The organism is Microbacterium sp. Ag1 (assembly GCF_001005635.1).
Classification (GTDB): Bacteria; Actinomycetota; Actinomycetes; order Actinomycetales; family Microbacteriaceae; genus Microbacterium; species Microbacterium oxydans.
On record NZ_LBCR01000033.1, the window covers coordinates 56,300 to 168,194 of the forward strand.

General features: G+C 67.5%; 117 protein-coding genes and 2 tRNA genes (1 of these 119 only partly in view). 44 read left to right on the forward strand and 75 right to left on the reverse strand.

Annotation, left to right across the window (positions count from 1 at the left end; translation table 11 throughout):
* The 4 genes in view from AAY78_RS19585 to AAY78_RS15135 are tightly spaced (at most 55 nt apart) and all read left to right on the forward strand, a layout consistent with a single transcriptional unit that may run on beyond the window.
* A protein-coding gene (locus AAY78_RS19585; RefSeq protein WP_231589729.1) for a DUF4190 domain-containing protein crosses the window boundary here: on the forward strand, positions 1-230 show its end. It extends 346 nt beyond the left edge of the window; only the last 230 of its 576 coding nucleotides appear in the window; the start codon falls outside the window, past its left edge; it ends in the stop codon at positions 228-230.
* 55 nt (positions 231-285) lie between these two features.
* Positions 286-633: a DUF3099 domain-containing protein gene (locus AAY78_RS15125; RefSeq protein ID WP_046749136.1), complete on the forward strand. Its 348-nt coding sequence runs from the start codon at positions 286-288 to the stop codon at positions 631-633.
* A complete protein-coding gene (locus AAY78_RS15130) occupies positions 630-824 on the forward strand; it encodes a hypothetical protein (protein ID WP_046749137.1) in 195 nt (64 codons plus the stop codon). Before AAY78_RS15125 ends, AAY78_RS15130 begins: the two co-directional genes overlap by 4 nt.
* A complete protein-coding gene (locus AAY78_RS15135; RefSeq protein ID WP_046749138.1) occupies positions 821-1,633 on the forward strand; it encodes an SURF1 family cytochrome oxidase biogenesis protein in 813 nt (270 codons plus the stop codon). The genes AAY78_RS15130 and AAY78_RS15135 overlap by 4 nt, the downstream gene beginning before the upstream one ends.
* A gap of 16 nt (positions 1,634-1,649) precedes the next feature.
* Here AAY78_RS15135 and AAY78_RS15140 read toward each other — a convergent pair whose 3' ends face one another.
* From AAY78_RS15140 to abc-f, 3 genes are all read right to left on the reverse strand, one after another.
* A complete protein-coding gene (locus AAY78_RS15140) occupies positions 1,650-2,087 on the reverse strand; it encodes a cupin domain-containing protein (RefSeq protein WP_046749139.1) in 438 nt (145 codons plus the stop codon).
* On the reverse strand, positions 2,084-2,701 hold the full coding sequence (locus tag AAY78_RS15145; protein WP_046749140.1) for a pyridoxamine 5'-phosphate oxidase family protein: 618 nt from the start codon (positions 2,699-2,701) through the stop codon (positions 2,084-2,086). The genes AAY78_RS15140 and AAY78_RS15145 overlap by 4 nt, the downstream gene beginning before the upstream one ends.
* Before the next feature lie 89 nt (positions 2,702-2,790).
* Positions 2,791-4,389: a ribosomal protection-like ABC-F family protein gene (abc-f, locus tag AAY78_RS15150; protein WP_017202270.1), complete on the reverse strand. Its 1,599-nt coding sequence runs from the start codon at positions 4,387-4,389 to the stop codon at positions 2,791-2,793.
* Positions 4,390-4,552: 163 nt separating this feature from the next.
* Here abc-f and AAY78_RS15155 point away from each other — a divergent pair, with 163 nt between their 5' ends.
* From AAY78_RS15155 to AAY78_RS15170, 4 genes are all read left to right on the forward strand, one after another.
* Complete coding sequence (locus AAY78_RS15155) at positions 4,553-5,170, forward strand: DedA family protein (RefSeq protein ID WP_046749400.1); 618 nt, start codon at positions 4,553-4,555, stop codon at positions 5,168-5,170.
* A 5-nt stretch (positions 5,171-5,175) separates the two neighbouring features.
* Positions 5,176-6,513: a sensor histidine kinase gene (locus AAY78_RS15160; RefSeq protein WP_082108716.1), complete on the forward strand. Its 1,338-nt coding sequence runs from the start codon at positions 5,176-5,178 to the stop codon at positions 6,511-6,513.
* Positions 6,510-7,181, forward strand: coding sequence for a response regulator (locus tag AAY78_RS15165; RefSeq protein ID WP_046749141.1), 672 nt, complete (start codon positions 6,510-6,512; stop codon positions 7,179-7,181). The genes AAY78_RS15160 and AAY78_RS15165 overlap by 4 nt, the downstream gene beginning before the upstream one ends.
* Before the next feature lie 113 nt (positions 7,182-7,294).
* On the forward strand, positions 7,295-8,611 hold the full coding sequence (locus AAY78_RS15170) for an acyltransferase family protein (protein WP_052748804.1): 1,317 nt from the start codon (positions 7,295-7,297) through the stop codon (positions 8,609-8,611).
* Position 8,612: 1 nt separating this feature from the next.
* On the opposite strand, the gene AAY78_RS15175 is transcribed toward AAY78_RS15170, so the two are convergent.
* Both AAY78_RS15175 and AAY78_RS15180 read right to left on the reverse strand, forming a co-directional pair.
* Positions 8,613-9,206: an energy-coupling factor transporter transmembrane component T gene (locus AAY78_RS15175; protein WP_046749403.1), complete on the reverse strand. Its 594-nt coding sequence runs from the start codon at positions 9,204-9,206 to the stop codon at positions 8,613-8,615.
* Positions 9,203-9,901, reverse strand: a complete 699-nt coding sequence (locus tag AAY78_RS15180) for an energy-coupling factor ABC transporter ATP-binding protein (protein ID WP_046749142.1) — start codon at positions 9,899-9,901, stop codon at positions 9,203-9,205. The genes AAY78_RS15175 and AAY78_RS15180 overlap by 4 nt, the downstream gene beginning before the upstream one ends.
* Before the next feature lie 64 nt (positions 9,902-9,965).
* Between AAY78_RS15180 and AAY78_RS15185 the strand changes: the two genes are divergently transcribed.
* On the forward strand, positions 9,966-10,550 hold the full coding sequence (locus AAY78_RS15185; protein WP_046749404.1) for a TetR family transcriptional regulator: 585 nt from the start codon (positions 9,966-9,968) through the stop codon (positions 10,548-10,550).
* On the opposite strand, the gene AAY78_RS15190 is transcribed toward AAY78_RS15185, so the two are convergent.
* The 7 genes from AAY78_RS15190 to sufB form a co-directional block, all read right to left on the reverse strand.
* Positions 10,513-11,883: an MFS transporter gene (locus AAY78_RS15190; protein WP_046749143.1), complete on the reverse strand. Its 1,371-nt coding sequence runs from the start codon at positions 11,881-11,883 to the stop codon at positions 10,513-10,515. The two genes, AAY78_RS15185 and AAY78_RS15190, sit on opposite strands and share 38 nt — an antisense overlap.
* Positions 11,880-13,034: a MalY/PatB family protein gene (locus AAY78_RS15195; RefSeq protein WP_046749144.1), complete on the reverse strand. Its 1,155-nt coding sequence runs from the start codon at positions 13,032-13,034 to the stop codon at positions 11,880-11,882. Before AAY78_RS15195 ends, AAY78_RS15190 begins: the two co-directional genes overlap by 4 nt.
* Positions 13,035-13,126: 92 nt before the next feature.
* Positions 13,127-13,456, reverse strand: a complete 330-nt coding sequence (locus tag AAY78_RS15200) for a metal-sulfur cluster assembly factor (RefSeq protein WP_021200756.1) — start codon at positions 13,454-13,456, stop codon at positions 13,127-13,129.
* Positions 13,457-13,465: 9 nt separating this feature from the next.
* The gene (gene sufC, locus AAY78_RS15205) at positions 13,466-14,236 is read right to left on the reverse strand and encodes a Fe-S cluster assembly ATPase SufC (RefSeq protein ID WP_046749145.1); all 771 of its coding nucleotides are present in this window, start codon (positions 14,234-14,236) and stop codon (positions 13,466-13,468) included.
* 3 nt (positions 14,237-14,239) lie between these two features.
* Complete coding sequence (locus tag AAY78_RS15210) at positions 14,240-14,566, reverse strand: non-heme iron oxygenase ferredoxin subunit (RefSeq protein ID WP_046749146.1); 327 nt, start codon at positions 14,564-14,566, stop codon at positions 14,240-14,242.
* A complete protein-coding gene (sufD, locus tag AAY78_RS15215) occupies positions 14,563-15,768 on the reverse strand; it encodes a Fe-S cluster assembly protein SufD (protein WP_046749147.1) in 1,206 nt (401 codons plus the stop codon). Before sufD ends, AAY78_RS15210 begins: the two co-directional genes overlap by 4 nt.
* Complete coding sequence (gene sufB, locus AAY78_RS15220; RefSeq protein WP_021200759.1) at positions 15,769-17,187, reverse strand: Fe-S cluster assembly protein SufB; 1,419 nt, start codon at positions 17,185-17,187, stop codon at positions 15,769-15,771. It lies immediately after the preceding gene.
* A 233-nt stretch (positions 17,188-17,420) separates the two neighbouring features.
* Here sufB and AAY78_RS15225 point away from each other — a divergent pair, with 233 nt between their 5' ends.
* Both AAY78_RS15225 and AAY78_RS15230 read left to right on the forward strand, forming a co-directional pair.
* Positions 17,421-18,527, forward strand: coding sequence for a COX15/CtaA family protein (locus AAY78_RS15225; RefSeq protein WP_052748805.1), 1,107 nt, complete (start codon positions 17,421-17,423; stop codon positions 18,525-18,527).
* A 67-nt stretch (positions 18,528-18,594) separates the two neighbouring features.
* The gene (locus AAY78_RS15230) at positions 18,595-19,059 is read left to right on the forward strand and encodes a hypothetical protein (RefSeq protein WP_046749148.1); all 465 of its coding nucleotides are present in this window, start codon (positions 18,595-18,597) and stop codon (positions 19,057-19,059) included.
* A 104-nt stretch (positions 19,060-19,163) separates the two neighbouring features.
* Here AAY78_RS15230 and AAY78_RS15235 read toward each other — a convergent pair whose 3' ends face one another.
* On the reverse strand, positions 19,164-20,069 hold the full coding sequence (locus tag AAY78_RS15235; RefSeq protein ID WP_046749149.1) for a heme o synthase: 906 nt from the start codon (positions 20,067-20,069) through the stop codon (positions 19,164-19,166).
* A gap of 218 nt (positions 20,070-20,287) precedes the next feature.
* On the opposite strand from AAY78_RS15235, the gene tkt reads away from it, so the two are divergent.
* The 6 genes from tkt to pgl are packed head-to-tail and all read left to right on the forward strand — an operon-like array spanning position 20,288 to position 28,401.
* A complete protein-coding gene (tkt, locus tag AAY78_RS15240) occupies positions 20,288-22,399 on the forward strand; it encodes a transketolase (protein ID WP_046749406.1) in 2,112 nt (703 codons plus the stop codon).
* On the forward strand, positions 22,396-23,508 hold the full coding sequence (gene tal, locus AAY78_RS15245; protein WP_046749150.1) for a transaldolase: 1,113 nt from the start codon (positions 22,396-22,398) through the stop codon (positions 23,506-23,508). The genes tkt and tal overlap by 4 nt, the downstream gene beginning before the upstream one ends.
* Complete coding sequence (locus tag AAY78_RS15250) at positions 23,505-25,112, forward strand: glucose-6-phosphate isomerase (RefSeq protein WP_046749151.1); 1,608 nt, start codon at positions 23,505-23,507, stop codon at positions 25,110-25,112. The genes tal and AAY78_RS15250 overlap by 4 nt, the downstream gene beginning before the upstream one ends.
* A 21-nt stretch (positions 25,113-25,133) precedes the next feature.
* Positions 25,134-26,684, forward strand: coding sequence for a glucose-6-phosphate dehydrogenase (gene zwf, locus AAY78_RS15255; RefSeq protein WP_046749152.1), 1,551 nt, complete (start codon positions 25,134-25,136; stop codon positions 26,682-26,684).
* Entirely contained in the window at positions 26,681-27,616 is a 936-nt protein-coding gene (locus AAY78_RS15260; protein ID WP_046749153.1) for a glucose-6-phosphate dehydrogenase assembly protein OpcA, read from the forward strand. The genes zwf and AAY78_RS15260 overlap by 4 nt, the downstream gene beginning before the upstream one ends.
* Positions 27,617-27,621: 5 nt before the next feature.
* Positions 27,622-28,401: a 6-phosphogluconolactonase gene (pgl, locus tag AAY78_RS15265; RefSeq protein ID WP_046749407.1), complete on the forward strand. Its 780-nt coding sequence runs from the start codon at positions 27,622-27,624 to the stop codon at positions 28,399-28,401.
* Between the two features lie 33 nt (positions 28,402-28,434).
* Here pgl and AAY78_RS15270 read toward each other — a convergent pair whose 3' ends face one another.
* Positions 28,435-29,526, reverse strand: coding sequence for a DMT family transporter (locus AAY78_RS15270; protein WP_046749154.1), 1,092 nt, complete (start codon positions 29,524-29,526; stop codon positions 28,435-28,437).
* A 61-nt stretch (positions 29,527-29,587) separates the two neighbouring features.
* Here AAY78_RS15270 and def point away from each other — a divergent pair, with 61 nt between their 5' ends.
* Together def and AAY78_RS15280 are read left to right on the forward strand one after the other, a co-directional pair.
* Entirely contained in the window at positions 29,588-30,154 is a 567-nt protein-coding gene (def, locus tag AAY78_RS15275) for a peptide deformylase (protein ID WP_082108718.1), read from the forward strand.
* Between the two features lie 120 nt (positions 30,155-30,274).
* Positions 30,275-30,790, forward strand: coding sequence for a hypothetical protein (locus AAY78_RS15280; RefSeq protein ID WP_046749156.1), 516 nt, complete (start codon positions 30,275-30,277; stop codon positions 30,788-30,790).
* Positions 30,791-30,851: 61 nt separating this feature from the next.
* Here the strand turns inward: AAY78_RS15280 and AAY78_RS15285 are convergent, their stop codons facing one another.
* Entirely contained in the window at positions 30,852-32,270 is a 1,419-nt protein-coding gene (locus AAY78_RS15285) for a PucR family transcriptional regulator (RefSeq protein ID WP_046749157.1), read from the reverse strand.
* A 113-nt stretch (positions 32,271-32,383) separates the two neighbouring features.
* On the opposite strand from AAY78_RS15285, the gene AAY78_RS15290 reads away from it, so the two are divergent.
* From AAY78_RS15290 to AAY78_RS15305, 4 genes are all read left to right on the forward strand, one after another.
* Complete coding sequence (locus AAY78_RS15290; protein ID WP_046749158.1) at positions 32,384-33,481, forward strand: alcohol dehydrogenase catalytic domain-containing protein; 1,098 nt, start codon at positions 32,384-32,386, stop codon at positions 33,479-33,481.
* Between the two features lie 63 nt (positions 33,482-33,544).
* A complete protein-coding gene (locus AAY78_RS15295; RefSeq protein WP_046749159.1) occupies positions 33,545-34,981 on the forward strand; it encodes an APC family permease in 1,437 nt (478 codons plus the stop codon).
* A 272-nt stretch (positions 34,982-35,253) separates the two neighbouring features.
* Positions 35,254-36,081 (forward strand): tyrosine-type recombinase/integrase, encoded by an 828-nt coding sequence (locus AAY78_RS15300; protein ID WP_082108719.1) that lies wholly within the window; start codon positions 35,254-35,256, stop codon positions 36,079-36,081.
* Positions 36,078-36,326, forward strand: a complete 249-nt coding sequence (locus tag AAY78_RS15305) for a hypothetical protein (RefSeq protein WP_156172664.1) — start codon at positions 36,078-36,080, stop codon at positions 36,324-36,326. The genes AAY78_RS15300 and AAY78_RS15305 overlap by 4 nt, the downstream gene beginning before the upstream one ends.
* A gap of 15 nt (positions 36,327-36,341) precedes the next feature.
* Here the strand turns inward: AAY78_RS15305 and AAY78_RS15310 are convergent, their stop codons facing one another.
* From AAY78_RS15310 to dusB, 25 genes are all read right to left on the reverse strand, one after another.
* Positions 36,342-36,689 carry a hypothetical protein gene (locus AAY78_RS15310; protein WP_046749161.1) on the reverse strand — a complete coding sequence of 116 codons (348 nt, stop codon included), beginning with the start codon at positions 36,687-36,689 and terminating at the stop codon, positions 36,342-36,344.
* Between the two features lie 12 nt (positions 36,690-36,701).
* On the reverse strand, positions 36,702-37,322 hold the full coding sequence (locus AAY78_RS15315; protein ID WP_046749162.1) for a hypothetical protein: 621 nt from the start codon (positions 37,320-37,322) through the stop codon (positions 36,702-36,704).
* Positions 37,319-38,086: a tail fiber domain-containing protein gene (locus AAY78_RS15320; RefSeq protein ID WP_046749163.1), complete on the reverse strand. Its 768-nt coding sequence runs from the start codon at positions 38,084-38,086 to the stop codon at positions 37,319-37,321. Before AAY78_RS15320 ends, AAY78_RS15315 begins: the two co-directional genes overlap by 4 nt.
* A gap of 14 nt (positions 38,087-38,100) precedes the next feature.
* Positions 38,101-40,275: a hypothetical protein gene (locus AAY78_RS15325; protein WP_046749164.1), complete on the reverse strand. Its 2,175-nt coding sequence runs from the start codon at positions 40,273-40,275 to the stop codon at positions 38,101-38,103.
* The gene (locus tag AAY78_RS15330; RefSeq protein WP_046749165.1) at positions 40,272-40,622 is read right to left on the reverse strand and encodes a hypothetical protein; all 351 of its coding nucleotides are present in this window, start codon (positions 40,620-40,622) and stop codon (positions 40,272-40,274) included. The genes AAY78_RS15325 and AAY78_RS15330 overlap by 4 nt, the downstream gene beginning before the upstream one ends.
* Positions 40,619-41,953 (reverse strand): hypothetical protein, encoded by a 1,335-nt coding sequence (locus AAY78_RS15335; RefSeq protein ID WP_046749166.1) that lies wholly within the window; start codon positions 41,951-41,953, stop codon positions 40,619-40,621. The genes AAY78_RS15330 and AAY78_RS15335 overlap by 4 nt, the downstream gene beginning before the upstream one ends.
* Entirely contained in the window at positions 41,953-42,453 is a 501-nt protein-coding gene (locus AAY78_RS15340) for a hypothetical protein (RefSeq protein WP_046749167.1), read from the reverse strand. The genes AAY78_RS15335 and AAY78_RS15340 overlap by 1 nt, the downstream gene beginning before the upstream one ends.
* A gap of 1 nt (position 42,454) precedes the next feature.
* On the reverse strand, positions 42,455-42,862 hold the full coding sequence (locus AAY78_RS15345; RefSeq protein ID WP_046749168.1) for a hypothetical protein: 408 nt from the start codon (positions 42,860-42,862) through the stop codon (positions 42,455-42,457).
* 5 nt (positions 42,863-42,867) lie between these two features.
* The gene (locus AAY78_RS15350) at positions 42,868-43,263 is read right to left on the reverse strand and encodes a hypothetical protein (protein ID WP_046749169.1); all 396 of its coding nucleotides are present in this window, start codon (positions 43,261-43,263) and stop codon (positions 42,868-42,870) included.
* Positions 43,253-43,669, reverse strand: a complete 417-nt coding sequence (locus tag AAY78_RS15355) for a hypothetical protein (RefSeq protein ID WP_046749170.1) — start codon at positions 43,667-43,669, stop codon at positions 43,253-43,255. Before AAY78_RS15355 ends, AAY78_RS15350 begins: the two co-directional genes overlap by 11 nt.
* A gap of 2 nt (positions 43,670-43,671) precedes the next feature.
* Entirely contained in the window at positions 43,672-45,384 is a 1,713-nt protein-coding gene (locus AAY78_RS15360) for a hypothetical protein (RefSeq protein ID WP_046749171.1), read from the reverse strand.
* Positions 45,381-45,653, reverse strand: a complete 273-nt coding sequence (locus AAY78_RS15365) for an Acb2/Tad1 domain-containing protein (protein ID WP_046749172.1) — start codon at positions 45,651-45,653, stop codon at positions 45,381-45,383. Before AAY78_RS15365 ends, AAY78_RS15360 begins: the two co-directional genes overlap by 4 nt.
* A 1-nt stretch (position 45,654) precedes the next feature.
* Positions 45,655-46,749 carry a hypothetical protein gene (locus AAY78_RS15370; protein WP_046749173.1) on the reverse strand — a complete coding sequence of 365 codons (1,095 nt, stop codon included), beginning with the start codon at positions 46,747-46,749 and terminating at the stop codon, positions 45,655-45,657.
* Between the two features lie 125 nt (positions 46,750-46,874).
* Complete coding sequence (locus AAY78_RS15375) at positions 46,875-48,497, reverse strand: hypothetical protein (protein ID WP_046749174.1); 1,623 nt, start codon at positions 48,495-48,497, stop codon at positions 46,875-46,877.
* Between the two features lie 79 nt (positions 48,498-48,576).
* Positions 48,577-48,891: a hypothetical protein gene (locus AAY78_RS15380; protein ID WP_046749175.1), complete on the reverse strand. Its 315-nt coding sequence runs from the start codon at positions 48,889-48,891 to the stop codon at positions 48,577-48,579.
* A gap of 270 nt (positions 48,892-49,161) precedes the next feature.
* Positions 49,162-50,499, reverse strand: a complete 1,338-nt coding sequence (locus AAY78_RS15385; RefSeq protein WP_082108720.1) for a DNA primase family protein — start codon at positions 50,497-50,499, stop codon at positions 49,162-49,164.
* A gap of 30 nt (positions 50,500-50,529) precedes the next feature.
* The gene (locus tag AAY78_RS19320) at positions 50,530-51,186 is read right to left on the reverse strand and encodes a DNA cytosine methyltransferase (RefSeq protein ID WP_197077711.1); all 657 of its coding nucleotides are present in this window, start codon (positions 51,184-51,186) and stop codon (positions 50,530-50,532) included.
* A gap of 69 nt (positions 51,187-51,255) precedes the next feature.
* Entirely contained in the window at positions 51,256-51,498 is a 243-nt protein-coding gene (locus AAY78_RS15395; protein ID WP_046749177.1) for a hypothetical protein, read from the reverse strand.
* Entirely contained in the window at positions 51,468-51,740 is a 273-nt protein-coding gene (locus AAY78_RS15400; protein ID WP_046749178.1) for a hypothetical protein, read from the reverse strand. The genes AAY78_RS15395 and AAY78_RS15400 overlap by 31 nt, the downstream gene beginning before the upstream one ends.
* A gap of 6 nt (positions 51,741-51,746) precedes the next feature.
* Positions 51,747-51,956 carry a helix-turn-helix domain-containing protein gene (locus tag AAY78_RS19765; protein ID WP_156172665.1) on the reverse strand — a complete coding sequence of 70 codons (210 nt, stop codon included), beginning with the start codon at positions 51,954-51,956 and terminating at the stop codon, positions 51,747-51,749.
* 367 nt (positions 51,957-52,323) lie between these two features.
* A tRNA-Asn gene (locus AAY78_RS15405) sits at positions 52,324-52,396 on the reverse strand.
* A gap of 97 nt (positions 52,397-52,493) precedes the next feature.
* Positions 52,494-53,267, reverse strand: coding sequence for an ATP-binding cassette domain-containing protein (locus tag AAY78_RS15410; protein ID WP_046749179.1), 774 nt, complete (start codon positions 53,265-53,267; stop codon positions 52,494-52,496).
* Between the two features lie 36 nt (positions 53,268-53,303).
* Positions 53,304-55,163, reverse strand: coding sequence for a DNA primase (gene dnaG, locus AAY78_RS15415; RefSeq protein WP_046749180.1), 1,860 nt, complete (start codon positions 55,161-55,163; stop codon positions 53,304-53,306).
* Positions 55,163-56,548: a deoxyguanosinetriphosphate triphosphohydrolase gene (locus AAY78_RS15420; RefSeq protein ID WP_046749181.1), complete on the reverse strand. Its 1,386-nt coding sequence runs from the start codon at positions 56,546-56,548 to the stop codon at positions 55,163-55,165. The genes dnaG and AAY78_RS15420 overlap by 1 nt, the downstream gene beginning before the upstream one ends.
* Complete coding sequence (gene dusB, locus AAY78_RS15425) at positions 56,538-57,692, reverse strand: tRNA dihydrouridine synthase DusB (protein WP_046749182.1); 1,155 nt, start codon at positions 57,690-57,692, stop codon at positions 56,538-56,540. The genes AAY78_RS15420 and dusB overlap by 11 nt, the downstream gene beginning before the upstream one ends.
* A 59-nt stretch (positions 57,693-57,751) precedes the next feature.
* On the opposite strand from dusB, the gene AAY78_RS15430 reads away from it, so the two are divergent.
* Positions 57,752-58,246 carry a glutathione peroxidase gene (locus AAY78_RS15430; protein WP_046749183.1) on the forward strand — a complete coding sequence of 165 codons (495 nt, stop codon included), beginning with the start codon at positions 57,752-57,754 and terminating at the stop codon, positions 58,244-58,246.
* Positions 58,247-58,260: 14 nt separating this feature from the next.
* On the opposite strand, the gene AAY78_RS15435 is transcribed toward AAY78_RS15430, so the two are convergent.
* The gene (locus AAY78_RS15435) at positions 58,261-58,947 is read right to left on the reverse strand and encodes a DsbA family oxidoreductase (RefSeq protein ID WP_046749184.1); all 687 of its coding nucleotides are present in this window, start codon (positions 58,945-58,947) and stop codon (positions 58,261-58,263) included.
* Between the two features lie 69 nt (positions 58,948-59,016).
* Here AAY78_RS15435 and AAY78_RS15440 point away from each other — a divergent pair, with 69 nt between their 5' ends.
* Positions 59,017-59,628, forward strand: a complete 612-nt coding sequence (locus AAY78_RS15440) for an ATPase AAA (protein ID WP_046749185.1) — start codon at positions 59,017-59,019, stop codon at positions 59,626-59,628.
* On the opposite strand, the gene AAY78_RS15445 is transcribed toward AAY78_RS15440, so the two are convergent.
* On the reverse strand, positions 59,568-60,371 hold the full coding sequence (locus AAY78_RS15445; protein WP_046749186.1) for an isoprenyl transferase: 804 nt from the start codon (positions 60,369-60,371) through the stop codon (positions 59,568-59,570). The two genes, AAY78_RS15440 and AAY78_RS15445, sit on opposite strands and share 61 nt — an antisense overlap.
* Positions 60,368-61,111, reverse strand: a complete 744-nt coding sequence (recO, locus tag AAY78_RS15450) for a DNA repair protein RecO (protein ID WP_046749187.1) — start codon at positions 61,109-61,111, stop codon at positions 60,368-60,370. The genes AAY78_RS15445 and recO overlap by 4 nt, the downstream gene beginning before the upstream one ends.
* A gap of 34 nt (positions 61,112-61,145) precedes the next feature.
* Here recO and AAY78_RS15455 point away from each other — a divergent pair, with 34 nt between their 5' ends.
* On the forward strand, positions 61,146-61,838 hold the full coding sequence (locus AAY78_RS15455; RefSeq protein ID WP_046749188.1) for a trimeric intracellular cation channel family protein: 693 nt from the start codon (positions 61,146-61,148) through the stop codon (positions 61,836-61,838).
* Between the two features lie 5 nt (positions 61,839-61,843).
* Here AAY78_RS15455 and AAY78_RS15460 read toward each other — a convergent pair whose 3' ends face one another.
* A complete protein-coding gene (locus AAY78_RS15460) occupies positions 61,844-62,587 on the reverse strand; it encodes a TetR/AcrR family transcriptional regulator C-terminal domain-containing protein (RefSeq protein ID WP_046749189.1) in 744 nt (247 codons plus the stop codon).
* Between the two features lie 66 nt (positions 62,588-62,653).
* Between AAY78_RS15460 and AAY78_RS15465 the strand changes: the two genes are divergently transcribed.
* Entirely contained in the window at positions 62,654-63,034 is a 381-nt protein-coding gene (locus AAY78_RS15465) for a VOC family protein (protein ID WP_046749190.1), read from the forward strand.
* A gap of 72 nt (positions 63,035-63,106) precedes the next feature.
* Here the strand turns inward: AAY78_RS15465 and leuA are convergent, their stop codons facing one another.
* Positions 63,107-64,861: a 2-isopropylmalate synthase gene (leuA, locus tag AAY78_RS15470; RefSeq protein ID WP_046749191.1), complete on the reverse strand. Its 1,755-nt coding sequence runs from the start codon at positions 64,859-64,861 to the stop codon at positions 63,107-63,109.
* A 193-nt stretch (positions 64,862-65,054) separates the two neighbouring features.
* On the opposite strand from leuA, the gene AAY78_RS15475 reads away from it, so the two are divergent.
* On the forward strand, positions 65,055-65,702 hold the full coding sequence (locus AAY78_RS15475; protein ID WP_052748808.1) for a hypothetical protein: 648 nt from the start codon (positions 65,055-65,057) through the stop codon (positions 65,700-65,702).
* 1 nt (position 65,703) lies between these two features.
* On the opposite strand, the gene AAY78_RS15480 is transcribed toward AAY78_RS15475, so the two are convergent.
* The 12 genes from AAY78_RS15480 to hrcA all read right to left on the reverse strand — a co-directional run bounded on the left by AAY78_RS15480 (position 65,704) and on the right by hrcA (position 75,768).
* Positions 65,704-66,657: an NADP-dependent oxidoreductase gene (locus AAY78_RS15480; RefSeq protein WP_046749192.1), complete on the reverse strand. Its 954-nt coding sequence runs from the start codon at positions 66,655-66,657 to the stop codon at positions 65,704-65,706.
* Positions 66,658-66,670: 13 nt separating this feature from the next.
* Complete coding sequence (locus AAY78_RS15485) at positions 66,671-67,144, reverse strand: hypothetical protein (protein WP_046749193.1); 474 nt, start codon at positions 67,142-67,144, stop codon at positions 66,671-66,673.
* The gene (locus AAY78_RS15490) at positions 67,141-68,121 is read right to left on the reverse strand and encodes a hypothetical protein (RefSeq protein WP_046749194.1); all 981 of its coding nucleotides are present in this window, start codon (positions 68,119-68,121) and stop codon (positions 67,141-67,143) included. Before AAY78_RS15490 ends, AAY78_RS15485 begins: the two co-directional genes overlap by 4 nt.
* A complete protein-coding gene (locus tag AAY78_RS15495) occupies positions 68,114-68,641 on the reverse strand; it encodes an RNA polymerase sigma factor (RefSeq protein WP_046749195.1) in 528 nt (175 codons plus the stop codon). Before AAY78_RS15495 ends, AAY78_RS15490 begins: the two co-directional genes overlap by 8 nt.
* Positions 68,642-68,695: 54 nt before the next feature.
* Positions 68,696-69,592, reverse strand: coding sequence for a GTPase Era (gene era / locus AAY78_RS15500; RefSeq protein ID WP_046749411.1), 897 nt, complete (start codon positions 69,590-69,592; stop codon positions 68,696-68,698).
* A complete protein-coding gene (locus AAY78_RS15505) occupies positions 69,585-70,880 on the reverse strand; it encodes a hemolysin family protein (protein WP_046749196.1) in 1,296 nt (431 codons plus the stop codon). The genes era and AAY78_RS15505 overlap by 8 nt, the downstream gene beginning before the upstream one ends.
* Positions 70,877-71,335, reverse strand: coding sequence for an rRNA maturation RNase YbeY (ybeY, locus tag AAY78_RS15510; protein WP_017202321.1), 459 nt, complete (start codon positions 71,333-71,335; stop codon positions 70,877-70,879). Before ybeY ends, AAY78_RS15505 begins: the two co-directional genes overlap by 4 nt.
* Positions 71,332-72,357 (reverse strand): PhoH family protein, encoded by a 1,026-nt coding sequence (locus AAY78_RS15515; protein WP_231589740.1) that lies wholly within the window; start codon positions 72,355-72,357, stop codon positions 71,332-71,334. The genes ybeY and AAY78_RS15515 overlap by 4 nt, the downstream gene beginning before the upstream one ends.
* 79 nt (positions 72,358-72,436) lie before the next feature.
* Positions 72,437-72,787: an HIT domain-containing protein gene (locus tag AAY78_RS15520; RefSeq protein ID WP_046749197.1), complete on the reverse strand. Its 351-nt coding sequence runs from the start codon at positions 72,785-72,787 to the stop codon at positions 72,437-72,439.
* A 66-nt stretch (positions 72,788-72,853) separates the two neighbouring features.
* Positions 72,854-73,582, reverse strand: a complete 729-nt coding sequence (locus AAY78_RS15525) for a 16S rRNA (uracil(1498)-N(3))-methyltransferase (RefSeq protein WP_046749198.1) — start codon at positions 73,580-73,582, stop codon at positions 72,854-72,856.
* A gap of 2 nt (positions 73,583-73,584) precedes the next feature.
* Entirely contained in the window at positions 73,585-74,700 is a 1,116-nt protein-coding gene (gene dnaJ / locus AAY78_RS15530; protein WP_046749199.1) for a molecular chaperone DnaJ, read from the reverse strand.
* A 36-nt stretch (positions 74,701-74,736) separates the two neighbouring features.
* Positions 74,737-75,768: a heat-inducible transcriptional repressor HrcA gene (hrcA, locus tag AAY78_RS15535; protein ID WP_046749200.1), complete on the reverse strand. Its 1,032-nt coding sequence runs from the start codon at positions 75,766-75,768 to the stop codon at positions 74,737-74,739.
* 103 nt (positions 75,769-75,871) lie between these two features.
* Between hrcA and AAY78_RS15540 the strand changes: the two genes are divergently transcribed.
* A complete protein-coding gene (locus AAY78_RS15540) occupies positions 75,872-77,290 on the forward strand; it encodes a carboxylesterase/lipase family protein (protein ID WP_046749201.1) in 1,419 nt (472 codons plus the stop codon).
* Between the two features lie 15 nt (positions 77,291-77,305).
* On the opposite strand, the gene hemW is transcribed toward AAY78_RS15540, so the two are convergent.
* The 4 genes from hemW to lepA all read right to left on the reverse strand — a co-directional run bounded on the left by hemW (position 77,306) and on the right by lepA (position 81,589).
* Positions 77,306-78,523, reverse strand: a complete 1,218-nt coding sequence (gene hemW, locus AAY78_RS15545; protein ID WP_046749202.1) for a radical SAM family heme chaperone HemW — start codon at positions 78,521-78,523, stop codon at positions 77,306-77,308.
* Complete coding sequence (locus AAY78_RS15550; protein WP_046749203.1) at positions 78,523-79,176, reverse strand: DUF1990 family protein; 654 nt, start codon at positions 79,174-79,176, stop codon at positions 78,523-78,525. The genes hemW and AAY78_RS15550 overlap by 1 nt, the downstream gene beginning before the upstream one ends.
* Before the next feature lie 67 nt (positions 79,177-79,243).
* Complete coding sequence (locus tag AAY78_RS15555; RefSeq protein ID WP_127012114.1) at positions 79,244-79,705, reverse strand: DUF1990 family protein; 462 nt, start codon at positions 79,703-79,705, stop codon at positions 79,244-79,246.
* A 30-nt stretch (positions 79,706-79,735) separates the two neighbouring features.
* Complete coding sequence (lepA, locus tag AAY78_RS15560) at positions 79,736-81,589, reverse strand: translation elongation factor 4 (RefSeq protein ID WP_046749204.1); 1,854 nt, start codon at positions 81,587-81,589, stop codon at positions 79,736-79,738.
* Positions 81,590-81,830: 241 nt separating this feature from the next.
* Here lepA and AAY78_RS15565 point away from each other — a divergent pair, with 241 nt between their 5' ends.
* From AAY78_RS15565 to AAY78_RS15585, 5 genes are all read left to right on the forward strand, one after another.
* Positions 81,831-82,814: an ABC transporter permease gene (locus tag AAY78_RS15565; protein ID WP_046749205.1), complete on the forward strand. Its 984-nt coding sequence runs from the start codon at positions 81,831-81,833 to the stop codon at positions 82,812-82,814.
* Between the two features lie 2 nt (positions 82,815-82,816).
* On the forward strand, positions 82,817-83,746 hold the full coding sequence (locus AAY78_RS15570; RefSeq protein ID WP_046749206.1) for an ABC transporter permease: 930 nt from the start codon (positions 82,817-82,819) through the stop codon (positions 83,744-83,746).
* The gene (locus AAY78_RS15575; RefSeq protein WP_046749207.1) at positions 83,743-85,671 is read left to right on the forward strand and encodes an ABC transporter ATP-binding protein; all 1,929 of its coding nucleotides are present in this window, start codon (positions 83,743-83,745) and stop codon (positions 85,669-85,671) included. Before AAY78_RS15570 ends, AAY78_RS15575 begins: the two co-directional genes overlap by 4 nt.
* 116 nt (positions 85,672-85,787) lie before the next feature.
* Positions 85,788-87,497 carry an ABC transporter family substrate-binding protein gene (locus AAY78_RS15580; RefSeq protein ID WP_046749208.1) on the forward strand — a complete coding sequence of 570 codons (1,710 nt, stop codon included), beginning with the start codon at positions 85,788-85,790 and terminating at the stop codon, positions 87,495-87,497.
* Positions 87,498-87,572: 75 nt separating this feature from the next.
* A complete protein-coding gene (locus AAY78_RS15585; RefSeq protein WP_082108723.1) occupies positions 87,573-88,400 on the forward strand; it encodes an alpha/beta fold hydrolase in 828 nt (275 codons plus the stop codon).
* Here the strand turns inward: AAY78_RS15585 and AAY78_RS15590 are convergent.
* Positions 88,344-89,582, reverse strand: a complete 1,239-nt coding sequence (locus AAY78_RS15590) for an MFS transporter (RefSeq protein WP_046749209.1) — start codon at positions 89,580-89,582, stop codon at positions 88,344-88,346. The genes AAY78_RS15585 and AAY78_RS15590 overlap by 57 nt on opposite strands.
* Complete coding sequence (locus AAY78_RS15595; RefSeq protein ID WP_046749210.1) at positions 89,579-90,940, reverse strand: glycoside hydrolase family 1 protein; 1,362 nt, start codon at positions 90,938-90,940, stop codon at positions 89,579-89,581. The genes AAY78_RS15590 and AAY78_RS15595 overlap by 4 nt, the downstream gene beginning before the upstream one ends.
* 222 nt (positions 90,941-91,162) lie before the next feature.
* Here AAY78_RS15595 and rpsT point away from each other — a divergent pair, with 222 nt between their 5' ends.
* The gene (gene rpsT / locus AAY78_RS15600; protein WP_017830351.1) at positions 91,163-91,423 is read left to right on the forward strand and encodes a 30S ribosomal protein S20; all 261 of its coding nucleotides are present in this window, start codon (positions 91,163-91,165) and stop codon (positions 91,421-91,423) included.
* Positions 91,424-91,503: 80 nt separating this feature from the next.
* On the opposite strand, the gene holA is transcribed toward rpsT, so the two are convergent.
* The 5 genes from holA to AAY78_RS15625 all read right to left on the reverse strand — a co-directional run bounded on the left by holA (position 91,504) and on the right by AAY78_RS15625 (position 99,569).
* Positions 91,504-92,541 carry a DNA polymerase III subunit delta gene (holA, locus tag AAY78_RS15605; protein WP_046749211.1) on the reverse strand — a complete coding sequence of 346 codons (1,038 nt, stop codon included), beginning with the start codon at positions 92,539-92,541 and terminating at the stop codon, positions 91,504-91,506.
* A gap of 39 nt (positions 92,542-92,580) precedes the next feature.
* The gene (locus AAY78_RS15610; RefSeq protein WP_082108724.1) at positions 92,581-94,878 is read right to left on the reverse strand and encodes a ComEC/Rec2 family competence protein; all 2,298 of its coding nucleotides are present in this window, start codon (positions 94,876-94,878) and stop codon (positions 92,581-92,583) included.
* Positions 94,879-94,904: 26 nt separating this feature from the next.
* Complete coding sequence (locus AAY78_RS15615) at positions 94,905-95,537, reverse strand: ComEA family DNA-binding protein (protein WP_046749213.1); 633 nt, start codon at positions 95,535-95,537, stop codon at positions 94,905-94,907.
* A 95-nt stretch (positions 95,538-95,632) separates the two neighbouring features.
* Positions 95,633-98,209, reverse strand: coding sequence for a leucine--tRNA ligase (gene leuS / locus AAY78_RS15620; protein WP_046749415.1), 2,577 nt, complete (start codon positions 98,207-98,209; stop codon positions 95,633-95,635).
* 34 nt (positions 98,210-98,243) lie between these two features.
* Positions 98,244-99,569, reverse strand: coding sequence for an anthranilate synthase component I family protein (locus AAY78_RS15625; protein WP_046749214.1), 1,326 nt, complete (start codon positions 99,567-99,569; stop codon positions 98,244-98,246).
* Positions 99,570-99,610: 41 nt separating this feature from the next.
* On the opposite strand from AAY78_RS15625, the gene AAY78_RS15630 reads away from it, so the two are divergent.
* Genes AAY78_RS15630 through AAY78_RS15640 form a run of 3 tightly spaced genes read left to right on the forward strand, consistent with a single transcriptional unit; the run spans position 99,611 to position 102,177 of the window.
* The gene (locus tag AAY78_RS15630; RefSeq protein WP_046749215.1) at positions 99,611-100,282 is read left to right on the forward strand and encodes a DedA family protein; all 672 of its coding nucleotides are present in this window, start codon (positions 99,611-99,613) and stop codon (positions 100,280-100,282) included.
* A gap of 4 nt (positions 100,283-100,286) precedes the next feature.
* Positions 100,287-101,312 (forward strand): App1 family protein, encoded by a 1,026-nt coding sequence (locus tag AAY78_RS15635; RefSeq protein WP_046749216.1) that lies wholly within the window; start codon positions 100,287-100,289, stop codon positions 101,310-101,312.
* A gap of 1 nt (position 101,313) precedes the next feature.
* Positions 101,314-102,177, forward strand: coding sequence for a hypothetical protein (locus tag AAY78_RS15640; protein WP_046749217.1), 864 nt, complete (start codon positions 101,314-101,316; stop codon positions 102,175-102,177).
* Between the two features lie 3 nt (positions 102,178-102,180).
* Here AAY78_RS15640 and AAY78_RS15645 read toward each other — a convergent pair whose 3' ends face one another.
* The 4 genes from AAY78_RS15645 to AAY78_RS15660 are packed head-to-tail and all read right to left on the reverse strand — an operon-like array spanning position 102,181 to position 105,417.
* Positions 102,181-103,392, reverse strand: coding sequence for a glycoside hydrolase family 3 N-terminal domain-containing protein (locus AAY78_RS15645; protein ID WP_046749218.1), 1,212 nt, complete (start codon positions 103,390-103,392; stop codon positions 102,181-102,183).
* 24 nt (positions 103,393-103,416) lie between these two features.
* Positions 103,417-104,073, reverse strand: coding sequence for an SDR family oxidoreductase (locus AAY78_RS15650; RefSeq protein WP_046749219.1), 657 nt, complete (start codon positions 104,071-104,073; stop codon positions 103,417-103,419).
* 28 nt (positions 104,074-104,101) lie between these two features.
* Positions 104,102-104,629, reverse strand: coding sequence for a hypothetical protein (locus AAY78_RS15655; RefSeq protein WP_046749220.1), 528 nt, complete (start codon positions 104,627-104,629; stop codon positions 104,102-104,104).
* Entirely contained in the window at positions 104,626-105,417 is a 792-nt protein-coding gene (locus tag AAY78_RS15660) for a hypothetical protein (RefSeq protein ID WP_046749221.1), read from the reverse strand. Before AAY78_RS15660 ends, AAY78_RS15655 begins: the two co-directional genes overlap by 4 nt.
* Positions 105,418-105,542: 125 nt before the next feature.
* Here AAY78_RS15660 and AAY78_RS15665 point away from each other — a divergent pair, with 125 nt between their 5' ends.
* Positions 105,543-106,565 (forward strand): DUF2804 domain-containing protein, encoded by a 1,023-nt coding sequence (locus AAY78_RS15665; RefSeq protein WP_046749416.1) that lies wholly within the window; start codon positions 105,543-105,545, stop codon positions 106,563-106,565.
* Here the strand turns inward: AAY78_RS15665 and AAY78_RS15670 are convergent.
* Positions 106,552-107,622, reverse strand: coding sequence for an NAD(P)-binding domain-containing protein (locus AAY78_RS15670; protein ID WP_046749222.1), 1,071 nt, complete (start codon positions 107,620-107,622; stop codon positions 106,552-106,554). The genes AAY78_RS15665 and AAY78_RS15670 overlap by 14 nt on opposite strands.
* 160 nt (positions 107,623-107,782) lie before the next feature.
* On the opposite strand from AAY78_RS15670, the gene AAY78_RS15675 reads away from it, so the two are divergent.
* A tRNA-Ala gene (locus tag AAY78_RS15675) sits at positions 107,783-107,855 on the forward strand.
* A 214-nt stretch (positions 107,856-108,069) separates the two neighbouring features.
* Here the strand turns inward: AAY78_RS15675 and AAY78_RS15680 are convergent.
* Both AAY78_RS15680 and AAY78_RS19325 read right to left on the reverse strand, forming a co-directional pair.
* Positions 108,070-108,468: a hypothetical protein gene (locus AAY78_RS15680; RefSeq protein WP_046749223.1), complete on the reverse strand. Its 399-nt coding sequence runs from the start codon at positions 108,466-108,468 to the stop codon at positions 108,070-108,072.
* A gap of 12 nt (positions 108,469-108,480) precedes the next feature.
* The gene (locus tag AAY78_RS19325) at positions 108,481-109,383 is read right to left on the reverse strand and encodes a hypothetical protein (protein ID WP_052748810.1); all 903 of its coding nucleotides are present in this window, start codon (positions 109,381-109,383) and stop codon (positions 108,481-108,483) included.
* Positions 109,384-109,792: 409 nt separating this feature from the next.
* On the opposite strand from AAY78_RS19325, the gene AAY78_RS15690 reads away from it, so the two are divergent.
* From AAY78_RS15690 to AAY78_RS15705, 4 genes are all read left to right on the forward strand, one after another.
* Entirely contained in the window at positions 109,793-110,329 is a 537-nt protein-coding gene (locus AAY78_RS15690; RefSeq protein WP_046749224.1) for a hypothetical protein, read from the forward strand.
* Between the two features lie 84 nt (positions 110,330-110,413).
* Positions 110,414-110,596, forward strand: coding sequence for a hypothetical protein (locus AAY78_RS15695; RefSeq protein WP_046749225.1), 183 nt, complete (start codon positions 110,414-110,416; stop codon positions 110,594-110,596).
* An 82-nt stretch (positions 110,597-110,678) separates the two neighbouring features.
* The gene (locus AAY78_RS15700) at positions 110,679-111,158 is read left to right on the forward strand and encodes a DUF6153 family protein (RefSeq protein WP_046749226.1); all 480 of its coding nucleotides are present in this window, start codon (positions 110,679-110,681) and stop codon (positions 111,156-111,158) included.
* Between the two features lie 102 nt (positions 111,159-111,260).
* Positions 111,261-111,854: a DUF305 domain-containing protein gene (locus AAY78_RS15705; RefSeq protein ID WP_046749227.1), complete on the forward strand. Its 594-nt coding sequence runs from the start codon at positions 111,261-111,263 to the stop codon at positions 111,852-111,854.
* The last annotated feature ends 41 nt before the right edge of the window (positions 111,855-111,895 follow it).

A 111,895-nucleotide genomic window follows, 5' to 3' on the forward strand; every position in this document is an offset into this window, starting at 1 on the left:
TCATCTGGGCGATCCTCCCGATCCTCGCCTCCATCGCCGCGGTCATCACCGGGCACATGGCGCTCAAGCAGACCAAGAACGATCCGAGCGTCGGAGGACGAGGAATGGCCATCGCGGGCCTGATCCTCGGCTATGCGATGATCGCCATCGGCGCCTTCACGCTCATCAGCATCATCATCAGCTTCCTGTTCGTCGGAGCCTTCAGCCTGCCGTTCATCTTCTCGCGCTGATCCGCGGCAGAAGCGGCACGCCGGGAGGCCCGCACCGGCGTAGGCTTGAGGCATCGTGAAGAACGCGCGTCAAATCCCGGCCGTCACCTCCCTGCCGCAGTCTCCGCAGGATGAGGGTGACCACCGTGTGCGTCGTTACGTGCTCACGATGTCCATCCGCATAGCCTGCTTCGCCCTGATGGTGCTGGTGCAGCCGTACGGATGGTACACCTGGGTCTTCGGGATCAGCGCGGCCGTGCTCCCGTACATCGCCGTGGTGTTCGCCAATGCGGGCAGCGACAGCACCGAGATGACAGCCGAGTCGCCGCGACAGGAGCTGGAGGCTCCCGGGCCCGCTCCGATCGCGGATGAGACGACCGGCCCGCAGGTGTTCACGATCCACGAAGGCCCGAAGGACCGATGACAGAGCTCGAATGCTCGCGCGCCGGCTGCCGGAGCGCGGCGACCAGACAGGTCGTATGGCGCAACCCCCGCATCCACGCCGCCGACCGGGAGAAGATCTGGCTCGCCTGCGACGAGCACGTGGACTACCTCCGCGACTACCTCGCGGCGCGGGACTTCCCGGTGACCGTTCGTGACGGGGCTCCCGCATGAGTCAGCGACTGCTCCGGTGGGGCGTCTACGTGCTGATCGCCATCGGATTCGCGATCGCATGCGTCTTCCTGTCGAACTGGCAGTTCGAGCGGAACGAGACGAGAGCCGCCCAGATCGAGCTCGTCGAGCAGAACTACGACGCCGAGCCTGTCCCCCTGGCAGACCTCGTCGGGGAGGACGGCGCGCTCGACCCCTCCGATGAGTGGCGCCCGGTGACCCTGCAGGGCGAGTATCTGGCCGACGAACAGCTGCTGGTGAGAAACCGCCCGCACGGAGGAACCAGCGCCTTCGAGGTGCTGGTGCCGTTCCGCGACGCCGACGGCCGCGTTTTCATCGTCGATCGGGGCTGGGTACCTCCGGGCGACGGCGACGCTCCGGATTCCGTGCCGGCACCGCCCGAGGGCGAAGCCGAAGTCACCGTGCGTCTGCGCCCGGGCGAGCAGCTTCCTGCTTCAGGCCGTGGCGCCCCCGAAGGTCAGGTGCCGACCATCAATCTTCCGGCCATCGCGAAGCTCGTCGACGGCGATGTGATCACCGGCGCCTACGGCCGCGTCATCAGCGAAAGCCCCGCGGGCGAAGGCACCCTCGGGGGATTCGACTCCCCCACCGACGACCCCGGCCCGCACCTGTCTTACGCGATCCAGTGGATCCTGTTCGCGCTGATGGGCTTCATCTTCATCGGCTACATCATCCGGACGGAGATCGTGAAACACCGCGAAGAGGTCGAAGGCGTGCCGTCTCCGGTCAAGGTCAGCCGCCGCAAGGACCATGACGCCGACGTGGAGGACGAGCTGCTCGACGTGCGTTGAGCGCGGTCCGCCGCAGTCACTCCACGGACCACGGCATGGGACGCTCCGGCAGCCGCGAGCTGTCGTCGGGAAGGTGTGGAAGCGCCTCCCCACCCGCGCGAAGACAGAGCCACCGCAGTTCACCGGGACTGTCCGGACGAGCCCGCCACGTGCGGGCGACCCCTTGCCCCACACGGACCACGGTCCCCGGCCCGACTTCCACCACATCGTCGTCGAGACCCATCTGCCCTCGCCCGTGAAGGAACACGTACACCTCTTCGATCTTCCGGTGTACGTGCCAGTAGCCGGCTTCCTCCCCCGGCTGCAGGGCATTCGCGGTCATCCCGATGTACTGCATCGTCAGTTCGTGATCCACGACACGACGCCCGTCCCGCGAACGCGCGGCGTCGAAGCCGCCGTGATGCGCTCGCCATTCCTCGAGCGCTCCGATCTCCACCACCTGATAGCCGCTCATGCGTGCTCTTCCTGTCCGGCCGTTGTCCCTGTCATGGCCGCGGCCCCTGTCACCGTGAGATCCCACGCCGCATCCGTTCGCCGATACACGATCCGCGTGTGATCACGGTCGGCCGCCCCTTGCCAGAACTCGACGCGGGTCGGCACGAGCCTCCACAGGGCCCAGTCCCCCGGCGCGATGCCCGCCCTGGCCGCCGCAGACCGCGCCGCGAGATCGGCTGCGCTCTCGGCCTCGCCGGCCTCCTGAACCCGTCCACGTACACGGACGGCTCGCACCAGCGGCTGCCACCAGAAGTTCAGCGCTCCGGCAGGGGTGCTCGCGAGCTGCGACCCTTTGCGAGACGAACGCGCACCGGCGAAGGCCCACCCTCGCTCATCGACGTTCTTGAGGATCAGCGTCCGAGCATCCGGTATGCCGTCTCCGTCGACCGTCGCCAGGGTCGCCGCATGGGGTTCGGCGACTCCGACGGAAGCCGCATGTCGGATCCAGTCCAGGAAGAGCGGAACCGGGTCGACGGGAAGTTCTGTGACATCGAGTGCTGGCGCGACGCCGGTGAGCGCCGCTTGTGCACGCAGCCAGCTCCCGGTGTCGGGCGATCGGGAGTCCGTCGGCATGTTCTCGACTATGCCACGTACCTCAGCCGCCTGAGAATCGGAGCGCGCGCTTGGGCAGCACCCGCTTCGGTCGGGAGGCGACTCCGACGTCAGGCGAGCTCGATGAGGTCCTGGTACTCCTGGCTCCAGATGTCCTCGACGCCGTCGGGCAGGATCAGCACACGCTCGGGGTTGAGCGACTGCACCGCCCCCGGATCGTGGGACACGAGCACGACCGCGCCTTCGTAGTGTGCGAGCGCACCGAGGATCTCTTCACGAGAGGCCGGATCGAGGTTGTTGGTCGGCTCATCGAGCAGCAGCAGGTTCGCCGACGACACGACGAGCGTCGCGAGCGACAGACGTGTCTTCTCCCCACCCGACAGGACTCCTGCAGGCTTGAGCACGTCATCGCCTGTGAACAGGAACGACCCGAGCACCTTGCGCGCCTCGGTCTCGGTGATGTGCGGAGCTGCCGAGACCATGTTCTCGAGCACCGAGCGGTTCACGTCGAGGTTCTCGTGCTCCTGGGCGTAGTAGCCGACTTTGAGGCCGTGTCCCGGCTCGAGCTGCCCGGTGTCGGGCTGATCGACGCCGGCGAGCATCCTCAGCAACGTGGTCTTGCCCGCACCGTTGAGCCCGAGGACGACGACCTTGGAGCCGCGATCGATCGCCAGGTCGACATCGGTGAAGATCTCGAGCGACCCGTACGACTTCGAGAGGCCGGACGCCATCATCGGGGTCTTGCCGCAGGGTGCCGGCTTCGGGAAGCGCAGCTTCGCGACCCGGTCTTCCTGACGCACCTCGTCGAGCCCCGCCAGCAGCTTCTCCGCACGCGCGATCATCTGATGCGCCGCAGCGGCCTTCGAGGCCTTCGCACCGAAGCGGGCCGCCTGCAGCTGCAGGGTCGTGGCCTTCTTCTCGGCGTTCGCGCGCTCCTTCTTGCGGCGCTCCTCATCGGCCACCCGCTGACGCAGGTAGTTCTTCCAGTTCATGTTGTACGTGTCGATGACCTGACGGTTCGCGTCGAGGTAGAACACGCGGTTGACCGTCTCACCGACGAGCTCGACATCGTGGCTGATCACGATCAGCCCGCCCTTGTAGCCCTTGAGGAACTCGCGCAGCCACACCACGCTGTCGGCATCGAGGTGGTTGGTCGGCTCGTCGAGGATCATCGTCTGCGCGTCGGAGAAGAGGATGCGCGCGAGCTCGATGCGGCGACGCTGTCCACCGGAGAGGGTCGACAGCGGCTGGTCGAGGATGCGGTCGGGGAGCGAGAGGTTGTTGGCGATCGACGCCGCCTCCGCCTCCGCCGCATAGCCGCCCTGGGCCTCGAATTGCTCGGTGAGGCGGGCGTAGCGCTTCATGGCCTTGTCGGCCACTGCGGGGTCGTCCGACCCCATCGCGAGGGCCGCCTCCGTCATCCCGAGGTTGAGCTGACCGAGCCCACGGGCGTCGAGGATGCGCGTGCGCGCGAGGTCTTCGGGGTTGCCCGAACGCGGGTCCTGCGGAAGGTAGCCCAGTTCGCCGGAGCGGGTCACGCTTCCGCCGGACGGCAGCACATCGCCGGCGAGCACCTTGGTGAGCGTGGTCTTCCCGGCCCCGTTGCGGCCGACGAGTCCGATCTTGTCTCCGTCGGCGACGCGGAACGAGACGTTCTCCATCAGCAGGCGCGCGCCAACGCGGATCTCGAGGTCGTGCACGGCAAGCACAGCGGACGTCCGTTCTTTCGGGGAGGGGGTTCGGCCGATCGGCCAGCCTCCCAGTATAAGCCGCGTCGCCGAGAGTCGCGGTCAGCAAGATCAACCTGGAGAGTGAGCACGCCGATACTCCGGTGGGATGCCGCCCCTCCCACTCCCCGAATACCGTGCCGGAGTGGACATCCTCAACGACCTGATCATGCAGGCGATCGCCTCACCCTGGCTGTACCTGGTGCTGTTCGCCGTCACCATCGTCGACGGCTTCTTCCCCCCGGTGCCCAGCGAGACCGTGCTCGTGGCCGCAGCCGCCGTGGCCGCCTCGACGGGAGAGGGAAATCTCCTTCTTCTCGGGGCAGTGGCTGCCATCGGGGCGGCGATCGGTGACAACGTCGCGTTCCTGATCGGACGAGGGCTGGGCACCACCCGCTTCGCGTGGATGCGCCGACCGCGCGTCGCCGCAGCGTTCGCGCATGCCCAACACGCAATCGATCGCCGCAGCGCCACGCTGATCCTCGGTGCCAGATACATCCCCGTCGGAAGGGTGGCGGTCAACATGTCGGCCGGGGCTCTCGATTTCCCGTGGCGACGGTTCCTCCCGTTGAGCCTGATCGCTGGAGTCAGTTGGAGCGTGTTCAGCCTCGTCATCGGTCTGCTCGCGGGCGCCTGGATCAAGGACCAGCCTCTGCTCAGCGCGGGGCTCGGCATCGTCATCGCGCTGCTCATCGGTCTGGTGATCGATCGGATCGCCGCCGCTCGCCGCCGCCGTGCCGCGGCGCCGCAACTGGCAGGATGAGAGCCATGGCACGCCGCCGCGAGCGTTCACCTCGCCGAACACGCATCAGCCGTCGCACCGCCGCCTTCGTGGCGCTGTGCGCGGCAGTGGTGGCGCTGTTCACGGTGCTCGTCTCGCTGCAGAGCGTCCTGTACGGCACGCCCGTCCCGTTGTCGTTCATCCTCGGAGCGGCTCTGTGCATCTCCCCGCTGCTGGCGATCTCTCATCCTCGCTGGGCCGTCGGCCTCTTCACGGCCGGGGCGCTCGCTCTCCCACTCACCGTCGTTCCCGAGCTCGCGATCGCGTCCCCATGGCCCTGGTCGGTCCCTGCGCTGCTGGCATTCATCCTGTTCGTCGGAGTCGTCACATTCCTCCACGGTGCACGGCTCGGCGCGTTCGCTCTCATCCTCGGGGCCATCGCCTCGCTCGTCTCGCCGATGCTCCGCCCCGACATGGTGGCCGTGCCGGAATCGTCCGCCAGCGCCACGGCCGACCTCATAGTGACGACCTCCCTCGCCTCGGCCATGTTCCTGATCGCTTCGCTGATCGCCGGACGCGTCAGGGTGGCGGCCGAGCTTTCACGGGAGAGGGAGCACAGCGCGCTCGAGGAGGCCAGACGCGCACTCGTGGAAGAGCGCACGAGGATCGCTCGCGAGCTGCACGACGTCGTGGCACACAGCATGTCGGTGATCCAGGTGCAGGCCTCGACCGCGAAGTACCGCATCCCCGACCTGGATGACGTGGCCGTCGCGGAGTTCGAGGACATCGCAGCGACCGCACGGAGTTCGCTCGCCGAGATGCGGCGCATGCTCGGCGTGCTGCGCACCGAGGATCAGAGTGCCGAGCTCGCTCCGCAGCAGGGCATCGACGACATCCCCTCCCTGGTCGACAGCATCCGCCGCGCCGGCGTCGAGGTCGGACTCGTCCTGGAGGGTGGGGACGCTGCTACGGCGGCGACGCCCGCCGTCCAGATCGCCGCCTTCCGCATCGTCCAAGAGGCTCTGAGCAACGCCGTCCGTCACGCCCCTGGGGCACAGATAGCCGCGCGCGTGCGCGCCGAGTCCCGATCGATCCGGATCGTGGTGCACAACACCGCCCCGCCCCGCCTTCCGGACGGTCACGTGGGCGGATACGGTCTGCGCGGCATGCGGGAACGCGCGGAACTCCTCGGTGGGAGCCTCTCCGCCGGCCCCTCGACCGACGGGGGGTGGGAGGTCGAGGCCGTCCTCCCGGTCAGTCCGAATGATCCCTCACCGGCCGACCTCCCTTCATCTGCCGCTCCTCTCGGTGCCACCCCTCGCGACACCGCCCTTCGCGACACCGCCCCTCACAACACCGCCCCTCACAACAAGGAACGCTCGTGACGATCAACGTGCTCATCGCCGATGACCAGGCCATGGTCCGTGCCGGCTTCGGGGCGCTCCTCGACGCCCACGATGGCATCAGGGTGGCCGGCCAAGCGGCCGACGGTGCGGAGGCGGTCACGCTCGCGGCGCGCCTCGACCCCGACGTGATCCTCATGGACGTGCGGATGCCGGAACTGGACGGCATCGAAGCCACTCGTCGCATCCTCGGGCCTTCGTACCCCGCGGCGCATGTCCCCCGGATCATCATGCTCACGACGTTCGACATCGATGACTACGTGTACGACGCGCTCGAGGCCGGTGCCAGCGGTTTCCTCCTGAAGGATGCGCTGCCGGAGGAGCTCGTGCACGCCGTGCGCGTCGTCGCCGGCGGTGATGCTCTCCTCGCTCCCAGCGTGACACGACGCATGATCGAGCAGTTCGCCGGACGCCGACCCCGGACTCCACGCGCAGCGACGGCGCTCGCCGACCTCACCGACCGCGAACGGGAAGTCCTCGTGCTCATCGGTCGAGGCCGCTCCAACACCGAGATCGCCGCCGAGCTGTTCATCGCCGAGCAGACCGTCAAGACACATGTGGGCAAGGTGCTCGCCAAGCTGAACCTCCGTGACCGCGTGCACGCCGTGATCCTGGCGTACGACACCGGGCTCGTCGAGCCTTCGTCCTGACGACGCATCGCCGCGACTCATCCCGTCGTAGGGGGTACGACGGGACCCGAGGGTGATGTCTCCGCCCGCACCACGTCCATAGTCTCCTGGAACATCGCTTCCGAGGAGGACTCATGGCCATCGTCCAGACACCGCCCGTCGCCGCCGGGCCGCGCACATCCCGCGATACGGGCATCGACTTCCTGCGGGCTCTCTGCGTGCTCGGGGTCGTGTTGCTGCACGCGATCATGGTGGGCGTCACGGTCGGCGATTCCGGTCCGATCTTCGAGAACGCCAGCGACGGCACCGCGTGGATCGCTCCGCTGAGCTGGCTCCTGCAGGTGATGCCGCTGTTCTTCGTGATCGGTGGATTCTCCGGATTCCTCGCGCATGAGCGCATGCGGCAGCGCGGCGGAACGGCGGTCGGATTCGTCGCCGGCCGCGTTCACCGACTGTTGCGCCCCGCGATCGTGACGATCGCGGTCGTCGGGCTCGCGCTCGCTCTGCTCACGATCTTCGGCGTTCCCGCCGACCTCGTCGCGACGGCCGGGTTCCGTTATGGCCAGCCGCTCTGGTTCCTCGGGGTCTTCCTCCTCTGCCAGGCGCTTCTCCCCCTCTTCGCCGCCGCTCACCGGCGTGCGCCGCTGTGGACGATCGGCGCCCTTGCCGCTGCTGCGATCGCGATCGACGTCCTCCGCGGAGTCTCCGGCGTCGAGGGCCTGGGCTTCCTGAACCTCGCCTTCGTGTGGATGGCCCTCCAACAGCTCGGCTTCTTCCTCGCCGATGGACGCATCGAGCGCCTCAGCCGACGGATCCGCATCGTTGCGGGCCTCGCGGCCGTCCTCGCGCTCATCATGACCTTCGCCGTCGGCGTCTACTCCGCCGACCTCATCGCGAACATCAATCCGCCGACGGCTGCCCTCCTCCTCGTGGGGGTCGCGCACACGAGCCTGCTCTCCCTGCACCGCGAGCGTCTCGAGCGATTCAGCCGACAGCCGCACGTGGCCGCGTTCACCGCCTTCGTGACGGTGCGGACCATGACGATCTACCTCTGGCACATGCCCGTGCTGCTGCTCATGGCGGGCTCGACGGCCGCGTTCGCACTCTTGACCGGCGCCGCGCTTCCGGCCCTGGACAGCGCGGCGTGGTGGTCGGGACGCCCGCTGTGGCTCGCGACCGCGCTCGCTCTCACGGCCGTCGTCGCCATCGCGTTCACGCGGTTCGAATCGCAGGCCGCACCCGCCGCCGCGTCTTCGCCCGGTCGCATCGTCGCCAGCGCTCTCAGCGCCCTGGTCGGGATCGTCCTGCTGCTGGTCCTCGGTACGTCCGTCGCAACCGCCCTGATCGCACTCGCGCTGATCGCTGGTTCTCTGCGGCTGGCTTCGCTCCCGGCTCCGCGGTCGGCAGGGCCGCGACCATCGCCGGTCCCCGTCGCGCCGGCCCTCGTGTGAGTCAGCCGAGACCCCTGGCCGCCAGTGCATCTCCGACATCATCCGCATGCTTCAGAGCGAGCACGAGCAACGGCACCACCGTGCGGACACCCAGCCGTGCACCACGAGCCTGCTCCGCCTCCCGCACGCGCACGGCGAACCCCGCGATCACCGGGACGGTCGTGAGGGTCAGGGAGATCGTCAGGGCCACCGCCTCGGGATCGACTCCGAGCCGACGCAACGGTCGCAGCAGCTGCTGCAGGACATCGAGCAGCGCCGACATCCTCGTGGTCAGAGTGAGCAGACCGGCGAGGAGCAGCACCGCGACCACACGTCCTGTGCTGATCCATGCCGCCTCGGGCGACACGAAGATCAGGAGCGCAGCTGCGAGCACGAGCACGATCCAGCGCAGGCGCCACGCCTCGGCGGCGAGCACGCGGAACGGGAGTCCACTCACGCGGTAGAGCCCCACCACCACGAAGAGCACGACCGCGATGCTCACCGGATCGTGCGGAAACAGCGACAGGACGAGGGCTCCGATCGCCAGCATCCCCAGCTTGAGCGCGGCCGGCGCCCGATGCACGATCCCCGTCCCCGGGTGATACAGCGCGATCACGCGCACGCCTCCCGATACGCAGCGATCACACGCGAGGGCACGCCGGAGGTCACGATGCGTCCCTCGTCGAAGAGCAACGCGCTGTCGCAGCGAGAGGCCAGTTCGAGGTCGTGTGTCACGATGACGATCTGAGCCTGGACCCCGAGCAGCAGATCGGCGATGCGACGGGAATTGCGCAGATCGAGCAGGGTCGTCGGCTCGTCTGCGACGATCACATGTGGATCGGCGATCAGCACGGAAGCCAGGGCGAGCAGCTGCTTCTGCCCGCCGGACAGGACGGCCGCCGGAACGTCCGCGTGCTCCGCCAGACCGTGCGTCTCGAGCGTCTCCCTCACGAGTTCGGACACCTCGGACTTCGGACGCCCTCGGAGCGAGAGCGCGAGGTCTTCGGCCGGAGTCGGCATCAGGATCTGCGCATCGGGGTTGGTGAAGACGAAACCGACGAGCTTGCGCAGGGCGGCGCGGTCTCGGACGGTGTCGAGTCCGTGCACCGAGACGGTTCCGTCTCGCGGCGCGACGAGGCCGTTGAGGAGGCGCGCGAAGGTCGACTTTCCTGAGCCGTTGGCTCCGATCACCGCCGTCGTCCGTGCGGTCAACCCGACGCTGACGTCGTGCAGCACCATGCGCCCGTCGATCTCGACCGACACCCGGTCGAGGGTGATCGGAGCGGGTCCGATCGATGAGGAACTCTCCACCGCTGCTTCCTCCGCGTCGCACCTGAACACTGTTCACCTGAACGTCGTTCACTATAATCGGAGCATGAGCCCAGAGCCCAATCCGGCCCGACACGACCGCGACAGCGTGGCACGGAGCGCACTCGCCCTGCTCGATGAGGTCGGACTCGCCGACCTCTCCATGCGACGTATCGCCGCGGGCCTCGACCTGCAGCCGAGCGCCCTCTACTGGCACTTCGCGAACAAGCAGGAGCTGCTCGCCGAGCTCGCCGACCGGATCACCGCGTCGATACCGCACGGTGGAACGGACATCATCGTCACAGCGCGCGGCATCCGCGATGCCCTCTTCGCCTATCGTGACGGTGCCGAGCTGGTCCTCAGCACCTACGCACTCCAGCTCGGTTCCTCCACTGCGCAGAAGGCTCTGGTCGACACCCTGCGTGCACAGGGAGCCTCGGATGCCGAGGATCGAGGAATCGCCATCCTCCACTTCGTGCTGGGCCACGCCACACTCGTGCAGCAGCGCATGCACGCCGACAGCCACGGCGCGCTCCCGGCCGCGGAGGATGCGGATGTCACCGCCGGACTCGACCGCGTCTTCGACCTCGGGGTCGCTGCCCTCGCGGGAGCGCTCAGGTCGCCGGAGACTCGGCCGCGTGCCCGAGCCTGAGACCGGGCACCACAGCCAGCGCCACGAGGGCGATGCAGAACGCGAAGACGGCGCTGAACGCCCCGGCCCCGCCGCCGAGCGTCGCCACACCGAGACCCGCCAGCGCGATCGCGACAGCCGATCCTGAGGCGTCCGAGATCGACAACGCGGACGAGTTGAACCCCTGATTGGTCTCGTTCGAGTACGCGAGCGTCAACACGGTCAGGCGCGGGTAGAGCAGGCCCATCCCGCCGCCGGCGAATGCCCAGCCGACGACCACCAGAGCGGGCGAGACATCGAACACCGCAGCGAAGAGGACGCACAGCATCGCGATCAGCAGCGAGCCCAGGCTGATCTCCGTGATGCGGCGGTTGCCCAGACGCTCACCGAACCGCCCCTGCAGGGCTGAGGCGCCTGCCCACGCCAGTGCCGCCAGCATCAGGGCGATGCCCGCCCAGGTCGCACTGAAGTCGAACTTCCTCATGAGCAGATACGGGATGTAGGCCTCCGTGGCGAAGAACGCACCGGCGACGATGCCGCGCATCAGCACGACGCTGGGCAACCCGGCTCCGGCTCGAAGCGTGCCTCGTGGCAACAGCGGCAGCACCGCGAACCCGATCGCCAGCACGGCTCCGATCGCGACGGGCCACCCGATCGACGGCTCCATCTCGGCCGAGAAGCCGATGACGACCGCGAGTACCGCCACCACCACTGCGAGCAGCAGCCGGACGACGAGCGCCCTCCGATCCTGCGGCTCCCCCTGCCCCAGGTCGACCCCACGGAGCCGCACCGCGATCATGAGGAAAGCCGAAGCGGTGAGCACGGCCACGCCGAGGAAGGCCCAGCGCCAGTCGAGATACTCGGCGACGGCTCCCGCGAGGAACGGACCGACCATCGACGGAACGACCCAAGCCGCGGCGAAGGCGGCGAAGATGCGCCCGTGCAGGTGAGGCGGGTACAGCCGCGCCACCACGACATAGAGCGCGACCGTCTGTCCACCCGTGCCCAGCCCCTGCACCAGTCGCCCGATCAGGAACTGGTGCATCGTGACGGCGAAGCCGGAGATCAGCAGACCGACGATGAAGAGCGACACGGCGACGTACAGCGCGCCGCGGGGACCCCGGGCGTCCGACCACGCTCCGGTCGCGACCATGCCGATCACGCTCGTGGCCAGCGTCCCCGCGAAGGCGACGGCGTAGAGCGCCTCTCCATTCAGGGCCGCGCTCACGATGGGCATGACGGTCGTGACGGCGAGAGCCTCGATCGCGGCGAGGAAGATCAGTGCGACCGCGCCGACGGTCACCCAGATGCGGTGACGATCCCAGATCGTCGCGGCCTCGGACGGGGCGGTCATCGGCCGACGAGCGACGCGATGCGCTCGATGGCCTCGGTGAGGATCTCCGGACTGGTGCCGAAGTTCAACCGCACGTGGCCTGCGCCCTCCGCGCCGAAGGCGGGCCCGAAGTGCAGGGCGACCTTCGCGTCCTTCAGGATCCTTCTGGCCGGGTTGTCGCCCCACTCCAACGCGGTGAGGTCGATCCACGCCAGGTAGCCGGCATCGGGAATGCGGTACCGCGCTCCGGGGAGGTGCGCGGCGAGCAGATCCTCGAGCAGCAGGCGGTTCTCGTCCAGAGTGCGCAGCAACCCGTCGAGCCACTCGTCGCTCTCCTCCGAGAACGCAGCGACGGCAGCGAGCAGACCGAACTGCCCGGTGCGCCATTCGACCTCGACCGGGAGTCCGCGCACCACGGCGCTCGTCTCGTCGTCGGCCGTGACCATGAGGGCGCATTTGAGCCCGGCGAGGTTGAAGGCCTTGCTCGCGCTCACGAGCGCGTACCCCACCCGCTGTGCGACGTCACTCACCGCGAGGAAAGGTGTGAACCCCGAACCCGGCTGGGCGAGCGGCGCGTGGATCTCGTCCGACACCACGGCGACACCGAACTCGTCGGCGAGCTCCGCGAGAGCAGTGAGGCTGTCGCGTCCGTGCACCGTACCGGTGGGGTTGTGGGGGTTGCAGAGCAGGATGGCCGTCGCTCCGTCTTCGAAGGCGGCGCGGATCCCGTCCAGATCCAGCTCCCACCGGGTCCCGGTGTCGCGGAGGGGAACCCGCTCCACCTCCGCACCGGCTTCGGCGACCAGGTCGTAGAAGGGCGGATAGACCGGCGGCGTCACGACCACGCGCTCCCCCGGCTGCGTGACACGGCGCAGGATCTCGACGATCCCCATGCTCACATCCGCCGTGCTGCGGATTCGCGCGGGGTCGGGCTCCCACCCGTAACGGCGGGATGCGAAGTCCGAGAAGGCCTGCGCAAGAGGAGTCCTCGACGCCATATAGCCGGTGTCGCCGATCTCGACCGCACGCTGCAGGGCCGCCGTGATGGCAGGCGCGAGAGGGAAGTCGGTCTCGGCGACGAACAGGGGAAGCACGTCGGCCGGATACTCCCGCCACTTCTCGCTCGTCCGCTCGCGAAGCTCGGCCAAGGGCAGGGCTTTCACCTGAAGCATTCGTTCTCCCGAGTCTCGCCCCGCACCGGTGCGGAGTCAGCGAAGCGGGCGCGTAGTCGCGCCCGCTTCGTCCTGCTTGACGTTCTGTGCGGTCAGATCGCGAATCCGAGAGCGCGCATCATGTCGCGCCCGTCGTCCGTGATCCGCTCCGGACCCCACGGGGGCATCCAGACCCAGTTGATCCGGAAGCGATCGACGACGCTGTCCAGAGCCTGAGCGGTCTGATCCTCGAGGACGTCGGTGAGCGGGCAGCCGGCGCTGGTCAGCGTCATGTGGATGACGAGAGCGTCGTTCTCGTCATCCCAGGCGAGGTCGTAGATGAGGCCGAGGTCGACGACGTTGATCCCGAGCTCGGGGTCCATGACGTCTTTGAGAGCCTCGGTGACCGCGTCGTACTTCTCGTCCGTGAGGGTCGCTGTCATGCGATCAGCCTACGCCTCGATGGGGGCTGCGGGGTCGAGGAAACGGTCGTATCCCTCGTTCTCCAGCCGGTCTGCGAGCTCGGGGCCGCCCTCTTCGACGATCTTTCCCGCGACCACCACGTGGACGAAGTCGGGGCGGATGTAGCGGAGGATGCGGGTGTAGTGCGTGATCAGCAGCACGCCGAGTCCGGTGGACTCCTTCGCGCGGTTGACGCCCTCGGAGACGATCTTGAGCGCGTCGACGTCGAGGCCGGAGTCGGTCTCGTCGAGCACGGCGAACTTCGGCTTCAGCACCTCGAGCTGGAGGATCTCGTGGCGCTTCTTCTCGCCACCGGAGAAACCCTCGTTGACGTTGCGCTGCGCGAACTTCGGGTCCATGCGTAGGTTCGACATGGCCTCCTTGACGTCCTTGGTCCAGCCCCGGATCGCCGGCGCTTCGCCGTCGAGGGCGGTCTTGGCCGTGCGGAGGAAGTTCGTCACCGTCACGCCGGGGATCTCCACCGGGTACTGCATCGCGAGGAACAGGCCGGCACGGGCCCGCTCGTCGACGCTCATCTCCAGCACGTCCTGACCGTCGAACGTGATCGAACCGGACGTCACCGTGTACTTCGGGTGACCGGCGATCGTGTACGCCAGCGTGGACTTGCCGGAGCCGTTGGGGCCCATGATCGCGTGGGTCTCCCCCGTGTTCATGGTGAGGTTGATTCCGTTGAGGATCGGGGTGGTCCCCGCCTCGGTCTCGACCGTCACATGCAGGTCGCGGATCTCGAGAACAGACATTCTTCAGACTTCCTTAATCACAGTCGGGTCGATGAGCACGTCGTCGCCGTCGATCTGGACGACGTAGACCGGGACCGGCTCATACGCGGGGAGATTCTGGGGCTTGCCGGTGAGGAGGGAGAACGCGGAGCCGTGTGCCCAGCACTCCACCGTGTCGCCCTCCACGAAGCCCTCGGACAGCGAGATGTCGCCGTGCGTGCAGGTGTCGCCGATGGCGTGGATCACTCCTTCGCCGTCCTTGATCACCGTGATGGGCACGCCGCTCGGGTCCACGCGCAGCGGTGTGTCCTGTTCGAGGTCGGAGACTCCGCAGACGCGTTCGGCGGTCATGCGCTCACCTCGGCGAGCTCCGCCTCGATGGCCGCCAGCAACTCGGTCTCGAGGGCGGGGATGCCGAGGCGCTGCACGATATCGGTGAGGAATCCGAGCACGACCAGACGACGGGCCTCCTCCTCGGTGATGCCGCGGGCCTGCAGGTAGAAGAGCTGCTCGTCGTCGAAACGACCGGTCGCACTCGCGTGCCCGGCTCCCAGGATGTCGCCGGTCTCGATCTCAAGGTTCGGGATCGAGTCGGCACGAGCACCCTCGGTCAGCACCAGGTTGCGGTTCGCCTCGTAGGAGTCGGTGCCCGTGGCGTCGGCACCGATCAGCACGTCGCCGATCCAGACGCTGTGTGCGCCCTCGCCCTGCAGCGCGCCCTTGTAGAGCACGTCGCCCTTGGTGTGCGCACCCTTGTGGTGCAGGTAGACCTGGCTCTCGAGGTGCTGACCGCCGTCGGCATAGGACAGCCCGTAGAGGTATCCCTCGGATCCGGCGCCCGTGAGCTCGACGCTCGGGTTCACGCGCACGACACCGCCGCCGAAGCTGATGACGAAGTGCTTCAGCGTGGCATCGGCACCGACGGTGGCCTGGTGAGCCGCGGCGTGCACCGCGTCATCGTCCCAGCGCTGCAGGCTGATGACTGTCAGGCTCGCGCCGTCGCGCACGATGATCTCGACGTTCTGCGCGTACTGCGCGGAACCGGAGTGGTCGAGCACCACGGTGCCGCGCGAGTGCGGCTTCGCCTCGATGAGGATCTGACCGAACGCACGCTTATCGGCGCCCGCGCCCGTGATCGGGACCACGACCGGCTCGTCGAGCTCTGCCTCAGCCGGGAGCTGGATGTGCAGTCCACGCGGGCCATGCTTCCAGGCGAGGGCGCTGGAGAGATCTTCAGGACGGAAGAACTCCCCGTAGGGCCCTTTCTCATCCGAGGAGGGCTCCAGGAACGCCTCGACAGCGTCGAGACCGTAGGTCACGGCGTTCTCCTCGCCCGGCTCATCGGAGAAGAGTCCGGCGAGCTTCGCCACCGGCGTGTGCTTCCAGTTGACCTCGCGTCCGGTCGGTGCTCCGAAGTCGGACGGTTCGAACGAGTGCGGCCGCTCGGAGCGGGTCTGCACCGGGACGAAGCCCGCCGCCGCGACCTGAGCCGCAGGGTCGATGTGCGCGTTCGTGTGCTGCGCCTCACTGGGCGCTGTCGTCGAGGCCGCCATTTAGCCGACCGATCCTTCCATGCCCATCTCGATGAGCTTGTTCAGTTCCATGGCGTACTCCATCGGCAGTTCTCGGGCGATCGGCTCGATGAAACCGCGCACGATCATCGCCATGGCCTCGTCCTCGGGCATACCGCGGGACTGCAGGTAGAAGAGCTGCTCCTCGCTGACCTTGGAGACCGTGGCCTCGTGGCCCAGCTGCACGTCATCGACGCGGATGTCGATGGCCGGGTAGGTGTCGGAGCGCGACTTCGTGTCCACGAGGAGGGCGTCGCAGCGCACGGTGTTCGCGGAGTGGTGCGCAGCGGCATCGACACGGACCTCGCCGCGGTAACCGGCACGGCCGCCTCCGCGTGCGATCGACTTCGAGACGATCGACGACTGCGTGTACGGCGCCATGTGGATCATCTTCGCGCCAGCGTCCTGGTGCTGACCGGGTCCGGCGAAGGCGACGGACAGGGTCTCGCCCTTCGCGTGCTCGCCCATCAGGTAGATCGACGGGTACTTCATCGTCACCTTGGAGCCGATGTTGCCGTCGACCCACTCCATGGTCGCGCCTTCGTAGGCCACGGCACGCTTGGTGACGAGGTTGTACACGTTGTTCGACCAGTTCTGGATCGTCGTGTAGCGCACACGGGCGTTCTTCTTCACGATGATCTCGACGACGGCCGAGTGCAGGGAGTCCGACTTGTAGATCGGGGCCGTGCAGCCCTCGATGTAGTGGACGTAGCTGTCCTCGTCGGCGATGATCAGGGTCCGCTCGAACTGGCCCATGTTCTCGGTGTTGATGCGGAAGTAGGCCTGCAGCGGGATCTCGACGTGCACGCCCTTGGGGACGTAGACGAACGATCCGCCCGACCAGACAGCGGTGTTCAGCGCGGCGAACTTGTTGTCACCGGCGGGGATGACCGTGCCGAAGTACTCCTCGAAGAACTCGGGGTGCTCGCGCAGCGCCGTGTCGGTGTCCATGAAGATGACGCCCTGGGCCTCGAGGTCCTCGCGGATCTGGTGGTACACGACCTCGGACTCGTACTGCGCGGCGACTCCGGCGACCAGGCGCTGACGCTCGGCCTCGGGGATCCCGAGACGCTCGTAGGTCTCGCGGATCTCGGCGGGGAGGTCTTCCCACGTCTGCGCCTGCTTCTCGGTGGAGCGGACGAAGTACTTGATGTTGTCGAAGTCGATCTCGCTGAGGTCTGCGCCCCACGTCGGCATCGGCTTGCGCCCGAAGAGCTGGTATCCCTTGAGTCGGGTCTTCAGCATCCATTCGGGTTCGTTCTTGAGGCTCGAGATCCCCCGGACGACGTCTTCGGAGATGCCGCGTTTCGCGATGGCACCCGCAGCATCCTCATCGTGCCAGCCGAATTCGTACACCCCCAGACCGTCAAGCTCCGGGCGGTCGATCAGCACATCCGACATCCAACACTCTCCTCACAGGTCCCAAACGGTGTCATCCGCCCCGACACACCTGATCCCCGTCGAGTCTGCGGGAGCGGGTGCCGTTGGTGGGCCCTCATCACCGGCGCTTCCATCGCGCCTAAACTATTGACGATGCTTCAGCGCTGTCAGCGCCCATCGCAACAATCCGATTCTACAGGTTCCGCCTGGCGGACGGGCCATGCCCGCCACGTCTCGCGCGGTCCGGAGGACTTATGCCCGAGACGTTGATCCCCACCACCTCGACGACGCGAGGGGTCGCTCCTCGTTCCGCGTCCTGGGGGCGTGCGTTGACGGTCTTCGCGTGGTTGTCGTTCCTCAGCGAGACCATCATCATCGGCACCGGCGGAGCCGTCCGCCTCACCGGTTCGGGCCTCGGATGCTCGGACTGGCCGCTGTGCACCCCGGACTCCCTCGTTCCCATCCTCGAGGTGCAGGGCATCCACGGGATCATCGAGTTCGGCAACCGCCTGATGACCGGTGTCGTCGGGATCATCGCCCTCGTCGTCGTGCTGCTGGTGCTGCACCTGTTCACCGGAAAGCGCGGCCTCGTCAACGCGCTCTGGTTCGCCTTGGGCGGGATCGTCGCGGCTGCCGCCGCGTTCGCCATCGCCGCTCCTCTGCACTTCCCCGCCTCGCCGATCGCCCTGGGGGTGCTGCTGGTCGCCGTGATCGCTGCGGCAGTCCGCTCCGTGCGCTCGACTCCCACCAGGCGCGACCTCGTCCTGCTCGCCTGGCTCGTGCTGATCGGCGTCGTCGCGCAGGCCCTCGTCGGCGGCATCACCGTCCTGACCGGGCTGAACCCGTTCATCGTCGGTTTCCACTACACGTCGTCGCTGCTGCTCGTCTGCATCACCGCGGCGTTCCTGGTGCGGCTCCGGACGCCCGCCGGCCCGCGAGAGCGCGCAGTGCCCGCCTGGTTCGCAGCCGTGACCCACGTGACGGGCCTCGCACTCGCCGTCACGATCGTGTTCGGCGTCCTCACGACGGGGTCGGGACCGCATTCCGGTGACGCCGACGTCCTGCGCCACGGCTTCGACGCGACGGTGCTTGCGCACGTGCACTCCTGGCCCGGCTACATCCTCGCCGCGCTGGTCGTCTTCCTGACGGTGACCGCCTGGGTACAGCGTCTGGAGCCCCGCCGCTGGCTCCTCGTCCTCGTGCTCGCGATCCTCGTCCAGGTCGGTGTGGGCGTGTGGCAGGCACGAGAGGGCCTCCCCCCGCTCCTCGTCGGGATCCACATGGTGCTGGCCTCGCTCTCGGCAGCCACCTACACGGTCGTCGTGCTGCATCTGAAGCGCACGGCCGCCGTCGAGGACTGATCTCCGCACAGTCGACTCATAGCTCTCGCATCGCGGGCTCATCAGCGCATCCGCAAGGGTGGGTGTCATGAACAAGTCACTCACTCGAAGCATCGGATTCTGGCTGCTCCTGGTCGTCTCCCTCGCCACGACGGCCGTCGGCGCCTGGCTGATCTCCGGTCAGATCGCCACGATGACGACCACGCTGCTGGATGGCACCGCCACCGGCGTCGAGGTCTACGTCGGACAGTCGCTCGTCGTCGTGGGTGCCGGAGTGCTCGCCGCAGGGATCGTCGGCATCCTGCTCACGCTCGGACTCGTCGCCGCCCGCGCACTCGTCGCGTCCCCCGCTCCTGCAGTCGTCGAGGCGATCGACTGGACCGCCGCCCCCGACGAGACGCACGCTCCTGTCACGGACACCGCTTCGCCCGTCACGGACACTGCGGCGGACGCCGACGCGGGATCCGACGCCGCTGCGGCGCCGGCGGCCGCGCTCGATGACGCGCCGGCGAAGGACGCGAACTCAGACGACTCCCCGTCGATCACCCGCTGAGCGCCTGTGCGCAGGTGATCCCTGAGCACAGAATGACGGAGCGGCGCCGAGGACATCCTCGGCGCCGCTCCGTCGTTCTGGGAGACCAGCCTCCCTGCGTCAGGTCAGAAAGGGAGCAGCGGGTCGACCGCGACCGCGACGAAGATCAGCGTCAGGTATGTGATGGACGCGTGGAACACGCGCATCGGACGCGGCTCGGTCCCGTGGACGGCGCGGTTGTAGAGACGATGCGATTCGTAGATGAACCATCCACCGAACACCGCGGCGGACACCGTGTACACGAGCCCCATGCCCGCGATCGGCACCAGGAGGAGCGAGCAGGCGACGGTGGCCCACGCATAGAGGATCACCTGGAGGCCGACCTGGGAGGCGTTGCGCGTGACACCCAGCATGGGGACGTCGACGTCTTCGTAGTCGTCCTTGTACTTCATCGACAGCGGCCAGTAGTGCGGCGGCGTCCACAGGAAGACCAGGAGGAACAGGATGAAGGCGGGCCAGTCGAGCGAGCCGGTGACCGCCGACCACCCGATCAGCACGGGGAAGCAGCCGGCGATACCGCCCCAGATGATGTTCTGCTCGGTACGGCGCTTGAGGATCATCGTGTAGATCACGACGTAGAAGAAGATGGCCGTCGCCGACAGCGCAGCGGTGAGCCAGTTGGTCGTCAGCAGGAGCCAGCCCGTGGAGGCGACCGCCAGCGTCCAGGAGAAGATCAGCGCGCCGCGCGGGCTGACCTCGCCCGTGACGAGCGGACGGTTCTCGGTGCGATGCATGTGCGCGTCGATGTCGCGATCGAGGTACATGTTGAAGGACGCCGCGGAACCGGCGCTCATCGAGCCGCCGATGACGGTGGCCAGCACGAGCCACAGGTTCGGCATTCCTCCCTGCGCAAGGAACATCACCGGCACGGTGGACACGAGCAGGAGCTCGAGGACACGCGGCTTGGTGAGGGTGATATAGGCCTTCACCGTGCGACCGACGGACGACTTCCTCACGGTCTGATCAGACATCGTCGAGATCTCGATCGCCTCCTCCGCACGTGTGACCGGACAACCTCTCCAGTGTATGACACGGGATGACGTGTTCCGGCTCCCGGTCCCGCGTAGTGCGACTCACGTCACCGCTATGCTGAAACCACTCGCGCGCCCGGCGATGTGCACCTCACCGTGAAGTCGCGGACCTGCCAGGGAATACGGGCGCCCTCGAAACTGTCGGAAAGGGCATGAACGTGTCGGAATTGCAGTGGGATGAGATCGATCGACGCGCGGTGGACACCGCACGGATCCTGGCGGCCGATGCCGTCGAGAAGGTCGGCAACGGTCACCCCGGCACCGCGATGAGCCTCGCTCCCGCCGCGTATCTCCTGTACCAGCGCGTTCTGCGCCACGACCCGACCGATGTCGACTGGCTGGGGCGCGACCGCTTCATCCTGTCGGCCGGCCACTCGTCGCTCACCCAGTACGTCGAGCTCTACCTCGGCGGCTTCGGGCTCGAGCTCGACGACCTCAAGGCCCTCCGTACGTGGGGTTCCCTCACGCCGGGCCACCCGGAGTACGGCCACACCAAGGGCGTCGAGATCACGACCGGTCCTCTCGGGCAGGGCCTGGCCTCCGCCGTGGGCTTCGCCTACGCCGCACGCTACGAGCGCGGCCTGTTCGATCCCGAGGCCGCGGCGGGCACGAGCCCGTTCGACCACTTCGTGTACGTGATCGCCGGCGACGGCGACCTGCAGGAGGGCGTGACCAGCGAGGCCTCGTCGCTCGCGGGCCACCAGCAGCTCGGCAACCTGATCGCGATCTACGACTCCAACCAGATCTCCATCGAGGACGACACAAACGTCGCCTTCACCGAGGACGTCGCCGCTCGCTACGAGGCCTACGGCTGGCAGGTGCAGGTCGTCGACTGGAAGAAGTCCGGCGAGTACGTCGAGGATGTCGCCGAGCTGTACGCGGCGATCGAGGCTGCGAAGGGTGAGACGTCGAAGCCGTCGCTGATCATCCTCAAGACGATCATCGGCTGGCCGTCGCCCGGCAAGCAGAACTCCGGGAAGATCCACGGTTCCGCCCTCGGTGCGGATGAGCTCGCCGCGACCAAGAAGGTCCTCGGCTTCGACCCCGAGGAGCACTTCGCGGTCGCCGACGACGTGATCGAGCGCACTCGCGGGCTCGCCGCCCGTGCGGCCGAGGTGCGTGCGTCCTGGCAGGAGTCGTTCGACGCGTGGGCCGTCGCCAACCCGGAGAAGAAGGCCCTTCTCGACCGCCTCGAAGCACGCGAACTGCCCACCGACATCGCTGCCGCGCTCCCCGCGTTCGAAGCCGGCAAGGAGGTCTCGACCCGCGCCGCGTCCGGTCAGGTCATCAACGCCCTCGCTGCGGAGCTTCCGGAGCTGTGGGGCGGTTCCGCCGACCTCGCCGAGTCGAACCTCACCACGATCAAGGGCGCCCCGTCGTTCATCCCCGCTGAGTGGTCGACGCATGAGTGGTCCGGAAACCCCTACGGTCGTGTGCTGCACTTCGGCATCCGCGAGCACGCCATGGGCGCGATCGTCAACGGCATCGTCCTGCACGGTCCGACCCGGGCGTTCGGCGGTACGTTCCTGATCTTCAGCGACTACATGCGTCCGCCGGTCCGTCTGGCAGCGCTCATGAACGTGCCCAGCATCTTCGTCTGGACCCACGACTCGGTCGCCCTCGGCGAGGATGGCCCGACGCATCAGCCGATCGAGCAGCTCGCCACGCTTCGTGCGATCCCGAACTTCACGGTCGTGCGCCCGGCTGACGCGAACGAGACCGCTGCGACCTGGTTGGAGATCCTCCGTCGTCACGAAGGCCCGGCCGGCATCGCACTGACGCGTCAGAACATCCCGGTGTTCGAGCGCGGCGACGGCGCGGCCTCCGGCGACACGTTCGCCTCCGCGGACAACGCCGCCAAGGGTGCCTACGTCCTGGCAGAGGCTCCGAACGGCACCCCGGACGTCATCATCGTCGCCACGGGCTCCGAGGTGCAGCTGGCGGTCAACGCCCGTGAGGCTCTCGCCGCCGAGGGCGTGAACGTGCGCGTGGTCTCCGCTCCGTCGCTGGAGTGGTTCGACGAGCAGGACGCCGAGTACCGCGAGAGCGTGCTCCCGGCAGCAGTCACCGCCCGCGTGTCGGTCGAAGCGGGCTCCGTGCTCAGCTGGCGCGGCATCGTGGGCGACCGCGGCCGCTCGGTCGGCATCGACCACTTCGGCGCCTCCGCCGACTACAAGACCCTCTTCGAGAAGTTCGGCATCACCACCGAGGCCGTCATCGCGGCCGCCCGCGAGACCATCGCGGCCAACAGCACCAAGGAGAACGCATGAGCACCCCCACCGCGCAGCTCGCCGCCGCAGGCGTCAGCATCTGGCTCGACGACCTCTCCCGCACCCGCATCTCCTCCGGCAACCTGCAGAACCTCATCGACACGAAGAATGTCGTCGGTGTCACCACGAACCCGACGATCTTCGCCAACGCGATCACCGACAAGAACGACACGTCGTACGACGCGCAGGTCACCGAGCTCGCAGGCTCCGGTGCCACCGCGGAGGAAGCGGTCTTCGCTGCCACCACGCAGGACGTCGCCGCAGCCCTCGACGTGTTCCGCCCCGTGTGGGAGGCCTCCGACCACGTCGACGGCCGCGTCTCGATCGAGGTCTCCCCCGACCTCGCGCATGACACCGCGGGTACCGTCGCGCAGGCCAAGGAGCTGTGGGCCAAGATCGACCGCCCCAACCTGCTCGTCAAGATCCCCGCGACCAAGGCGGGGCTTCCGGCCATCGCCGAGGCCATCGGCGCCGGCATCAGCGTCAACGTGACGCTGATCTTCAGCCTGGAGCGCTACTCCGAGGTCATCGACGCATACCTGACCGGGCTCGAGACCGCGAAGGCGGCGGGCATCGACCTGTCGACCATCCACTCGGTCGCCTCGTTCTTCGTGTCGCGCGTCGACACCGAGACCGACAAGCGCCTCACCGCGATCGGCACTCCCGAGGCGGAAGCACTCAAGAGCAAGGCAGGCCTCGCCAACGCCCGCCTCGCGTACGAGCTGTTCGAGAAGACGTTCGCCGGAGATCGCGCCACGGCGCTGCTCGGCGCGGGGGCGAATCTGCAGCGCCCGCTGTGGGCGTCGACCGGCGTCAAGGACCCGGCTCTTCCCGACACCCTCTACGTCACCGAACTCGTCGCCCAGGGCGTCGTCAACACCATGCCGGAGAAGACGCTCGACGCCACCTTCGACCACGGCGTCGTCACCGGTGACACCATCACCGGCGGCTACGACGACGCCCGCGCCGTGTTCGCGGGGATCGCCGAGCTCGGCATCGACTTCACCGACATCACACAGGTGCTCGAGGACGAGGGGGTCGCGAAGTTCATCGACTCCTGGCACGATCTGCTCGCGCAGGTCACCGAGGCTCTGGAGTCGCAGCGATGACCTTCTCGATCCACACGTCCGGTGCCGCGCGCGCCGCGATCGACGAGACGGTTCCCGCTCTCGTCCACGACCTCGTCGCTTCCCGCATCACCAGTGGCGACGCGACGCTCTGGGGTCCTGCGGCGGAGGCGGAAGCGTCTGTGCGACTCGGATGGGTGGAAGCCGTCTCCGTCTCGCGTCCCCTCGTCGCCGAGATCGTCGCGCTCCGCGCCGACCTCAACGCCAAGGGCGTCACCCGGGTCGTGCTGGCCGGTATGGGAGGCTCCTCGCTCGCGCCCGAGGTCATCGCGCAGACGGCCGGTGTGCCGCTGACGATCCTCGACTCGACCGCTCCCGGCCAGGTGCTCGCCGCCCTCGATGAAGGGCTCGCCGACACGGTGCTGGTCGTGTCGTCGAAGTCGGGCTCGACCGTCGAGACCGACTCCCAGCGCCGCACGTTCGAAGCCGCGTTCCGCGATCTCGGGATCGACCCCGTCGAGCGCATCGTGGTCGTCACCGATCCCGGCTCACCGCTCGACGCCTCCGCCCGCGAGGCCGGATACCGCGTCTTCAACGCGGACCCGAACGTCGGCGGCCGCTACTCGGCGCTCACCGCCTTCGGGCTGGTGCCGTCGGGACTCGCCGGCGTCGACATCGACGAGCTTCTGAACGAGGCCGAGGCTTCGCTGCTCGAGGTCGCCGTCGACTCGGCCGAGAACCCCGCTCTGCGACTGGGGGCGGCGATCGCGGCCACGAACCCGCGACGCGACAAGCTCGGTCTGATCACCGATGGCACGCACATCAAGGGCCTGCCGGACTGGATCGAGCAGCTCATCGCCGAGTCCACCGGCAAGGAGGGCACGGGGATCCTCCCGGTCGTGCTGCTCCCCGTCTCCCCCGAGCTCGATCCGGTGCCGGCCGACCTCCAGATCGTGCGACTGGTAGACGACGCCAACGAGTTCCACCTCCACGAGCGTCATGAGGGCGAGATCCTCGTCAGCGGGACGCTGGGCGCCCAGCTCATCGTGTGGGAGTACGCCACCGCGATCGCCGGACACCTGCTGCACATCAACCCGTTCGATCAGCCCGACGTCGAGTCGGCGAAGGTCGCCGCCCGCGGACTGCTCGACGCTCGCCCCGAGCCCACGGCGCCGGCGTTCGTCGAGAACGGTGTGGAGGTCCGGGTGTCCGACCCAGCCCTCGCCGCCTCCGGCACGGTCGAAGGCGTGCTGGACGCCCTCTGGGCCCAGCTCCCCGCCGACGGCTACGTGTCCATCCAGGCTTACGTCAACCGTCTCGAGGTTCCGCAGCTCCAGGGCCTGCGTGAGCTCGTCGCAGCAGACTCCGGGCGGCCGACCACGTTCGGGTGGGGACCCCGATTCCTGCACTCGACCGGCCAGTACCACAAGGGCGGCCCCGCGCAGGGAGTGTTCCTGCAGATCCTGGAGCGCACCGAGGTCGACCTCGAGATCCCCGACCGGCCCTTCACCTTCGGGCAGCTCATCCAGGCGCAGGCCGCCGGTGATGCCGCCGTGCTCGCCGAGCACGGGCGTCCCGTCGTCACCCTGACGATCACCGAGTCCTCGGACGACGTGCTCGCCCTCTTCGAAGCCGCACAGAAGTAACAGCAGGAGAATCCCCCACCGATGTCTGTTCCCATCTCGCGCGGGCACAACCCGCTGCGTGACCCCGATGACCGCCGTCTCAACAGGATCGCGGGCCCCAGCGCCCTCGTGATCTTCGGCGTCACCGGAGATCTCTCACGCAAGAAGCTGATGCCAGCGGTCTACGACCTCGCGAACCGCGGTCTGCTCCCTCCCGGGTTCGCCCTGGTGGGATTCGCCCGACGCGACTGGGAGGACCAGGACTTCGCCCAGGTCGTCTACGACGCCGTGAAGGAGCACGCCCGCACGCCGTTCCGCGAAGAGACGTGGACCCAGCTGCTGCAGGGCATCCGCTTCGTCTCGGGTGAGTTCGACAACCCGGACTCCTTCCGCAAGCTGCGCGACACCATCGAGAAGCTCGACGTCGAACGGGGGACGATGGGCAACCACGCGTTCTACCTGTCGATCCCGCCGAAGGACTTCCCGCTGGTCGCGAAGCAGCTCAAGGAATCCGGTCTCGTCGGCGAGAACAGCGACGACGACGAGCGCTGGCGTCGTGTCGTGATCGAGAAGCCCTTCGGACACGATCTCGAGTCCGCGCGGGCTCTGAACGCCGCTCTCGAGGTGGCCTTCCCCGCGGACTCGATCTTCCGCATCGACCACTACCTCGGCAAGGAGACGGTTCAGAACATCCTGGCCCTGCGCTTCGCCAACGAACTGTACGAGCCGATCTGGAACCGCAACTACGTTGACCACGTGCAGATCACGATGGCCGAGGACATCGGCGTCGGCGGGCGTGCCGGGTACTACGACGGTATCGGCGCCGCACGAGACGTGATCCAGAACCACCTGCTGCAGCTGCTGGCGCTGACAGCGATGGAGGAGCCGATCAGTCTCTCGGCCGAGCACCTGCGCGCCGAGAAGGAGAAGGTCCTGGCGGCCGTGCATGTGCCCGACGACCTGTCGCTCGCGACCGCCCGCGGGCAGTACGCGGGCGGATGGCAGGGTGGCGAGAAGGTCACCGGCTTCCTGGAAGAGGAGGGGATGAACCCCGAGTCGACCACGGAGACGTACGCCGCGATCAAGCTCGAGATCGACACCCGTCGCTGGGCGGATGTGCCCTTCTACCTGCGGACGGGGAAGCGTCTGGGCCGTCGTGTGACCGAGATCGCCGTGGTCTTCAAGCGCGCGCCTCAGCACCTGTTCGGCCGCGGCAACGCGTCCGAGCTCGGACAGAACGCGCTCGTCATCCGCGTGCAGCCGGACGAGGGCGTCACGATCCGCTTCGGCTCGAAGGTGCCTGGCAGTGGCTCCAACGTCCGCGATGTGACGATGGACTTCGGCTACGGCCACGCCTTCACGGAGGCGAGCCCTGAAGCGTACGAGCGTCTGATCCTCGACGTCCTGCTGGGCGATCCGCCGCTGTTCCCGCGGCACGAGGAGGTCGAGCTCTCCTGGAAGATCCTCGACCCGGTCGAGAAGTACTGGGCCGCCCAGGGCGGTCCGGTGGAGCAGTATGCGCCCGGCTCGTGGGGACCGGCATCCGCCGACGACCTGCTGGCCCGCGATGGACGAGTCTGGAGACGCCCGTGATCATCGACCTTCCCGACACGACCGTCAGCCAGGTCGCGAAGCAGCTGGTCAAGGTGCGCGAGGAGGGCGGAGCTGTCGCCCTCGGCCGCGTGCTGACCCTCGTCATCGCTGCCCGCAACGGAGTGGCGGAGGCGGCGATCGATGCCGCCAACGACGCTTCGCGGGAGCACCCGATGCGTGTGATCGTGATCACCACAGGTGAAGGCGAGTCCCGTCTCGACGCGCAGATCCGCGTCGGCGGCGACGCCGGCGCCAGCGAGGTCGTCGTCCTGCGCGCCTTCGGGGATGCCGCGAGCAACGAGGAGAGCCTCATCACCGGCCTCCTGCTGCCCGACGCCCCCGTGGTCGCCTGGTGGCCGGAGTCCGCGCCCGTCGCACCGGCGCAGTCCCCTCTCGGCAAGATCGCTCAGCGCCGCATCACCGACGCCGCGACGGCGCACGATGTCCGCGACCGGCTCGCGCTCCTCGGTGAGACTCATGCCCCCGGCGACACCGACCTGGCCTGGACGCGCCTGACCCACTGGCGCGAGCAGCTCGCGGCCGTGCTCGACCAGCCGCCGTACGAGCCGATCACCGGGGTCGAGGTGCGCGGAGCCTCGGCATCCCCGTCCACCGCGCTGCTGGCCGCGTGGCTGCAGATGGCTCTCGATGTGCCGGTGCAGTGGTCGTACGAAGACCCCGACCAGTGGGCTGAGGGCATCAAGTCGGTGCGCCTGACGCGTGATTCGGGAGACATCCTCCTCGAGCGCCCGACGCCGGGCGTCGCCGTGCTCACGCAGCCGGGCCAGCCGAACCACGACCTGCACCTTCCCCGACGCACACTTCGCGAATGCCTCGCAGAGGAGCTGCGTCGACTGGACCCCGACGTCCTGTACGGTCGGGTGATCACCGAGGGCTGGGAGAAGCTGGGTCCGCCCGAGACTGGAGAGTGACGTCGATGACGACATCGTCCGCAGAGAAGCGCGTGGTGGTGGAAGCCACCCCCGCTGCCCTCGCCACCCGTGTGGCCGACCGATTCCTGACGCGGGTGCGTGCGCGCACCCGCAACGGTCGGCTCGCACACATCGCCCTCACGGGAGGATCGATGGGTGGAGCGGTGCTGCGTGCCGCGTCCGAACACCCTCGTGCCGCCGAGATCGACTGGTCTCTAGTGCACTTCTGGTGGGGCGACGAACGCTTCGTCCCGCGCGACGATATCGACCGCAACTCTCTGCAGTCGCGACAGGCGCTGCTCGACCACATCGCCGTACCCGCGGAGAACGTGCATGAGGTCGCCGGCCCCGACAGCGGCCTGACACTGGACGAATCCGCCGCGGCTTACGCCGAAGAGCTCGCACGGTTCGGCACCGACGAGCACCCGTGGCCCTCGTTCGCCGTGTGTTTCCTCGGTGTCGGCCCCGACGGCCACGTCGCCTCGCTCTTCCCTGATCGCGAGGAGGTCACGGTGACGGATGCCGCCGTTCTCGCCGTGCGGGACTCCCCCAAGCCTCCGCCGGAGCGCGTCACTCTGACCCGCCCCGTGCTCAACTCGTCCAAGCGCGTATGGCTCGTGCTGACGGGCGCGGACAAGGCCTCCGCGCTGGGCCTCGCTCTTGCGGGCGCCAGCTACACGAGTGTCCCTGCCGCCGGGGCGAAGGGCCGCAAGCGGACGGTCTTCTTCGTGGACGAAGCTGCCGCCTCCGAGGTCTCCGCCGACCTCATCGACCAGGCCTACTGATTCCTGCGAGCACAGCCCCTCCCGGGGACTGCGTCACGGGTGTTCCGAGGATCCATCGCCCCGCTGCGGCGCATCCGGCCCGACGGTGCCGTCGGCGCGCTCGGGAGTGCCCATCGCCGAGGGCGATGCCGTGGGGTCCTCCTGCCCGCTCCGCCCGGGAGCGCCCGGCGCACTGCCGCGCGAGATTCCCAGTTCCTGGCTGTCGCTGAGCACCTGGGGATGGTACCGGGCGAGCCCGACGACACCCCATACGGCGATCCCGCCGGCCACCGCGAAGATCACGAGCACCCACCACGGCGCGGCGGCTGCTTCGCCCAGCACGACCATTCCGATGAGCACCGCCACGAGCGGGTCGACGACGGTGAGTCCGGCGATCACGAGGTCGGGCGGACCCGAGCTGTACGCCGTCTGCACGAAGTAGGCACCGACAGCCGCAGCCGAGATGAGGGCGAGCACGCAGATGGCGGTGATCCACTCGAACTGGCCCGCCTCGATGCGCTTGATGACGACCTTGGCGAGCGTGGCCACGAATCCGTAGAGGATGCCGGCACCGATCACGTAGAACAGCGCACGCATGCGGCGACGCAGGATCAGCCAGCATGCGCCGAGGACGATGATGACGGCGAGCAGGAGCGCCAGGATGGTGAAGAGCTCGCGGTCGGTCACCTCTTGCTCTGTCGCGTAGATCGCGGCGAAGAACACGAAGAGGAAGATCCCGCCGACGCAGCAGATGATGGCGGTCAACGATTGTCGTGTCGGCGAGTGGCCGGAGATCCGCGCATTGAGCAGCGTCGTGATCACGAGCGCGATCGCTCCGAGCGGCTGAACCACGATCAGCGGCGCCTGCACGAGCGCGGCGAGCTGACAGATGACGGCGAGCCCGAGCATGAGCGTGCCGATGAGCCACGACGGGCGGGTCAGGAGGCGCTTGAGCTGATCGAAGCTCAGCCCCGACGCACCGGTGGCACCGCTGAGACGCTCGACCTTCTCGACGCCGCGGTGCTGGTATTGCGCGCCGAGAGACATGAAGACGGCGCCGGCGAGGGCGAGCGGGATGCCGAGCAGCAGACCGGGGTTCTGGAACGCGCCGACGAGCTGATCGCCGACGTCCTCGACCGCATTCATCCACACCCCAGCACTCACAGTACGACCCTACCTGGCGCGCACCGCCGACTAGGGTTGTGACGTGGCTGTACTTCCGATTCGCATCATGGGCGATCCCGTCCTGCACTCCCCCGCCTCCCCCGTCGACGAGATCACCGACGACATCCGAAGCCTCGTCGCGGACATGTTCGAGACGATGGATGCCGCACCGGGAGTCGGCTTGGCCGCCCCGCAGGTCGGCGTGCCCCTGCGGATCTACACCTACGCATATGTCGACGACGACGACCAGCCGTGGCGTGGTGTCCTCATCAACCCCGAGCTCTGGATGGTTCCGCTCGAACCGGGCGAGCCCGACCCGGATCTCGAGTCGGAGGGGTGCCTGTCGTTCCCGGGCGAGCGGTTCCCCCTCCGTCGCTCCGATCGCGTGCACGTGACGGCGACGGACCTCGACGGACACCCGGTCTCGATCGACGTCGACGGGTGGCGTGCCCGCATCATGCAGCACGAGTTCGACCACCTCGACGGCATCCTGTACGTCGACCGTCTCTCCGACGGGGACTGGAAGACCGTGCAGAAGATCGCCCGCAAGCGCGGCTGGGGGCGGCCAGGCGCGAGCTGGATGCCCGGCGTCGACGACCTCGAGGGGTGAGCCTCTCCCAGCCGAACCACAGCCTCCTCCGAGTTGCATCACAGACTCGGTGACGGCTAACGTGTTCGCGGCGGGGGCTTTCATCGTGCCTCCACATCACGCTTCGGAGGGGAAACAATCATGATGAAGATGCGCGATCGACGGGCTCTGATGCTCGCAGGATCGGCAGTGGCGCTCTCGGTCGCCCTGACCGGTTGCAGCGCCCTCAACGGTATTCTCGGCAGCGGTTCGGGCGACGCCAACCGCGATGAGGAGACCGGCCAGGTCACCGAGAGCTCGAACGTCGGCGTCTTCTCGGTGAAGCTGGGCGACTGCATGCTCGACACCGGAACCGGCATGCTCACGGATGCCAACATCCTCCCCTGCACCGACCCGCACGACCAGGAGGTGTACTACGAGATCACGATGCCGGACGGCGAGTTCTCCGACACCGACATCGACGCGGCGACGCAGGAGTGCGTCGGAGACGCGTACACCTCGTTCGTCGGCGTCGCCTACGACGACTCCGCCCTCAACGTCACGACGCTCGTTCCCACCAAGGACTCCTGGGAGCAGAACAACGACCGCGTGATCCAGTGCATCATCTTCGACCCGGCCGGGCAGACCACCGGCTCGCTGGCCGGCGCCGCACGCTGACCCGCAGTCGCAGAGAAGGGCTCCGCCTCGTGGCGGGGCCCTTCTTCGTACCCGCAATGGTTCAGTCGTCCGAGGCGCGCAGAGCCAACCAGGCAGCCACGCGGTCGTCGGGGTCGGCCATGGACAGTCCCAGCAGATCCTCGATGCGTCGGATCCGCGCCGCCAGCGTCTGCCGATGGATTCGCAGTCGCGTCGCGCTCTCGCCCCAGGCGCTGTTCGTGGCGAGGAAGACACGCAGGGTCTCGATCAGCTCCGGGTGCTGTTCAGCACCCCTCAGCGGGTCGAGGAGCCTCCCGATGCGCTGCGTCTGATCCGCCCCCAGGTGCCCGAGCACCAGGGACACCGTGGGGATGGACTCGTACCTGACGACGCGCTCACCACCCGCCCGCGCGGTCTCGCTCGCCTGGCGGGCTTCGTCGACGCTGCGCGCGAGCGCGTCCGTCGCACTCGGACGACCGAGACCGAGGTAGAGCGTCGAGGCGAAGGTCCGCACGCGGTGCGCGATCTCCTCCGCGTGTTCCTCCCGGACGACACCGCGGATCAGTCCGCGCTGAGCGGCGAACACATGCTCGGCCCCGAGCTCGTCGAGCCACAGCGCGAGCAGATGCTCGGTATCGACGCCGCTCGTGCGCGAGACGAGGGCGAATCCCATGAGAATTCTCTCGTGCACACCCCAGCGGCGGAGGAGCCGGGTGGCCTCCTCCCCACCCTCGAGCACGGTCTCCAGCATCATCGACCGCCCGAGACGCTCGAGGTGACTGCTGTCGCGCGTGCGCATCAGCAGGTCCAGCAGGGCCGCCGCTTGAGAGCTGAGTTCCCTTCCGCGCCCTGAGCTGTCGTTGCGCGGGGCGGTGACGAGCTGCGCGGTGATGTCTTGACCGGGGCCGACCGGATGCACCTGCAGGGCGCGATGGCGCACCCGGACGGGGCGACCGACCGCGACCGCGATCGCGTCGTCGATATGCAGGCTTCCCGCGCCGGCGGTCGTGATGACCTCTCCATGTCGGTCGAGAAGCACCGCCCAGCCGTCGATCCGGTGCGCGAGTTCGGCGATGACACCGGTGATCCCGCTTCGTCGAGCGGCGAGGGTCAGCACGCGCATCGCAGAGGTGATCGCCCTGGCTTCGGCTGCCTGGTCGACGGCGAGCAGCGCGGTCAGCGTCGGCGTCAACAGGTCGTCGGCGATACCCGCTCCGACGATCGACGTGATGCGTCGTTCCTCGAGCACCTGGTGCACCGCCGGCGTGTCCGCGGCGGTGACCACGACCGCGTCCTGGAGCAGTGCGAGCCTCTCCGGGTCGTCGACCAGTTCGCCGAGCTGAGCGGCCTCGACGACGACCAGGGTGGTGAAGAGGTGCTCGGAAGGAGCACTGAAGGAGTCCAGACCGACGACGGAGTTCACGTGACGCGAGCTCGGCACCGCTCCGTCCAGTAGCCGTCCTTGGAGGTATCGCGCCACGGAGGCGACATCACGAGCCACCTGCCGATCATACAAAGTGTGACTCCCCCGCAGTGAATCCACACATTCGTCGAATGCCTCCGGGTCGGCAGTCTCCTAGCATCGTCGGCATCCCCACTTACCCGAAGGATGTCATGAAAGCTGTTGTCTTCCGCGATCCGCAGTCTCCGATCGAGTTCGTCGACGTCGACCTCGCTCCGCCCCGCGCCGGCGAAGTGCGCGTCCGCATCGCCGCTGCGGGCGTCTGCCACTCCGACCTCCACGTGAAGCGCGGCGAGTGGGATGCTGCCGCGCCCCTGGTGATGGGGCACGAGGGCTCCGGTGTCGTGACCGAACTCGGCGAGGGCGTCACGACCCTGGCGGTCGGCGACCACGTGGTCCTGAGCTGGGTTCCGCCGTGCGGGGAATGTCGATACTGCCGCGCCGGCCATGAGGCGCGCTGCCAGAAGGTGGCGACGGTCGTCGCTCCCTTGGGCGTGCTCTTCGATGGCACATCGCGCCTGAGCCGCGACGGGGAGCAGCTCCACCACTACCTCGGCGTCTCCTCCTTCGCCGAAGAGGTCGTCGTGCCCGCGTCGGGTGCCGTCAAGGTCCGCGACGATGCCCCGCTCGATGTCGTCGCGGTCGTCGGTTGCGCCGTGGCCACCGGGGTGGGTGCGGTCCTCAACACGGCGGCGGTCGAACCGGGATCGACCGTGGTCGTGATCGGCTGTGGTGGCGTCGGCCTCAATGTGGTCCAGGGCGCGCGACTCGCCGGTGCGGAGCGCATCGTCGCGATCGACGTGCGTCCGGAGAAGACACAGATGGCGCTGCAGTTCGGCGCCACCGACCGCATCGACGCCTCCCAGGGCGATGCCGTGGCGCAGTTGCGCGAGCTCATCCCGGACGGTGTCGATTACGCGTTCGATGCGATCGGACGCACCTCCACCACCGAGCAGTCGATCCAGATGCTCGGCCTCGGTGGTGCGGCCGTGATCGTCGGGCTTCCCCCGACGGGCGCCCGCGCATCATTCGAGCCCCTCGTCCTCGCCGAGGCGGATCAGCGCATCCTCGGCTCGAACTACGGCTCGGTGCGCCCCTCCATCGATGTCCCGGCCCTCGTCGACCGCTACATGGATGGACAGCTCAAGATCGATCCGCTGATCTCGGGCCGCCGGCCTCTTGCCGAGGCCGCAGGCGCGCTCGACGACCTCGAGACCGGCTCGGCGCTGCGTACCCTGCTCATCCCCTGAGCACCCGTCATCCCCTGACCGCCCTTCACCCCCTCCACCCTGAAACCCGAATCCAGGAGAACCATGTCAGACACCGTCGTCGCCCCGCCTGGCGTCCCCCGGGATGCCGGTCTTCGCACCGGCGTCATGAGCGGACCAGAGCTCGCCGCCCAGGCCATCGCCAACATCGCTCCCAGCGCCGTCATCGCCTTCACGGCGGCGGCCATCTTCCTCGGTGCGGGCAACGGCACCATCTACGCCTTCGCCCTCGCCACGATCGTGATCCTGTGCGTCGGGTACTGCGTGGTGGTGTTCGCCCGCAAGCACGCCTCCGCCGGGTCGCTGTACACGTACGTGTCCAAGGGCCTCGGCCCGTTCGGCGCGTTCCTCGCTGGTGTGACACTGCTGATCGGCTGCTTCGGCATCGCGGCGGCCTCCCTCAGCGGGTCCGTGAGCTACATGGCGCAGTTCCTCAGCATGCTGGGACTCCCCGCCCAGGGACTCGGCTGGGACATCGGCCTCGCGATCGTGCTCGGCGGCCTGGCGACGCTGTTCACCATCCGCGGCATCCGCCTGTCCGCGCGGGTGTCGCTCGTCCTCGAGCTCGTGTCCGTGGGCATCATCCTCGTGCTCCTGATCGCCGCGCTGGTCTGGGCGGGTCCCGCCGCCTGGGACCCCGCGCAGGTGCTCGCGACAGGATCGTCGTTCCAGGGAATCGCGTCCGGCATGGTGCTCGGCATCCTCGGTTTCGTGGGTTTCTCCTCCGCCGATGCCCTCGGGCGAGAGGCCAAGGAGCCGTACAAGGCGATCCCCCGCGCGATCATGTGGAGCGCTCTCGGCGTCGGCGTGCTCTACGTCTTCGCCGCCTACACGCAGATCACCGTGCTCGGTGACGAGCTCGCCACCGCCTCCAGCCCGCTGGAGAGCATGTCGGCCCTGATCGGGATGCCCGGCTGGTTCGCCGCCGTACTCACCTTCGGCGTCTCCGCGTCGTTCTTCGCCGTCGTGGTCGCACCCCTCAACGTGATCGGCCGCATCGTCTACGTGATGGGCAAAGAGGGCGTCGTCGCCGAGCGCTTCGGACGCACGCACGAGCAGCACCTCACACCTCATCGCGTCCTGATCATCGCCGGAGCGGCGGCCGTCGCGGTCGACATCGTGCTGCTGCTCTCGGGAGCGGCGACCGGCGAGATCCTCGTGTGGGTGAACACCTGGGGCACCTACGGCTACATGGTCGCCTACGCCCTCGTGGCGATCGCCTGCGTGGTCTACACGCAGCGGGCGAAGATGCGCAACGGTCTCGTGAAGGTGTGCGCGACCGTCGCGGTCGGCACCATGGGCTACGTCTTCTTCGCGAACGTGTGGCCGGTGCCGGCGTTCCCGTACAACGTGATCCCCTACGTGTTCCTGGTGACGGTCGCCCTGGCGCTCACCCGGTACGCCTATCTCGCCCGACGTCGTCCCGACGTCATCGCCCGCATCGGCAACACCGAGACGAGCGCGATGGAGGGCGTCGGCTGACCCGACACCGCCGATCGAAGGAGCCTCTCCCCACGGAGGGGCTCCTTCTGTCGAGTCTGGACTCGACAGGATCTCTCGGCCCGCCGGAGAACGAGAAAAGCCCCCTCCGTGGAGGGGGCTTTTCCGATTGGCTCCCCGGCTTGGACTCGAACCAAGAACCTGCCGGTTTCAAGCCGCGGCCGGTCGTCTCGCTCAGCGAGCGCCGGGTCCGCGCTTAACGTTCCGATCACGGCATATTCACCGCGGGTCGGTTTCTCGATTCGGTGGGCTTTATGAATGAAGCAGTGCAGAACGATGAACTCATACTCCGATTCGAGCGGTGGATGCTCGCGAGCTACCGAGTAGACGCCACCGTCGCGCTGAGGGTGCGGCACGCGCGCATGCTCGCGCGGCGAGTGCGAATTGCTCTCGCTACCGAGGAGCACCTGGAGGAAGCACTCATCGACACGCGGCACTACTCATCCGAGTACCGTCACTCGATCCTCGCCTCCTGGAAGCTGCTCTACCGGTGGGCCGTGGCCAAGCGGTTCGTGCTGACTGACCCGACATTGCTCCTCGACCCCGTGCCAGTGCGCAAGCGAGTCCCGCGGATCGCCCCGGACACCGCCGTGGCGGCCGCACTGCTGAACGCGAGCCCGCGGGATCGTGCGCTCGTGATGCTCGCCCGATACGCCTGCCTGCGACTGTCGGAAATTGCAACGCTCAGCATGAAGGACCGCTTCGGTGAGACGCTGATCATCCGGGGCAAGGGCGACAAAGAGCGATACGTGGACATCAACCCCCCGCTCATGCTGGCCCTCACAGCCCTCGAAGATGAGTACCCCTACGGGGCGTACTTCCCCGGAGCGACGAGTGGACATCTGCACTCGCAGTCCGTACACAAGATCATCAAGCGCGTAACCGGGTGGCATCCGCACTCCCTGCGTCATGCCGGCGCGACGGCCGCCTACCGCGCGACGCGAAACCTGCGGGCGGTGCAAGAGATGCTCGGGCACTCCTCGCTCGCAACGACAGAGCGCTACCTACACATCACCAGCGCCGAACGCCGAGAGGCTGCGCACGCGACCATCATCCAACCTGGCGATATGCTCGCGGCATGACAAAGCAGACGAGGATAGTCGTGATCGTGGGGTCAGCCGTGGCAGCGCTGCTCGTCGCGACCATCATCATCGGGGTCGTGATTCTAAACACGCTCCGCGCACAAGCCGAGAACGAGGCCTACCAGGAGTGCATGGCACGATACGGATTCTCTGCCGACGCGCCACCGCCCGTGGTCGGCGAAGACAGTCAGGATGAGCACCTGAATGCCATCACCACCGCAGCCGAGGCCTGCCTCCAGGACTAGTCCCGCACTCCAGATCTAGACCAGGTCGCGGCGCAGCTTGTCGCTGACATCGATCGGCCCGGTCTCGACCTCAACGAGGGCTTCGGGTGCGTGCTCAGCGAGCTTCGCGCGGAGGGCTGCGATCTCATCCTCCTTGCGAGTCAGGGTGCCGTTGGTGTTGCTCTTGATCGTGGCGATTTCCTGCCCCTGCTTGCCGAGGGCGTAGAACGTGCCGGCCGCGGTGGTCGCGAGGCCGAGCACTGTGATGAGCAGGGTCGTGAAGTCCTGTGACGCTTCTGGGCGAAGGATGAGGAGGGCGACGCTTCCGATAAGGCCGACGGCGGCGAGAGCGGTGAACGTGATGAAGATGACGGTCTTGTTCATGAGGGTGTCCGTTCAGGCCTTGGGGATGGCGTCGAATTCGTTCTGTGGCATCTCGGCGACGTAGCCGGCGCCGAACTTGCCGCCGGTGGCGACGTTGAACTTCTGCGCGGCGGTGAGTTCCCCCTTGGGTACCTTGCGGCGCTTCCCGGTCACCTGGTCGATCCAGTAGACCTCCGCCGAGATATGGCCTTTTGCGTAGTAGCCGTTGGGCATGTCTTCCTCCTGTGTGGTGTCGGTGTCGGGAGCGAGTCCCCCGGCCGCGGTGGGGATGCTGCGAACGATCGGGTAGCTGCGCACGTTGGGTAGCTCGAAGTGCCAGGGCTCGTACGAGTAGGGGCGGATGAGACCGGCAGCTTCGAGACGGCGCACCCTTTCGGGTGTGGGGTTGATGTCCCCGGCGACGAAGCGGACGTGCGCGAGGCGTTGCCGTTCGTCGTCGGGGTTGTCGGCCGGGTTGAAGCCGGGGAGCCCGGCCTGCCATCCGTCCCAGAAGTACTTCTGTGTGCCGTAGAGGCGCCCGGCGCTGTTGTTGTTGATCGGCGGGGAGCCCGCGGCTTGCCATGCCTCGACCCAGGCGCGCCGGTTGAACATGCCGGGGTGGCCGGGGATGGGGATGATGTCGAGCGGGCTCATTCTCGGGCCTCCAGTGCGGCGACGCGGGCCAGGAGGCGTTGCACGACGGGGAGCAGCGCGACGCCGACCATCTCGTAGTTGATGCCTTCGGGGATGCCCTTCTCGTTGAAGAACACGGCCCAGTCCAGGCCCGCTTCCACGAGGCGTTCCGCGATGAGCCCGACCTCCGTGCGGCCATCGACGGCGAGCGGCACCCGGTACTGGTAGGACACGACCGTGAGGAGCGCAATCTGGTCGTCGGTGACCTCGAACGCGCGGATGTTCTTCTTGTAGCGTTCGGTTGAGGCGGCGTATCCGATGAGCCCGTTGTCCTGCACCCACAGCGCCCGCCGCGCGCCACCGAGTGCCCGGTTGTACACGTCGGGGGTCATGTTCCCGGCCTGCACGAAGTTGAGGTCGGCCTGGCTCGCCTTCGCGGCCACGTCGCCGGTGGATGCTTTGTTCGTGCTGAGGTAGTCGAGGTCGGCTTGCACGTTGGATGCGCCGGTCGGCCCGGACTTCGTGTTGGCCGCGGTGATGGAGAGGTTGTTCCGCGCGGCCGCAGCGGTCGTTGCGCCGGTGCCGCCGTTCGCGACGGGGACAGATCCGCTGCCGATCTTCGAGGCGGGCAGGGTGACGCCGGGCTTCCAGTTCGCGGGACCGCCTGCGATGAAGTCGCGAGTCTGGTTGATGTACTCGTCGACGTCGGAGCGGAGCCCAGTGCCAGGGACGAGCGGCAGGTTTGCGAGGGCGGCGTCCGTGCCGGGGGTGGGGGTGAGAGGCATAGTGTCGTCTCCTGTCAGGTGTCGGTGTCGATGGTTCCGGCGGAGCCGCCGTCGATGGTCCCGATGGCGAGGTCGATCGCACCGGCAGGGGTATCGACGGTGCGCGCCGAGACGGTCACGGTGTCGGCGGCAAGGTCATAGCGGACGGTGGAGGCCAGACCGGTCTGGATCGGGGTGCCCTCGAGCAGGATGCTGAGGTACTGGTCGGTGCGCTCGTCCCACGTCGGGACCGCAGAGACGGTCACGGTGCGCCCTCGCCCCTGTGCACGGCGCACGATGCTCTCCGCACGTCCCGGGCCGGGATACACGGTGTCGCGGAGTTCGACGCGCATCACCTTTGTGGGGATACCCGTGAGCGCGAACGCATCCACACGGCGCTGCTCGATGCCGTTGCTGTCGGTCCAGATGTAGACGTACACGGCCGCGTCGAACCACGCGTCGTCTTCGCGAGAGAGCTTCTCGTTGGCGCTCTCGATGTTCACCGCGTGCCGGAAGGTCTGGTTGCCGTCTGCCCGGAAGTCAGCAGTTCGGAGCGTCCATCGGCGCTGCTCGTCGCACACGAGGCGGAACCCGGCCGCTTTCAGGAGCGGTTCGAGGAATGCCATCGCCGAGATGCCGGCCGACCACAGCAACGCTTCGGGTGGACGTTCCACGGTGGGCGTGCGGGTCGAGGTCGATACCTGCGCGGGGCCGGTCCAGGCGTAGTCATAGTTCGCGGTGTCGGGGGTGTCGCCGTCGTGGTACGGCACGACCTCGTTGCCCTCGTAGAACATCAGCGCGTCCACGTACGGGAACTGACCGCCCGCGGATGCCTGGTACTCGACGTGGGCGGTTGCCTGAGTGGCCCCCGCGGGCGCAACCTGGATGTTCGAGAGCGGCGTCCACCCCGTGGTGGTGAGGTTTACTGCGGCGCTGTAGCGGTCGGAAAGGATCACACCGGCAGCATTCTTGAACCGGGTCATGACCCGCGCGGGACGGGCGACCGTGGCCCGCATGGATGCGGAGAACACGTAGGAGCGGCCCGCCTGCACACTGATCGGCCCGGTGAAGTCAATGAAGCTCTGACCGGCACCAGTGGTCTGCCAATGCCCGGAGTAGTTCCCCACCAACTTCTGCGTCGCCGTCGGAGCAAGCCCAGTCGCAAGGGAACCGTTCACCCACCCGGCAACGGTGTTCTCAAACGACGGATTCGTGAACAGGTTCGTAACTGGCCAATAGGCGGTGACATCGGCATCCGGGCCCGGCTCCAGCACCCGAGCAACATAGGCGGTGCGAGTACCCACAACAGCCATCGCGAGCGACATCCATGCAAAGCTGCCGACGACAATCGCACCCGACATGAGCTGCCACACAATTGCTGCTCGTGTTGCCCCCACCGGAGGCCGAGCTGTTACCGAGAACCGCCAGTTCGTGGGCGTCGGGGCAGTCGCGGGACCATAGTCCGACGAGATGAGCGCGCTATCTGAGAACCACTGCACAGCCATCCGCCATTGCTGCCCGGCGATCGTTGAGGCAATGTGTGACGAGAACGTCATCAGCTGCCGCCCAGAGGGGATCGGGAAAGCGCCCGTGAACATCGTGGGCACGCCGCCCGCCGGTGCCGTTGTCCAGGTGAAGCTCGCCGCGGGCTGGGGAGAATTCGGCACATTCGGGCTTACACCCGTCGAGTCAGATAGGTTCGTAGTCCCAGCGCCACCCGTTCCCCAGGACGCGACTCCCCACCCCGATCCGGCACCCGCGGTCGGGTACGGGTGGAGGTTGCGCTGCACGCCTGGCACCTTCGACAGCACGTATTCACACACCGCGCGGAGTGAGGTCTGCAGCGACCGGGGCGTGTTGTCGTCCACGAGCTGCGCGTAGTCCATCACGAGCGCCTCATCGGACGCGAGCGTGAGCGTGACCGTCCCGCCTGCACGGTCCGGGGCCGCCTCACGGATGCCGAGGTCGAATGTCCTCGGAGTTCCGCCATCACGGGCGGCGGTCAGGACCACGCGCCGCGAATCTCGCGGGTCCATCTTCGCGAGTTGCAGCGCATCCTCCACAGCCACCGGGACCGAGGATTTCACGTGGGGGATCGCCGCCGCATCCAGGGTGATATCCCCGCCAGTGTCCTCATCGAGAGACAGGGTGATGTCACCGCCCGCGTCGAGGATGCGGGCTGTGTAGGTGTGCTCGCTGAAGGTGGTCACGAGATCTCCTGATACGGAACCTCAAGCGACCACACACCGCCGCTGCTGAGCACCTGCCCCAGGTCGCCGCCAGCAACAACGAACTGCATTGACACCTCGTCCACGCCTGAGTTGGACAGGGTGAGCGGCTGCGTAACAGCCAGCACCGCGCGCGCAGCCACGGCGACAGCGCCCGTCTCGAACACGAGCTTGAGAGTGCCCTTCCGGAGCCCCGAGGGCCGCGTCGTGATATCCGGGTCCGGGCGGCCGATGATCGTGTGAACGATCGAACGCAGAGGAGTGTCTCCCTCAAAACTCGACATGTAGGCGGTGATCGTGCCGCTCGCGTGCGTGACGGTCGTGGTCATTTGTCCCACCCCATGTTCGATGCGAACGACTGGTTGAGCTTTGCTGTTACGGTCATTGTCCGCGGGCGGGTGAGGGCATCGAGGTCGATCCGGGCCTGATTCAGGCCGTTGACTCGCGCGTTGACCACGGCCTCCTGCCCGTCGACCTCGTTCACCTTGTCTTCGACGCGTTGGATGTCTTCGGTCGCGCGCTGGGTCTTCGCGTTGACAGACACCTCGGTGTCGTCCGGGAGTCGATAGATCGCGTTGCCGAGGGCGTCGGTCTCCCCGGTCGCGTGACCCACACTCCTCGCGTACTCGTAGTTCGCGCGCTCTGCGATGGCAGCAGCATCGGCGCCGCTGATGTACCCCTCGCCGGTCGCTTTTACGGCTGCCTCAAGCTCCCAGATCCGACCCGGCGAGAGCTTTCCCGATGCCTCCGCGTTCCGAGCGAAAGCGTCAGTCAGCTTCCCCAACTTGTCGCCGCCGGAGGCGAGGGCATCGATCACGTCGACTTGATTCAGTCCGGACGCGGCAGCCAGGTCGGTGACCTGCTTGTACTTCTCCGTGCTGCTGGTCCATTCGCCCACGCGCTGCGTGTATCCAGCGGTGGCCATCGCGCCGGCGACGTCATAGGCGAGCGAGAACGCGGAGTCGCGGGCTTCCTCGGCGGCTTCCTCGACCTTGTTGAACGTTTCGATCATCGCGCCGCCAGCACCTGCGACGGCTATGCCCGCGGCGGCACCCGCAGGACCGAACCCGGCGAAGGCGTTCGCGGCGATCTCCTGTCCGAGCTCTGCGATCGATTCGAACGATCCGTCGAACGATGCGGCAGTCTCGCGGGCGGATTGTTGCGCTTCCTGTTTGAAGTCTTTGACGCCCTCTTCGGCGCGCTTCATGCCAAGGCGGGCCTTGTCGCCGGCGTCGTCGGCTTTGTCGCCGAGTTCCTTCGTCTCGCGCTGCGCCTTCTTGAGCGCGTCTTCGAGCTTGTCGACGCCCTTCTCCGCGTCGCCGGTGGCGCGCTCGCCCTGGCGACCGGTGTCCTTGAACTCGTCGCCGAGCTTGTCGACTGATCGGCGGGCGTCCTCTGCTGTGACGCCCATCTGCTTGAGTGCGTCACGGATCTCGTCATCGCTCTTGCCTGCTTTGCGGGCGGCGTCGGCGAGCTTGTCTGCGAAGCTGGCGACCTGGTCGCCGGCCTTGCCGCTGGCCGTACCTGCGCCGCCGACAGCCTCATCGAGGCGATCCATCGCGTCGGCGGCGTCTTCGGTCGGCTTGATGACGCCGGCCTTGATCCGGTCTTCGAACTGTCGGGTGTCGGCTCCGATGCCGATCTCGTGGACCTTGGCCATCACTTCTTCCCGTCGAAGGCGTCGAGGAGTGCTCGATAGGCGGACTGGATCGCAACCGACCCGATGCGGGGCGTGGCTTCGCGGGCAGCCGGGTAGACGACATTCCCGCCTCGCCGTGGAGCGCCGAACACGTTCCCAAGGCGGCGCTTGTAGGGCGTTCCCTTGCGCGAGCGTTGAGTGATCTGCTTGTCGGGGTTTGCGCCGAACTCTGCCCCGAATGCCACTGTGGACACGGCCGCGCCGGAGGACATCTTCCCGACCCCACCGGAGCGGAGGTAGATGTTTCGGATCGCGACGCCGACGCGGGCCGTGTTCACAAGGGCACGCTGCTGGAGGCGTGTCCCCGCACGGTCACGGGTCTCTTCCTGCCAGATGGGTTCAGCGTTGGCGCGCGTGTGCGCCGTGACGTGCTTGCGGGCCTCTGCGGGGACTGCCCGCAGAGCGATGAGCAGATCCCGCAGAGGCGAATCGATCAGAAGACTGATCCGCCCCGTGCGCATGTCAGTCGCCGGCCGGGGCGATGGTCGTTGGCTGACCGACGACGCCGAGAGCCTGGGAGACGCTGTGTCGTCCGGTGTTGCCACCGAAGGGCACGTCTTCCCACCGGATGTTCCCGGAGCGGCCCTCTCCGCCGTCCTGCGGCGTGTAGATGAACGGGATGACGGTACCGGCCATCGCAGGCGACTTCCGCGAGAGGGAACCGTCTGTGATGTGGTCCTGGTGGAACTCGATGTTGGCGACCCATGTCGGCTTGCCCGTGATGACCTGCACGTCACCCGAGATGTCCGGGACCGTCTCCCGCGGGGTCGTGGGGACGAGGCCGAATGCGGTGACACCGAAATGGGTGTCGCCGCCGAGGATGATGGTTCCGGCCTGCCCGATGTAGGCCTTGTTGGTGACGTTCGGCATGACTGCTACTCCTTGGATTCGGTGAGGACGATGGTGTGGATGCGCCAGACCCACTGACCTGATTCGAGGCGCTGCTTCTCGGCGGTGGACCAGTACATGTCGGACTGGCGGTCGAGCACCTGGACAAGGGTGAGGGCGAGCTGGTCGACGTCGTCCTCACCCTTCTCGTCGGCCGTCATCGGCGAACCGAGGACCAGATCGACGGCAGCGCCGACCTGCCCCGCGCCGAGTTCCTGCCCGTCTGGGGCGGCCTCGAACCGCGTGAACTCGAAGGTGATCAATGGCGCTCTGTACTCGGTCGGCGGCTGCTTCAAGTTCTCCTCGATGGACCACCGAACCGGAAGGTCCGGGGCGAGGCGTTCCTTGAGTGCGGCTCGCACTCCGGCAATGTCAGAGAACATTGGCCACTCCCGACTGTGGGCGAATGACCTTCTGAATCTCCCTGGACAGCGGCCGCGGGACGAACGTGAACCCGTCGCCGCCGACACTGCCGCCGACGATGCGGCCGGCGTTGAACAGGTTCTTCGCCTGCTGCAGTTGGGCGAAGACGTACCTCGCCGGGACTCCCGGCACGACTTCGCCCAGCGCGGCCACGACCAGGTCGATCGTGGCCGCGGGGTACCCGAGGACAGTAAGCAGGCGGGTGACCTGCTCGGCGGAGGTGCCAGCCGGTGCATACTCCAGCACGTCACCACGGGCCACTTCGAGGAGCATCTCGCACAACTCGGGGTCAATGGTGTCCGCGTCGGACCAGGCGTCGCCGAGACGGTCCCGAGACGCCTGATCCGACGCGGTGTACCACTCCATGGTCAGGCCGCGGTGCCGATGAGGATGGTCGCCTCGGGGCGGACGACGAACTCCTCTAGGAAGCCGACCGTCGCGCGGTCCACGCCGAACTTCGCGACGTTCAGCGCATCGATCTGGAGCGGCGTGGTTCCCAGCTCCTTGAACTCGATCGCGTTCTTTGCACCGGCCATGACCTGCGGGTCGGTCGCCTTCGTGCCGATGAACGCGGACTGCGGAGCCTTGCGGACGGTGATCTTGCCGTCCACGTTCGCCTCACCCGTGCCGACGCCGACGGCCAGCGAGACGAACTCGGGCAGGAGATCCTTCGGCGTGAAGATCAGCTGCTGCCACAGCACCGGGTTCACGACCGCCCAGGACGGGTCATCATCCGCGTCCGAGATCGCCTCGATCGCCTGGATGAGCTGGACGACTCCGGGGTAGTAGGCGGAGTTCGCCGGGGTGCCGGCGGGCAGCGAACCGGGAGCGACGAGGCGCGAGAGCGCTGCGCCCGTGTCGCGCGATGCCACGCGGAACATGGTGGCGAGGCCAACCAGGTCGGTGACCTTCGCGTACGAGTTCGCGACGCCCTTCCAGAACGACTCGAGAACCTCGGCGCCACCGGTGAGGTAGGTCCACTCGGCGGCGACGTCAGCGGCGTAGCCGAAGCTCTTGCGCGAGCTCTCACGCTTGGACGTGCTGGCGGAACCGGTAGGCAGCTCGGTCTTCTCCTGACCGCGTTCCTGCACCAGCGCGGTGCCCTGGTCGAGACGGAAGCCCGCGCGGCCGCCGAGGTCGATGGGACCGAAGGTGTGGTTGTTCAGCGGGAGATACTTGCGCACGTACTCCTTGCCCTGCCAGAGCTTGCCGACCCAGTTCGGCTGGATGACGCCAGCGACGGGGAGCGCACCGTCACCGGTCGTCTTGACGTCGGCGAGGGCGAACAGGGCGCTCTCGTTGTCCTCGACCTGGACGCCGGCCTTGATCGCGGCCATGGCGGAGAAGACCGCGTGGAGGTCCACGTCCTGAACGGGCGGTGCACTGGCGGGCGTCACGATGGCGGCGGGGGTCTGGCCCGCGGCGGATGCAGTCATTGTCTCCTCCTCAGGAGCTTTGGGGTTCTCCTCGTCCGCGGGCGCGGAGTCGGTGATCTTGGTGACAGTGGTCTCGCGCTTCGACGTCTCGACGCGACGCCACTTCACGCCCTCGTCGTCCGTGAACTCCGTCGTGTACTCGGAGCTGCTCGACGACTCCGGGGCGCTGTACTCGTCAGACGACGGCACCTCTTCCGTGAACTCGGCGGTGACCCCGGGAGCGAGGGAGAAGAGGGCGGCGGATGCGAACGCGCCGGCATCACACACGGTGGCGCCGGTGAGGCGGGAGCGGATCGCGTTGGCCCCGTTGCGGACCAGCGAGCCCAGCTCTGCCGACAGCTTGCGCTTCGTACCAGAGGCGAGGAACGCGTCACCCTCGTCGGTCGTCGCGATGGTGAACTCCGCGATGACGCCTGCCTCCGTGACCTCCAACGAGGTGGCCCGTCCGATCGGGTTGAAGCGGTCGTGCTCGACGTTCAGCGTCACGATCGACGGGTCACGCGGGATGGCCACGCTGGCAGCGCTGAACATCGTCGGCGGGGTATTGCTGCTGCTCGGGCTGGACAGCTCTCCGAACGGCAGCAGGAGACCCTTCACCTTGCGAGTCTCGGCGACGCGGGAGAACAGGCCCGCTTCGTCAGTCACTGGAACACCGCCTTGTTGGCCCACATCAGCGCCTCTTCGAGCGAGGTGAGGGCGAGCGACTTGTACCGACTGTCGGGCAGCTGCGCGAGCTGCTCCGCCGCGGTCGTGATCGCGCCGGCATTCTGGCGCACGATGGCCACCTGATCCTGCGACGGTGCCTCGCTGGTCGCGGCGGTGACGAACCGTGACGCCAGCTCGGGCGGCAGGGGCGTCGGCGTCTGCTCGACAGGCGTCTCAGCGGGAACGGGGACAACGGTCTCTTTGGTCATGTCAGTTCTCCTTGATGGTGGAGGCAGCGCTGTCGCCCGCCTCCGGATCGATGGACAGCGGGGCGGGTACTGCGAATGCGGAAGCGTCGGCGCGGACCTCGGAACCCTCACCCACGACGACATCGGCAGACAGCGCAGCGGCGATCGCGATCGCGTACTCGGACGCGCCAAAGGTCCACAGCTCGGAGTTCTCGCCGTTCACGTTCTGGTACTGGACGCTGCCGCCAGACCCTCCGCCCTCCTTGGACGCGCCGACAAAGTTCAGCGTGACGCCGGTGTGCATGGCAAGGTCGATGCGGACCGAGTTCTTCGCCTCCTCGAACAGGTCGAGACTGCCGCTCGTGCCGCGCTCCTTGACCTCGATGTAGGACGGGGTGACAGAGATCGAGGACTTGCTGCGCCCCTCCTTGTAGTTCGCGATGAGCGTCTGCTGCTCGTCGCGCTCCATGCTGTCGTAGGCCGTGTCCGTGACATGCAGCTCGGTCGCGGCGGGCGGGCTGTCCAGGCGAGCCTGCCGTGCGATCTCGATCTTCCGCGCCTGGCGGATCGAGTCGATGCCGTCGACCATCAGACCGGCGCTACCGAGCGGAACGACCACCGCGCGCATCCGATACTGCGCCGGCACGCTCTCGTCGATGACGACGCTCTGCGTCTGCTGGTCGATCGTCCACAGATTGCGCGGCACGGTGATCCAGTCGTAGACCAAACCCTCGGTGTCGAGCCAGCATCCGATGACCGCGAAGCCCTCGAAGAACAGTTCTTCGACGAGTTGCTTGTACGCGAGCCATCGGGACATGCCGGAGTAGGCGCACGTCGAGACCCAGTAGGGCTGAGTCTCGACGCGCGCGGTCGGGGTGCCCGCCGCGTACACCTCGAAGCGCAGGCGGGTGACCAGCGCCTGGTGAGCGGCAAGAGCGCGCTTCACCTCGGGGACGCGGCGAGCAATGTTGCGGTCGACCAGTTCGCCGGGGAGCTGACCGAAGTAGTCGGAGACGATGGCCTGGGTGAGATGATCGCCGGAATACGGCGACGCCAGCATCGGGGCCGCGGACTGAGTCAGTCGGATGCCACCGGTGAGGAAGTTGAACAGGCCCAACGTTGCTCCTTCGAGCTACGTAGCCAGAGCCCTACTCCGACTGATCTTTGCGATAACGGGATCACATTAGCATTGCGCTCCGTCATAAGTTGCTTCGACGATCCACACGCGGCGTGTCGCCCTGGTCATCCGAACCCGATTGCGGTGGCCAGGCTGCCTCGAACGGGCTCGTCAGCGAGGAAGCGGAGCGCGAGCGCACACGCCTCCAACGGTGTCACGTCGGCCTCCGGATCGTTCTTCGGAGGACCGAACCGGAACGTGCCGTAGTTCCCGAATGCCTGGCGCGTGGCGGTACGCGCGGCGCGTTCAAGCTCGGGGTGGTGGAAGATCACGAGGTCGTCATCCTCCAACGCTTTCAAGAACCCGACGGTGGACCCGGGGATGTCGGCTGTGATCGTTGGCTTGATCGCGACTCGCGGGCGCGCGATCCCGATTCGCTTCTCCGCGATCTCCTCTGTGTATCCGCGCTTGTCGTAGTGCAGTGTCGTCGGCCGGCGCCGGAGTCGTCGCAACACCTCGCGTTCAAGATCCGTCGTGCCGGGTTGCCACCACCACAGGGCAACGGCACGCTTCGTCTTCCGGCCCTGCTCCCCTGCGAGCTCCAGCGCATCTGTCACGAGGTCACCCGGCTCCTGGTACTCCCACGCGACAGCGAGAGACGCGGCGGTTCCGAGATGGTGGACTTTGAGGGCTGCCGAGAAACGCGCGGGAGGCTCCGGGAATTCGGAGCGCCTTAGCGCGCGCTCGAGGTGGGCGGGCGGGATCAGGACATCTGCTGCGCCCTCGAACCCGAACTGCCCGCCGTACTCGATGAGGAAGTCATCGAGCGGCACCCGATCGTAGGATCTCTTCGGCGCTTCCGAGAGCGTCGTGAAGCTCATGCCGGGATGGGTGCGCTCGATCCACTCCCGCATCCGCCCTCCGGTCGCTCCTGTCTTCGGGTGCGGGAGGTCGGGTTCCCAGGACACCAGCTCGGCGCGGTCGATGTTCTCGGGGATGCCGTGCCATGCGACCGCGGCGTCGTCGTCGTGCAGCGTCTCCCAGAGGAGCTGACCTGTGCGCCATTTCTGCCCGGTCCCTGCGATGACGAACTGCGCACCCGGCTTCGTGTCCATGGTCGGGATGACGGCGCGCACGACATCCGCGCCCTGCTCGACGTCCGCCTCGCCGCCCTCGTCACCGAATGCGAAATCGAAGCCGCCCGATCGGAAGCCGTCACCGTTCGGCGTCGACACGACGAGGGTCGCACCGGTGTGCTTGAACGTGAGTTGCTCACTGCCCTTGCCGAGGTTGACGCTGATCGGACTGTCAGCCTTCGACGGGTACAGCTTGTCGAGGTGCGCGACGATGTCCTCGCGGAACCGCGCTCCCGCTTTCGCTCCAGTCGTGAACATGGTCCACCCGACACGGTAGTCCTCGCGCGCCCAGCACCGACCCATCATTACGGCCTGCACGGCCGTCGTCTTCGTCGACCGCCGAGGTTCGAAGATGCCGTTCATGAAGCGTCCCGACGCGAGCAGGTCAGCGATGACGAGCTGCATCGGCGAAGGACCATGCCCCCCGTCCCCTGCCCGCTGTCGCTGATCGAGCCGGAGCAGCCGCGCCCCCTGGATGAACTCACCCCGCGACTGCTCGGTAGTCGTCAGCTCGTCGAGGCGGATCGGCGAGAGGTGCGCGATGCGACTGCGCCATTCGAGCCATGTCCCCTCGTCCCAGAGATCGGAGAGAGTAGGCAGTGCGGGGGTCATAGGAATGTCCAGTTCAGGGGGAGAAACGAGTATTGGAGCCGAAGGCGGGGGTTGCACCGATCACCATAAAAAAGACCGGTCACCACGGCGCGAGCCCTTCGCGAGATGCGCGCCGCACCGACGGGAGCACGCGAGCTGCTCGACCGTTGGTGATCGCGGCACCACGCCGACCACCCTCGGACCGGTTGCAGCGTCGGCACTCCGGCGCGAGGTTCGACCGGGCGTGACCAGCACCGGCGACGAGGTGGCCCACGTCGAACGGTTGCCCAGGCTGGAGCAGCTCGCCCCGCCGCCAGCAGTACACGTCGTCGCCGTGCCGCCACGCGAGGTGAACCTGCGCGCGCACCAGCCGCGCGTTCGCCACGTACTCGGGATCGCGATGCTGATCGGTCACGATAGTCCTCCTCGGTCAGGGCGGTCAGGGCAGTGGTCCTACTTCTCTCTTCTCTTTTCTTTACGCGAGAGTAAGTAGAGAGAGGGGTGACCGCCCTGACCAGCCCGCTCCCCCCTTGGGATCGAGGCCTGACCACCTCCCTGACCAAGCCCTGACCACTGGCCTGACCACCCGCATCGTCAGAGCGAAGCTCCTCATTCCGAGGGGTGCGGGGAGCGGGGGCGGGCGCCGCCGGCCTGACCGCGGTCAGCCCTGACCACACCACGCAGCTCATGCGCGCCCCGGGGTCAGCACGACGCTGATGCCCTGGTAGTAGTGCACGCGGCCTCCGGCGATGCGGGGGCGGGTGGCGGTGACGCCGCGCTGCTTGAGACGCTGCCCGAGAGGGCCGGATGCCATAGCCGTGTACCCGTTGCGCCGGCACCAGGTGGTGTACGCACGGTACACGTCATCTTTCGGGCTGGACTGCTCAGGCCCCTCGGTCACAGCGTCGTCCTCGTCGAGCCACGTGAGGAACGGGTCAGCCTCGTCGTGCATGCGCGTGGTCGCCTCACGGGCGGCAGCGGGCGGGGCGAACCGGCCGCGGAGCATGAGACGCCGCAGACCCTCCATCGCCTCGTTGAAGATGCCCGGAATGTCGTCGTGCAGGATCGACTCGTCGAAGACGGGAGCACCCTCTTTCTCGTTCTCCACCTTGTTCGGGAACTCGATGACCATCCATCGCCGACGCCACCCGTACGAGTTGTCGGAGGTGCGGAAGAATTCGTTGGCGGCGAAGATGGGTACCGCGTAGGGCACGAACTCGAACGCCTGGCCGTGCTTGCGTGACGCGCTGATCGAGTCGCCACCGGTGATCTCTTTGAGGATCTGCGGGTCGGTCAGGAACTTACTCGACAGGTCACCCGAGATGTTCGCGGTCTTGCCGTAGAGCGAAGACGAGGCGAAGCGATCTTCAACGAGTTGATGCAGCGACACCGACGAGTAGTTGACCTTGCTGAGCATCGCGCGGATGAGGCGCAGGAAGGTGCCCTTACCGTCACCTCCACCACCGATGAGCAGGATGATCTTCTGCAACGGATTGCCGGTCATGAGCAGATACCCGATGACCTCCCACACGTGGCGCAGCATGTCCTCGTCATCGCCGAACACGACGCGCAGCCACGCCTTGAACTCGTGAGGGAGGGCGATCGCATCGTGCGTGATCGGGAGCTTGGTCAGCGCGCCGAGCATCTCGGTGTGCGGCGTCAGGCGATCCTCTCGCCACCAGTACACGCCGTTCTCCAACACGATGTGCTCCAGGTAACCGCGAGGGAGCTCGGGGAGGCCGACCTCGGGAAGATCGACGTTCAGCAGGTGTGCGGCCGCCTGAGACTCGATGTTCTTCGTGTACGACGCGCCGAGCGCTTTCGCGCACCGGCGGGTGACCACGGTCGAGTCGCGCACGTACACACCGTCGCGATACTCGTACAGATCGCCAGCGAAATCGCGCCCGAGCTTCGAGGGCTCGTGCGCGATGTGATCCGCCAGGAGCGTGGCGTCAAAGCGCCCCGTCTCCGGATGCAGGAAGCTCGGCAACTGGAACCACCTCCTCCATGATCCGGATGCCACACCGCGAGCACGCCGTGAGACGCCGCAACGTCAACACTCGTCCAGCGTCATCCAGTCGATGCCGAGCAGCTGCTCGGCGATCGCTTTGTGAGGCGTGTAGCCAACGCGCCGGCCAGTCGTCGTCGAGCGCCGTTCCTTCGACACGGCACCGCCGCCGTAGACGCCGGCCACCCTCGTCCTGTCGTGCACGCACGACCCCGCCGAGAGCATGAAGACGTTGGACTCGAACAGGCGGTGACGCCTCAGCGCCAGCAACTCGCCGTCTGTGTCGACCGCGGTAAGGCCGAACATCGACCCACACAAGGTCACGTAGTCGAGCATCGGTGCACCGGGGACGTTCTCCATGATCCACGGCCGGCCGGTCTCAATGAGCGCTGCTCGCGTCGGCTCCACCAGGTCGGGATGATCCTTCGTATGCATGTGCCGCGTGATGCTGTAGGCCTGGCACGGGGGCGAGGCGTGGATCGCGTCGAACTCGTGCCCGTGCTCACGTACGAACTCGATCGCATCGCCCACGTGGTGCTCGAAGGGATAGTTCGGCTGAGGGCGGATATCTACGCCGACGACTTCGAACCCGGCTCGGTGATACCCCATCCCAGCGCCGCCAGCGCACGAGAACAGATCGAGCAGCTTAGGCATCGTGCCCACCAATCTCGTGGTTGGGAGTCCGCGCCTCGGCCCGGTCATGGACCCAGCAACCGAGTCGATACGCGACGTAAGCGCCGACGATGATCAGCAGGAACGAACCGTTGATGATCACGAGTCGCTCCCTTCGGTGAGGTCGAGCGCGATCGAGCCGAGGAGGCGGCGCGCGTCCTGGAGTTGGATCTGAATGGCCTCGTGATCGATGCCATCGGTGTTGGGCTTCTCGGGCAGATAGCCGAGGTAGAACTCCGCCATGCGGATGTTCTCCAGGCACGCGGTGATGTCGCTCCAGAGCGACACCGTGCGGTGAGAGGGCCGCGCGTTCACCTCGTTGTTCTCACGCTGTCCGGCCATAGCCATGCTCCGTTCTCGTCCAGACCCTGACTCGCGCGGTGATACATCTCCGCGATCTGCTCGGGCGTGTAGTTCGCTCTCATGTACCAGTGATCGCGGTCGACCCTGACCGCGAACAGCTCCCGCTCCGCTGCCGCCAGCTCCCGCTTCAACCGCTCGATCTCCGCCCGCATGAACAGGAAGCTCGCGGGCGAGATGTTCGGCGTTCGCGTCTCGATCGGGAACGTGCGGTGCGTGCTCATCGGCGCTCACGCTGCATCCCAAGGAGCACCGGCGAGCCGCGCCTCGATGTCGGACTCGGCATAGCGTCGGTGCCCGCTCTCGCCCGATGGGCGGATAGCACGAATGACACCTCTGTCAGCGAGCCGAGCCAGATGCTCCGGCGTGATGCCGAGCGCCTTGGACGCAATGCCCGGTGTTACCCATCGCGTTTCTGGAAGTTCGTTGCGCTCCGTCATACGCCTGACCGTACATGACGGAGTGCGATATAGCCAACATATCCAACGCATGCATTGTGATTCGTTGGAAAGGTTGGATATGATCGCGGTTATGAGCACAGCGCTATCAGCCACCCCCGAACGCCAGGGCTTGGACGCCGAGATCGGCCGTCGCATCTTTCACCTGATGTGGGATCGCAAGATCACGCAGACGGACATGGGTCGCGCCGTCGGCGTGGGTCAGAGCACGCTCTCGCTGAAGCTGCGGGGAAAGCGCCCCTGGTACTCAAGCGAGCTGCGCGCGGCCGCGGTTGTGCTCGGCACCTCGGTGGGATATCTGTTCGGAGAAGCAGAGAACCCCCACCCTGGTGCGGGTGGGGGTTCATCGCTCCCCGGCTTGGACTCGAACCAAGAACCTGCCGGTTAACAGCCGGCTGCTCTGCCAATTGAGCTACCGAGGAATGTGCACCGCTGAGCGGGCAACTCGTCAAGCTTAGCAAACTCCCGGAGGTGTTCACGACACGGCGGCACGGTTCCGGGATGCCGGGCGTGTCGGGGTCAGTGCCGTGAGTCCGACTCCGCGTTCGGCACCCAGAGCAGGTCCTTGCCGACTCCGCGGGCCACAACATGCCCGCTGCGGAGCATGAGGGTCTCGGCGTTCAGTTCGCGGATGAAGTCGGCGTCGTTTGTCACGAGGAGGGCCGCCATCGACTGCTCCCTGCGACGGCGGGTGATCGCGTCGAAGACCACCGGACGCACCTCGAGGTCGAGGTTCGCGAGCACCTCGTCGGCGATGAGCACCTTCGGCTCGAGCACGAACGACCGGGCGATGGCCACACGCTGGCGCATGCCGGCGCTGAGTTCGTAGGGGAACTTCGACGCGGTCCCGAGCGGCAGGTGCAGCTCGTCGAGCAGCATGGCCACGCGGATCGAGAGGGCCTTGGTGTTCACCCGGCGCTCCCGGATGAGGATCGGCTCCGCGATCACCTCGTTCACGGTGAGCCGAGGCGGCAGGTCTGCCCCGGCGCCCTGCGGAACGAAGCCGGTGCGATAGGTGAGGATGCGGTGTTTGCGACCGGGACGGCGCACATCGACGCCGCAGACCTGGGCGCTGCCTCCGACGACCTTGACCGAGGGGTCGGTGGATCCGGCAAGGGCGGCGACCAACGTCGACTTTCCTGAGCCCGTGGGTCCGGCGACGCAGATGAGCCCACCGGGCGCCAGCGAGAACGTGACACCGTCGACCGCGCGCGTCGGCATCCCGTGGCCGATGCGGTCGATCACCAGATCGGCGCAGTCGATCGCGTTCGTTGATTCGGGCCTGCGGGACATGACTCCATCCTGCCGCCTGCCGGCCCCCGCTCCCCGTTACGACTCGGCGAAGCGCTGACGCTCTGCGTCGATGTCGCGCAGGCGCATCCGCAGCGCGCGACCACCATCGGAATCGGCAGGCACGCGTTGCACCGCACCGAGGAGCTCCTGCTTCTCGTGCTCGAGCTGCCGGAGCACGAGCCTGCGGGCGAGGTCGGCCACAGTGGCGACGGCCCGCTCCTCCGTCCGCTCGGGGAACGGCGTCATCAACAGCTCCCCCGCGAGGGAGCGGTAGGGTTCACGCACGCCGTTCACGGCCTCGGTCACCCAGCCGGCCCTGGTGCGGTCCGGAGCCGCCGCAACCGCCTCACGCACGGCGTCCAGCCCTGGAGTCCGGAAGGGTGCCTCCAACGCCCGGTTGAGCAGCGCCTGATCGACCTGGTGTCCGTACTGGAGCGCACCCATCAGCGCGTCGCGTTCGACCGCGACGTCGGGGCTGCGCGGCAGACTCGCCAGCGTCACCGGGGCGACGAGGGGAGCCCCCGTGACCGAGTCGATCTGCGGGGCCTCCCGACGCGGCTGCTGCGGGGTCGAGGCTCCGCGAGCGGCGCGTTCGACCTCACTGCGCACTTCGGTGGGGTCCATCCCGAGCCGCCGCGCCAGTACGCGTTCGTATCCCGGGCGAAGAAGCTGATCGCGGATCTCCGCCACGATGGGAGCGGCCGCCCGCAATGCACCGACGCGCCCTTCCACCGTGGAGAGGTCGAAGCCGCCGAGTTTGCGGTCGATCGCGAACTCGAACATCGGCTGCTTGGTGTCCATCAGCCCCCGAACCGCGGCATCTCCTCGCCGGAGTCGCAGGTCACACGGATCCATACCGTCGGGCGCGACCGCGACGAAGGTCTGCGCGTTGAATCGGTCATCCTCGGTAAAGGCACGCAGGGCCGCCTTCTGACCGGCTTCATCACCGTCGAAGGTGAAGACCACCTCGCCTGAGGCGTTGTCATCACCCATCACGCGGCGCAGCACCTTGATGTGCTCGGTGCCGAACGCCGTACCGCATGTGGCGATCGCCGTCGTGAGTCCCGCGAGATGGCAGGCCATCACATCGGTGTAGCCCTCGACCACCACGACCCGGCGTGGGTCACCTCTGGCGATGTCGCGCTTGGCGAGGTCGAGCCCGTACAACACCTGCGCCTTCTTGTAGATCGGCGTCTCCGGGGTGTTCAGGTACTTCGGCCCCTGGTCGTCGTCGAACAGCTTGCGGGCGCCGAAGCCGATCGTCTGCCCCGACACGTCCCTGATCGGCCACACGAGACGCCCGCGGAATCTGTCGTAGACACCGCGCTGTCCGGTCGAGACGAGGCCGGCATTGCTGAGCTCCTCGCGGGTGAACCCCTGCGCGGTGAGCGCCTTCAGCATGCCGTCCCAGCCACGCGGGGCGAAGCCGACTCCGAAATGCGCTGCAGCACCTGCATCGAACCCGCGCTCCCCGAGGAAGCGACGTCCTGCCTCGGCGTCCGGGGTGAGCAACTGCGCGCGGAAGAACTCCGCGGCTGCAGTGTTGGCTGCATACAGCCGACTCCGCCCGCTCGTCTCGGGGGCGGCTCCGCCGTCCTCGTAGTGCAGCGTGTACCCGATGCGGCCGGCGAGACGCTCCACCGCCTCCGTGAAGCTGACGTGGTCCATCTCCCGGAGGAAGGAGTACACGTCTCCGGACTCCCCGCATCCGAAGCAGTGGTAGTACCCCACCTGCTGCCGGACATGGAAACTCGGGCTCTTCTCGTCGTGGAAGGGGCACAGGCCCTTGAGGGATCCGACTCCGGCGGGCTTCAGCGCCACGCGCTCGCCGATGATGTCGGCGATGTTCGTGCGCGCCTTCACCTCATCGACATCGGCCTGACGGATCCGCGGCATCAGTGCGCTCTTTCCGCGACGGGAACGCGCTCGGTGTGTGGCCGCGCACCGGGGCGGGCGTGACGGGGAGTCCAGATCCCCACCTCGGCCGGGTCGATCTCCCCGACGAGACGGTTGTGCCAGTCGATGGCGCTCTGATCGGTGAGGCTCGCGATCTGATCCACGACGACTCTGGCGCGTTGGGCGTCGGTCTCCGCCGCGATGAAGTCGGCGGCGAACGCGGGCTCGAGCACATCGGAACCCGCGGACCACAGCGCATCCGTCGACCAGAGGGCATCGGCGAGCCTCTTCAGCACGCGCCGCTGCTCCTTGTAGACGCCCTTACGGGCTTCGATCGTGACGATGGCCTGGCCCATGATGCCCTTCAACACGGCGATCTCCACCTCGATCACCCGCGGGACGATGACATGGGCGTTGTACCGGACCAGCGCCTTCGTACCGTACGCCTCCCTGGTGGCGGAGACCGAAGCACGGGCGAAACGTCCGATCAGGTCACTCGTGAGGTTCTTGAGCCGCGCGAGAGCCTGACGGGAACGATCGAACGAGGAGAGCCACATCGGCTGCGACGCCAGACGGTAGAGCGCGTCGGCGAGCTCGTCACGCGTGAAGTCGTACCCGACCCACTGCTGGATACGCCCGACGAGTGCGTCGTGCTGAGCGGGGTCGGCGAGCTGGGCGACGTCGACGTAGCCGTTGACGATCGCATCCTCGAAGTCGTGGACGGAGTAGGCGATGTCGTCCGAGAGGTCCATGATCTCGGCCTCGATGCACCGGAGTCGACCAGGAGCGCCTTCGCGCATCCAACGGAACACGGCTTCATCCTCGGGGTACACGCCGAACTTCAGACGCCCACCGGGATCGGGGACCGGGCTGTCGACCGTCCACGGGTACTTGCACGTCGCGTCGAGGCTGGCGCGGGTCAGGTTCAGGCCGACCGAGCGGTCGCTGTCGTCGAGCACCTTCGCCTCGAGTCGGGACAGGATGCGCAGGGACTGGGCGTTCCCCTCGAACCCCCCGATGGGCTCTGCCCACTCGTTCAGTGCCCGCTCGCCGTTGTGACCGAAGGGAGGATGCCCCAGGTCGTGGCTGAGGCACGCGGTGTCGACGACATCGGCCGACACGTCCAGTGCGACAGCGAGCTCGCGCCCGACCTGAGCGACCTCGAGGGAATGCGTCAGACGGTTGCGGGCGAAATCTGCGGTGCTGGCAGGGCTGAGCACCTGCGTCTTGGCGGCGAGTCGGCGCAGCGCCGCGGAGTGCAGGACGCGGGCACGATCACGAGCGAAGTCGTTGCGCTCGGATCGATGGGTCTCGGCGAAGAAGCGTTCGGCGTCTCGCGCGTCGTAGCCGTCGGCTCGCAGGCCTGGCCGGGGGTCAACCGCCACTGTTCTCGATCTCCGCTCCACGCATCATCTCCGAGGTGTCGGATGCGATCTCCCGCGACTCCAACCACTTGTCCGGCAGGGCCGTGCGCTTCGGGTGTCCTGCCCGCCCGCGCTGCCCCTCGGCGTCCGCACCGGGATACGGTGCCGTGTGATCGAGCCGGTCGAGGAGGTCGTCGATCTCGGCGAGGCTGGACGCCGTGGCGAGTCCGGTGCGGATGTCGCCCCCGACCGGGTAGCCCTTGAAGTACCAGGAGACGTGCTTGCGGATGTCACGGCATCCGCGATCCTCATCCTCGAAGAACTCGACGAGGAGCTCGGCGTGGCGGCGGAAGGCGTCAGCGACGAAGCCGAGCGTCGCGTCGACCGTCTTCCCCTCCCCGCCGAACGCGGTCGCCAACTCGCCGAACAGCCAAGGGCGTCCGAGGCAGCCGCGCCCGACCACCACTCCGTCGCAGTCGGTCTGCGCCATCATGCGCACCGCATCGTCGGCCGACCAGATGTCGCCGTTCCCCAGCACCGGGATGCTCGTGACCGCCTGCTTCAGCTCGCCGATCGCGTTCCAGTCCGCGAACCCGGAGTAGTACTCGCCGGCAGTCCTGGCATGCAGCGCCACGGCGGCGGCCCCGGCGTCTTCGGCCGCACGCCCTGCATCGAGGAACGTGAGGTGATCCTTGTCGATGCCTTTGCGCATCTTCACGGTGAGAGGGATGTCGCCGGCGGCTTTCACCGCCTGGTCGACGATGTCGGCGAACAGCTTCGACTTCCACGGCAGCGCCGCTCCCCCGCCGCGACGGGTGACCTTCGGCACCGGGCACCCGAAATTGAGGTCGATGTGGTCGGCGTGATCCTCGGCGACGATGATGCGCACGGCCTCCGCGATGGTCTTCGGGTCGACGCCGTAGAGCTGGATGGACCGCGGCGTCTCGGACTCGTGGTGCCGGATGAGTCGCATCGTGGTCTCGTTGCGTTCGACGAGCGCCCGCGAGGTGATCATCTCGCTCACGTAGAGCCCGGCGCCGTACTCGCGACACAGACGTCGGAAGGCGGTGTTGGTGATCCCCGCCATGGGTGCGAGGACGACCGGCACGTCGAGATCGATCGGGCCGATGCGAAGAGGGCGGGCGGGGGCGGTGGCGAGAGTCATGTCCTGTCCATTCTCCCAGACGCGGAGCCCGGAGGGATGCGGCGATCTAAGCTGTGCATATGACCGAATCCTCGCTCCGCACCATCCCGTTCACCGACGCGAAGGGCGAGGAGAAGACGCTCGACGATCTGGGCGCCGATGTCGTGCTCGTGGTCAACGTCGCGTCCAAGTGCGGGCTGACGCCGCAGTACGAGCAGCTGGAGGAACTGCAGCGTCTGTACGGCGATCGCGGGTTCACCGTCGTCGGCTTCCCCTGCAACCAGTTCTTCGGTCAGGAGCCCGGCTCTGTCGACGACATCCTCGAGTTCTGCTCGACGACCTACGGCGTCACCTTCCCCGTCAACGACAAGGTCAAGGTGAACGGCAAGAACGCCGCCGAGCTCTACAAGGCGCTCAAGGAGACTCCCGACGCCGGTGGCAAAGCCGGCCGCGTGGAATGGAACTTCGAGAAGTTCCTCGTGCTGCCGGACGGGGACGTCCTGCGCTTCCGGCCCAAGCAGAAGCCGGACGCCCCCGAGATCGTCAGTGCGATCGAAGCGGCGCTGACCCGCTAGAACGCGCCGGCCCGTCAGACGGCCGCGGTCTCCGACTCGGCCTCTCCGCGCTTGGACCAGAGGTCGCGGAGAACGTTCTCGAACGCCGCGGGCGGTTGCGCGCCGCTGATGCCGTACTGGCCGTCGACGACGAAGAACGGCACGCCCTGGATTCCGTAGGCGCGGGCCTGCGCCTGGTCCTGACGCACGGCGGGCAGGTACTGCTCGCTCTCGAGTGCTGCGCGGGCACGGTCTGCGTCCAGCCCGACCTCGACAGCCAGCTCGACGAGATCATCGATGCGACCGACGTGCTTGCCCTCGGTGAAGTAGGCGGACATGAGCCGCTCTTCCATCTCGTGCTGCAGCCCCTCTGCCTTGGCGAAGTGCAGCAGCTCGTGCGCCTTCACCGTGTTCGTGTGCTGCAGCAGATCGAACCGGTACTCGAGGCCGGCGTTCGCCGCCACACCCGTCACGTTCGAGAGCATCTGCTCGACCTGCTCGCGCGGCATGCCCTTGTGGCCTGCGAGGAAGTCGATCTCGTCACCGTCGAAGTCGACGGGGGTGTCGGGCGAGAGCTCGAACGAGTGGAAGGTGATGTTGACCTGCGGTGCGTCCTCGTCGGCCGCGACCGCTTCGAGACCCTTCTCGAGGTTGCGCTTGCCGATGTAGCACCAGGGGCAGGCGATGTCGGACCATATGTCGATGGAGATGGGTTCAGTCACACTGCTATGCAACCGCATGCACCTACGGGCTATTCCGAACCCGATCCGAGCCGCGGATAGGATTCTCGGATGCTCTCCGCCGAAGACCCGCTGCCCTCCGTCCCCGAGCGCGTGCTCGTCGCCGGCGTCTCAGGGTCCGGCAAGACCACGCTCGCCCGACGGCTGGCCCGCCTGTGGAACCTGCGCCATGTGGAGATCGACGGCCTGTTCCACGGCCCCGAGTGGACGCCGCGCTCCGAGTTCCTCGACGACGTGCGGGCCTTCGCAGCGGAGGAGCACTGGATCACCGAGTGGCAGTACACGAGCAAGGGAACGGACGAGATCCTCCCCCCGCGCGCACAGCTCGCGATCTGGCTCGACTACCCGTACCGCGTGGTGCGAGGCCGCCTGATCCGGCGCACGCTGGCTCGAGGCGTGCTGCGGCTCGAGCTCTGGAACGGCAACCGCGAGAAGGGGCCGTGGACCATGTTCCGCCGTGATCCGGAGGAGAACATCCTCGCGTGGCAGGCAGCGACACTTCACAAGTGGACGGAGCGCTTCCCCGCGTTGCAGGAGCGCTTCCCGCACCTCACGATCGTCCGTCTCCGTCATCCGCGGGAGACGAGACGGTGGCTGCGTGCTCAGGCAGAGGCGTCGGGAACGTCGATCGCACCGCCGAAGCGACGGTCGCGCGACAGGTAGATCCCTATCGCCCGCCACAGCTCCTCGCGCGAGAAATCGGGCCAGAGCGTGTCGAGGAAGACCATCTCGGCGTATGCCGACTGCCACAGCAGGAAGTTCGAGGTACGTTGTTCGCCCGAGCTGCGCAGGAACAGATCGACGTCCGGCATGTCGGGGACGTACAGATGGCGGCGGATCATCTTCTCGGTGATCGCCTTGGGCTTCACGCGCCCTGCCGCGACATCGTCGGCGATCGCCCGCATGGCATCCACGAGTTCGACCCTGCCGCCGTAGTTGACGCACATCGTGAGCGTGAGCACGTCATTGTCGCGGGTCAGTCGCTCAGCGTGCTGCAACTCCTTGATGACGCTGCCCCACAGGCGCGGCTTGCGGCCGGCCCAGCGGATGCGCACACCCCATTCGTTGAGCTGATCGCGACGGCGGTGCAGGACGTCGCGGTTGTAACCCATGAGGAAGCGGACCTCTTCCGGCGAACGCGCCCAGTTCTCGGTCGAGAAGGCGTACACCGAGAGGTGTTTGACCCCCGCCTGGATCGCGCCGGCGACCACGTCGAGCAAGACCTCCTCCCCCGCCTTGTGCCCCTCGATGCGGTTGAGTCCCCGGCGGTTCGCCCACCGGCCGTTGCCGTCCATGACGATCGCCACGTGCTCGGGTACGGACCGGAACGCGGGCGGGTACGAACCTGTCCAGTCCAGCGGTCGATAGGGGACGGCGTCCTTGTGCGTATAGGGCTTCGGGCTCACCGTGCTCCTTCTGAAGTGATGTCTGACACATGGGAGAGGGAGCGGATGCCGCGCTCCAGATGCCATTGGGCGTACGCGGAGACAAGTCCCGAGGCTGCGGCGGTGTCGGCCGGCGCCGCTGCGTCGATCACGTCCCACTCCCCCGCGATGAGCGAACGGAGCAACGCCAGGGTCTTCTCTGCGACACGCGGGCTGCCTGCCGGGGCGCAGTTCTGGCAGACGAGCCCACCGAGCTGAGCGACGAATCGCGAGTGCGGCCCTGGGGTGCCGCAGCGGGCGCACTCGTCGAGCGATGGCGCCCAACCCGACAGCGACATCACCCGCAGCAGGTACGAGTCGAGGATGCTCCGTGCGACGTGCTCTCCCCGCGACAACGCCCGCAGCCCGCCGACGAGCAGCAGGTACTGATCGGGAGTGGCCTCCGCGTCGCTCAGACGGTCCGCCGTCTCCACCATGGCGTTGGCCGCGGTGAAGCGGTCGTAGTGTGCGGCGATGTCGGTGCCGTAAGAGCCGAGGGACTCGGCCTGCTGCACGATGTCGAGCGAGCGGCCCTGGTAGAGCTGCACGTCGGCGACCATGAACGGCTCGAGCCTGGCGCCGAACTTGGACGACGTCCGGCGCACTCCCTTCGCCACCGCGCGGACCTTGCCGTGCCGTCTCGACAGCATCGTGACGATGCGATCCGCCTCACCGAGTTTGTGGGTGCGCAGGATCACCGCTTCGTCTCGATAGGTGGGCACCCTTCGATTATCCTCCGTGCGCGAGAATGAACGGGTGACCGAACCGCTCTTCATCATTCCGCTCTGGGCGGACCTGCTCGGCGTCGGCCTCGGCGGAGTCCAGGGCGCGATGTTCGCATCGGGTTTCCAGGGTCAGAGACGGCTCGACTGGCTCGGGGTGGCCATCATCGGCATCATGATCGGGATGGGCGGTGGTCTGATCCGCGACATCCTGCTCGGGCAGACCCCCGCCACGCTGCAGAATCAGTGGTACCTGGTCACTGCGGCCGGCGCCGCGCTTCTGGGCATGCTGCTCGCCGGGCTCTTCACCCGCCTGAACACCGCCATCGTCGTCCTCGATGCCGTGGTGATCGGCATGTTCGGCGCCTTCGGCACGAGCAAGGCCCTCGCCTTCGGGATTCCCGAGGTGCCGGCGGTCTTCATCGGCGTCTGTGCCGCGGTCGGAGGAAGCGTGCTCCGCGACATGCTGATGGGCCTGCCGACCGCGATCATGCACGTCGGCTCGCTGTATGCGGTCGCTGCCGGAGCGGGGTGCACGTTCATCGTGATCGCCGTCGCACTCGGGATGCCGATTCCCCTCGCGGCGGTCATCGGCATCGTCGTGACGGCCGTGATCCGGATCCTCGCGGTGACGTTCGATGTCTCGCTCCCGGAGCAGCGCCGTCTCTACCGCCGTAAGGTCGCCGCGGAGACCGGCGCGATCGCGATCGTGAAGCCTCAGGACTGACCGGTTCAGGTGCCGCGGAGGCGGTCCGCGCCGCGTACCATGCCGGCGAGTCCGTCGATCACTCGCTCGAGACCGAAGTCCCACGCCGTTCGAGCGTCGTAGGGAACGCCCATGGCTTCCCCCGCAGACCGACCCACCGACCTGGCGAGCGGCATCTCCTCACCGAGGTAGCCCGCCAGACGCGGTGCGGCCTCTGCCCACGATGCCGCGAACGCCGCTGCGCGCTGCTCCTCGCGCATCCGAGCCGCCGCAGAGAGAGTGAAGTCCAGCACGAAACTCAGCGCCGCGTCACGCTCCACGTCGCTGAGACTGAGGTCGTCGAAAGCATGGAGTTCCCGGTCGTACTTGGCGATGGTGCCAGGGCCGAATGCGACACGGGGATCGTGGATGTCGATGAGCCATGGATGAGCGCGGAAGAGGCGCAGGTTGTCCTCGGCGACCGCCCGGACCGCCCCACGCCAGCCCGAGGCCTCCGCGGGCTCACTGCGAAGACTGGCGTGCATCACATCCGCCATCAGCACGAGCAGGTCGGCGCGACTGTTGACGTGCGTGTAGATCGACATCGGGGTGAGGTCGAGGGACTGCGCCAGCGAGCGGATCGTCACCGCGCCGAGGCTGTCGGCGTCGGCCAGTGCGACGGCACGATCCACGACGTCATCCGCCGAGTGACGTGCCTTCGGCCCGCGCTGGCGGGTCACGGGAGCCGCGGGGCTGTGCCGCCAGAGCAGATCGACGAGATTCTTGGCCATCGGGAATAGCCTAGACCGCTTCCGCCTTAACCTTGTACACTGTACAGACTTTTGGAATGGAGAACCGTGAACATCACTCAGACCGCCCTCTCGTTCAACGTCCCCGACGTGGCGGCCTCCGCCGCCTTCGCCACGACGCACTTCGGCTTCGAGGAGGCGATGTCCGCGGACGGCTTCGTCTCGTTGCAGCACCCGGGGCCCGTCCCGAACATGATCTTCCTCCAGACCGGGCTCTCGACGTTCCGCCCACAAGAGATCGCCGGCTCCGCCGGTCAGGGCACCCTGATCGTCTTCGTCGTCGACGATATCGACCGGGAGTTCACCCGCATCGCCGACGCAGGCGCTCGTGTGGTCACCCCTCCGGAGACTGAACCCTGGGGTGAGCGCTATGGTCAGTTCGCCGACCCCAACGGCCTCATCTGGCAGCTGGTGCAGTGGGTGGACTGACCTCTACCTCGAATCGCGCGATCGGTCCCCTCCTGTCGACGGACACGACCGATCGCGCGATTCGAACCGGGATCAGACGGTTGCCAGCTCCTGCTGACGCGTGCGGATCGAACGGTTCACACCCGAGACGATCGCCTTGAGCGATGCGGTGGAGATGTCTCCGTCGATGCCTACACCCCACAGGCGCTGGTCGCCGACCTGCAGCTCGACGTAGGCCGCGGCCTGCGCGTCTCCGCCGGCGCTGAGAGCGTGCTCGACGTAGTCGTAGACCGTGATGTCGAAGCCCTGTCCACGCAACACCTCGACGAACGCCGCGACCGGACCGTTGCCGTTGCCCGTGACGGACACTTGCTGATCGTCGTCGCGGAGCACCACGTCAAGTGCCACGTCGCCCGACATGTCGCTCCGGGTCTGGGTCGCGAGCAGTTCGAAGCGCCCCCACTTGGCTGCGGTGTCGGCGGCGGGGAGGTACTCGTCGTTGAAGATCGACCAGATCTGCTCGCTGGTGACCTCGCCGCCCTCGGCATCCGTCTTGGCCTGCACGACTCCGGAGAACTCGATCTGCAGCTTGCGGGGCAGATCGATCGCGTGGTCGGCCTTGAGGAGGTAGGCGACGCCACCCTTGCCGGACTGCGAGTTCACGCGGATCACGGCCTCATAGGAGCGACCGAGGTCCTTCGGGTCGATGGGCAGGTACGGCACCGCCCACTCGATCTCATCCACCGTGACGCCCTGCGCCTCGGCCTTGGCCGCCATGGCCTCGAACCCCTTCTTGATCGCGTCCTGGTGGGAGCCGCTGAATGCCGTGAAGACGAGGTCACCCGCCCACGGGCTGCGCTCGGGCACCGGCAGCTGGTTGCAGTACTCGACCGTGCGCTTGACCTGGTCGATGTCGCTGAAGTCGATCTGCGGGTCGATGCCCTGCGTGAACATGTTGATCCCCAACGCGACGAGGTCGACGTTGCCGGTGCGTTCACCGTTGCCGAACAGGCAGCCTTCGATACGGTCGGCCCCGGCCATGTATCCGAGCTCGGCGGCCGCGATCGCGGTGCCGCGGTCGTTGTGCGGGTGCAGCGACAGAATCACGTTCTCGCGGTGCGCGAGGTTGCGGCTCATCCACTCGATCGAGTCGGCATACACGTTCGGCGATGCCATCTCGACGGTCGCCGGGAGGTTGATGATGACCTTGCGGTCGGGCGTGGGCTCGAAGACCTCGATCACCTGGTTGCAGATGTCCACGGCGAACTCGAGCTCGGTCCCCGTGTAGCTCTCGGGCGAGTACTCGTAGTACACCTTCGTGTCGGGGATCGTCTTCTCGAACTCCCGGCACAGCCGGGCGCCCTCGAGTGCGATGTCGATGATGCCCTGCTTGTCGGTGCGGAAGACCACCTCGCGCTGCAGCACGCTCGTGGAGTTGTACAGGTGCACGATGGCCTGCTTCGCTCCCGCGATCGCCTCATAGGTGCGGGCGATCAGGTGCTCGCGGGCCTGCGTCAGGACCTGGATCGTGACATCGTCGGGGATGAGGTTCTCCTCGATGAGCTGACGCACGAAGTCGAAGTCGGTCTGGCTCGCGGAGGGGAAGCCGACCTCGATCTCCTTGTACCCCATGCTGACGAGCAGCTCGAACATGACGCGCTTGCGCTCGGGCGACATCGGGTCGATGAGCGCCTGGTTGCCGTCGCGGAGGTCGACCGCGCACCAGCGGGGCGCCTCGGTGATGCGGGCATCGGGCCAGGTGCGGTCCGGCAGCTGGACGGTGATCTGCTCGTGGAACGGCCGGTACTTGTGGATCGGCATCGCGGACGGGCGCTGAGTGTTCTGCATGATGGGGCTTCTTCTCTTCGTCAGGGTAAACGGGCCAACACAAGCGCCGCGACGAGGAAGGCCCTAGCTTTAGGACTCGTCGCGGCAGCTAAGAAGAAGCAGACCGCCGAAAGGCATGTGGTCATGCTAGCAGGGTTGACTCCGCCGATTCGACGGGTGTGAGACGTTTCCTTCGCTGTCGACACTCCCCGATATGAGCACATCGCCGCGTCGCCTGACCCTCGCCGTCGCCTCCGTCTTCGGCCTGCTGCTCCTGAGCGCCTGCACCTCCGGGCCCGGAGGCTCCGCGGCGCCGACGAGCACGTCTGCACCATCAGGGCAGGGGCTCGAAGACGTCCGGCCTGACCTCCCGGAAGGGCGCGTGATCGGCGTGGGCACGGTGCTCGATGTGGCGGGCGAGGTACAGCTGTGTCTGGGAGCGATCATGGAATCGCATCCGCCCCAGTGCAGCGGAGTGCCTCTCGCCGGCTGGTCCTGGGCCGGACTCGAGGGCAGCGAGTCCAGCGGAGAGACCACCTGGGGCGCATACGCCGTCTACGCGACCTACGACGGTGAACGGCTCACCAACACCGATCCACCGATCATGCTCGCGTTGTTCGACCCGATCCCAACGGAGGATCCGACGGGCGGCGTCGACGGCACCACACCGGCCGACGAGCTCACGAGGATCCAGGACGACATCGCCACCCGTCTCGGTGGAGAGGCGCTCACCGTCAGCACGGACCGCGGCTACGTCCGGCTCAGCGTCACGTGGGATGACGGTGCCATCCAGGAGGCCGCTGACGCGGAGTTCGGTGACGGCGTCGTGATCGTGACCTCAGCGCTTCGGGAGATCGACTGAGCTACGGGATCAACGCGAGCTTGCCTCCGGGGTGACCCGTGGCGAGGAGTCGGTGGGCCGCGCGTGCCTCGAAGAGCGGAAACGTGCGGGCCAGGGGAACGACGAGATCGCCGTTCTGCGCCAGAGCGACCAGCTCGCTGCGGACCTCATCCCGGAAACGTGCGCTCTCGGGCATGGAGCCGGCGATGGCGAGGATGCCGTCGGCCGTCGCGCGGTCAGCCGCGGCGATGGTCACGATCCGCCGACGATCGCCTACCAGTTCGAGCGATGCATCCACCGCTTCGTGCGTCCCCACGGCGTCCAATGCCGCAGCGATCGGCCCGTCCGCCAGAGCGCGCACACGTGCGGCGAGCCCCGAGCCGTAGCGCACCGGGAGCCCTCCGAATCGTCGCACCTCGTCGAACCGGGACTCGCTCGCCGTTCCGATGACGCGTATGCCGCGCAGGCGTGCCTGCTGCAGCACGCTCGCACCGACAGCACCGGAGGCACCGTGGAGCAGGATCGTCTCCCCCGGCGCCGCACCGGTGACGGCGAGCATCTCCGCGGCAGTCGTACCCACGAGGAGCAGGTTCGCCGCCTCCGGATGCGTCAGGGTGGAGGGCTTCGCGAAGACCTTCTCAGCCGGGACGGTGACCGCGGTCGCATAGCCGCCTCGCACGCGGAAGGCGATGACCTCGTCGCCGATGTCGACAGCGCCCGAACCGATGCGGGTACCCTGGCCGATTGCCGAGACCTCTCCCGAGACCTCATACCCGATCGGCACCGGCAGCTCGATGCCCGGTCGGGCAGCAGCGACATGTTTCGCATCAGCGGGGTTCACCCCGGCGGCGAGGACGCGAATGGTGACCATTCCGTGTTCCGGAGCCGGAATGTCGTGCTCGACGAACTCCCAGAGGTCGGGCGAACCCCACCCCGCGGCGACCCAGTGCCGCGCTCGAGAGACCACCGCCGTCATCGCTCGGACCTGCTCAGAGGACGCAGCGGAGGTTGTTGACCGTGCCTGCGAGGTTCGCCCAGCTTCCCGCGTTGACGGTGGTGACCGTGGTGCTGCCGTTTCGCGCCTGCACGTGGCCGGAGCTCCGCGCATTGGCGACCGACTTCGCGATGAACGTGGAGGGAATCGTGTTGACGCTGCACACGCTGAACGTGAGCTTGTTGCCGCCGAGCGACCCGGCGCTGTAGGCGCAGAACCGATCGGTCGCACAGCTCCCGACCGAACGCGCCGACCGGAGCGCGATGGTCCCGATCGCGAGTTCCATGCCGAGCGCGGGCCACGCCGCATGCGTCGAATCGATGATCACACCGCCGGGCACTTCCTCGAGCATCGCGATGATCTCGGGAGCGACAGCGTCGTCGCCCTCCAGAGCAGCCTGCGCCGGTGCCGCACTGAGAAGCAGTATTGCGCTCAGCATCGTCGCAGCGACGATAACCCTCGGCCTCATCTGATCTCCTCCTCATCGAGGTCCCACATCTGATACGAGATGATCGAACCGGCGGCGAAGACGTCGTCTGCGATCAACACGGTGCGTTCGACGCCCACGATCCTGCCGGTGTCACGGGAGACCAGGATCAGATCGCTGGCGGCGCCATCCGGCGATATGACCCTGACGCCGTTCACTTCCCGCCCCAGACGGTCCTTCGTCATCCCGAGCGCTTCCCCGCCCTGCGCCTCCTCGAGGAGCGCGAGCAGCTCGCGGTGCTGCGCGTTCGTCAGCGTCCACTGGTCGAGGACCGACGTGAAAGCCACCTCGACGTCGTACGCCGTCGGGTTCTCCGGCATGCCGAAGGCACGGAGGATGGCGATCATGTCCTGACGCGTCTCGCCCGGCACGTCGGTCCACGGGGTGTAGAAATCGCCCGGCGCCATGACGAGGTCGGTGACGACCTCCCCACTGCTGGTCACCTCGGCGGCGTTGCTCGCCACCGCGTCCTCCGGATCGTAGGGGACGCCGGCGACGATCGTCATCCGGCCCGAGCCGTCCGGTTCCCACGTGAGCGTGGAGAGCTGCGGGACGACCTTGCTGACCTTCGCCTCGACCTCGACCGAGAACCCCCAGAAGGCGGTCCGCACGGCGCGCTCCGGCGCTGCGGGTCCGGTCGGACCGGCGAGAGCCGCGTCCGCGTCATCCACCGTCTGCGCGACCGTGGTCGAGCCTTCGAAGTCGAGAGGCGATGGCATCCCGGCCACCGCGGCGCCCTGGGGCGAGAAGACGGCGAAGGCCAGGGCGGTGGATGCGGCGACCGCCGTCAGCCCGGAGGCCCAGCCGATCGCCCGCTGACGTCTCCTGCGAGGCGCCGCACTCGTGCGGAGGATACGATCCCTGGTCGCGAGAGCCCGGGCATCGGGTGCCGCCTCACGCGGCGTCGGTGCGGGATCGGCATCGATCAGCATCCGTTCGAGTACGGCATCGTCAATCATCACCCGTTATCAGCCCCTCCAGACCCAGCTCCGCACGCAGGCGTTCCCGCGCACGTCCCAGCGACTTCCGCACCCGGAACTCGGAAGTGCGCGACAACTCCGCGATCTCCCCCACCGTGAGTCCGTCCCAGTACGTGAGCATGATGATACGCCTCTGGCGGGGAGTGAGGACAGCCAAAGCACGCATGACCGCCACCCTGCCGACAGGATCGGGTTCACCTTCCTCGCCGGAGACGCCGAGACGCACGGCATCGAACACACCGTGCGGTGCTGACGTACGACCGGAGCGGGCACCCAGTCGCCGATCAGCTGCCCGCAGAAGCCAGACCCGACTCGGCGGACGGACAGGGCGCAGCTTCGTCCAGGCGAGCAGGAAGACCTCCGAGACGATCTCGGTGACCTCGGCCTCGGCGCCGACCACGCCCTCGATGTGGTGCCGAACGGCTGCCCAGTGTTCGTCGAACACCCGGCTGAAGACCTCGTCGCGCAGCGGATTCGGGTCTTCGCTGCGGCCGCTCATGTCGTCGGGGTCGGCGGCCTTCCCGCCGCCATCGACGTAGTGCCGGATGTCATCTCAGAACCCGAGTCTGCCGAGCTGTTTCGGGTCGCGCTGCCACTCCTTCGCGACCTTCACATGCAACCCGAGGAAGACGCGCGTCCCCAGCAGTTCCTCGATGCCCGCACGCGCTCGCGCGCCCACCTCGCTGAGACGCTTGCCCTTATGCCCGATGATGATCGCCTTCTGGCTGTCACGCTCCACGACGATGGATGCGTGCACGTCGGTGAGGTCGGTGCCCTCCCTCGGCGCGATGTCGTCGATGACGACGGCGATCGAATGCGGAAGCTCGTCGCGCACGCCCTCGAGAGCGGCCTCGCGGATCATCTCGGCGATCCGGTCCTCCTGCGACTCGTCGGTCGTGATGCCCTCCGGGTACAGCGCGGGCCCCTTCGGCATCAGCGTCAGGATCTCGTCCGACAGCACGTCGAGCTGCTCGCGGGTGAGGGCGGACAGCGGGACGACCGCGGCCCAGTCCTCGCGCAGCGAATCGACCTCCAGCAAACGCTCCGTGACCTCGTCACGGCCGGCCGCATCCATCTTGGTCACGATCGCGATCTTCTTCGCGCGCGGGTACCCGTCGAGGGATGCCGCGATCCGCCTGTCCCCCGGGCCCACCTTCTCATTCGCAGGAACGCAGAATCCGATGACGTCGACGTCGCCCAGCACCTGCTCCACGAGGTCGTTCAGCCGCTCGCCGAGCAGCGTGCGCGGCTTGTGGATCCCCGGGGTGTCCACGATGACGAGCTGCCCCTCCGGGCGATTGACGATGCCGCGGATAGCGCGACGTGTCGTCTGCGGCTTCTCGCTCGTGATCGCGATCTTCTCGCCGACGAGGGCGTTCGTGAGCGTCGACTTCCCGACGTTGGGGCGGCCGACGAAGGTCACGAAACCGCTTCGGGTGTCGTCAGTCATCGTCTCGATCTCCTTCATCCTGCGAAGCGTCGGGTTCCCCCGCCGCACGTTCCACGAACACCGTCGCGATACCTCGTCCACGCCCCCGCGATGCACCGCCGGTGAGCACCAGACCTTCCACGGTCGCCGTGGCGCCGGGCTGGGGAACCTGTCCCAGCGCCTTCCCGAGCAGACCGCCGATCGAATCCACGTCCTCGTCCTCGAGCTCGAGCCCGAACAGATCGCCGACGTCTTCGAGCGAGAGGCGAGCACTCACGCGATATCGTCCGTGACCGAGATCGACGAACTCCGCCGATACCTGATCGTACTCGTCGGAGATCTCGCCGACGAGTTCCTCGATGAGGTCCTCGAGAGTCACGAGACCCGAGATCCCGCCGTGCTCATCGATCACCAGACAGACGTGCACGGCATCGCGCTTCATCTGCTGCAGGAGGGTCTCCGCTCGCATCGATTCGGGGACGAAGGTCGCCGGCCTCGCGATCGGACGGATCGACGCCGCGCGCCACGCACTGTCGTCGCGGTAGGCGAACTGCACGAGATCCTTGAGGTACAGCACTCCCACCACGTCATCGGCCTCGTCGTCGACGACGGGCATCCGGGACACGCCGCGATTCAGGAAGAGTGCCATCGCCTCGTCGGTGGTCGCCGTGGCATCGACCGTCACCATCTCGGTGCGCGGCACCATCACGGCGCGGACGAACTGGTCGGTGAAGTCGAAGACGGAGTGGATGAGGTCGCGGTCGTCCTCTTCGATGAGATCGTTCGACGCTGCCTCGTCGACCATGCTCAGCAGCTGATCCTCGCTGGTGAAGGAGCTGCGCCCCGTGCCGGGGGTGACCCGGTTTCCCAGCAGGACCAGGCCTTGCGCGAGGGGGCCGAGGATGATGCGGAGCCCGCGCACGATCGACGCGGTGCCGCGGATCATGCCCTCGGCGTGCTGACGCCCGAACGACCGCGGGCTCGCCCCCACGAGCACGAAGGTGATCGCCGTCATGAGCACCGCGGCGGCGAGCATCGCCCACCAGTTGTTCTCGATCAGGATGGTGAAGGCGACCGTCACGAGCACGGCTGCCGTCACCTCTGCGAGGACGCGGATGAACGCCACCGCGTTCACGTGGGCGTCGAGATCTGAGGCGATACGCTCCAGTGCCCTGGCCCTGCGGCCCTCGGTCGCCATGTCGGCGAGTCCGGCACGCGAGGTCACCCCGTACGCCGCATCGATCGCGGCCATGAGACCGCCGAACGCCACCAGCAGCACGGCGGCGATCAGGAGGAGAACAGCAGTCATCGTCGGCGTTCAGCAGCCGCGAAACCCTGGATCAGCTCCTTCTGCAGTCCGAACATCTCACGCTCCTCGTCGGGCTCGGCGTGATCGAAGCCGAGGAGGTGCAGCAGACCGTGGGTCGTGAGCAGGATGAGCTCATCCATCAGGGTGTGTCCTGCCGCCTGCGCCTGCGTCTCGGCCACCTGGGGGCAGAGCACGATGTCGCCGAGCAGGCCGGGGGCGGTCGGACGGTCCTCGGTACCGGGGCGCAGCTCATCCATCGGGAAGCTCAGCACGTCGGTGGGGCCGGGCTCGTCCATCCACTGCACGTGAAGCGCCTCCATGGCGCCCTCGTCGACGAGGACGATGGCCACCTCGGCGTCAGGGCTGACGTGCAGCTGCGCGAGATTGAAATCGGTCAGTCGCTGCAGCACGGTCTCGTCGACGTCGATGGCCGACTCGTTGTTGATCTCGATCATGAGAGTCCTCGTTTCGGGGCGCGATCACGCGGTCCAGGTCGTTGTGCTCCCCGGCGATCGGCACGGTTGGCGAACTCCGCCGCCTGCTCGCGCTCGAATCGCGCTGCGGTGCGCTTCTCGTCGTACTCGCTGTACGCGTCGACGATGCGTCCGACCAGCGAGTGCCGTACCACATCGTCGCTGGTGAGACGGGCGAAATGGATGTCGTCGATGCCGTCGAGCACTCGGGTCACCAGGCGGAGCCCCGACGATCCCTGCGGGAGGTCGACCTGCGTGATATCGCCCGTGACGACCATCCGCGTGCCGAAACCGAGACGCGTGAGGAACATCTTCATCTGTTCGGGCGTGGTGTTCTGAGCCTCGTCGAGGACGACGAACGAGTCGTTGAGGGTGCGCCCGCGCATGTAGGCGAGGGGTGCCACCTCAATCGTGCCGGTCGCCATCAGGCGAGGGACGATCTCGGGGTCCATCATCTCGTTGAGAGCGTCGTACAGCGGGCGGAGGTATGGATCGATCTTGTCGGTGAGCGTGCCGGGGAGGAAGCCGAGCCGCTCTCCCGCTTCGACCGCGGGGCGCGTGAGGATGATCCTGGTGACCTCCTTGCGCTGGAGCGCCTGGACGGCCTTGGCCATCGCGAGGTAGGTCTTGCCCGTACCGGCCGGACCGATGCCGAACACGATCGTGTTCTCCTCGATCGCGTCCACGTACTCCTTCTGCCCGAGGGTCTTCGGACGGATCACCTTGCCGCGCGTGGTCAGGATCGCCTCGCCGAGAACCTCGCTGGGGCGCGGTCCTCCTTCCTGGCGCAGCATCCGCGCGGAACTGGACACGTCGCTCGGTGCCAGGTCCTGCCCGGCCTTCGTCATGGCGAGCAGCTCCTCGACCAGCGCCCTCGCCTTCGCGACCGCGTCGGTGTCACCGCTGAGTGTGATCTCGTTGCCACGGACGAGCACCTGCACATCGCGGTGCTCACGCTCCAGCATCCGCAGCAGCCGGTCCTGCGGTCCGAGCAGCTGCACCATGGCGACGCCGTCCGCGTAGATCTTCTCGACCGCCTCGGGAGGTCGGCCGCCCAGGCTCCGCTCCTGGGGCTCGTGGTTCTCAGGCACCGACACTCTTCTCAGTCAATCCGCCGGCCAGCACGTGCGCGTGGACGTGGAAAACGGTCTGTCCGGCGTTCGCGCCGGTGTTGAAGACGAGGCGGAAGTCGCCGTCCTCCGTGTGCTCCGCCGCGAGCTCGCCCGCGAAAGCGACCATCTCGGCGAGCAGAGAGGGATCTGCGGCCGCGACCTCGACGACATCTCGATACTCTGCCGACTTCGGCACCACGAGCAGATGCACGGGCGCCTGCGGGGCGATGTCGCGCAGCGCGAACAGCCGGTCGGTCTCGCCGATGATGTCGGCAGGGATCTCCCCGTTCAGAATGCGCGTGAAGATCGAGGGTTCCGTCATACCGTCAAGTCTACTGACCGGAGCGTGACGACGACCTCGGGCCCGTCCCGTGCCGGTCGGGCGGGGTCACCATCGACCGAGTGCCACCGACAGCACGGCGATCGCGGCCGGGCCCGCCGTCGAGGTACGGAGCACCGTCTCGCCGAGGAGCACACGCTCTGCCCCCGCCTCCGTCAGGTGACGCAGCTCCTCGTCGGAGATCCCGCCTTCCGGTCCCACCACCAGCACCAGGTCGCGGCCGTCCGGCTCGATCTCCGACAGTCGCGTGGGCGCCGTCGGGTCGAGCAGCAGGAGGCGCTGCGAGGCCGCGCGCTCCCTGAGCTGAGCCGTCGAGACGGGTGATGCGACGGCGGGCACCCAGGCGCGGTGTGCTTGCTTGGCGGCCTCGCGGACGATCGTCGCCCAGCGCTCCCGTCCCTTCACCGCCTTCGGGCCCTCCCACCGCGAGACGCTCCGACTCGCCTGCCAGGGAACGATCTCGTCGACGCCGAGTTCGCAGGCCGCCTGCACGGCGAGCTCATCGCGATCTCCTTTCGCGAGAGCCTGTACCAGAACGACCCGAGGCGTCGGAGCGGGGTGCTCGACGCGCTCCGCGACACGGACCTCCACTCGGGAGGGAGACACCTCCTCTGCCACACCGGTCAGCCACACGCCCGCGCCGTCGCCGACGGTGACAGCCTCGCCGACGCGCAGACGACGGACGACGGCCGCGTGCTTGGCTTCGGCTCCGGTCAACGACACCAGGTCGTCGACTCGGGCATCCGTCGACGATTCGACGAGGAAGTGCAGTGCCATGATCAGTGGCTGCGGAAGCGGTCGCGGAGCTTGGAGAAGAGTCCCTGCTGGAACTGGGCGAGCTGGGGCCCCGGAGACTTCGCCTTCTTCGCGAAGTCCTCGATCAGCGCACGCTGCGCGGAATCCAGTCGAGTCGGTGTCAGCACCTGGACGCCGACCCGCAGATCGCCGCGCTGCGTGCCGCGGAGCGGGGTGATGCCCCGTCCCTTGATCGTGAGCACGTCACCGGACTGCACACCGGGACGGATCTCGAGGTCGACCTCGCCGTCGAGTGCCTGGATCTTGGTCTCGGTACCGAGGATCGCGTCGGTCATCGACACCTCGAGGGTCGCGAGCAGGTCGTCTCCCTCGCGACTGAACGCCGCGTGCGGGTTGACGGTCACCTCGACGTACAGGTCACCGTTCGGTCCGCCCGCCTTGCCGACCTCACCGGAACCGGGAAGCTGCAGGCGGAGGCCCGTCTCGACGCCGGCGGGGATGTCGAGCGACACCGTTCTGCGCGAACGCACGCGACCCTGACCACCGCAGGTGCCGCAGGGATACGGGATGGTCGTGCCGTAGCCCTCGCAGGTGCCGCAGGGCTGAGAGGTGACCACGTTGCCGAGCAGGCTGCGCACCTGACGCTGCACGTGGCCGGAGCCGCCGCAGATGTCGCACGTGACCGGCGAGGTGCCCTCCTGACAGCACGACCCCTGACACGTCTCGCACAGCACGGCGGTGTCGACCTCGATGTCCCGATGCGCCCCGAACACGACGTCGCCGAGGTCGAGCGTGACCCGGACGAGGGCGTCCTGGCCCCGCTCCCGACGCGACCGTGGACGCGCACCGCGCCCTCCCCCCTGAGAAGCACCGAAGAACGTCTCGAAGATGTCGCCGAAACCGCCGAAGCCGCCGAAGTTCCCCGCGGCGCCGTCTCCGCCGCCCATGTCGTAGCGGCGGCGTGACTCGTCGTCGCTGAGGACGTCGTACGCATGCGTGACGAGCTTGAACTTCTCCGCAGCGTCGTCCCCGGGGTTCACATCCGGGTGCAGCTGCCGGGCAAGGCGTCGGTACGCCTTCTTGATCTCATCGGTGGAAGCGTCCCGGGACACCCCGAGAACCTCATAGTGGTCCGCCACAATCGCCTTTCTGCGTGTGTTCTCGTGGCGACCGCGTCAGCGGCCGGCCTCGTCTTCGTCGAGCATCCGCGACAGGTAGCGGGCCACGGCCCGCGCTGCGGCGAGATTGCTCGGGTAGTCCATGCGCGTCGGCCCCATCACGCCGACTCGCGCCGTGCCGCTGGGGGCCGCGTAGTTGCTGGCCACGATCGACGCCTCACCGAGGCCGAAGGGGGCATTCTCTGTGCCGATGCTGGCCGCGAGACCGTGCTCGTCGGTCACCATCTCGCTCATCAGTCGCAGCAGCGTCACCTGCTCCTCGATCGCCTCGAGAAGCGGATGGATGCTCCCGCGGAAGTCCTGTTCCCGACGCGCGAGGGTGGCCGCCCCCGCCATCACCAGACGTTCCTGACGGAAGCCGCCGAGCTCGTCGACGACGACGCCGGCGAGCGTGCGGAGCACCGCGTCCTGAGGCTTGTCCTCCGCCCCGAGCAGCAGCTGGAGACGGTCGGATGCCTCACCGATGCCCTGCCCGGTGATCAACGACGACAGGCGTGCACGCAGCACCGCGAGGTCGGACTCGTCGATGATCTCCGGCAGGGGGGCGATCCGCTGTGACACGCCGCCGGCATCGGTGACCAGAACGATCAGCAGCCGGTTCGGTGCCAGAGCCACCAGCTCGACATGCGTCACGTGCGCACGCGCGAACGACGGATACTGTGCGAGCGCGACCTGACCCGTCAGCTGCGTCAGCACCCGCACCGTGCGCACCATCAGGTCGTCGAGATCGGCCGGTTCGCCCAGGAACGACTCGATCGCCGAGCGCTGTGCCGAAGAGAGCGGGCGCAACTGGGCGAGATGATTCACGAAGACGCGGTAGCCCTTGTCTGTGGGAACCCTTCCCGACGAGGTGTGCGGAGCGGTGATCAGCTCTTCATCCTCGAGCAGCGCCATGTCGTTTCGGATCGTGGCGGCCGAGACGCCGAAGGAATGCCTGTCGACGATCGACCGGCTGCCGACGGGTTCGTGGGTCTCGACGTAGTCCTGCACGATCGCGCGGAGAACCTGCAGCCCTCGCTCTGTGACCATCGCCCTTCCCTTCCGCTGGCACTCGGACGTTCAGAGTGCCAATCCTACCCCGTGCAACTGCGGGTTCTCCGTACCGCGGACCGACGACTCTAGGATGACGCTCATGACCTCCTCCCCGCATGCCACCCTGTCGACCGGCATCGTTCGTGGCGTCGAGGAGGCGGGGATCGTCCGCTACCTCGGCATCCCGTATGCCATGGCGCCGTTCGGCGAGCACAGGTTCCGCGAGCCGCAGCCTGTCGCGACCTGGGACGGCGTGCGCGACGCACTGGAGTTCGGCCCCACTCCGCCTCAGGTTCCGTATGCGGGCGCCGTCGGCGAGCTGCTCGGCTCGGTGCGGATCGACGGAGACGACATCCTCACGGCGAACGTCTGGGCTCCGACCGACGCCTCCGGCGCCCCCGTGCTGCTCTGGATCCACGGCGGCGCGCTCGAACGCGGCACCGCCGCTCTTCCGCTCTATGACGGCACTGTCTTCGCGCAGGCGGGAATCGTCTTCGTGTCGATCAACTACCGACTCGGCTCGGAGGGGTTCTCCGTCTTGGAGGGCGCCCCACGGAACCTCGGCCTGCGCGATGCGGTCGCGGCCCTCGAGTGGGTGCACCGTGAGGTCGCCGCTCTCGGCGGCGACCCGACACGGATAACGGCGATGGGCGAGTCCGCCGGTGGAGCCATCGTCGCCGGACTCCTCGCTCGGGCGGACTCCCGCGCACTCATCAGTCGCGCCATCATCGAGTCCGGACCACTCCAGGCGCAGACTCCGAAGAAGGCCGGACGTGTGACGGCTCGACTCGCGAAGCGACTCGGAGTACGAGCCGACCGCGCCTCTTTCGCCGCTCTGACGCCCGAGAAGCTGTTGGACGCACGGAAAGCTCAATCCGCCGGATCGTCTCCCCTCGGCGGGGCTCCGGCGTTCCAGTTGGCGATCGACCCCGAGAGCCTTCCCCGGTCACCGCACGAGGTGCTTCGCGAGATCGACACGCCGCTACTCATCGGGAGCAACACCGACGAGTATCGGCTCTGGTTCCCACCGGAGGTGCTGGCAGGCATCGGAGAGTTCAAGCTGCAAGCCGCGCGACTGCTCTCCCGCATCCCTCGACGTGCGGTGGCGGCCTATCGATCCGCGTTCCCCGACGCCGGCGCTGGAGAGATCCTGGGGCAGCTCGTCACGGACGTGATGCTGCGTGCTCCGTTGAGCCGGGTGGCAGCCGCGCGCCCGGAGAAGACGCACGTCTACGAGTTCGCCTGGCCGAGTCCCGTCCGCGATCTCCGCGCGGCACACGCGCTCGAGCTCGGGTTCGTGTTCGATCGCCTCGATGACGACGAAGCCGCGCGTCTGGCAGGTCCCGACGCTCCGCGTGATCTCGCCGCCGAGATGAACACGTCGTGGGTCGGGTTCGTGACGTCGGGCGATCCTGGCTGGCCGGCCTACGGTGACGATCGCCTCACGCGGGTGTTCGATGCCAGGAGCACGACGGTGCCCCAACGACGTGCGGCGGCGATGGATCTGCTCCCCGGGTGACGAACGCTTCAGCCTTCAGTCGGTCAGTTCGCGGACGACGGCATCGGCGAGCAGGCGACCGCGTAGCGTCAGCTGCACGCGCCCTTGAAGCGCTGCGAGTGGTTCGACGAGACCGTCGGCGATGAGTCCGGCGACCCTGCTCCGGTTCGCCCTCGGGACGTCGTCGATCGCGATCCCCTCGCGGATGCGGCTGAGCAGCAGGATCCGCTCGAGCGTGCGCGAGTCGTCGTCCGGGCGCTCGGTGCCTGCTGCCGGCGACTCGGATGCGGCAAGGCGCTGGGCGTACGCCGCGGGGTGCTTCACGTTCCACCAGCGCAGACCGGCGACGTGGCTGTGCGCTCCGGGACCGAAGCCCCACCAGTCGTTCCCCCGCCAGTACGCGAGGTTGTGTCGGGAGCGACGATCGGGCGTGCGCGCCCAGTTGCTCACCTCGTACCAGTCGAAGCCGCCGGCAGCGAGTCGGGCGTCGGCGAGCTCGTACATGTCGGCCTGGAGATCGTCGTCGGGGGTCGGCACCTCCCCGCGGCGGATCTGACGCGCGAGCTTGGTTCCGTCTTCGATGATGAGCGCGTAGGCCGAGATGTGGTCCGGCTCCAGCGCGAGTGCGGCATCGAGCGACGCCTGCCAGTCGGCGAGGGACTCCCCCGGTGCGCCGTAGATCAGGTCCACGCTCACGGCAAGGCCCGCATCCTTCGCGGCGGCGACGGCCGTGCGCACGTTCTCGGGGCGGTGCGTGCGATCGAGGGCGGCGAGCACGTGGGGAACGGCAGACTGCATGCCGACCGACATCCTCGTGACTCCTGCTCGTGCCAAGGTGTGCGCCACTTCGGGCGTCACCGTGTCGGGGTTCGCCTCGACCGTGACCTCCGCGCCCGCTGCCAGGCCGAACGCATCTGTCGCCGCTCCGAGCATGCGTGCGAGGTCGCCGGCGGGGAGAAGCGTGGGAGTACCGCCGCCGAAGAACACGGTGTCCATCGGCCGCAGCGCTCCCGCGTCATCCAGCACTCGACGAGCGAGGGCGATCTCCGCGATCAACGTCGACGCGTAGTCCTCCTGCTTCGCCCCGCGCAGCTCGGTCGAGGTGTACGTGTTGAAGTCGCAGTAGCCGCAGCGCACGGTGCAGAACGGGATGTGCAGGTAGGCGGAGAACGGCACATGCTCATCGATCCGAAGATCTGCGGGCAAGCGTCCGTCCGCCGGGGCGGGGTCTCCGAGAGGAAGTGGTCCCGCCATCAGACGGGAGTCGCGTACAGCGGGGAGATCGCCCGAAGATAGCGCGCGAAGAGCTCGCGGCGGCGACGCTTCACGAGAGCGGGGATCGTGCGGTAGAGCAGGCCGTTCGGCGCGTCGAAGGCGCGCACGGTGAACCACACCTCGTCGTTGTCTTCACGCCAGTCCACGTCGAACGACTCTTCTCCGCTGACCACCGATCCGCCGACGGTTCCGAGGACGAACCCGACACGACGGGTCTCCTCCGTGACGGAGATCACGCGGAGCTCGGAGTCGGCGCGCATGCCCGCGACGCGCCCGCGGAGGTGCAGGGTCATCCCCGCGCCGACGAACGGCATGCCCTCCGCGTCGTAGCGCTGCTCGACGTCGCGCTTGCTCGGAGCGATCGGGTTGCCCTCGGCGTCGAAGCTCACGCCCGCATAGGCAGGTCCCGGTGCGGGGCGCACGTCTTCGACCGTCAGGCCGGCAGCGCGCTGTGCCGTCCACGACAGAAGCGCTTCTCCGGCGGTCTGGAAGCGTTCGATCCCGCTGCCGATCCGCCAGGATTCCTCCGCCGGGATGCTGCGCTCCGGCGGGTACTGCATCAGATCCGGAGCATGGGTCGCACCCACGGCCGCATAGTCCACCGTGTCGTCTCGGAAAGTCCCGCGCCGCATGACTTCCACCCTACTTCGGGTTACCTGAGCGAACACCCCCACGCGCCGCGGAGCGTCACATCGTGGCTCAGCGCGAGACCGACGACGCCCCCGCCTCATCCTGAACGATGCGGACATACCGGTCGTGCGTGGCTCGCTGCAGCAGCAGGAGCGCCGGCGCCAGCAATCGCCAGAACCACGTCGAAGGACGCGAGACCGATCGCGCGACGAAAACGCCGTGCTCGTCGATCAGGAACGACTCCTCGCCGTAGATCGGATGCCCAGGACGGGTTTCGTAGCCGAAGCCGTTCTCATCCGCCCATACGACCCGTACGGGCTCCACGAATCGAATACCGAGCAGACGCTTCGCGAGCACGCCCTCGACGCCTGCGGCAGGCGCACCGGCAGGGACTTCGAATCCCGCACGGCGCTTGAACTCCCACGAGCTCACCAGCGCGGCGACCGCAGTTCGCGCGGCAGGGCCGACGACCGTTGAACGCTCGGAGAGGCGCATCCCCTTCGGCACCGCGCGGATCGGGCCGCGCGTCACCCCCCGCTCATACGCCGGGAACGGCACCGGTTACTTCTTTTCCTTGCCTTCGACATCGCCGGAGAGCGCAGCGATGAACGCCTCCTGCGGCACCTCGACACGGCCCACCATCTTCATGCGCTTCTTGCCCTCCTTCTGCTTCTCGAGGAGCTTGCGCTTGCGGGTGATGTCGCCGCCGTAGCACTTGGCCAGCACGTCCTTGCGGATCGCGCGGATCGTCTCGCGGGCGATGATGCGTGCGCCGATCGCGGCCTGGATCGGCACCTCGAACTGCTGGCGAGGGATGAGCTTGCGCAGCCGCTCCGCCATCATCGTGCCGTAGGCGTAGGCCTTGTCGCGGTGCACGATCGAACTGAAGGCATCGACCTTCTCCCCCTGCAGGAGGATGTCGACCTTCACCAGGTCGGCTTCCTGCTGCCCTGAGGGCTCGTAGTCGAGCGACGCATACCCCTGGGTCTTCGACTTCAGCTGATCGAAGAAGTCGAAGACGATCTCGCCGAGCGGCATGTTGTAGCGCAGCTCGACGCGCTCCTCGGAGAAGTACTCCATGCCGAGCAACGTGCCTCGACGCGACTGGCACAGCTCCATGACGGTGCCGACGTAGTCCTTGGGCAACAGGATGGCCGCCTTGACCATGGGCTCCGACACCGAGCCGATGCGCCCATCGGGGTACTCGCTCGGGTTCGTGACGGTGACGGTCTCGCCGGTGTCGCTCGTGAGCACCTCGTAGATCACGCTGGGCGCCGTGGTGATGAGATCGAGTCCGAACTCCCGCGCAAGACGCTCGGTCACGATCTCCAGGTGCAGGAGTCCGAGGAAGCCGCAGCGGAATCCGAACCCGAGGGCGACCGAGGTCTCCGGCTCGTACTGCAGGGAGGCATCGGAGAGCTTCAGCTTGTCCAGGGCCTCGCGGAGCTCCGCATAGTCGCTGCCGTCGATCGGGTAGATGCCCGAGAACACCATCGGTTTCGGGTCGGTGTATCCGGGGTGCGCTTCGGATGCGGGCTTGCGGGCGTTCGTGATCGTGTCGCCGACCTTGGAGAGACGGACGTCCTTCACGCCGGTGATGAGGTAGCCGACCTCACCGACCCCGAGCCCCTTGGTGGGAGTCGGTTCCGGGCTGGACACGCCGACCTCGAGAGCCTCGTGGTTCGCGCCCGTCGACATCATCTGGATGCGCTCGCGGGGCGACAGGCTGCCGTCGATCATGCGGACGTACGTGACGACGCCGCGGTACGCGTCATAGACCGAGTCGAAGATCATGGCGCGGGCCGGAGCATCCGCGTCACCCCTCGGCGCCGGGATCTCCTGGACGAGCCTGTCGAGCAGGTCCTCCACGCCGGCACCGGTCTTACCGGAGACCCGCAGCACATCCTCCGGCCTCCCGCCGATGAGGGAGGCCAGCTCCTTCGCGTACTTCTCCGGGTCGGCCGCCGGGAGGTCGATCTTGTTCAGCACCGGGATGATGTGGAGATCGTTCTCGAGCGCGAGGTACAGGTTGGCGAGGGTCTGCGCTTCGATGCCCTGTGCGGCGTCGACGAGCAGGATCGCTCCCTCGCAGGCGGCGAGGGACCGGGACACCTCGTACGTGAAGTCGACGTGACCCGGGGTGTCGATCATGTTCAACGCGACGGTCTGCCCATCCAGCTCCCAGGGCATCCTGACCGCCTGGCTCTTGATGGTGATGCCGCGCTCACGCTCGATGTCCATACGGTCGAGGTACTGCGCGCGCATGTCGCGATCCGAGACGACGCCCGTGATCTGGAGCATGCGGTCGGCGAGCGTCGACTTGCCGTGGTCGATGTGGGCGATGATGCAGAAATTACGGATCTGCGCAGCCGGCGTCGCAGCAGGCTGAAGAGGGGTGAGAGCGCGTGGGGACATGTCCACTCGATTGTACGGTCAGGGGAGGCTAATCCCCGATTCGGCCATACCGGTGATAGTCTCCCGAAGTTGCCAGGGAAAATCCGTGACACCGGATCCCGCAAGCGATAAGACTCCGTCATACACCCCGTGATGGTCGTCGCGTCGCAGAGTTCGGTGGATGGCGATTGTGTATCCAACTGACTCAGCGTTGCGTCGGCAGATCCCGAGCGCGTCTGTAGAAGAGAAAGACTTACCCCCCTTGATCAAGTACCTCTTGCGCCGAGCACTCGGCTGGCTGCTCATGATCGTGGTCGCCACGAACCTCACGTTCTTCCTGGCGTGGGGCTTCCTCGATCCGCGCAGCAACTATGTCGGGCGCCGACCTCCGCTCTCTCCTGAGCAGATCGACAACGTCCTGATCCCGCGCAACCTCAGCGACACCGTCCCGCTGATCGAGCGGTGGTGGAACTGGTTCAGCGGCATCCTCTTCCGCTGGGACTGGGGTGTGAGCCCCACCGGGCAGTCGGTCAACGAGCAGGTGTCCTACCGCATGTGGGTCAGTGCCGAGCTGGTGCTCGGCGCGACGATCATCGCGGCGGTGCTCGGCATCTGGCTCGGCGTCTACACCGCCTCCCGCCAGTACAAGCTCGCCGACCGTATCGGTCAGGCGACATCGATCATCACGATGAACGTGAACATCATCGTCGCCGGCCTCGCCGTGGTCCTCCTCGCGATCGCCCTCAACGAGTGGACCGGCGTCCGCATCTTCTACGTCACCGGTTCATCGAGTCCGGGGGTGACCGGGTTCTTCCCCGTCCTCGTCGACACGCTGCAGCACCTCACTCTCCCGACGATCGCACTCGTGATCGTCGGTTACGCCCAGTACCACTTCCTGCAGCGGTCGCTCCTGCTCGACAACATCAATGCCGACTACGTGCGCACCGCCCGCGCCAAGGGCCTGACCAAGTCGCAGGCGATCCGCAAGCACGCCCTGCGAACGTCGCTCATCCCGGTGGCCACGCAGGTCGCCTTCACGATCCCGACGATCTTCACGGGCGCCGTCCTGACGGAGCGGATCTTCGCCTGGCAGGGCATGGGGCGGTACTTCCTCGACACCATCAACAACAACGACATCAACGGCGTGGTCGCCGTCGCCGCCTTCGGCGCCGTGCTGACCGCGATCGGCGCAGTGCTCGCCGACATCGTCGTCGTCGTTCTCGACCCGCGAGTGAGGGTGAGCTGACCATGACCACCGATATGATCGACCCCCTCGTCGAGCCGCCGGCAGCCCCGCCGACCGCCGATCGCGCCTCGGGCAAGTCGCTGTCCAAGTGGACGCTCTACACCCGCCGATTCATGCGCAACAAGCCGGCTGTGGGAGGTGTCATCGTCCTGGTCGTGCTGATCATCTTCTCCACGGTCGGCCCCCTGCTGTCTCCGTATGCCGTCGACAGCATGGACTTCCTGGCGCTGAGCCAGCCGCCGTCCGCCGCGCACTGGTTCGGAACCAACGGCGCCGGTAACGACACCTACACGCAGACGGCGATCGGTCTGCAGCGCTCTCTCATGATCGCTGTCACCGTCTCCGTCGGCACGACGATCCTCTCGGCCCTCGTCGGCACCGCTGCCGCCTACTTCGGCGGCTGGTTCGAGCGGTTCGCCCTGCTGTTCATCCACTTCATGATGGTTGTCCCGACCTTCCTGCTGCTGTCGATCATCTCGAACGACTCCGGCGGCGTGTGGTGGGTCATCGCCTTCGTGATGATCTTCGTCGGCTGGTTCTTCCCGGCCCGCATCATCTGGACCATGACGCTGTCGCTGCGCGAGCGCGAGTACGTCCAGGCAGCGCGCTACATGGGCGTGCGTGGCCTGCGCATCGTGACCCGGCATCTGATCCCGAACATCGGATCGCTGCTGGTGATCAACTTCACCCTCGGCATCGTCGCCGCCGTCACCACCGAGACCGGGCTGTCGTTCATCGGCTTCGGCGTCAAGATCCCCGACGTCTCCCTCGGTTCGCTGATCGGCGAGGGCAGCTCCTCCATCATCAGCTCCCCGTGGCTGTTCTACTTCCCCGCGCTCGTCCTCACGCTGCTCACCGTCTCCATGGCGCTCATCGCCGACGGACTGCGCGATGCCCTCGATCCCACCTCGGCTGCAGGAGGCCGCGCATGAGCCCTGTACTCTCCGTCCGCGACCTCAAGGTCAGCTTCGCTTCCGAGTCCGGTCGAGTCGACGCGGTCCGCGGCGTCTCCTTCGACCTCGAAGCCGGAAAGACGCTCGGCATCGTCGGAGAGTCGGGCTCGGGCAAGTCGGTCACCTCCCTCGCCGTGATGGGGTTGCTCGACGAGAACGCCAAGGTGACCGGCTCGATCGTCTTCGACGGTCAGGAGCTCCTTGGCAAGACCGATACCCAGCTCTCCGCCATCCGCGGCAACGGGATCTCCATGGTCTTCCAGGACCCGCTCACCTCGCTCACTCCCGTCTACACGATCGGTGCGCAGCTGATCGAGGCGCTGACGGTGCACCGCAACCTCAGCGTCAAGGAGGCGACCACCCGGTCGATCGAGCTCCTGAAGCTCGTCGGCATCACGGAACCCGAGAAGCGGATGAAGTCCTTCCCGCACGAGTTCTCCGGTGGGATGCGTCAGCGCGTCGTCATCGCCATCGCGATGGCCAACAACCCGAAGCTGATCATCGCCGACGAACCGACCACGGCGCTGGACGTGACGATCCAGGCGCAGATCCTCGACCTGATCGAGAAGGCCCAGGCCGAGACCGGCGCCGCCGTCATGATGATCACCCATGACATGGGCGTCGTCGCCCGCACGGCCGACGATGTGATGGTCATGTATGCAGGCAAGCCCGTCGAGCAGGCACCGGTGCGCGAGCTGTTCCATCAGACGCGGATGCCGTACTCGATCGGCCTCCTCGGTGCGATCCCCCGCGTGGACAAAGCCGAGAAGGAGCCGCTCACGCCGATCAAGGGCAATCCCCCGCTGCTGATCAACCTCCCGGATGCGTGCCCGTTCGCCGACCGCTGCCCCATCGTCATGGACGCCTGCCGCACCCGCGAGCCCGAGCTGCTGCCCGTGCTCACCGGCGGCGGCGAGGAGCACCTTGCCGCGTGCATCCGTGCGAACGAGATCACCGACGGCGGCCTTCTCGGCGGCCTGCCCGTGTACCCGGTGCGCGAGGAGCTGGACAGCGCACTGACCCGCCTGCCCCGCGAGGAGCGACCCATCACGCTGGAGGTGAAGAATCTCACGAAGACCTTCCCGCTGCTCAAGGGCGCGTTCCTGAAGCGCAAGGTCGGCGAGGTGCACGCGATCAAGGGCATCAGCTTCGACGTGCGCGAGGGCGAGACCCTGGCCATCGTCGGCGAGTCCGGTTCCGGCAAGACGACGACGCTGCTGCAGATCATGGACATGGTGAAGCAGACCGACGGAGATATCATCATCGCCGGCACCAGTGTCAACGACATCCGCAGCCACAAGGTGGAGCGGGAACTGCGACGCGACATCCAGATCGTGTTCCAGGACCCGATGGGGGCGCTCGATCCCCGTATGACGGTCGCGGACATCATCTCGGAGCCGCTGTCGGCCATCGGCACTTCGAAAGCCGAGGCTCACCGCCGTGTGCAGGAGCTGATGGATCTCGTCGGACTCAACCCCGCACACAGCGATCGTTTCCCTCAGGCGTTCTCGGGGGGTCAGCGTCAGCGAATCGGCATCGCCAGGGCCCTGTCCACCAACCCGAAGATCCTGGTACTCGACGAGCCGGTCTCCGCGCTCGACGTATCGATCCAGGCCGGCGTGATCAACCTGCTCGACGATCTCAAGGTCAAGCTCGGGCTGTCGTACCTGTTCGTCGCGCACGACCTGTCCGTCGTTCGGCACATCGCCGACCGCGTCGCCGTGATGTACCTCGGAGACTTCGTCGAGCACGGCGATGTGGACGATGTCTTCGACAATCCGCAGCACCCGTACACGAAGGCTCTGCTCTCCGCGATCCCGGTGCCCGACCCCGATATCGAGCGCACGCGCGAGCGGATCGTGTTCGATCCGGCGACGGTGACCGCTCGACCCGTCGCCTCCTGATCGAGCGACGGTCACCGTCCGGTAACGGTTAGTCCAGATTCACTCGCCGCAGGGGCATTCGTGCACGCGGCGAACTATTCTCCCCTTATGACACGCCGCAAGGCGAAAGGAGCACCATGAAGCAGTACAAGCTGATGGGAGCGCTGGCACTCACCGGCGCTTTCGCACTCGCGCTCAGTGGGTGCGCTGCCGGCAACACCGGTAGTGGCGACAATGGCGACGCCGGCGAGAAGACCGACGTCGAGATGGCGAACTACAACCCCCAGCCGCGCGAGAACCTCAAGGAGGGTGGCACGGTCAACTTCGCCATCCGCGAGGTGCCGCCGCAGCTGAACTCGTTCAACAGCGACGGCAGCGCCGACACCGCGCGTATCGCCGCGTGGTACATGCCGCAGATCATCCTCATGAAGCCGGATGGCACGCAGTACAAGAACGACAACTACCTCTCCGAGTGGAAGAACGAGGTGAAGGACGGCAAGACCGTCCTGACCTTCACGTTCACCGATGAGGCGCACTGGAACGATGGCACCGACATGGACTGGACTGCCATCGACGCCACGTGGAAGGCCAACCGCTCGTACGACGAGGGCTTCAACCCCAACGCCACCGACGGCTACAAGGAGATCGAGTCCGTCGAGCAGGGTGACACCGCGAAGACCGCGATCGTCACGTTCAAGGGTGAGTTCGCCTGGCCGCAGATGCCCTTCAACGGCGGCGTGATCCACCCGGCACTCGCCGACCCGACGACGTTCAACGAGGCGATGATCGAGAACCCGCACCCCGAGTGGGGCGCAGGTCCGTACACGGTCAACGAGTTCGACGCCAACAAGGGCTACATCTCGTTCAAGCCGAACCCCGAGTGGTGGGGCGACGCTCCGCTGCTCGACGAGGTCACCATGACCGGCATGGACGCCCAGGCCGGCGTCAACGCCTTCAAGAACGGTGAGGTCGACATGGTCGAGACGGGCTCGCAGGAGCTCATCGACCAGGTCAAGGACGTCGACGGCGCAAAGGTGTACCGCGCGCAGCAGACGGCCAACACCATCCTGCAGGTCGACTCGACCAAGCCGCAGTTCGAGGACGTCAAGGTCCGCGAAGCATTCTTCAAGGCCATCAACATCGACCAGCAGAAGCAGATCGCCTGGAACGGCCTCGGCTACGAAGAGGACCCGGCCGGCTCGCTGACCCTGTTCTCGTTCCAGCCCGGCTACTCCGACTCCATGAAGGAGGCCGGCTGGAAGTTCGACGTCGAGGGCGCCAAGAAGCTCCTCGACGAGGCCGGCTGGGAGGAAGGCTCCGACGGCATCCGCGAGAAGGATGGCGTCAAGCTCTCCGTCGTCTACCCGATCTGGGCCGACTCGGCGACGCAGAAGGCTCTCGCGCAGTCGCTGCAGGCGCAGGAGAAGGCGATCGGCATCGATGTCAAGGTCGAGGTCCGTCCGGCCAGCCAGTTCTCCGAGGACTACACCTCGAAGAACTGGGACGTCTCCGGACTCCGCTTCACCTCGTCCGACCCGTTCGGTGCCGCCTGGTTCTGCCAGCTGTACTGCTCGGACTCGGGTCTCAACCTGTCGGGTGTCGGTGACGCCGAGCTCGACGCCGAGATCAAGGACAAGGTCGAGTCGCAGAGCGACCCCGAGGCGCAGACCGCTGCCGCGATGAAGCTCGAGCCGGAGATCTACAAGCGCTGGGGCCTCATCCCGCTGTACAACGGACCGCAGATCTACACCGTCAAGGAAGGCCTGGCGAACCTCACGCCCGAGCCCTACGTCGGACTGGACCTGTTCGGCATCACCCCGGTCGAGAACGTCGGCTGGGAGAAGTAACACCCTCTGACACGAATCGTGTCGAAGCGGGGCCGGTGGTTCATCCACCGGCCCCGCTTTCCTTATGCTGAACCCGTGAGCGCACAGATCGTCTTCGTGCACGGCATCCGCACCTCGGCCACGATGTGGCGGTCGCAGGCCGTCTATCTCGAGGAGCGGGGACACGCCTTCACCGCCGTCGACCTTCCCGGCCACGGATCACGGATGCAGGAGGATTTCACGCTGCACGAGGCGCTGCACACGATCGACGTCGCAGTGCGCGCGGCCGCTGACAAAGGACCCGTCGTCCTCGTCGGCCATTCCATGGGCGGACTGCTCTCGCTCGCCTACGCCGGCGGTGCCGAGGCTCCGCCGATCGCCGCCCTGGTCGCCGCCGCCTGCACGTCGCTGCCCCGCGGCACCGGTCTCGCCGCGTACCGCCTGTTCGCCCGCGCCGTCGACTCCCTCCCCGATCGCGGGATGTGGCTGACACGCCAGATGCTCGCCGCCACCATCCCTCTCGAGAACCGTTCGGACTTCGCCGCCGGCGGCTACGCGCTCGACACGCAGGACGCCGCACTGCGCAGCCTCGCCGCACTCGACATCGCCGCAGCCGTTCCCCGCATCACCGTTCCGCTGTGGTTCGTGAACGGGCAGTACGACCAGTTGCGGCTGAACGAGCCTCTGTTCCGGCAGCTCGCACCACATGCGGAGCTGATCGTCGTGCCGCGCACCACCCACCTGATCACCGCGATGCGACCGGAGATCTTCAACGCCGTGCTGCAGCTCGCCATCGCGACCGTCGAGCAGGCGGAAGCAGCCCAGGCGGATGCAGAAGACGTGGACGTAGAGGAGCTCGCTGCGCGCTCACGCCGCCGTGGACGGCTGCCGAGCGAACGCCGTGAGGAGTCCGCCGACCAGTGACAGCACGGCGGCTGCGACGAACACGAGCCAGAACCCGCCGACGAGTGCGACCAGGCCGGCTCCCAGCACCGGGCCGATGAGTTGTCCGAGGGCGGCCGTCACGTTGACGATTCCCAGATCCCTCGCGTGGTCCTGCGCATCCGGGAGGAGATCGGCGGCGAAAGCGAGGCCGACCGTGGAGAACGCCCCGTATCCGAGCCCCATGAGGGCCGCGGCCACCATGGTCATCTCGAACGTCGGGACGAGCGCGATCGCCACCCCGGACGCCGCTTGCACGACCGTTGCGGCGACCGTGAGCGTTCTCCTGTTCCCGGTGCGGTCGGACACGATGCCGGTGACCACGGAGGCGAGGACGACGAAGACCGTGTACACGACGATGAGCAGCAGCAGGTTGTCCTGGGCTGTCGCGCTGGGCTGCCCGAGGCCGTGCAACAGGAAGAACAGGAACAGCGCGGTGCCGAGGGCATTCCCCACGTTCGTCACCAGTCGACCGGAGAGCATCCACGCGAAGTCGCGGTCGCGGAGCGAGGCGAGCCGGCGCCCTCCGCTGCGCTTAGGCCTCAGCGCCTCCGTACTCGGCGGATCCGGCAGCAGGAGTGCGGTCGCCGTGCCGACGACCGCGATGATCCCGGCGAGCAGCCAGTACCCCTCGCGGATTCCGAGGCCGAGGAGGACCACGAGCCCCACTCCGACGACGATGCCGACGGCCTGGCTGGAACCGACCGCGGCAGATGCGGCACCTCGCTGCGTCGTCGGCAGCTGATCGGCGATGAGCGCGGTGAAGGCCGCCGATGACACGGCGACGCCGATCGACACGCCCACCCAACCTGCGCCCACGGTCCACGGACCGTCGGCGTAGCCCGTGAGCACGAGGCACACCGCCGTCAGCAGAACCCCTCCGACCGCCCAGGGGCGACGGCGGTGTCTGCCTGCAGCCGCACGGTCCGAGAGCGCACCGGCGGCGGGACCCGCGAGGATGCCTGCGAGCCCGCCGATGCCCAGAACCAAGCCCGAGGAGACGACCCCGCGAATCCAGTCGTCTTCCGGAGTGTCGAGCTGCAGCGGGAGGAGGAGCTGCACCGGAGTGAGCTGCACGGTCCAGATCGCCAGCCAGGCGAGCGTGAACAGCGACATCCATCGCGCGCCGGCTCGTATGGTGCGGGGGTGCTCGGAGGTGTTCATCGCTTTTCCCCCGCTGCACGCGAACTCCGGATGACCTCTCGGTACCAGTCGTACGAGGCTTTGGGCGTTCGCTCGCCCGTCTCGAAGTCGACGTGGACGAGGCCGAATCGCTGGGTGTAGCCGTCGGCCCATTCCCAGTTGTCCAGCAATGACCACACCGTGTACTCCTCCACCGGCACTCCGGCCGAGATCGCATCGCCGACGGCCTGCAGATGCCCGGCGAGGTACGAGATGCGGTCGGTGTCCTCCACGCGGGTCGCGCGCTCGGGCTCGGGGAAGGAGGCGCCGTTCTCCCCGATGATCACGGGCGGCATGTCGGGATGGCGACCATGCAGGTCGATCAGCAGGTCGCGCAGCGCGCCGGGCATGATCGGCCATTCGGGACCGAATCCGGTGACCGGAACGCCGGGCGTCGGCACGATGTCGAAGGGGATCGGGCTTCCCTCTTCGGCGTTCGTGACCGTCGTCGGATTGTAGAAGTTGACGCCGTAGAAATCGATAGAGTGGCCGATGGCTTCGAGGTCGCCTTCCTGCGCGGGCATCGAAGGCAGGCCGAGTGCTTCCAGGTCGGGGTAGGTGCCGGCGAGGAGCGGCTCGCTGAAGACCCTGTTGTGGATCAGGTCGTAGATCGCCGCGGCCTCATGGTCGTCGGCGGTGTCACCCAGCGGCAGGACCCAGGTGTGGTTGTTGACCAGACCCACCGCGACAGCACCGCGATCTCGGAGCACCGCCGCTGCGCGGGCGTGCGCCAGCAGTTGATGATGGGCGGTAGGCAGGGCACCGAACAGGAGTCGCTTGCCTGGCGCCAATGCACCGACCGCATACCCCTGGAGGGTCGTCATCGCGGGTTCGTTGAGGGTGTACCAGTTCTGCACCCGATCGCCGAGGCGATCAGCCACAAGCGCCGCATAGTCGGCGAAGCGCTCGGCGGTGTCGCGCTCGAGCCACCCGCCGTCGGCTTCGACGCTGCTCGGCATCTCCCAGTGGTACAGGGTGGGGAACGGCTGGATCCCGGCGTCGAGAAGCATGTCCACGACGCACGAGTAGTGGTCGAGCGCTGTGGTGTCTCCCGGACCCAGGCCGTCGGGCTGGACGCGAGCCCACGGGATGGAGAACCGGTATCGGTCGAGTCCGAGACCGGACGCGAGAGCGACGTCGCGTTCGGGGCGCCGGTAGCTGTCGCACGCGGGGTCGGCCATGGATCCGTCGAGGACGGCACCCGGCCTCTCGAGGAAGTCGTCCCAGATTGATCGCCCGGATGCACCGGTGGGCCGGGAGCCCTCGATCTGGAAGGCGGACGTCGCTGCGGACCAGCGGAGCCCGGAGGGCATGGGCGAACGGGAGGGCTCGAGGGTCATGTGGCTCCTAGACATCAGTGTCGGGATAATGATGATTCTGCACCCGGTACCGTCGAATCCGCGACTGAGTCTCGCGTTCTCGCCGCCGTTTCGCGTCAACGGCCCGTCTGCTGGTAGACTCGACTCTTGGCTTGCGTGTGGGTTCTTCCCTCACGACCGCTGTGCAGCAGCCCTCTTCTGCTGCCGGCATTCCGAACACTCCTGTACAGAAAGCGTCCACACGTGGCAAACATCAAGTCGCAGATCAAGCGCAACAAGACCAACGAGAAGGCTCGCGAGCGCAACAAGGCCGTGAAGAGCGAGCTCAAGACGGTCATCCGTACCACTCGTACGGCCGTCTCCGCCGGCGACAAGGCAGCCGCAGAGGCCGCCCTGAAGAAGGCCGCCGTCAAGCTCGACAAGGCCGTCAGCAAGGGTGTCCTGCACAAGAACCAGGCGTCGAACCGCAAGTCGGCTCTCGCCAAGCAGGTCGCTTCCCTCTGAACCGACGCTTCTGAGAAAGGCCCGTCCCGATATCGGGGCGGGCCTTCTTCGTGTTCGGGGTGAGCGCACCCGGCGATGGACTATTCGCCGAAAGGCTGTCGTGTGGCGATGACCGTCACCATGCGCTCCAAGGCAAAGATCGGATCGCGCGCGGCACCCTTCACCTCGCCGTCGGCTCTGGCCGTGGCCTGGATCGCCATCCCGAGCGAGCGCTCGTTCCAGCCCGCCAGATCGCGACGGGCACGGTCGACCTGCCAATCCTTCATCCCCAGGCGCTGCGCGAGTTGACGGCTCGGCTCGCGGTTGCCGGCCACGCGGGCCATGGTGCGCAGCTTCATCGCGAAGGCTGCGACCATCGGGACCGGGTCGGCCCCCGAGGAAAGTGCGTGGCGGAGGGCCATGAGCGCCTCGCCGTAGCGGCCGGCGATCGCGGTGTCGGCCACGACGAACGCCGAGACCTCGACTCGTCCGCCGTAGTACTTGGTGACGACCTCCTCGGTGATGTCGCCGTCGACATCGCCGATGAGCTGCTGGCAGGCTGCGGCCAGCTCTGTGAGGTCGTCGGCGAACGCCGAAACCAGGGCGCGCAAGGCCGGAGGAGCGATGCGCTTCTTCGCCGCGCGGAACTCACCGGCTGCGAAATCGACCCGATCGCCGTCGCGCTTGATCGCCGGGCAGGCGATCTCGATGCCGCCACCGGAACCACCGCGAAGAGCGTCGAGGAGCTTCTTGCCCCGCACGCTGGCTCCGGTGTGCCGGAGAATGACCGTCGCCCCCTCCTGCGGGTGGTCGAGGTACGACACCGCCTCCTGGATGAACGCATCCGAGCACTTCTCCACGCCGGAGACGCGCACCAGACGCGGTTCTCCGAACAGGGACGGCGACGTGAGCGACAGGAGCGTCCCTGGCGCGTAGTCGTCGGCGCGTACGTCACTGACTTCGAGCGCAGGGTCTTCGGCGCGGAGGTAGTCGCGCACACCGGCGATGGCCCGCTCGGCGCAGACCTCTTCCGGACCGGAGACCAGCACGACCGGGGCCGGGCGCGGCTCGCGCCAGGAGACCTGGGGGATCTTGGTGGGCTTCGCGCCGCCGCGGGAAGGGGTACGCGAAGCTGCCATGGAACCAGCCTACCGGCGGTCGCCGACATGGCTCCGCCGTCACGGTGGCGTCTTCTCGGTCCAGATCTGCAACTCCCCGTCATCGAGTGCGAGCAGGATGCGCCCGTGCACGTCGGTACGGAGCACGCGTGCACCGGCGTCGGTCAGAGCATCGATCGTCTCGGCGCGGGGGTGCCCGTAGTCGTTGTCCGCTCCGACGCTGAACAACGCCACGCGCGGCCGGATCCGCCCATACAGCTCTGGATCCTGATCCGCGCTGCCGTGGTGAGCCACCTTCACGACCGCGTACGGAGCGAGTCCTCCTGTCCTCTGCAGCATGCGCTGTGGTGCGGCGGAGAGATCGCCGAGGTAGAGGGAGCGCGGCACACCTCCCCCGGCGAATTCCAGCACGACGCTCGCGTCGTTGCCGGAGGGGAACGCCGGTGACCGGCGTGGCGGCCAGAGCACGCGCCAGGCGGCATCGCCGAGCATGCCGCGCCGTCCCGCCGATGCCTGCTCGACCTCGGCTCCCTCATCGGCGAGGTCGTCGATGAGGCGTCGATCGGGCGGATCAGTCATCGGACCGTGAAGGACCGTCGACACCCGCGCCTGCACAGCTGCGGTCCCGCCGACGTGATCGAGGTCGAAGTGCGTGAGCACCAGAAGATCGATGTGCTCGATGCCGAGCGACCGCAGACAGGTGGACAGCAGATCCGGATCGGGCCCCGTGTCGATCAGCGCCACCCGGCCTGCCGAGCGCACGAGCACCGCGTCGCCCTGCCCGACGTCGCACACCGCGATCGCCCAGCCATCCGGGGCCGCCGCGGTCGCCAGCGGTCCATCGAGGAGTACACGTGATCCGGCGAGCGAGAGCACCACCACGAGCACCAGCGCCGCAACCCGCCTCAACCAGCGAGAGATCCGCCCGGCTGGAGTCGCCTCCGTCGAGCTCGGAGCGCGTATGAGGACTGCGGCGATGGCCGCGCTCAGCAGAGCCACCAGGAGCGCACTGCCGAGGCCCGCCGGCGCGGCGACCTGCGCGCTCGGAAGCTCCGCCGTGGTGGTGGCGGTCGTCGCGATCCAGGCAGCGGGGAGCCACGCCGAGGCCGCAAGGAGATCGGCGAGCATGGGCAGCGGTGCGGCCAGGCACGCGACGAGTCCGATCACCGTCGCGACCGGCGCCGCGGGCGCGGCTATCAGATTCGCAGCGACTCCGACCAGGGACTGCTGCTCAGCGAACAGCGCGATGATGGGGCCGCACGCGAGCTGCGCGGCGAGCGGGACCGCCAGAGCCAACGCGACGGGTCCTGGCACGGCTCGTCTCAACCCGTGGGCGAGAGACGGGGCGAGCAGGATCAACGCCCCCGAGGCGACGACCGACAGCGCGAATCCTGGCGTCGCCGCCAGCCACGGATCCGCGACGAGTATCCCCGTTGCGCACAGAGAGAGCACTCCCGCCCCGGCGCTCGACCTCCCGCACAGGATGGTCAGCATCCCCGCCGCTGCCATCACCCCAGCCCGGACGACGCTCGGCTCCGGAGTCACCAGCACGACGAAACCCGCCAGGCCCGCGAGCGACAGCAGGACGCGCAGCCAACGGCCGCCCCCGCAGAGGGCCGTGAGCCAGAAGATCGCGCCGACGACGATCGCGCAGTTCGCACCGCTGACGGCGGTGAGGTGGCTGAGCCCACTCGCGCGCATGTCGTCGTTCAAGGCCGTCGTCACCGCGCGGGTGTCGCCCACCGCAAGGCCGGGCAGGAGGCCTGCTCCGGGCTCCGGCAGGCGTAGCGCCCTCTCGACGAACGTGCTCTTGATCGCGGCTGCCGCGGCGAACACACCGGATGCGGGGTCGACGATCTCGGCCTCGCTCGCGAAGATCACGAGAGCCGAGCGCTCCCCGGCCTCCGTGATCGATGACTCGCCCACCACCCGTATCCGCGCACCAAGATCGAACCCGTCGGCGGGGTCCACTCCGACGCGGACCGGGACCGTGGAAGGGGCTGCCCGGCCAGGCGGCCCGAGTGTCGTAGCCGCCGCCTCGAACCACAGCCGCCCGTCCCGTCCGAGCGATGCCGAGGAGGTGACCTCTGCCGACGACTCGATGACGCGCCCGGCCCATGCGCGGGCCTCATCCCGCGCGGGAAGAGCGAACCCGACGGACACGGCCGCACCCGCCATCGCCGACAGCACGACGATCGTGACACCGGCCTCGGCGCGCTGAGTGTTCTTGGCTCGCAGCCCGGAGCGGCTGAACACCAGCACACCTGCCGCGGCTGCCGTACACGTGCCGGCACACACCCACGCGAGTTCAGGCAACAGCACGCACAGCAGCGCGGCACCCCATACGGCTGCCGCCACAGGGAGTAAGCGCAGATCGCGCGCTCTCACACCCTGACCCCGTCGCGCAGTCCCTCGAGGAGCTTCTCGCCGATGCCGGGCACGGCCAGAAGGTCGTCGATGGAGGCGAAGCGACCGTTCTCCTCTCGCCAGGCGACGATCCGCTCCGCCAGCGCGGGTCCGATACGCGGAAGCGTCTCGAGTGCTGCCTGATCCGCCGTGTTGAGATCTATCCGCGCGTCGCCCGGTGGCGCTGCCGCCCCGTCGGGTGCATCCGTCATCGCGCCTGTCGCCGGCACGACGATCTGCTCCCCGTCTTCGACCACCCGTGCGAGGTTTACGGCGCTCAGGTCCGCATCGGTGGTCGTTCCGCCGGCAGCGGCCACCGCATCGACGACTCGCGCGTCGAGATCGAGCACGTAGAGCCCCGGCCTCTCGACAGAGCCGAGCACGTGCACGTACAGCTCACCGGTCGACGAGAGCCCCGGGCTCGCACCTGCTCCGGCGCCGGTGTCCGTGCCGGTGTCCGTGAGTGACACGGTTTCGACAGGCGCAGACTGACCACGCAGAATGCCGACCCCGACGGCAGCCGACAGCACGACGAGTGCCAGCACCACCGCCGCTCCCACGCTCAGGCGCAGACGGCGCCGGTGCGGAAGAGGTGCCTGGGGAGAAGCCATCCGGCCACGCTAGGAGACAACGATCCCCCGGTGGTGCGCAGTAGACGCCTACAGTGGACAACCTGATCGGACCATCCTCCGTGGAGAAGAGACGATCAGCCCTTGACGACGAAGCTCACGATCTTGGGAGCACGCACGACGACCTTGACGATCTCGCGGTCACCGATCGATCGGATCACACGCTCATCGGCCCGGGCCAAGGCCTCGAGATCCGACTCGCCGATCCGAGCGGACACCTCGAGCTGCGCACGCACCTTGCCGCCCACCTGCACGACGGCGGTGATGGTGTCCTCGATCAGCAGTGCGGGATCGGCGGAGCGCCAGGTCACCAGCCCGACGGAAGGCTCATGGCCGAGGATCTCCCACATCTCCTCCGCGGTGTGCGGGGCGATGAGGTCGAGCATCACGGCGATCGTCTCCGCGGCCTCGCGCACGGCGGGGTCGCCGGCACCAGCGGCGCTGTCGATCGTCTTGCGCGTGACGTTCACCAGCTCCATCAGGCGCGCGACCAGCACGTTGAACTTCGTCTGCTCGACGAGCGCCGGCGCCTCGGAGAGGAGCTTGTGCGTCGCGCGGCGGAGAGCGGCGTCACCACCGTCGAAGACCACATCGACCGGGCTCGACACCTCCCCCGCGATGCGCATCGCACGTGCCAGGAACTTCTGGGCACCGGTCGTCGAGACGTCCGCCCAGTCCTTGTCGTCCTCCACAGGACCGGCGAAAGCGAGGCCGACACGCAGCGCGTCGGCACCGTGCGCGTCGAGCTCTTCCTGGAACAGCACCAGGTTGCCCTTGCTCTTGGACATCTTCTGTCCGTCGAGCAGGACCATGCCCTGGTTGATGAGATTCGAGAACGGCTCGGTGAAGTCGATCAGGCCCATGTCGAACAGGACCTTCGTGATGAAGCGCGCGTACAGCAGGTGCAGGATCGCGTGCTCCACGCCGCCGATGTACGAGTCGACCGGCGCCCAACGAGCCGCCTGAGCCGGGTCGAACGCGACGGTCTCGCTGTTCGGCGACAGGAAACGCAGGAAGTACCACGAGCTGTCGACGAACGTGTCCATCGTGTCGGGGTCGCGCAGCACGGGGTCGCCGGTCTCGGGATCGGTCGTGCGCACCCAGTTCTCCGCACCACCCAGCGGCGAGGTGCCCTTGGGCTTCAGGTCCAGCCCTTCGACACTCGGCAGCTTCACGGGGAGCTTGTCCTCGGGAACCGGGATGATCGTGCCGTCCTCGCCGTGCAGCATCGGGATCGGGGTACCCCAGAAACGCTGACGGGAGATGAGCCAATCACGCAGACGGTAGTTCTTCGCGGCACGACCGGTACCGGAAGCCTCCAGTTGCTCGATCGCACGCGCGATCGCATTGCGCTTGGAGAGCCCGTTCAGCGCACCGGAGTTGATCATCCGACCCTCACCCGTGAGCGCGATGCCGGTGGTGGCCGGACTCTGCTCCTCGAGTGCTGCACCGGTGTCGATCGGCACGCCCTCGTCATCGACCTCGATCACGGGCATCGCACCCGTGACAGGAGCCGTGGTGTCGACGACCACCTTGACCGGCAGGTCGAAGGCTCGGGCGAAATCGAGGTCGCGCTGGTCGTGCGCCGGCACGGCCATGACCGCGCCATGGCCGTAGTCGGCCAGCACGTAGTCCGCCGCCCACACCGGCAACTTCTCGCCGTTGACGGGGTTGATCGCGTAGCGCTCCAGGAAGACACCCGTCTTCGGACGGTCCGTGGACTGCCGATCGATGTCGGTCTCCTTCTGCACCTGCTCCAGATACGTCTGGAAACGCTCACGCACCTCGTCAGGCGCGCCGGCCGCGAGCTCCGCCGCCAGGTCGGAATCCGGAGCGACCACGAAGAACGTGGCACCGTGCAGGGTGTCGGGTCGCGTCGAGAACACCGTGACCGGCTCCTCGCGCCCCTCGATGAGGAAGTCGACATCGGCTCCCACCGAGCGACCGATCCAGTTGCGCTGCATCTGCAGCACCTTGTGCGGCCAGAAGCCCTCGAGCTGGTTCAGGTCGTCCAGCAGTCGATCCGCGTAATCCGTGATCCGGAAGTACCACTGCGTCAGCTTCTTCTTGACGACCTCGTAGCCGCAGCGCTCGCAGCGCCCGTCGACGACCTGCTCGTTCGCGAGCACCGTCTGATCGTTCGGGCACCAGTTGACGGGGCTCTTCTTGCGATACGCCAGGCCGCGCTCGTACAGCTTCAGGAACAGCCACTGGTTCCAGCGGTAGTACTCGGGGTCGGACGTGTGCAGGACACGGCTCCAGTCGAAAGAGACGCCGTACTGCTCGAATCCGACCTTCTGCTGCGCGATGTTCTGGTAGGTCCACTCACGCGGATCGGCACCCTGACGGATCGCCGCGTTCTCCGCCGGCAGACCGAAGGAGTCCCAGCCGATCGGGTTCAGCACGTTGTGTCCGCGGTGACGCCAGAACCGAGCCACGATGTCGGAGTAGAGGTAGTTCTCCGCGTGTCCCATGTGCAGATCACCGGAGGGATACGGGAACATCGCGAGCACGTACCGACGCGGCCGGGTGTCGTCATCGCCACCCGTGAGGAACGTGCCGTTGTCCGCCCAGTACTTCTGCCACTTGTTCTGGATGGCGTGCGCCGACGGGGTCTCGTCGTCGGCAGGAGCGGTGGACAGGTTCTCAGACAACGAACGCACGACCAATCTGGTGGAAAAAGCGGGATCAGTTCAGGATATCGGAACGCCAGAGGGCAGGCATTCCGGCGCCGAGTGCGGCGAGCGGCGCCCGAGCCTTGGTCGCGACCTCGGCCACCTCGGATGTGGCGACGGACCCCCAGGTGATTCCTCCGCCGGCACCGACGACGGCCTGCTCCTCATCGATCAGGATGCTGCGGATCACCATCGCCAGGTCGAGGGCGCCGTCGACGCCGACGTATCCGAAGCACCCGGCGTACACGCCGCGTGGCCCGCCCTCCAGCTCGTGGAGGCGAGTCATCGCGGAGAGCTTCGGGGCACCGGTCATGCTCCCCGCGGGGAAGGCCGCACGGAGCAGATCCCCGACTGTCGTCCCCTCGACCGCGACGCCGCTGACCGTACTCACCAGCTGATGCACGGCGGGATAGCTCTCCACCACCCAGAGTCCCTCGACACGGATGCTCCCCGCCGCGCACACCTGCGAGAGGTCATTGCGCATCAGGTCGACGATCATCACGTTCTCGGCACGTTCCTTGGGATCTGCGGCCAGTTCTGCGGCGAGCGCGGCGTCTGCGACGGGCTCGGCGCCTCGGGGTCTGGTGCCCTTGATGGGTCTGGTGCGGACGATGCCGCCCGCTGCGTGGAGGAACTGCTCCGGGCTCGCACTCAAGAGGGTGCGTCCGCCGATCCGCACGAAGCCCCCGTGGTGCGCGGGGGTCGAGGTGCGGAGGCGGTGGTAGACCTCGACGGCATCATGCGTGCCGGACACAGTGAAGCGGGTGGTCAAGCACAGCTGGTACGCGATGCCCTCGCGGATGAGCTCTCGGCAACGTTCGATGAGTGCGGTGTACTCGCGCGGGTCGTGCCGTGCTTCGGCGACGCGCGTCAGGGGCCCGGTCGCCGTGCGGAACCGATCCTGGTTCTGGCTCTCCCTCGTGTACGCGGTGACCGCCGCTTCCCAGCTCTCCAGTTCGCTCTCAGCGCTGAGCGCCCAGACCCGTCGGTGCGAATGGTCGAAGGCGATGAGTCGCTCGGCGCTCAGCCATGCCCCATCTGTCTCGTCGCCCGTAGGGGACACGGATGCCCCCGCAGCCGCGGCGCCGCTCTCGTAGTCGAGCCAGCCCACCCAGCCCCCGGTGAACGGCGGCTGCCCCGGCGGCGGGGCTGCAACGTCGAGGCGGACGTCGCGCGGAAGCGTCGAACGCTCCCCTGTGCCGATGAAGCTCCATCCCGTCGTCGCATCCGCGCCGGCGTCGAGCCAGAAGACATCGGCGTTCCCCGTTTCGAGCATCGGGAACACCGACGACGGCTCCGTCCACTCGGGAAGGGGTCTGGCGCTCAGCAGTACAGGCACCTTGCCAGCCTAGGACCGGGCGGCTCCCGTATTCTCGTGGGGTGGACGACCTCCTGATCTGGCTCCTCGACACCGTGCAGTCGATCGACCCGGTCGCACGCACGCTCATCGCCGGGCTCGCCGTGATGCTGGAGACGAGCATCCTGATCGGTCTCATCGTCCCCGGTGACACGATCGTGATCATCGCCTCGATGGGTGTCGCCACTCCCCTGGAGGGCATCGCGATGGGCGTCGCCGTCGTGATCGGCGCCCTCATCGGCGAGAGCATCGGCTTCTGGCTGGGCCGCTGGCTCGGACCACGAATCCGCGTGTCCTGGTTGGGACGCAAGATCGGCGAGCACAACTGGGTGCGCGCCGAGAACTACCTCGAGCGCCGAGGGGGCATCGCGATCTTCCTCTCCCGGTTCCTCCCCGTGCTGCACTCGCTCGTCCCCCTGACCGTCGGCATGAGCGAGTACCCGTACCGCAGGTTCCTGGCGTGGACGGCTCCCGCCTGCGCGCTCTGGGCAACCGCATACGTGAGCGTCACATCGCTCGCCGCCGGCAGCTTCCGCGAGCTCGTCGATCGCGTGCACTTCGCGGGCTACATCTTCGTCGGCGTCATCGCACTGTTCCTGCTCCTGGCGTTCCTCGGAAAGAAGCTGCTGCAGCGCCTCGAGGCCCGCCACCTGGAGGGGCCCGAAGCGGAGGCCGACGCCGACGTGAAAGACTGAGTCAATGGCATCGGCTCCCCCAGCCCCCCGGATCCACTGGTTCGCCCGACTCGAACACCGCCTCCACGTCTGGCGTGAAGGTCGTGCGCGCCGTCGTGGTCGTGTCGCGACGATCCTGCCCTTCCCCGGCTACGGCGGCCCAGGGTGGGTGCGCGTGGTCGGACGTGTGCTGATCGTGCCCCTGCAGCGCCGCACACGTCACGGCGAGCCGGCGAGTGTACGCGGGTGGCGCAGCTTCGTCGGTATCCCCGTGGGCTTCGCATCCGTCAGCGTGCATTTCGGTGACACCACGCATCAGGTGGCGGCCGACCGCGGTGGCGTGGTGGATGCCATGATCCGCGTCGACCTCGAACCCGGCTGGCAGACCTTCACCTTCTCCGTCGAGGGGCAAGCCCCCGTGGAGGCGAGAGCGTTCATCGTCGCCGAGGAGACCACGTTCGGTGTGGTCTCCGATGTCGACGACACCGTGATGGTGACGGCGCTGCCTCGTCCGTTCATCGCGTTCTGGAACTCCTTCGTACTCGACGAGCACGCCCGACTCCCCGTACCCGGGATGGCCGTGCTCCTCGACCAGTTGCTGCGACAGCACCCCGGCGCCCCCATGGTGTATCTCTCCACCGGCGCCTGGAACGTCGCCCCCACGCTGTGGCGCTTCCTCGGTCGCCATCTCTTCCCCGCCGGCTCCATGCTCCTGACCGACTGGGGACCGACGCATGAACGCTGGTTCCGCAGCGGCCGCGAACACAAGCTGACCAACCTGCGGAGACTGGCGACCGAGTTCCCACACGTGAAGTGGCTCCTGATCGGCGACGACGGGCAGCACGACGAGGCCATCTACAGTCAGTTCATGGACGAGTACCCCGATTCCGTCGCCGGTGTCGCCATCCGTCGCCTGCTTCCTGCCGAGGCCGTGCTCGCCGGTGGGCGCGCCGGACACGAGCCGCACTCCGAGGACACCGCCCCCTGGGTCAGCGCCGAGGACGGCGCGGGCCTTCGCGACCTGCTGGGCGAAGCCGGCATCCTGCACTGACATGCCCATCGCTCGCCAGGAGTGGCTCCTCCGCGAAGAGAAGCACCGTGAACGTGCCGACGAGCTCACCGCCGCGCACCGTGACAGGGCGACCAGGGCCGAGAAGCACCCGGTGTGGGACTTCCTCTTCACCTACTACTCGTACAAGCCGTCTCAGCTGCGTCGCTGGCACCCCGGTGCCGGTGTCGAGCTCGCGGAGGCCGTCGAGCGAGTCGAGTGGCGGTGGTACACGACAGGCAGCAGCGCGGACAGCGCAGTTCCCGATGCGGCGGCTTTCGGCACGGAGAAGGCAGAGCTGGCATCGCTCATCGAGAGGATGCTCCGCCGCACGGCGTCGCGTCCCGGACAGTTCGGGTGCTTCGGACTGCACGAGTGGGCCATGGTGTACCGCGCGGACGAGACCCGTCACTCGGTTCCGTTGCGCCTCGGGCGGGATGGAACCGACGCTGTGGTCGAGAACCACGACCTTCGCTGCACCCACTTCGACGCCTTCCGCTTCTTCACTCCCGAGGCCGTGCCCCGCAACCGCACCTCGTTGAGCAGGGACGAGCAGCCGCTGTTCGAGCAACCGGGCTGCCTGCACGCCGGCATGGATCTGTACAAGTGGGCCACCAAGCTGGGACCCCTCATCCCGGGTGAGCTGCTCCTCGATTCGTTCGAGCTGGCCCGAGACATCCGCCTCCTCGACATGGAGGCCGCGCCCTACGACCTCTCGCCCTGGGGCATCGTGCCCGTGCCCATCGAGACACCGGAGGGCAAGGCCGAGTACGTCCGCCGGCAGCGAGGATTCGCAGACCGTGGTGCGGCACTCCGGTCGGCCCTGCTGGATGCCTGGCTCGGCGAGGGAGCCCGCGAGGCGGCCTGAGCGTCAGCCGACGGGCTCGCAGTCGTCGCAGGTCGCCCATCGAGCCGTCGCGGCAGCCATCTGCATGCGCAGCGCCACCACCCGCGTCGCTGCTTCTTCGAGCCTCTCGGCCGGAAGCGCGCCCGCATCGACCGCCGCCCCGATGCCTGCCGCCATCGCCCCGGCAGTCTGCGCGTCGGAACCTGCGATCATCAGCACCAGGTCGTTCCCTGCGGCGATCGCCGCCACGCCGTTCGCGACCGGATCGGCATAGGCGGGGTCTCCCGACGACAACAGCATCCCCAGGTCATCTGTCACCGCCACCCCCGTGAAGCCGAGCTCTTCTCTGGCGATGGCGTGCCAGACCGGCGAGAGCGATGCGGGAAGCGGGTCGATCTCGGTGTAGGCGAGGTGACCGTACATGAGCAGAGAGGCCCCGGCGTCGATGCCCGCCTCGAAAGGCACGGCTTCCGTGGCACGCCATTCCTCCCGACCCATCGTGGAACTCGCGATCGCCCGGTGCGAGTCGCCGGGCGCGGCGCCGTGGCCGGGGAAGTGCTTCAGCGTCGAGGCGACGAACTGCTCCTGCGCGGTGGTCGCCGCCGCGACGCGCTCGGCGGCGGACGCGGAGTCGATTCCGAGTGCCCGGCCGTGGATGAACGAAGCGGGATCGGACGCGTAGTCCGCCACCGTGCCGAAGTTCACCGTGATCCCGGCGCGTGCCACCAGGGCGCCCCGTGCGGAGAACGCCGCCGACGTCTCCGCGACCGGGAGCCCCTTCAGCGAGGTCGAAGCGGGGAAGCCGTCGCCGTGCAGTCGGGACACGAAGCCGCCTTCCTGGTCCACGGCGATGAGCGGCGGAAGGGCGGGATCGACGGTGAGCGCGGCCGTGAGAGCCTGCAGCTCCGCTTCCGTCGCGGGGATGTTGGCGCCCATGAGGATGAATCCGCCCAGCCCCGATGCCATGTAGGCATGCAGGGCCGCCGGATCGGTTCCCGCGACGTGCCCCATGACCACCGTCGATGCCTGCTCCGCGACCGACATCTCCGCCACCCGCTCTTCAGCGCGTTCCACGAACTCCTCGGAGGAGAGGCCAGACGAAGTCTCGGCCGCTGCCGCGCGTATTGGCGTGTCCGTGAAGGTGGAGGAGGCTGTGGCCGGCGTCGCTGCGCACAGCCCCGCCATCGCGGCGAGCGCCAGGGCACCCACCCCGTACCTGCGGACCCGAGACGTCATGCTCGTCGCGGTGATGCAGAGGCGTCAGCAGGACAGCGCATCGGCGATGGGGTCTGCCGAGTCGGCGTCGCCGTTGCCGAAGCGGATCGTCCGACCGACCGTGCACGGTTCCTGCAGGGATGCCGCGATCACAGCTGCGACGTCGGCACGGGAAACGGCTCCCCGCCCCTCGGGATCGATCTGGATGCGTCCGGTCGGATCGTCGAACGTGAGAGTCCCCGGAGCGAGGATCGTGCCTTCGAGGCCGGTACCGCGCAGGTGCTCGTCGGCAGCCCACTTGGCATCGGCGTAGGGGAAGAACGAGTCGTCCCGCGGGACACCGTGGTCGGCGGTGGAGCCGAGCCACGACACCATCACGTACCGCCGGACACCTGCGCGCTCCGCCGCGTCCATGGAGCGCTGCGCAGCGTCACGGTCGACGGCATAGGTGCGCTCGGGTGAACCCCCACCCGCGCCGGCCGACCAGACGACGGCATCGTGCCCGCGGATGATCTCGGCGAGCGCGTCGACGTCCATGCTCTCGACGTCGGCGACCAGGGCTCTCGCCCCACCGGCTTCGACCTCGGAGGAATGCTCCGGGTTCCGGATCACCCCCGTGACCTCGTCTCCCCGTGCGGCGAGGAGCGGCGCGAGCAGCAGGGCGATGCGGCCGTGGCCGCCGAAGACGATGATTCGCGACATACCTTCACCCTACGCGCCCTCTCCGACCTCAGCGCGGGGTCTGGTCGCTGTCGATGACGAATGCCTGCGGATGGTCGGGGAGGTAACGCACCACGATCAGCTGGCCACCGGGGATGTAGGCGTCGCGGTCCGGGTACACGGCCGGGGTGAAGAAATTGCTCTCCAGCGTGTACTCGACGCCCTCGGCTGTCGTGAACGTCACCCATTCGCCGTCGAGGGTCGCCGCCGTCGGCCGTCCGTTGTCGTAGATGTACGCGCGGGTCACCGGAACTCCGATGAGGCTGAGGATGCCGATCACCAAGCAGGCGAGCATGACGAAAGCCAGGATCCGCGCCCCGATGCGCACGATCGCAGCCCCGGCCCGCCCGCGCGGACGCTGATCGGGGCTCAGCAGCCCTTCCCTCCGGCGGATCGCCCGCAACTCACCACCCGGCGCGGTTCCGCCGGCGGAGAGCGCGAACAGGCCGAGGATGGAGAAACCGGCGATGAACACCATCGCGTATCCGTGCGACGCCGGGAAGTTCACGAGCCAGATGAGGGTGTCCATCGGGTTCATCGTCCCGCCTCCTTCTCGATCGTCACCGCGACCGTATGCGGGTCCTCCCTCCGGTAGTACGCCCAGACCGGAGCGCCGACCTGCAGATGCGGGATGGCCTGCGGATACACGAACACGGTGGTGTCCGCCTCCCAGGTCGTCACGCCTTCCGGTGCCATCAGCACACGGAGCGCGAGCTCGCTCTGCCCTTCGCGACGTCGCCCCGTCGGACGGACCTCGAGCACGGAGGCCGTCACCGCGGTCCCGCTCGTGCGTGCGCGCACCTGTGACGGGTCGATCAGCCCCCGTTCGATCCTCCACTGGAGCATGGCGTCACGCACCGCGGGATCGGTGAGGTCTGCGAGCACCACGGTGTCCTGGTCGATGAGGCTGTATCGCACCGGCACGGGAAGTCCGACCTGCAGGGCGGACATGTCTGAGGCGTCGACCAGCATCCGCATCTGGGCGACGAACTCTTCCCCGCTGTTCGGGGTCACGCGGATGAACAGGTCGTACTGCGGCACATCGTTGACGGTCAGACCGGTACGGCTGACCTCGACGATCGTGCCGACACCGATCTGCGTCTCTCCGCGCACCGTCTTGCGACGCCCGAGGCCGGACAGCATGCCGCCGAAGGTCAGCAGCAGCCCCCAGGCGACGCCGATGAGGATCGGGGCGCCCAGGGTGTCCTCTCCGGCGAAGGGAAGGATCGAGTGTCGTTGATCGACTCCGAACAGGCCCTCGCCGACCCACACGACGAGCCAGGCGGAGAGCAGCAGCCAGACGACGAGGAACACGATGCGGAGCATGCTCTCAGCGTATCCAGGGTCCGATTCCCTCCCCCACCCGGAGGGTGTTCCTCGTGCGGAACACCCTCCTCTACACTCGGGGCAACGACACCGCCCCGAGGTGTCCTCCGGACAGCAGGACGAAGATGCCCACACCGCTGATCGAGCGCGAGATCACCGCGCCTGTGTCTCTCACCACCCCGGACGGGGAACTGAACCGGGATGCGGTGGGCTGGTCACGCACCCCTGTCCACGACACCTCCGGCATCCCCGGGCGCGGACATTGGGGCCGCAACAAGCGGTGGGAGTACTGGAACGTGATGACACCGTCCCACATCATCGCGTTCACGGTGTCGTGCGTCGACTACATGTCGCTCCACGAGGTGTGGGTGCTCGATCGCGCGACCGGGCATGACATCGGCGCCACGGTGATCTCACCCGGGAGCCGAAGTGCGACGCTGCCTGCGTCGATCGGCGATGGGCCCGCGAGGGCGCGCACCCGTCGGATCACGATAGACGTCGATGAGAGCTTCGACGGCACCCGCCTGCGCGGGAGTGCACCTCGCGTCTCGTTCGACCTGCTCGCCGGTCGTCCCGCCGGGCATGAGGCGCTGGGGGTCGTCGTGCCGTGGCGCACGGGTGACGGCATTCCCCGGTTCCAGTACACGGTGAAAGACGTCGCCCGTCCGGCCAGCGGCACGGTGACGGTGGACGGCATCGCGCACGACGTACCCACGGGAAGCTGGGCGGTGCTCGATCACGGTCGCGGACGCTGGCCGTACCGGGTGCAGTGGAACTGGGCGGCCGCGAGCGGGGTCGTCGACGGACGCGTGATCGGACTGCAACTCGGCGCGAAGTGGACCGACGGTTCCGGGGCGACCGAGAATGCGCTGCTCGTCGACGGGCGACTGTCGAAGATCAGCGAGGAACTCGTGTGGGACTACGACCCCGGACACTTCATGCGCCCGTGGCACGTGCACGGAGTGAAGGCCGATCTCACCTTCACACCGTTCTACGACAAGCGCTCTCGCACCAATGCCGTGGTGATCGCCAGCTCCACGGACCAGTTGTTCGGCGTCTGGTCGGGCTGGGTGCTCGACGACACCGCGACACGGGTGCGCGTGGACGGCATCGAGGGGTTCGCTGAAGAGGTGCTCAACCGCTGGTGACGCGCGATTCTGCGGACTTCAGCGCGCGCTGCACGCCCTTCGCCGCGGAGCGACCGGCCCGATTCGCGCCGATCGTGCTCGCAGACGGCCCGTAGCCGACCAGCTGCACGCGAGGATCGCGGACGGCGGTCGTTCCGCGTCCGTTCCGGTCGAGCTGGATGCCTCCGGCAGCGCTGCGCAGATGCAATGGTGCCAGATGACCGATCGCGGGTCGGAAGCCGGTCGCCCACAGGATCACGTCGACCCGCTCGAAGCTGCCGTCGGACCAGCGCACACCGTCGGGTTCGATGCGCTCGAACAGCGGACGCCGGTCCGCGTAGGCGCCCAGACGCTCCGCTTCCCGCTCCTGCGGGCGGAGCATGAGTCCCGTGACACTGACCACGCTCTGCGGAGGAAGCCCTGCGGCGACGCGCTGCTCGACGAGCGCGACCGCTGCGGCTCCCGCCTCCGGGGTGAAGTCGTCGTCGCGCCAGACCGGTTCGCGGCGGGTGACCCACAGCGTCTCGGTGATCGGGGCCAGCGCGCCGAGGAACTGCACGGCTGAGGCGCCACCGCCCACGACCAGCACCCGCTTGCCGATGAAGTGCTCCGGTCCCGGATAGTCGACCGTGTGCAGCTGTTCTCCGACGAACGTCTCCATGCCGGGGAAATGCGGGAGGAACGGATGGGACCAGGTACCGGTCGCATTCACGATGGTGCGGGTCGTCCACTCCCCCTCCGCGGCTCGCACGGCCAGGAGACCGTCGCGGTCCTCCACCCGATCCACATGGACGGGGCGCAGCACGGGAAGTGCGTGCCTCCGCTCGTACGACGCGAAGTACGCCGGCACAGCCTCATTGGCGCGAGCACCGTCGCGGGCAGGAGGCGTGTCTCCCGGCAGCTCTGCAACGCCGTGCACGTCTCGCATCGTCAACGCGTCCCACCGATGCTGCCATGCGCCACCCGGGCGTTCGTCCGCATCGAGGACCACGTGCGAGATACCCAACCGGGACAGGTGGAACGATGCCGAGAGACCGGCCTGTCCTGCGCCGATCACCAGACTGTCGAGGATGCTCACGCCGGATCCAACACGCGACGCCGCGTGCTTGTTCCTCCGCGCCTTCTCATCCGCGCCCTCATCCGTCGTGACGCGCCCGGGATGCCCCCACCGATTGGTGCTCCCGTCGATTCGTGTAGTACTCTTTTCAAGTTGCTCCGGCTGGTCCGGAACAGCGTCTGGGCCTGTGGCGCAGCTGGTAGCGCACCTGCATGGCATGCAGGGGGTCAGGGGTTCGAGTCCCCTCAGGTCCACGAAAAACCCCTGGTTATCCAGGGGTTTTTGCGTTTCTGAGTGGCACCTTCTCGAGGTCACTCACGACTTGCTCACGTTATTTCGATCATCTCGGTGATGACGGATGGGTCATCGCACGCGTGACCGACGCTCCCGGATGCCCAGTGGCATTCAGTGTCAATCCGGGATACATCCCCAAATCCTGCCCATCGCCCTGCTGGATTCAGCCGACGCTCACGAGGTCACCGCGTGCTGTTGAACCCGTAGGGCCGAGTGCAGGTAAAACGCGGCTATCACCAGCGCCGCCACGCCGCCGACCAGCGCCAAGGTCCGATCGGGCACGCCGAAGGCACCCAATGACGAGGCGACTCCCTGGATCAAGAAGAAGGCACTGAGCAGAAGCGCACTGCCACGCGTGCTGGTCATCTTCCACCACGGACGCGGGGCATCGGATTCGCCGGCGCCCCTAAAGGTGCGCGCTGCGACGACGACGGCTGCCACGAGAGCCACGGTCGCCCACGCGAATCCGAGTTCGTAGCCGATGGCTGCGAGCGGAACCGCGGTGAGCGTGATCCCGACGACGAAGACGAGCAGGTACCCGACCTTGGCGGCCGGTGTCTTGATACGCATCATTTCCCTCCTGACTTACGGTACTGCCGTGTACGTCGTGTAGCTGCAGTAGTTGAACCCGCAGTTGTAGTACGTCACCTTGAGGCGCCACTTGTTCCAATACGCCTTCTCGACCTGGGCTGCGGGAGCGAGCCCCAAGCAAGCGATACTGGCCGGCCACGGAATCGGCGCGACGCTGCATGCGCTACTGATGCCCTTGAGCCCGTTATACATACTGACGACCTGTGCTTTACTGAGGTAGCTCACGTGCGTCGTGTACGTCGGATCAGCGACCACGGGATAGGTGAAGCTGCTGTCGTGGTCGACGACCTGCGTAAGGGTTTGGCCATTCAACTCGTAGCGCGTGGGAACGTCTTTTCCGGCCGCGTCCTTCGCCCACGGCGCTGCAAAGCTCCCCAAGACCTCGCCGGTCACGCCATCGATCACGGCTGCGCCACCGTCTCGCAGGACGAGACGCGAAGCGTCGGGAAGGTCGATCGGGTAGTCATAGCGCGTCGGTGCGGTTGCACTACCGATCACGGTCGCAATCTGCACCGAGCCGGTGTCGTGCACGAGAACGACGCTGCTTGACGAGTTGCCGTTGTCATATGTGACAGTTCCAGGAACCGTAGAAGAGGCAGCGCTGACCTCGTCGGCGAAGGGCAGCCCGATCGTCGCCAACCCATCACCCGTCGAGATCGAAACACCATCGGCGGCAGCCGCGGACACCTCGATCTTGAGTCGATTGATCATTACGGTGCTCTGCCCGCCTGCGAGCAGCGGGGTATCGATAGTTGCTGCGACATCAGCTGGGGCAATTTTCGCAACCACATCAACCGCGGATTCCTCCGCTGCGATCGCCGCCGGGGCAATCCACATAGCCGAAATCAGCACCGCCGCCCCCGCAGCGATTGCTCCGATAGCACTTTTGACCTTCATTGGTCTTGCTTCCCCTCTGGTCGCCCGCCCCTTCGGATCGTAAGTAGCACGTTACGCATCACATTCTCGGAGCGTCAATAGCAATCTTCGGTGCTCCGGTCCGTGTTGGCGGACCGTGTGGTTGCGGGGCACAGCGCTAGTTCTGGGACCTGGTGCGACTGCGCACGCTCCATCTCGCCCCGCCCCTCACGCGGGAGCATCGCACCATGAGCGGCCGCTGGCGGGACACGCGGTGCGACGGGTTCTTGCGAGGTGACGAGCAGTGGCGCAGATTCTGACGTGGCGACCCGTGGGAGCCAGCTGATGAGGGTTGGGAGGTGACGAGTTGCTCCCGCTGAATAGCCGAGCCTGCGGGGTTCTTCTTCGTCTCACGGGACGGTGTGACATGATCGGCACGACAGGAGGCCCGATGACGGAGACACCTCTCGCCTACACCGACCGGGTGCGTTCGGATCGCGGATATCTGACCGTGAGCGAGCTCATCGCGGACGCGCAAAACGTCTTCCTCGACCCGTACTCCACGCTGGTGTCGGCACACGTTCGCACGGGCACGGGGAACGTGTTCTTCCCGCACGTCCGATTCGACGCCGGCCCCGACTCTCTTCTCAATCGCCCCGACTCGACGGTCACCGTCGGCGACCGGGTCCGTCTTCGCGGGAAGATCGATGTCGCCGGAGCCTCTCGTCTGGGAGACGGCTGCCAGATCCTCGGCGATGTCAGCGCGATAAGCGTCGACCTCGGCGGCGGAGGCAGCTATCGAGACGTCGATCCTGATCTGCGCGGCGCCGTGCTCAAAGGCCGAGGCCACGCCAGCCGCATCGTGCTGCACCAAGGGCACGTCATCAACGGCGACGGCGATTTCGCGGCGGCCGCCATCGAACGACAGGCGGTCTACCACCCCGTCCCGACCCGACACGCGATTCGGGTCGCTGAGGGTCGCCCCTAGCGCGCCCCTCCCCGAGCGTCAACCCGATTCTGCGTCGTCGACGCCCGTCCTACCGTGAAGCCATCTCCACGAAAGGACGCGACCATGTCGAACCCCATCATTCCTCCCCTGCCTCCGATCCTCCACGATGACGAGGCCGACGTTCCGACGAAAGACGTCGACGGCGAGCGTGTCCTCGACCCCGATGCCGACGACGCGCTGGTCGACAGCGCCGAAGCGGACCGCATCGCCGCCGGGGCCGACGAAGACGACACCCACGACGACTGAGCGCCGCGGGAACCGCCCCGCCGCTGCTCTCCTCGACTCCGCCGACCCCGTCGACTCCCACCGCTCCGCCTAGACTTGCCTCATGGCACCGGTGGTGGCGACGTGGTCAGGAAGAGGCTCATCGAGCGTCTTCCGCGGTTTGCTGTCCGCCGTTCTCCTCGTAGCCGCGATCATCCTCGGACTCCTGGGGATGCACACCCTGAATCTGCACGGGACGCCATCCGCCGAGGCGCCGGCAGCAGTCGCGATGCCGGTGAGCGACACCGCCACGACGCCCGCTCACCATGCGGCGGCTCCGCACGGCGCGGCGCAGGCTCACCCCTCCGGGAACTCGACGAACGCCGGCGACATGTCCTGTGCAGGTTGCGGCAGTGACGACCACGCCGGCATGGCGATGATGTGCGTACTCGCTCTGCTGCTCGCACTCGCGCTGGTCATCGCTCCCGGTGCGCTCCGGGCCTGGGCAACCACCGTCTTCCGGTCCTCTCCGACCGGGGCCCTCACCTCCCGCGCGCTCCCCCAAGCCCCTTCGCTTCACGTTCTCTGCATCAGTCGCACCTGAGCGGCCGTCGAGCCCGCACCCCTCGTGCCCGGCTCCGCACCACTCACCTTGCGCGCGCCGTCATCGGCGTGCGCGCGACGACTATGCGTATTGGAGAACACCATGAAGAAGATCCGTGCTGCGGTCACGACCGCACTCGCCCTGTCCACGGTCCTGCTGCTGTCCGGCTGCGCGACCGGCGACACTGACGGCTCGATGCCGGGGATGGACCACGGCTCGTCGTCGGCACCCGCCGGCGTCGACGAGGCGGACATCATGTTCACCTCGATGATGATCGTCCACCACCAGCAGGCCATCGAGATGAGCGACATCGTGCTCGCGTCTCCCGGGGTCGACCCGGCCGTCACCGCTCTCGCCCAGCGGATCAAGACCGCTCAGGGACCGGAGATCGAACAGCTCGAAGGCTGGCTCGACGAGTGGGGCGTCGGCTCCGACGATCGCGACGCGGGTGCGATGGATCACGGGGACGGGATGATGAGCGACGACGACCTCGCGGCCCTCCGCGCGGCCGACGGTGCCGAGGCCTCCCGACTGTTCCTCGAGCAGATGATCGCGCACCATGAGGGGGCCGTCGAGATGGCGCAGACCCAGGTCGACGAAGGAAGCGACCAGGAAGCGGTCGAGCTCGCCCAGACGATCATCGACGCGCAGACGGAGGAGATCCAGGAGATGAAGGACCTCCTCTCCTCTCTCTGACCCATCCCCGGGCCGGTGTCGGCGCCGCGCAGTGCGGCACC

Excerpts from the sequence above, each read along its gene's own strand:
- AAY78_RS15130 (WP_046749137.1), top strand. The coding sequence starts at position 630 with ATGACAGAGCTCGAATGCTCGCGCGCCGGCTGCCGGAGCGCGGCGACC.
- AAY78_RS15135 (WP_046749138.1), top strand. The coding sequence starts at position 821 with ATGAGTCAGCGACTGCTCCGGTGGGGCGTCTACGTGCTGATCGCCATC.
- AAY78_RS15140 (WP_046749139.1), bottom strand. The coding sequence starts at position 2,087 with ATGAGCGGCTATCAGGTGGTGGAGATCGGAGCGCTCGAGGAATGGCGA.
- AAY78_RS15145 (WP_046749140.1), bottom strand. The coding sequence starts at position 2,701 with ATGCCGACGGACTCCCGATCGCCCGACACCGGGAGCTGGCTGCGTGCA.
- AAY78_RS15160 (WP_082108716.1), top strand. The coding sequence starts at position 5,176 with ATGGCACGCCGCCGCGAGCGTTCACCTCGCCGAACACGCATCAGCCGT.
- AAY78_RS15170 (WP_052748804.1), top strand. The coding sequence starts at position 7,295 with ATGGCCATCGTCCAGACACCGCCCGTCGCCGCCGGGCCGCGCACATCC.
- AAY78_RS15185 (WP_046749404.1), top strand. The coding sequence starts at position 9,966 with ATGAGCCCAGAGCCCAATCCGGCCCGACACGACCGCGACAGCGTGGCA.
- AAY78_RS15190 (WP_046749143.1), bottom strand. The coding sequence starts at position 11,883 with ATGACCGCCCCGTCCGAGGCCGCGACGATCTGGGATCGTCACCGCATC.
- AAY78_RS15195 (WP_046749144.1), bottom strand. The coding sequence starts at position 13,034 with ATGCTTCAGGTGAAAGCCCTGCCCTTGGCCGAGCTTCGCGAGCGGACG.
- AAY78_RS15200 (WP_021200756.1), bottom strand. The coding sequence starts at position 13,456 with ATGACAGCGACCCTCACGGACGAGAAGTACGACGCGGTCACCGAGGCT.
- sufC (WP_046749145.1), bottom strand. The coding sequence starts at position 14,236 with ATGTCTGTTCTCGAGATCCGCGACCTGCATGTGACGGTCGAGACCGAG.
- AAY78_RS15210 (WP_046749146.1), bottom strand. The coding sequence starts at position 14,566 with ATGACCGCCGAACGCGTCTGCGGAGTCTCCGACCTCGAACAGGACACA.
- sufD (WP_046749147.1), bottom strand. The coding sequence starts at position 15,768 with ATGGCGGCCTCGACGACAGCGCCCAGTGAGGCGCAGCACACGAACGCG.
- sufB (WP_021200759.1), bottom strand. The coding sequence starts at position 17,187 with ATGTCGGATGTGCTGATCGACCGCCCGGAGCTTGACGGTCTGGGGGTG.
- AAY78_RS15225 (WP_052748805.1), top strand. The coding sequence starts at position 17,421 with ATGCCCGAGACGTTGATCCCCACCACCTCGACGACGCGAGGGGTCGCT.
- AAY78_RS15230 (WP_046749148.1), top strand. The coding sequence starts at position 18,595 with ATGAACAAGTCACTCACTCGAAGCATCGGATTCTGGCTGCTCCTGGTC.
- AAY78_RS15235 (WP_046749149.1), bottom strand. The coding sequence starts at position 20,069 with ATGTCTGATCAGACCGTGAGGAAGTCGTCCGTCGGTCGCACGGTGAAG.
- tal (WP_046749150.1), top strand. The coding sequence starts at position 22,396 with ATGAGCACCCCCACCGCGCAGCTCGCCGCCGCAGGCGTCAGCATCTGG.
- AAY78_RS15250 (WP_046749151.1), top strand. The coding sequence starts at position 23,505 with ATGACCTTCTCGATCCACACGTCCGGTGCCGCGCGCGCCGCGATCGAC.
- zwf (WP_046749152.1), top strand. The coding sequence starts at position 25,134 with ATGTCTGTTCCCATCTCGCGCGGGCACAACCCGCTGCGTGACCCCGAT.
- pgl (WP_046749407.1), top strand. The coding sequence starts at position 27,622 with ATGACGACATCGTCCGCAGAGAAGCGCGTGGTGGTGGAAGCCACCCCC.
- AAY78_RS15270 (WP_046749154.1), bottom strand. The coding sequence starts at position 29,526 with ATGAATGCGGTCGAGGACGTCGGCGATCAGCTCGTCGGCGCGTTCCAG.
- AAY78_RS15280 (WP_046749156.1), top strand. The coding sequence starts at position 30,275 with ATGATGAAGATGCGCGATCGACGGGCTCTGATGCTCGCAGGATCGGCA.
- AAY78_RS15290 (WP_046749158.1), top strand. The coding sequence starts at position 32,384 with ATGAAAGCTGTTGTCTTCCGCGATCCGCAGTCTCCGATCGAGTTCGTC.
- AAY78_RS15295 (WP_046749159.1), top strand. The coding sequence starts at position 33,545 with ATGTCAGACACCGTCGTCGCCCCGCCTGGCGTCCCCCGGGATGCCGGT.
- AAY78_RS15300 (WP_082108719.1), top strand. The coding sequence starts at position 35,254 with ATGAATGAAGCAGTGCAGAACGATGAACTCATACTCCGATTCGAGCGG.
- AAY78_RS15305 (WP_156172664.1), top strand. The coding sequence starts at position 36,078 with ATGACAAAGCAGACGAGGATAGTCGTGATCGTGGGGTCAGCCGTGGCA.
- AAY78_RS15310 (WP_046749161.1), bottom strand. The coding sequence starts at position 36,689 with ATGAACAAGACCGTCATCTTCATCACGTTCACCGCTCTCGCCGCCGTC.
- AAY78_RS15315 (WP_046749162.1), bottom strand. The coding sequence starts at position 37,322 with ATGAGCCCGCTCGACATCATCCCCATCCCCGGCCACCCCGGCATGTTC.
- AAY78_RS15320 (WP_046749163.1), bottom strand. The coding sequence starts at position 38,086 with ATGCCTCTCACCCCCACCCCCGGCACGGACGCCGCCCTCGCAAACCTG.
- AAY78_RS15330 (WP_046749165.1), bottom strand. The coding sequence starts at position 40,622 with ATGACCACGACCGTCACGCACGCGAGCGGCACGATCACCGCCTACATG.
- AAY78_RS15335 (WP_046749166.1), bottom strand. The coding sequence starts at position 41,953 with ATGGCCAAGGTCCACGAGATCGGCATCGGAGCCGACACCCGACAGTTC.
- AAY78_RS15340 (WP_046749167.1), bottom strand. The coding sequence starts at position 42,453 with ATGCGCACGGGGCGGATCAGTCTTCTGATCGATTCGCCTCTGCGGGAT.
- AAY78_RS15345 (WP_046749168.1), bottom strand. The coding sequence starts at position 42,862 with ATGCCGAACGTCACCAACAAGGCCTACATCGGGCAGGCCGGAACCATC.
- AAY78_RS15350 (WP_046749169.1), bottom strand. The coding sequence starts at position 43,263 with ATGTTCTCTGACATTGCCGGAGTGCGAGCCGCACTCAAGGAACGCCTC.
- AAY78_RS15355 (WP_046749170.1), bottom strand. The coding sequence starts at position 43,669 with ATGGAGTGGTACACCGCGTCGGATCAGGCGTCTCGGGACCGTCTCGGC.
- AAY78_RS15365 (WP_046749172.1), bottom strand. The coding sequence starts at position 45,653 with ATGACCAAAGAGACCGTTGTCCCCGTTCCCGCTGAGACGCCTGTCGAG.
- AAY78_RS15375 (WP_046749174.1), bottom strand. The coding sequence starts at position 48,497 with ATGACCCCCGCACTGCCTACTCTCTCCGATCTCTGGGACGAGGGGACA.
- AAY78_RS19320 (WP_197077711.1), bottom strand. The coding sequence starts at position 51,186 with ATGACCGGGCCGAGGCGCGGACTCCCAACCACGAGATTGGTGGGCACG.
- AAY78_RS15395 (WP_046749177.1), bottom strand. The coding sequence starts at position 51,498 with ATGGCCGGACAGCGTGAGAACAACGAGGTGAACGCGCGGCCCTCTCAC.
- AAY78_RS15400 (WP_046749178.1), bottom strand. The coding sequence starts at position 51,740 with ATGAGCACGCACCGCACGTTCCCGATCGAGACGCGAACGCCGAACATC.
- AAY78_RS19765 (WP_156172665.1), bottom strand. The coding sequence starts at position 51,956 with ATGACGGAGCGCAACGAACTTCCAGAAACGCGATGGGTAACACCGGGC.
- AAY78_RS15410 (WP_046749179.1), bottom strand. The coding sequence starts at position 53,267 with ATGTCCCGCAGGCCCGAATCAACGAACGCGATCGACTGCGCCGATCTG.
- dnaG (WP_046749180.1), bottom strand. The coding sequence starts at position 55,163 with ATGCCGCGGATCCGTCAGGCCGATGTCGATGAGGTGAAGGCGCGCACG.
- dusB (WP_046749182.1), bottom strand. The coding sequence starts at position 57,692 with ATGACTCTCGCCACCGCCCCCGCCCGCCCTCTTCGCATCGGCCCGATC.
- AAY78_RS15430 (WP_046749183.1), top strand. The coding sequence starts at position 57,752 with ATGACCGAATCCTCGCTCCGCACCATCCCGTTCACCGACGCGAAGGGC.
- AAY78_RS15440 (WP_046749185.1), top strand. The coding sequence starts at position 59,017 with ATGCTCTCCGCCGAAGACCCGCTGCCCTCCGTCCCCGAGCGCGTGCTC.
- AAY78_RS15460 (WP_046749189.1), bottom strand. The coding sequence starts at position 62,587 with ATGGCCAAGAATCTCGTCGATCTGCTCTGGCGGCACAGCCCCGCGGCT.
- leuA (WP_046749191.1), bottom strand. The coding sequence starts at position 64,861 with ATGCAGAACACTCAGCGCCCGTCCGCGATGCCGATCCACAAGTACCGG.
- AAY78_RS15475 (WP_052748808.1), top strand. The coding sequence starts at position 65,055 with ATGAGCACATCGCCGCGTCGCCTGACCCTCGCCGTCGCCTCCGTCTTC.
- AAY78_RS15480 (WP_046749192.1), bottom strand. The coding sequence starts at position 66,657 with ATGACGGCGGTGGTCTCTCGAGCGCGGCACTGGGTCGCCGCGGGGTGG.
- AAY78_RS15485 (WP_046749193.1), bottom strand. The coding sequence starts at position 67,144 with ATGAGGCCGAGGGTTATCGTCGCTGCGACGATGCTGAGCGCAATACTG.
- AAY78_RS15490 (WP_046749194.1), bottom strand. The coding sequence starts at position 68,121 with ATGATTGACGATGCCGTACTCGAACGGATGCTGATCGATGCCGATCCC.
- AAY78_RS15495 (WP_046749195.1), bottom strand. The coding sequence starts at position 68,641 with ATGAGCGGCCGCAGCGAAGACCCGAATCCGCTGCGCGACGAGGTCTTC.
- era (WP_046749411.1), bottom strand. The coding sequence starts at position 69,592 with ATGACTGACGACACCCGAAGCGGTTTCGTGACCTTCGTCGGCCGCCCC.
- AAY78_RS15505 (WP_046749196.1), bottom strand. The coding sequence starts at position 70,880 with ATGACTGCTGTTCTCCTCCTGATCGCCGCCGTGCTGCTGGTGGCGTTC.
- ybeY (WP_017202321.1), bottom strand. The coding sequence starts at position 71,335 with ATGATCGAGATCAACAACGAGTCGGCCATCGACGTCGACGAGACCGTG.
- AAY78_RS15515 (WP_231589740.1), bottom strand. The coding sequence starts at position 72,357 with ATGGTGCAGCTGCTCGGACCGCAGGACCGGCTGCTGCGGATGCTGGAG.
- AAY78_RS15520 (WP_046749197.1), bottom strand. The coding sequence starts at position 72,787 with ATGACGGAACCCTCGATCTTCACGCGCATTCTGAACGGGGAGATCCCT.
- AAY78_RS15525 (WP_046749198.1), bottom strand. The coding sequence starts at position 73,582 with ATGGCACTGCACTTCCTCGTCGAATCGTCGACGGATGCCCGAGTCGAC.
- hrcA (WP_046749200.1), bottom strand. The coding sequence starts at position 75,768 with ATGGTCACAGAGCGAGGGCTGCAGGTTCTCCGCGCGATCGTGCAGGAC.
- AAY78_RS15540 (WP_046749201.1), top strand. The coding sequence starts at position 75,872 with ATGACCTCCTCCCCGCATGCCACCCTGTCGACCGGCATCGTTCGTGGC.
- hemW (WP_046749202.1), bottom strand. The coding sequence starts at position 78,523 with ATGGCGGGACCACTTCCTCTCGGAGACCCCGCCCCGGCGGACGGACGC.
- AAY78_RS15550 (WP_046749203.1), bottom strand. The coding sequence starts at position 79,176 with ATGCGGCGCGGGACTTTCCGAGACGACACGGTGGACTATGCGGCCGTG.
- lepA (WP_046749204.1), bottom strand. The coding sequence starts at position 81,589 with ATGTCCCCACGCGCTCTCACCCCTCTTCAGCCTGCTGCGACGCCGGCT.
- AAY78_RS15570 (WP_046749206.1), top strand. The coding sequence starts at position 82,817 with ATGACCACCGATATGATCGACCCCCTCGTCGAGCCGCCGGCAGCCCCG.
- AAY78_RS15575 (WP_046749207.1), top strand. The coding sequence starts at position 83,743 with ATGAGCCCTGTACTCTCCGTCCGCGACCTCAAGGTCAGCTTCGCTTCC.
- AAY78_RS15580 (WP_046749208.1), top strand. The coding sequence starts at position 85,788 with ATGAAGCAGTACAAGCTGATGGGAGCGCTGGCACTCACCGGCGCTTTC.
- AAY78_RS15590 (WP_046749209.1), bottom strand. The coding sequence starts at position 89,582 with ATGAACACCTCCGAGCACCCCCGCACCATACGAGCCGGCGCGCGATGG.
- AAY78_RS15595 (WP_046749210.1), bottom strand. The coding sequence starts at position 90,940 with ATGACCCTCGAGCCCTCCCGTTCGCCCATGCCCTCCGGGCTCCGCTGG.
- holA (WP_046749211.1), bottom strand. The coding sequence starts at position 92,541 with ATGGCAGCTTCGCGTACCCCTTCCCGCGGCGGCGCGAAGCCCACCAAG.
- AAY78_RS15615 (WP_046749213.1), bottom strand. The coding sequence starts at position 95,537 with ATGGCTTCTCCCCAGGCACCTCTTCCGCACCGGCGCCGTCTGCGCCTG.
- AAY78_RS15635 (WP_046749216.1), top strand. The coding sequence starts at position 100,287 with ATGGCATCGGCTCCCCCAGCCCCCCGGATCCACTGGTTCGCCCGACTC.
- AAY78_RS15640 (WP_046749217.1), top strand. The coding sequence starts at position 101,314 with ATGCCCATCGCTCGCCAGGAGTGGCTCCTCCGCGAAGAGAAGCACCGT.
- AAY78_RS15645 (WP_046749218.1), bottom strand. The coding sequence starts at position 103,392 with ATGACGTCTCGGGTCCGCAGGTACGGGGTGGGTGCCCTGGCGCTCGCC.
- AAY78_RS15650 (WP_046749219.1), bottom strand. The coding sequence starts at position 104,073 with ATGTCGCGAATCATCGTCTTCGGCGGCCACGGCCGCATCGCCCTGCTG.
- AAY78_RS15655 (WP_046749220.1), bottom strand. The coding sequence starts at position 104,629 with ATGAACCCGATGGACACCCTCATCTGGCTCGTGAACTTCCCGGCGTCG.
- AAY78_RS15660 (WP_046749221.1), bottom strand. The coding sequence starts at position 105,417 with ATGCTCCGCATCGTGTTCCTCGTCGTCTGGCTGCTGCTCTCCGCCTGG.
- AAY78_RS15665 (WP_046749416.1), top strand. The coding sequence starts at position 105,543 with ATGCCCACACCGCTGATCGAGCGCGAGATCACCGCGCCTGTGTCTCTC.
- AAY78_RS15680 (WP_046749223.1), bottom strand. The coding sequence starts at position 108,468 with ATGATGCGTATCAAGACACCGGCCGCCAAGGTCGGGTACCTGCTCGTC.
- AAY78_RS19325 (WP_052748810.1), bottom strand. The coding sequence starts at position 109,383 with ATGAAGGTCAAAAGTGCTATCGGAGCAATCGCTGCGGGGGCGGCGGTG.
- AAY78_RS15690 (WP_046749224.1), top strand. The coding sequence starts at position 109,793 with ATGACGGAGACACCTCTCGCCTACACCGACCGGGTGCGTTCGGATCGC.
- AAY78_RS15695 (WP_046749225.1), top strand. The coding sequence starts at position 110,414 with ATGTCGAACCCCATCATTCCTCCCCTGCCTCCGATCCTCCACGATGAC.
- AAY78_RS15700 (WP_046749226.1), top strand. The coding sequence starts at position 110,679 with ATGGCACCGGTGGTGGCGACGTGGTCAGGAAGAGGCTCATCGAGCGTC.
- AAY78_RS15705 (WP_046749227.1), top strand. The coding sequence starts at position 111,261 with ATGAAGAAGATCCGTGCTGCGGTCACGACCGCACTCGCCCTGTCCACG.